We start from the raw sequence: 114,114 nt of genomic DNA, 5'->3' as shown, positions 1-114,114 counted from the left end.
TCGATTTCCTCCCCTCGCCGCTCGACATGCCGCCTGTGCAGGGGCACGACGTCGACCATCCGGACAAGGTGATCACGCGCAAGCCGAGCCCGGACGAGCCGACCGCGGCGCTGGCGTTCAAGGTCGTCACCGACCCCTACGTCGGGCGGCTCACCTACCTGCGCGTGTACTCCGGGAAGGTGCGGGCCGGCTCCTACCTGCTGAATCCCTCGGCCGGGATCAAGGAGCGGATCGCGCGCATTCTGCGGATGCACGCAAACAAGCGGGAAGATATCACGGAGGCCGAAGCGGGGGATATTGCGGCGGTGATCGGGATGCGCAAGACGACTACCGGCGACACGCTGTGCGACCAGAAGCACCCGATAATCCTGGAGCGCATGTCGTTCCCGGAGCCGGTGGTGTCGGTGTCGATCGAGCCTAAGACGCAGGCCGACCAGGACAAGCTCACCAACGCCCTGATCAAGCTGGCGGAAGAAGATCCGACGTTCAAGGTCAAGCAGGACGAGGACACCGCCCAGACGATCATCTCGGGGATGGGGGAGCTGCATCTGGAGATTCTGGTGGATCGCCTGATGCGCGAGTTCGGCGTGGGAGCCTCGGTGGGACGCCCCTCGGTGGCCTTCAAGGAGACCATTACGCGCGAGGTGGAGGCCGAGGGCCGGTTCATCCGGCAGACGGGCGGGAAGGGGCAGTACGGACACGTCTGGATCCGCATGCGTCCGAGCGACGGCGGGGAGCCGTTCCGCTTTCAGAATAAACTGGTAGGCGGCGTGATTCCCCGCGAGTATATTCCCTCGGTCGAGCGCGGCGTGCGCGAGGCGATGGAAAACGGCGTGCTGGCCGGATACCCGATGACGGGCATCCATGTCGAGCTGTACGACGGGAGCTACCACGAGGTGGACTCCAACGAGATGGCTTTCCGGGTGGCCGGATCGATGGCTTTCCAGAACGCCGCCCGCCGGGCGGAGGCGGTGCTGCTGGAACCGATCATGGATGTCGAAGTGGTGGCGCCGGAGGTCTACACGGGCGCCGTCGTCGGCGACCTCAACTCCCGGCGCGGCAAGATCAACGGCATGGTCCCGCGCGAGGACGCGACGGTGATCGCCGCGAGCGTCCCGCTCTCGGAGATGTTCGGGTACGTCAACACCCTGCGCAACATTTCGCAGGGACGGGCGGTGTTCACCATGCAGTTTGCCCGGTACCAGCCGGTGCCCGCCGACGTATCGAAAAAGATGTTGGAAAAAGTGAAGTATTAGCGGAGGCGAGCCGGAGTTATGGCGAAGCAGAAGTTTGAGCGGACGAAGCCGCACGTGAACGTGGGGACGATTGGTCACGTGGACCATGGGAAGACGACGTTGACGGCGGCGATGACGATGGTGTTGTCGCGGGTGACGGGGACGCAGGTGCGTTCGTTTGACAGCATTGACAATGCGCCGGAGGAGCGGGAGCGGGGGATCACGATAGCGACGGCGCACGTGGAGTACGAGAGCGCGAGGCGTCACTACGCGCACGTGGACTGTCCGGGTCACGCGGACTACGTGAAGAACATGATCACGGGTGCGGCGCAGATGGACGGGGCGATATTGGTGGTGAGTGCGGCGGACGGGCCGATGCCGCAGACGCGGGAGCACATTTTGCTGGCGCGCCAGGTGGGGGTTCCGTACATCGTGGTGTACCTGAACAAGGTGGACCAGGTGGACGATCCGGAGTTGCTGGACCTGGTGGAGTTGGAGGTTCGGGATCTTCTGAGCCAGTATGAATTTCCCGGGGATGACGTGCCGGTGATCCGGGGGAGTGCGTTGCAGGCGATGACGGTGGGATCGGATTTGAGCAAGCCGCTGGACAGTGCGGAGTTCAAGTCGATAATGGAGTTGATGGAGGCGCTGGACACGTACATTCCGGAGCCGAAGCGGGACAAGGAGATGCCGTTCCTGATGCCGATCGAGGACATTTTTTCGATTACGGGTCGGGGGACGGTGGCGACGGGGAGGATCGAGCGGGGGGTGGTGAAGCAGGGGGAGGAGGTGGAGATTGTGGGGATTCGGGAGACGCGCAAGACGGTGGTGACGGGGGTGGAGATGTTTCGGAAGTTGTTGGATTCGGGTCAGGCGGGGGACAACGTGGGGTTGTTGTTGCGGGGGGTGGACAAGGAGGAGGTGGAGCGGGGGATGGTGTTGGCGAAACCGGGATCGATCACGCCGCACAAGAAGTTCAAAGCGGAGGTGTACGTGTTGACGAAGGAGGAGGGGGGTCGTCACACGCCGTTTTTCAGCGGGTATCGGCCGCAGTTTTATTTTCGGACGACGGACGTGACGGGGGTGGCGACGTTGCCGGAGAATGTGGAGATGGTGATGCCGGGGGACAACGTGCAGATGACGGTGGAGTTGATCACGCCGATTGCGATGGAGAAGGAGCTTCGGTTCGCGATTCGGGAGGGTGGTCGGACGGTGGGCGCCGGCGTCGTCGCCGAAATTGTCGAGTAACAGGTTGAAGCGAATATGAACGTGCAGAAAATACGGATACGGCTGAAAGCGTACGACCACTACGCCCTGGACCGGTCGACGAAAGAGATCGCGCAGACGGTGCTCCGCACCGGGGCGCGGATTGTCGGCCCGGTGCCGCTGCCGACGAAGCGGACTGTCTACACGGTCCTGCGGTCCCCGCATGTCGACAAGAAATCGCGCGAGCAGTTCGAAACGCGTGTCCACAAGCGGCTCATCGACATCTATGAGTCCACGCCGCAGACGGTGGACGCGCTGATGAAGCTTGACCTGCCGGCGGGTGTCGACGTGGAGATCAAAACCTGACGGGAAGGCTGACGGCAATGAGAGAGATACTGGGCAAGAAGATCGGAATGACCCGCGTGTTCGAGCCGTCGGGCGAGTCGGTGCCGGTGACGGTGATCCAGGCCGGGCCGTGCCCGGTCGTGGCCGTGCGGACGGCCGCCACCCACGGCTACGAGGCGCTCCAAGTCGGTTTTGACGAGGTGAAGAAGGAACGGGTGAACAAGCCGGAGACCGGGCATTTTGCGAAAGCCGGAATTGCCCCGACGCGCTACCTTCAGGAAGTGCAGTGCGCGGAGGCCGGGCTGAGCGTGGGCGCGGTGTTGAAGGCCGACCTGTTCAAGCCGGGGGACCGGGTGGACGTGACGGGCGTGTCGCGCGGACTCGGATTCCAGGGCGCCATGCGCCTGCACAACTTCAACGGCGCCAACGTGACCCACGGGCAGTCGGACCGCTGGCGGGCCCCGGGCTCGGTGGGCGCCTCCTCCTACCCCTCGCGCGTGTTCAAGGGACAGCGCATGGCGGGGCGCATGGGCCGGAACAAAGTCACGGCGCTCAACCTGCGCGTCGTACGCGTCTATCCCGAAGAAAATCTGCTGTTAGTGCGGGGCTCCGTGCCGGGTCATCGCGGCACGCTGCTTCGGATTCGAACGACCAATCGCGGTAAGTGACGGATACGGACATGAACGTGAAAGTCTACAATCAGGAAGGCCGGGAAGTCGGCACCGTCGAACTCAACCCCGAGGTCTTCGGGATCAAGCCGAACGAGGCGGTGGTGCACCAGTACGTGGTGAACTACCTGGCGCGGCAGCGGCAGGGGACGGTTCTGACGAAGACGCGCAAGGAAGTCTCCGGCGGCGGCAAGAAGCCGTGGCGGCAGAAGGGGACCGGCCGGGCGCGTGCGGGCACGATCCGCTCGCCTCTGTGGCGGGGGGGCGGCACGGTCTTCGGGCCGCAGCCCCGGACCTACGGCTCGCGGTTCCCGAAGCAGATGAAGAAGCTCGCGATGCAGTCGGTGTTTTCGGACAAGGCGGCGCTCGAGCGCATCCGTGTCCTCGACCAGGTGCAGTTGGAGAAACCCAAGACCAAGGCGGTGGCCGACCTGATGGCCAAACTGAACCTTGCGGGAAAGAAGTGCCTGGTGCTCCACGAGGGCCGGCACGACAACTTCATGCTCTCCTGCCGCAACCTGCCGGCGGTGAAATACTGCCGGGCGGCGCTCGCCAACGGGTACGACGTGCTCGACGCGGACTACCTGGTGTTCACGAAGGCCGGGCTGGAGAAAGTGGCGGAGGTGTTCGCATGAGCCGGGATCCGCGGCAGGTGATCAAGCTGCACATCCAGACGGAGCGGACCACGGGTCTGCGCCAGGCCAACAACGAGTACGTGTTCGAGGTCGACAAGAAAGCGAACAAGCACGTGATCAAGGCGGCGGTGGAGAAGGCGTTCAAGGTGAAGGTGGACGACGTCCGCACGCTCATCGTGCCGGGAAAGACCCGCCGCATGGGCCGGTACGAGGGGAAAACCCCGACGTGGAAGAAAGCGATCGTGCGCCTGAAGAAGGGCGAGTCGATTTCGATGTTCGAGAATATTTAGCGACAAGACAAGGTTGGTAGCACGTTATGCCGGTAAAGAAATTTCGTCCGATCACGCCGTCGCAGCGCTTCCGCACGGTGCCGACGTTCGAGGAAGTGACGTCGACGATGCCGGAGAAGTCGCTGCTGGAGCCGCTGCGGAAGTCCGGCGGGCGCAATAACAAGGGGCGGGTGACCGCCTACTGCCGGGGCGGCGGACATAAGCGGCATTACCGGGTCATTGACTTCAAGCGGAACAAGCACGATATTCCCGCGCGCGTGGCCTCGATCGAGTATGATCCGAACCGTTCGGCCCGGATCGCGCTGCTGCACTATGCCGACGGCGAGAAGCGGTACATTCTCGCGCCCCAGGGGCTCGAGGTGAACATGCGGGTGGAATCGGGTCCGGCGGCCGACATCCGGGTGGGGAATGCTCTCCCCCTGGAGCGGATGCCGCTCGGCACCAACGTCCACAACGTCGAGATGCGGCCCGGCAAGGGCGGCCAGATGGTGCGGTCGGCCGGTTCGTTTGCCCAGCTGGTGGCGCGCGACGGCAACAAGGCGATTTTGAAGATGCCCTCGGGCGAGGTGCGGTCGGTGCCGGTGACGTGTTGTGCGACGATCGGCCAGGTGTCGAATGTCGACCACAAAAACGTCGTGTGGGGCAAGGCGGGGGCGTCGCGCTGGCGCGGCCGGCGGCCCTCCGTGCGCGGCGTGGCCATGAACCCGGTGGACCACCCGATGGGCGGGGGCGAGGGACGGAGTTCCGGCGGGCGGCACCCCTGCACGCCCTGGGGCAAGCCGACCAAGGGGTACAAAACCCGCAGCAAGCGCAAATCGAAGGATCACCTGATCCAGGATCGGCGCTCGAAAGTGTAAGCCAAGGTAGGGAGAACGATAGATGCCTCGCTCACTGAAAAAAGGACCGTTTGTCGACGAGCACCTGCAGAAAAAGGTGGAGGCGCTCAACCGGAGCGGCGAGAAGCGGGTGATCAAGACCTGGTCGCGCCGTTCCACCATCCTTCCCGATTTCGTCGGCCACACGCTCGCCGTGCACAACGGCAACAAGTTCATCCCCATCTACGTGACCGAGAACATGGTCGGGCACAAGCTGGGCGAGTTCGCGCCGACGCGGACGTTCCGGGGCCACGGCGGGAAGCTGGCCGAGCGGTCGTCGAAGGTGAAAGGATAAGGTGGAGCCATGCTCGTTCAGGCGACGGCCCGGTTGAAATACGTCAGCATCCCGGCTCGCAAGATGCGCCAGGTGGCCGACCTCGTCAAAGGGCAGCCCGTGGAGAAGGCGCTGGGGATCCTGAATTTCACGCCCAAGATCGCGGCCTTCCACATGGCCAAGACGCTCAAGTCGGCGGTGGCCAACGCCCTGTCGACCGAGGGGACCGACCACCTGCACCCCGAGGATCTCGTGGTCAAGGAGGTGCAGGTCGACGAGGCGCCCACGCACAAGCGCATCCGGTTCCAGTCCATGGGCCGGGTGTTCCGCGTGCGCAAGCGGCACTGCCACCTGACGATCCGGGTGGAGGCGAACGTCGATCTCGAGGCGCGGCGGCAGGCGGCCAAAGGCCGGACCAAGAAGGCGGCCGCAGGGGAAACGGCCGAGACGGCGGCGGCCGGGACGGCCGCGCCGGCCAAGAAGAAGACCGCGGCTGCCAAGAAGAAGGCGGCGGCCAAGACGGCCGCGAAGAAGACGGCTGCGAAGAAGCCGGCGGCCAAGAAGAAAACGGCCAAGAAACCGGCGGCCAAGGCCGGCGGGAAGTCGGAAGAAAAGTAGACTGTCGAGATAGGGAGTAGACGTGGGACAGAAGACACATCCGATCGGGCTGCGCCTCGGCATCACGCGGACGTGGAACAGCCGGTGGTTCGCCTCGGATCGGAACTTCGCGGACCTGGTCCATGAGGACTTGCAGATCAAGCGGTATATCCACAAGCGCCTCGAGAATGCGGGGATCGCGGGGGTGACGATTTCGCGGGCGCCCAAGAAAGTGGCTGTGGATATCCACACCTCGCGCCCGGGCATCGTGATCGGCCGCAAGGGGGCCGAGGTGGACAAGCTCCGCGCCGAGCTGCAGCTGCTGACCAAGAAGGACATCATGCTGAACATCGTCGAGGTCCGCAAAGCCGAGCTCAACGCGCAGCTGGTGGCCGATTCGATCGCCCGGCAGCTTGAGGGGCGGGTGGCGTTCCGGCGGGCGATGAAGAAATCGCTCGCGGCGACGATGAAGATGGGCGCGAACGGCATCCGCATACAGTGCAGCGGCCGGCTCGGCGGCGCTGAGATCGCGCGCACCGAGAAGTACCGGGACGGCCGGGTGCCGCTCCACACCCTGCGGGCGGACATCGACTACGCCACCTCGACGGCGAACACGACCTATGGGACGATCGGGGTGAAGGTGTGGATCTGCAAGGGGGAGGTGCTCGACCGGGGCAAGTACGTACAGCACGAGGAAGAGGCGCGGGCCGACGAGCAGGCGCCGAGCGACACCCGTCCCCGCCGTCCGCGGGGCGACAAGGCCGGCCGCAAGCGGACCCGTCCGCGCGGCAAAGTGCGGCGCGCTGGCGCCCCCGGTCCCGAGGGCCCGCCGCCCAAGGGCCGTCGGCCGGAAGGTCCGGCCCGCCCGCGCGGCGAAGGGCGCCCGCCGGCCCCCGACGGCCGGGAGGGCGGCGCCGGTGAATCAGGAGCCCCCGAGTGAGTCGGAGCGAGAAGGTGGAGTAGAGTCCCATGTTAATGCCGAACAAAGTCAAGTTTCGCAAGCAGCAGCGCGGCCGCATGCGGGGGAAAGCCAAGGGCGGGGCGGAAGTCAGTTTCGGCGAGTACGGCCTGAAGGCCATGGAGCCGTGCTGGCTGACCAACCGCCAGATCGAGGCCGCCCGTATCGCCATGACCCGCTCGATCAAGCGCGGCGGAAAGATCTGGATCCGGATATTCCCGGACAAGCCGGTGACCAAGAAGCCGGCCGAGACGCGCATGGGGAAAGGGAAGGGGGCGCCGGAGTACTGGGTGGCCGTGATTAAGCCCGGACGCATCCTCTTCGAGATCCAGGGGGTAACCGAGGCCTCGGCGCGGGAGGCCCTGCGCCTGGGCGCCAACAAGCTGCCCTTGAAGACGAAGTTCGTGTCGCGTTCCGAGACGGAAGGAGTGTAAGCAGTGTTGAAGGTACATTCGCTCCGGGAGATGACGCGCGACGAGCTGGTGCAGAAGAAGAACGAGCTTCTGGACGAGCAGTTCAACCTGCGGATGCGGCGGTCGCTCAAGGCGCTCGACAACCCGCTCCGGCTGCGGCAGATCCGGCGGGAGATCGCGAAAATTCAAACGGTGCTGCACGAGGATGCGACGGGCCGGCGGAAACTGGCCGACATGAAGACCTCGATTTTGCCGCCCTCGGGCAAGAAAGAATAAGCGGGATCGCTGAGAGGAATGGCAGATGGCAGAAACGGTTGAGAGAAACCACCGCAAGATCCGTCAGGGGACGGTCGTGTCGGACAAGATGAACAAGACGATCGTGGTGCGGCTGGACCGGACGCGTCCCCACGCGCTCTACAATAAGACGTCAAAGTCGACGACCAAGCTGTACGCGCACGATGAGAACAACGACGCCCGGCCGGGCGACCTGGTGCGGGTAATGGAGACGCGGCGGCTGTCGCACAAGAAGCGCTGGCGCCTGATCGAGATCGTAGAACGGGCCAAGTAGCGCGGCCGGATGGCCCTTGGCACAGGCCGGGCGCCGCAGAGGTGAGTAGAGATGGTGCAGGAATATACGATATTGAACGTGGCCGACAACTCCGGCGCGAAAAAGGTGATGTGCTTCCGCATCCTCGGGGGACGCAAGAAGTATGCCTCGATCGGCGACGTCATTGTGGTCGCGGTGAAGGAGGCGATCCCCGGGGGGACGGTGAAGAAGTCGGAGGTCTGCCGGGCGGTGGTCGTGCGCACGAAAGCGTCCCTGCGGCGCAAGGACGGCTCGCTCATCCGGTTCTCGGACAACGCGGCCGTGATCATCAACGACCAGCTCGAGCCCCGGGGCACCCGCATCTTCGGGCCCGTGGCCCGCGAACTGCGCGAGAAGAAATTCATGAAGATCGTCTCCCTCGCCCCCGAGGTGTTGTAGGCGGAGGAAGAGCAGCGTATGCGAATCAAGAAAGGCGATACGGTCTACGTCCTCTGCGGAGAGGACAAAGGGAAAACCGGCCGGGTGCTCCACGTGTACCCGAAGAAGGGGACGGCGGTGGTGGAAGGCGTGCGCATGCACAAGCGGCACCAGCGGCCGACCCAGCGGAACCCGAAGGGCGGGGTGGTGACGATGGAAGGTCCGATTCACCTGAGCAACCTCGCCGTGTACAATGCCTCGTCGGGCGGCCCGGCGCGGCTGGGGGTCCGGACCACGGAAGAAGACGGCCGCAAGCGGCGCGTCCGGATCGATGTGAAGACGGGCGAGGAGATCTAAGGAAAACGGCGATGGCGAGGTACAGAGAGCTCTACCAGAAGGAAGTGGTGCCGAAGCTGATGAAGCAGAACGGCTACCGGTCGATCATGCAGGTGCCGCGCATCACGCACGTGACGGTGAATATCGGCGTGGGAGAGGCGACGGACAACTCGAAGGCGCTCGACGCGGCCGTGGAGGACCTGGCGAAAATCACGGGGCGCAAGCCGCTCGTGACGCGGGCCCGCAAGAGCATCTCGAATTTCAAGCTGCGCAAGGGAATGCCGATCGGGTGCACGGTGACTTTGCGGCGGGACGCGATGTACGATTTTCTCGACCGCCTCGTCAACGTCGCCATCCCCCGCATCCGCGACTTCCGCGGCGTGAACCCGAAGTCGTTCGACGGGCGGGGGAACTACAATCTCGGATTGAAAGAGCAGTTGATCTTTCCGGAGATCGATCTGGACAAGGTGGATAAAGTGCGCGGGATGAACATTTCGATCGCGACGACGGCGCGGACGGACCAGGAGGCCCGTCAGCTGCTCGAGGAGCTGGGAATGCCGTTCCGCAAGTAGAGGTGACATGGCGAAGAAATCCCTCATAGAGAAGTCGAACCGTAAGCCGAAATTCCAGGTGCGGGCGTACCACCGGTGCCGCCGGTGCGGCCGTCCGCGGGCCTACCTGCGCCGCTTCGGGCTGTGCCGGATCTGTTTCCGGCAGCTCGCCCTGGCCGGCGAATTGCCCGGCGTGGTGAAAGCCAGCTGGTGAGGAAACTGGGAGCGAAAGCACAATGAGCATGACAGATCCGATAGCCGATCTTCTCACGCGCATCCGGAACGGGTCGAAAGCGAAGAAGAATGCGGTCGATGTGCCCGCGTCGAACCTCAAGCGCGAGGTGGTGCGGATTCTCCGCGAGCACCGCTTCATCAAGGACGTCGTCGACCTGCCGGACAACAAGCAGGGAATCCTCCGGGTCTACCTGCGCTACGTGGCCGGCGACACGCCGGTGCTCAAAGGAATCCAGCGCCTGTCGCGGCCGGGCCTGCGGCGGTACTTCGACGCGGAGACGGTGCGGCAGTCGACGTTCAACACGCGCGGCATGCTGGTGCTCTCGACGTCGAGCGGCGTGATGACGAACTTTGAGGCGGCCCGGAAAGGCGTGGGCGGCGAAGTGCTGCTGCGCTGCTGGTAGGAAAGGACGAGAGATGTCGCGAATTGGCAAGCAGCCGATCGCTGTGCCGGACAAGGCGACGGTGAGCATCACCGGGCGCCAGGTGACGATCAAGGGGCCGAAGGGCAGCCTCACTCTGGAGGTGCACCCGGACATGACGGCCAGCCTGGACCACAACCAGATTGTCGTCGCCCGCCCGAGCGATCTGAAGAAACACCGGGCCCTCCACGGCCTCACGCGGGCGCTCCTGCACAACATGGTCGTGGGAGTGACCCAGGGGTTCACCCGCGAACTCGAAATTGTCGGCGTCGGCTACCGCGCCGAAAACCGCGGCCGGCACCTCGTGATGTACCTCGGGTACTCGCACCCGGTGGTCCTCACCCCGCCGGAGGGCGTGACTGTCGAAGCCGTGCCCAAAGAGGGCAAAGTCAGGGTCTCGGGGATAGACAAGCAACTCGTCGGCCAGGTGGCGGCGAAGATTCGGTCGTTCCGGAAACCGGAGCCGTACAAGGGCAAGGGTGTCCGGTACGCCGGCGAACACGTGCGGACGAAGGCCGGGAAGACCGCCGGATAAGAGAGTAGACGGAAATGGCTGGAAAGAGTGTCAAGAAGTTCAAGCGGGCGGAACGCCGCCGCCAGCGGGTGCGGGGCAAGCTGTCGGGAACCTCGGCGTGCCCGCGCCTGACGGTCGCGAAGTCGCTGAAGAACGTGTTCGTGCAGATTGTCGACGACGTCCACGCGGTGACGCTCGCGGCGGCCGCCTCCAATTCCAAAAACGTCCTCTCCGAGCTCAAGCCGGAGATGACCAAGTCCGAAGTGGCGCGGAAAGTGGGCGAAGTGATCGCGCGCGAGGCGAAGGCGAAGGGGATCGAGGCGGTGGTCTTCGACCGCAACCGATTCCGCTACCACGGCCGGGTCAAAGCGGTCGCGGAGGGGGCGCGCTCGGGTGGCCTGAAGTTCTGATAACGAATAAGTGTGCATAGGACAAGCTGAGGTGCAGATTGGCGCGTTTTGAGATGGAAAACCTCGAACTCGAGGAAAAGGTAATCTCGGTCAAGCGGGTGGCGAAAGTGGTCAAGGGCGGCCGGCGGTTTTCGTTTACCGCGCTGGTGGCGGTTGGCGACAAGAACGGCCGGGTCGGCGTGGGCCACGGCAAGGCCCCCGAGGTATCCGATGCGATCCGCAAGGGGACGGAGGCGGCGCGCAAGAACATGACCTCCGTGAACCTGCTCAAGGGGACGATCCCGCACCGGATCGACGGCGAGTTCGGCGCCACCCGGGTGGTCATGCGGCCGGCCTCGCCCGGCACCGGCGTGATCGCCGGCGGCGCCGTGCGGGCCGTGCTCGAGTCGGTGGGTATTCAGGACATCCTGGCCAAGACGCTGGGGAGCCGCAACCCGCACAACATGGTCAAGGCGACGCTGAACGGGTTGGCCGCCCTGCAGACGCGCGAACAGGAAGTCAAGGCGCGCCAGGCCGAGTAGGCGTGCCGGCAGAGAGGACGACCGCAATGGGCAAGCTTAGAGTGACGCAGATCAGAAGCACGATCGACCGCAAGGAGCCGCACAAACGCACCATCGAGGCGCTGGGGCTCGGCAAAATCCGGCGGTCCGTCATCCACAACGACACGCCGCAGATCCGCGGTATGATCCGCGCCGTCCGCTATCTCGTGACGGTGGAAGAGATCGACGAAAAATAGAGGCGAGTGATGGAACTGCATACGTTGAAACCGCCGAAAGGGGCAAGAAAGACGCGCAGGCGGGTGGGACGCGGCTCGGGCAGCGGCCTGGGGAAAACCTCGGGACGCGGCCACAAGGGGGCCGGGGCGCGGAGCGGCTTCAAGCGCGAAGCCTGGCGCGAAGGCGGCCAGATGCCGCTCGCACGGCGCCTGCCCAAATTCGGTTTCACCAATATCTTCAAGAAGACCTGGCAGGTGATCAACCTGTCCGACCTCGCGCGCCTCGAGGCGGGCGAGGTGACGCCCGATACGATGCTCGCGGCGGGCCTGATCAAGACAACGGCCGTACCGGTGAAAGTGCTGGGGGACGGGACGGTGGAGAAGGCGTACACGGTCAAAGCGGCGGCGTTCAGTAAGTCGGCGGCCAGCAAGATCGAAGCCGCCGGCGGAAAAGCCGAGGTGCTGTCTTGATAGATAAGTTCAGATCGGTGTTCAAAGTCGAGGAGTTGCGAAGACGGATCTTCTACACCCTCGCGCTGCTCGTCGTCTACCGCATCGGCGGACACATCCCCACGCCCGGGATCGACGGCAGCATCCTGGCCTCGGTGCTGGCCAACAACACCATCTTCGGGCTGTTCGACCTGTTCGTGGGCGGGGCCTTCGCCAAGGCGACTATTTTCGCCATGGGCATCATGCCCTACATCTCGGCCTCGATTATGCTCCAGCTCCTCGGCGCGGTGGTGCCGTACCTCCAGCGGCTGCAGCGCGAGGGCGAGGAGGGGCGGCGCAAGATCACGCAGTACACGCGGTACCTGACCGTGCTCATTGCCGCGCTCCAGGCGTGGGGGACGGCGGGGTACTTAACGACCATCAAGAGCGCGGCGGGCGTCTCGGCCGTGCACATGAACACGGCGGCGTTCATCCCCCTCACCATCCTCACGTTCACGAGCGGCACGATTTTCATCATGTGGCTCGGCGAGCAGATCACGGAGCGGGGGATCGGGAACGGTATTTCGCTGATCATTTTCATCGGGATCATCGCGCGCTTCCCTGAGGCCGTGGTGCAGGAAGTGCTGCTGGTGTGGCACGGGTCACGCAACCTGTTCGTGGGCGCGATCATGCTGGCGGCCATGGTGGCCGTGATCGCGGCGGTCATTCTGGTGACGCGGGCGCAGCGCCGGGTGCCGGTGCAGTATCCGCGCAAGGTGGTGGGCCGCCGGGTGTTCGGCGGGGCGACGACGCACCTGCCGTTGTCGGTGAACTCGGCCGGCGTCATCCCGATCATCTTCGCCCAGTCGATCATGTTTCTCCCCTCGACCGTCGCGCAGCTGTTCCCCAACACCGACTGGGTGCAGAACCTGGTGGCGGTGTGGCTGGCGCCGGGCGGCCTCTGGTACTCCCTCATCTATGGGGTGATCATCATCTTCTTCGCCTACTTCTACACGGCGATCGTGTTCAACCCCATGGAGATCGCCGACAACATGCGCAAGAACGGCGGGTACATTCCAGGCATTCGGCCGGGCAAGAACACCGCCGACTATATTGAGAAAATCCTCACCCGGATTACTCTGCCGGGCGCCATCTTCTTCGCCGCCATCGCCATCCTCCCCTGGGTGCTCATCGGCCAGTTCAACGTGAACTTCTTCTTCGGCGGCACCGGGCTCCTCATCGTGGTCGGCGTGGCCCTCGACACCCTCCAGCAGATCGAGTCGCACCTGATCATGCGGCACTACGACGGGTTCATGAAGAAAGGGCGAATCCGGGGAAGGTCCATGTGATGAGGCATCTCGTGTTTCTCGGCCCGCCCGGATCGGGCAAAGGGACGCAGGCGGCGAAGCTGGCGGCGGAGATGAAGATCCGCTACCTGTCGACCGGGGACCTGCTGCGCGCCGCGGTGAGCACCGGGACCGAGCTGGGCCGAAAAGCGCGAGGGTATATGGAGCGCGGGGAACTCGTCCCGGATGCGCTCCTCGTGGGATTGATCGAGGCGACCATCCGGGCCGGGGAACTCGACCACGGATTCATTCTGGACGGGTTTCCGCGGACGGTGCCGCAGGCGGAGGCGCTGCGGGATATGCTGAACGGCAATGGCAAGGAACTCGATGCGGCCGTCCTCCTGGCCGTGTCGGACGAGGAAGTGGTGCGGCGGCTGTCGGGGCGGTGGTTCTGCCCGTCCTGCCAGGCGACCTACAACTACCCGCACCACATGCCCCGGCGGGAGGGCCGGTGCGACGCGGAGGGCGCGGCCCTGGAGCGGCGCCCGGACGACCAGCCCGAGGTCGTGCGCCGGCGACTGGATGTGTACAAGAAACAGACGCGGCCGATCGAAGATTTCTACCGGGCGGCGGCCATTCTGGTCGAGGTGCAGGGGGAACAGCCGCCCGAGGCGGTGTTTGCCGACCTGCTCGACATCGTCGGGGCGCGAAAATAGGACGGAAGCGACGTTTGTGATAGTGCTGAAGACGGCGGAACAGATCGAGGTGATGGCCCGGGCGGGCCGGGTGGTCGGGCGGACGCTCGACATGGTCGGCACCGTCATCCGGCCGGGAATGACGACCGGGCAGCTCGACCGCCTCATCGAGGACTTCATCCGGGCCGAGGGAGCGATCCCGGCCTTCAAGGGGTACCAGGGATTCCCGGCCTCGGCGTGCATTTCGATCGACGACGAGGTCGTGCACGGAATTCCGGGGAAACGGGTGATCGAGGAGGGGGTGATCGTGTCGGTCGATATCGGCGCGATCGTGGATGACTACTACGGGGACTCGGCGCGGACCTTCGGCATCGGCGAGGTGTCGGAGGAGAAGCGGCGGCTCATGGAGTGGACGCTGAAAGCGCTCCACGCCGGTATTGACAAGGCGCGAAAAGGGAATAGATTAGGCGCGGTATCGGCGGCCATCCAGCAGGTGGCGGAGTCGCAGGGATACGGTGTGGTGCGCCAACTGGTCGGCCACGGCATCGGCCGCGCCATGCATGAGGAGCCGCAGGTGCCCAATTTCGGCTCGCCCGCTGACGGCCCGGTGCTCGAGGCGGGAATGGTCATCGCGATCGAACCGATGATCAACATGGGGACGTACGAGGTCAGGACGCTGCCGGACGGGTGGACGGTGGTGACGGCGGACGGACGTCCGTCGGCCCATTTCGAACACACCGTCGCGGTGGGCCCGGACGGCCCGCGGATCCTCACGGCGGCCTAAAGGAGCGTATGGCGAAAGAAGAGACGATAACGGTGGAAGGCCGGGTGATCGAGCCGCTGCCGAACGCCACTTTCAAAGTGGAGTTGGACAACGGACACGTGGTGCTGGCGCACATTTCGGGGAAGATGCGGATGCATTTCATCAAGATCCTCCCCGGCGACAAGGTGACGCTGGAACTGTCGCCCTACGATCTCACGCGCGGCCGGATCACGTATCGCTATAAATGAGTAACCCCAGACGGGATCGGTGGTCGGTATGAAAGTCAAGTCGTCGGTCAAGAAGCGCTGCGAGTACTGCAAGATCATTCGGCGCCATGGCGTGATCCGGGTCATCTGCAAGCGCGACCCCAGCCACAAGCAGCGCCAGGGTTGAGAATTGTGTGTGTGCGATAGAGAAGTGAGGAAAAACCATTGGCACGTATAGCCGGAGTTGATCTTCCCAAGGACAAGCGGATCGAGGTCGGGCTGACCTACATCTACGGGATCGGCCCGCACCGGGCGAGGCTGATTCTCGCCAAGACGGGAGTGAATCCCGACACCCGGGTCAACCAGCTGACCGACGAGGACGTGACGAAGCTGCGGCAGGTCATCGAGAACGAGTACAGCGTCGAGGGGTCGCTGCGCGGCGAGATCCAGATGAACATCAAGCGGCTGATCGATATCGGCAGCTACCGCGGCCTGCGCCACCGGCGCGGCCTCCCCGTGCGGGGACAGCGGACCAAGACGAACGCCCGGACGCGCAAGGGTCCGCGGCGCTCGATCGGCGGGCTCAAGAAAAAACCTGTTGGCAAGAAGTAAGCGACCCGGAGGAGAACAGTCGTGGCGGAACCGAAAAAGAAGGGACGACCGAGAAAGAAGTCCCGCAAGGTTGATACGAACGGCGTGGCCCACATCAAGGCCACTTTCAACAATACGATTATCACGCTGACCGATGCGCAGGGTCGGGCGATCTCGTGGGGGACGGCCGGCAAGGTGGGGTTCAAGGGGTCGAAGAAGTCGACGCCGTTTGCGGCCCAGCAGGCCGCGGCCAGCGCTGTGCGCGAGGCCATGGACCAGGGGCTGCGGCGGGTCGAGGTCTGGGTGAAGGGGCCGGGATCGGGCCGCGAAGCCGCTATCCGCTCGCTCTCGGCGGCCGGTCTCGAGATCACCCTCATCCGCGATGTGACCCCGATTCCCCATAACGGCTGCCGCCCGCCCAAGCGGCGCCGCGTGTGAGCAAATGAAACGTGGTCGGAAATAGGAGAGCCAATGGCACGGTATCGTGACTCGAAATGCAAACTGTGTCGCCGGGAAGGTGAGAAGCTGTTCCTCAAGGGGGCGCGCTGTCTGACGGACAAGTGCGCCATCGAGCGGCGGCCTTTTCCGCCGGGGCAGCACGGCCAGAGCCGCCGCCGGAAGATTTCGCCGTACGGCCTCCAGCTGCGCGAAAAACAGAAGATTCGGCGGCTGTACGGACTGCTCGAAACCCAGTTCCACAACTACTTCGAGAAGGCGGCCCAGAAGAAGGGCGTCACCGGCGAACTGCTTCTGCAGTCGCTCGAGACGCGCCTGGACAACCTCGTCTACCGGCTCGGCTTCGCACCGTCGCGCAACGCCGCCCGCCAGCTCGTCCGCCATCGGCACGTCCTGGTCGACGGCGGCATTGTCGACATTCCCGCCTACAGCGTCCGTCCCGGCCAGGTCATCCGGATTAAGGAAAAGTCGCGGAATCTCGACTTGATTCATACCTCCCTGAAGGAAGTGGGCCGGGCCGGCGACCTGCCCTGGCTGCGGCTGAACAAGGCCAGTCTCGAAGGCGAACTGCTCGAAGTGCCGAAGCGGTCGGACATTCCGCTGACGGTGAACGAGTCATTGGTCGTAGAGCTGTACTCCAAGTAATGTTGGGAGGGCCGAGCAAGCTATGAAGTGGAAGCCATTGACCATGCCGAAAGAGGTCGTTAACGACCAGTCCTCGGCCAACGAGAACTACGCACGGTTTATCGTCGAGCCGCTGGAGCGCGGGTACGGCACGACGCTGGGGAACAGTCTCCGGCGGGTGCTGCTCTCCTCGATTCAGGGCGCGGCGGTCGTGTCGATGCGGATACGGAACGTCCTGCACGAGTTCTCCAGCGTTGAGGGCGTCTATGAGGATGTGAGCGACATCGTCCTCAACGTCAAGCAGATCCGGGTGCGGATGCATGCCGATGAGATGCGCACGCTCACGCTTCGCCGCCACGGGAAGGGGAAACTCACGGCCGGGATGTTCGAGCAGAACCCGGAAGTCGAGATCCTCAACCCCGACCAGCACATTTGCGAAATCACCGGCGATATCGACTTCGAAATGGAGATCGACATCGACTCCGGCCGCAGCTACAACGTCGCCGAGCAGAATAAGCGGGCCGACGCCCCGGTTGGGACGATCTTCGTCGATTCCCTCTTCTCGCCGGTGATCAAGGTGGCCTACCAGGTCGAGAACACCCGGGTCGGGCAGAAGACCGATTTCGACCGCCTGATCATGGAGATCACGACCGACGGTTCGATCACGCCCGAGGATGCGCTGTCGTATGGGGCCAAGCTGCTGAAGGACCACCTCCAGCTGTTCATCCACCTCGACGAAGAGGTGATGGTGGAGGAGGAGCCGCAGGAGGACGAGGAGACGGTGCGGGTGCGCAATCTGCTGCGGACGCGGGTGGACGAGCTGGAGCTGTCGGTCCGGTCGTCGAACTGCCTGCGGGCGGCCAACATCCAGACGATCCGGGACCTGGTCACCAAGACCGAGCCGGAGATGCTGAAGTACCGGAATTTTGGGCGGAAGTCGCTGAACGAAATCTCCACGCTCCTGGAGGAGATGGGGTTGTCGTTCGGGATGGACGTGTCGAAGTACGACGAGACGCAGAAACAGAACGTGAATGCCTAAGCTGAAGTGAAGATTTGCGATGGGACATCAGGATAAAATAGCAAAACTGGGGCGAACCAAATCGCACCGCGAGGCCATGCTCCGCAATATGGCGATGTCGCTCTTTGAGCACCGGGTGATCAAGACCACCGATGCCAAGGCGAAGGCGCTGCGGCCGCTGGTCGACCGGCTGATCACCAATGCCAAGAAGGGGACGCTGGCGTCGAAGCGTGAGGTGGCTCGCACGGTCCATCAGAAGCGAATCTTCAAGAAGCTCTTCGCTGAGATCGTGCCGCAGTTCGAAGACCGCGCGTCAGGGTTCACCCGGGTGGTCAAACTGGGTGTGCGGCGCGGCGACGGGGCGGCCCTGTCGGTGGTCGAGCTGCTCACCGAACGGCCCAAAGAAGAGCCGGTGAAGAAGGCGAAGAAGGGCAAGGAGAAAAAGGGGGCGGCTCGGTAGACCGGCAACTCAGCCCCCGCGGCCATCCGCTGTGATACTGAAAGCCCGCCCCTCCGGCGGGCTTTGTGTTGGTCGGCCGGGGCGCCGGCCGAAGTGCGCAACGTTTGCATTAAAGACTTGCCAGAACCCGCTGCCGGTGCTACCCTTATCCCAGGTAACCCAAAGTCATCCGTAAACTCAAACGAGGGGTTATGAATCAGGAATCGCCGCAGCAGAAGAAAGGGATGTCGACCGGCTGTCTCGTCGCGCTCATCATCGTCGGCGTGCTGGTCATCCTGGTGGTGGTCGCCGGGATCGTCTGCTATATGAAGCGAGCCGATCTGGTGCAGTACGGAGCGGTCACGATGACCGAAGAGATCAAGCAAATGGTAGCCGACAAACCGCAGCCGGGCGTCGATACGGTCCAGGTGAACGCCGCAGCGGACGCGTTTCTCGCCGAGGCGCGGGCGCAGCGGGAGCCGGATGCCGAAGGACTGGCGTTGTTCATTCAGTCGATCCAGCATATCCGCAACGACGGGGCGCTCGATTCGCTGGAGGCCTACCAGTTCATCGAGGCGATTTCACGCGCCTACCCCAACGTGAATCTGGGGCAGGCCCCGGCCGCGGAGAGCGCGCCGGCCGATACCATGGGCGGCGAGGCGGCGCCGGCGGATACCGCCGGGGCGGCCGAGTAGGCACCGGGAGTGAAGCGGCGGCCGGATGAGCCCTTTCGGTCGCCCAGCGGCCGGGCGGCCGCGGCGCCGGGGGCAGCGGGCAGAAGAGGCGGAAGGACGACCGCATCATGATGTGGATCGGACCGATAGCTGTGGCCTACCTGTTGGGAGCCATCCCGTTCGGGCTGCTCGTCCCGCGCCTGTTCGGAGTTGCTGATATCCGCCGGCACGGGTCGGGAAATATCGGCGCCACCAACGTCACGCGCGTGCTCGGCTTTCGCCGGGCTGTCTGGGTGTACGGACTGGACATCGCCAAAGGGGCGGCCGCGGTGCTGTTGGGACGATGGTATGCCGCGGCGGCGACGATCCCATTCGCGGGAGCCGACACCTACGTCGTCCTCTGCGGTCTGGCTGCGGTGCTCGGACACCTCTTCCCGGTCTACCTCCGGTTCCGGGGGGGGAAGGGGGTCAACACGGCGCTCGGGGTGATGCTGGCTCTCCTGCCGGTTCCGGCGCTCCTGGCGTTCGGCGTATTCGCGGCCGTGTTCGCGATCGGGCGCTACGTTTCGCTCGCCTCGCTGGTGGCGGCAGTGGCGTTTCCGGTGTTCATTCTCATCGAAAAGTACGCTTTCCACCGGCCGGTGGCCTCGGTCTATCTCTGGGTATCGGCGGCCGTCGTGCTGCTCATCGTGTACGCCCACCGGGGCAACATCGGGCGGCTGCGGGCCGGGACGGAACACCGGTTCGGCGGCCGCCGGCAGCCGGCCGATTCGCAGGGGGCGGGCCGCCATGTCTGAGCGGGTCGCCATCCTCGGGGCGGGGTCCTGGGGGCTGGCCGTGGCTCGTCTGCTGCACGCCAACGGGCACCGCGTCCGGCTGTGGGAGTTCGACCCCGCCGAGCATGCCCTCCTGCTCCGCCACCGGACTCATCCGAAAAAGCTGCCCGGGTGCCGGCTCGATGAGCAGATTGGCATCACCAACGATCTCGGCGAGGCGGTCGCCGGAGCGGACCTGATCGTGCTGGCGATCCCATCCCAGCGGATGCGGTCGGCGCTCGACCCGCTGGCCGGCCGGGTTGGCCCCGACGTCGGCATCGTCAACCTGGCCAAAGGGATCGAGATCCGCACGCTCAAGCGCATGTCGGAGGTGGTGGCCGAGGTCCTCGATCGACCGCTCGGGCGCATCGCCACCCTCTCCGGGCCGTCGCACGCCGAAGAAGTGGCCAGGGACATGCCGACGACCGTGGTGGTCGGCGGTGTGAACGAAGAGTTCTGCGCGGAGGTCCAGGAGACCTTCTCAGGACAGACCTTCCGCGTGTACTGCTGCGACGACCTGACCGGCGTGGAGTTGGGGGGCGCGCTGAAGAACATCATCGCAATCGCCGCCGGGATTGCGGGGGGACTCGGGCTGGGGGACAACACCCTGGGGGCGCTCATCACGCGCGGCCTGGCCGAGATCACCCGCCTCGGCGTGGCGATGGGGGCCAACCCGCTGACGTTCTCGGGGCTGTCGGGGGTGGGAGACCTGGTGACCACCTGCGTGTCGCGGCACAGCCGCAACCGCTATGTGGGCGAACACATCGGCAGGGGCGAAACGCTGGCGCGGGTGCTGGCGGGGATGACGATGGTGGCCGAGGGAGTGGAGACGACCCGTTCGGGGCATGCCCTGGCGAACCGGCACGGCGTGGAGATGCCGATCACGGCGCAGGTACACGCCGTCTTGTTCGATAACAAGCCGCCGGCCGAGGCGGTGGCGGAGCTCATGGGCAGAGAACTGAAACCGGAAATCTGGTAAGGAACCGCATCGCGAGGAGCGGTCCATGAAGAAGACCAACGCCAACGAGAAGCTGTACTACTCGATCAGCGAGGTGGCCCGCATCACGGGGCTCGAACCTTACGTGCTGCGATACTGGGAGAAGGAGTTTCCGACGCTCTGTCCGCGCAAGACGCGCGGGGGGAACCGGATCTACACGCAGAAGGACATCGAGGTGGTCAACCGCATCAAACACCTGCGCACCGAGGAGAAACTGACGATCGCCGGGGCGCGGACCAAGCTGACGATGCGGCGGCCGAGCGAGAGCAAAGAGACCATGGTGGCCTCGGCGCGAACGAAGACGCTGATAGGCCAGATTCGTAAGGATATCGAGGACATCCTCAAAGATTTCTCTTGAACTCGGCGGCGGTTTTGATAGATTGGGACGGGCGTAACCGGCGCGGGACAGTCTAGATCCGATGGATCGGAGCGTAGCGCAGTTTGGTTAGCGCACTCGCTTGGGGTGCGAGAGGTCGGCCGTTCGAATCGGCTCGCTCCGACCATTTTGCCGGCCGGGCGACCGGCGGAAGCTCCCACGACAACGAAAAGGCCGGACGACGCGGGCGCATCGCCCGGCCCTGATGTCGGCCGGGCGCTTACCGCCCCGGCGCGATGTTGTGGTTCATCCGGAACAGATTGTCGGGGTCATAGGCGCGCTTGACTCGCCGGAGACGGTCGTAGTTGGCGCCGAAGATTCCCTTAATGCGGTCGGACTCGTCGGCGGTCACGAAATTCACATAGGCGCCTCCGGTGGCGAAAGGCTCGGTCGCCCGGAACAACTCGCGCGCCCAGGCGATGCAGCGCTCGTCATCCTCGGCCGCCCGCCAGCGGGCGTGGACGTTGAGGACGAAGTCGGCGTCGCGGTGCGGGTAGGCGATGGTCTCGCGCGGGATGCGGGCCGCCGCCCCGCCGAGCTGGCCGAGGAAGACCTCGCACTCGGGACTCGGCACGCGGTCGGCCAAGCGCACAAGCACGTCGAGCAGGGCGTCGGGCAGGGCAGTGAAATTATGCGTCTTCCAGTAATTCCGGGCGCCCGCCGTCATGAGCGGGTCGAAGGCCGACTGCCAGCCCGTGTACGGCTGGACGCCGAGCGCTTCGCCCACCGGCCGCCCGAGATGGCGCAGCGGCTCGGCGGCCCGCCGGCCCGCCTCGGGATCGCCGGCGTGGAAAAAGATCACGACGAGCACATTTTGCCCGTGCTTTTCCGCCGGGACGAACGGAACCGGCGGGGCGGGGCGCAAGACCAGCCAGCACGCGGATTCGTCGGTGAGTTCCGCGACATAGTCGCGATACTGCCGGAGCACCGCCTTCGCCTCGGCGTGCGGGTAGACCACCAGGCCGCTGTACACGTTGGGGCCGACCGGGTGCAGGTCGAATTCAAACCGGGTGACGACGCCGAAATTGCCCCCGCCGCCCCGGATCGCCCAGAACAGATCGGGATGCTCGGTGTCGCTGGCCCGCACCAGCGAGCCGTCGGCGAGCACGACCTCGGCGCCGCGGAGGTTGTCTGCGGCTGTCCCGTACTTTCGCGTGAGCCATCCGAAGCCCCCGCCGAGCGTGAGGCCGGCGATGCCGGTCGTGGAGTTGATGCCGAGGGGAGTGGCCAGTCCGAAATCCTGGGCCGCCCGGTCGAAGTCGCCGAGCGTGGCGCCGGCCCCGACCCAGGCGCGACGGGCGGCCGGCTCCACCTGCACCGCTTTCAGCCCGGACAGGTCCAGGGTGAGACCGTCGTCGCAGACCGCGTTCCCGGCGATGTTGTGCCCGGCGCCGCGAATGGACAGAGGCAAGCGGTGCTCCCGGGCGAAGCGGACCGTGTGCCGGACATCGGCGGAATCGGCGGCCTGCACGATGGCGGCCGGTGTCCGGTCGATCATGCTGTTCCAGACCGAGCGGGCCGCGTCGTAGCGGCTGTCTCCGGGGCGGATCAGCGTGCCCCGCAGCGAACCGGCGAGCGACTCGAGGGGGGCCGAAGGGGCGGCGGCTCGGCCGCCGCGCGCCTCGGTGGGACGGGCTTTTTTCATCCCGCGTCTCCTTCCTGTGCGGCAGACCGCCCGGTCGCCCGCCGCCGACATGATTTCCTGAGCTTGGCCGCAGCCGATCGGCCGCGGCCGCATGTTGGCCGTTGTCTGTCCGGTGATACGCGGATCCCCGGCCGTCTGATTGTGGTCCAAATGAGTCTTTAAACCAACGTCCGGCCGGCTCGCAGCCCGGGGCTTTCGCCCGACCTGCTCTCCGATCGTGAACTTTTTGTGTCGCGGGCGCCCGGCCCTTCCGTATAATGACCTGCGATGGACGAGAATCGGGGCGAGGCGACGCTGGTGCTCATCCCGGCGTGCAACGCCGGGCGGTATCTCGATGACTTGATCCCCCGGTGCCGCCGGTTCGTGGCCGACGAACACCTGCTCGTGGTCAACGACGGATCGACCGACGATACGCTCGAGAGGCTCAAACGGCACCGGGTCAACTACATCTCGTATCCCGACAACCGGGGAAAAGGGGCGGCCCTGCGGGCGGGTTACCGGTATGCGCTCGCGCGCGGGTACCGCTCGGTCGTGACGCTCGATGCCGACCTGCAGCACCTGCCGGAGGAGTTGCCCCGTTTCTTCGCCCAGGACAACGGGCGGAGGATCGTCCTCGGGACGCGGCACATGGATCCCAAAGTGATGCCCTGGGACCGGCGCCTCACCAACAATCTGACTTCGCTGATCATCTCCGTGTTCTCCGCGCAGCGCGTCCGTGACAGCCAGTCGGGCTACCGCTTGATCCCGACCGCGGTGCTGCGGGCGATCCCGCTGGTCGCGGCGGGGTACGATTTCGAGTCGGAGTTGCTGTTCAAGGCGGGAGCGCTCGGCTGCGAGATTGTCGAAACCCCGATTTCCACCGTCTACGAGGGGTCGCCGTCGTTCATCAACCCGGTCGCGGACACCGGGCGGTTCATTCGCCAGATCTGGCGGCGGATCTGGGTCTGACCGGCGCCAATTCGGGCTTGCGAAGGGCGGCGATCGGCGCTACCATACAGGGCATGAAGCTAGCTGAGATTTTCTCCAACTATTTCACGGTGCGCGGCGAATTGCGGAAGGCGGTGGAGGGTCTGACGCAGGCGCAGTTCGATTGGGCGCCCCCGCGCCACACGGCATCGATCGGACGACTCCTGGCCCACATCGCCGACTGCGAATTCTTCTGGATCGCCCACGTGGCCGCCGGCGCGCCCGGACGGCCGGATTTCACGCGCTTTCGCGGAGCGCGCGACCGGGCCGAGATCCTCGGCCTCCTCGACGAGTACGAGTGCGTTGTCACCGGGTTCCTCGAACGGGAAGACCTGGCCGACTGGGACCAGGTGTTCTACACCGTGACCGACAGCAGCGGGGCGACCGAGCGCCTCTCGAAGCGGTGGCTCGTGTGGCACGTGGTGGAACACCAGGCGCGCCACCGCGGCCAGATCTTCATGCTCATGCGCATGCAGGGGCTTGAGGTGCCGAATGTCTGAACGGCTCCGGATTTTGTTGACCAACGACGACGGCTACCAGGCGGATGGAATCGCGACCCTCTACCGGGTGCTCGCGCGGGCGCACGAGGTCTACCTGGTGGCCCCGAACGCGGAACAGTCGGCCGCCTCGCATTCGCTCACCCTCAACCGGCCGCTGCGGGTGCAGAAGATCGACGAGCGGCGCTACACGACCGACGGGACCCCGACCGACTGCGTCATGCTCGGCGTGCACCTGGTGTTCAAGGACGGCAAGCCGGACATGATCATCTCGGGGATCAACCACGGCGCCAACATGGGGGATGACGTGACCTATTCGGGGACGGTGGCGGCGGCGATCGAGGGCTCGATCATGCGGGTGCCGTCGGTGGCCGTGTCGATGGCCCACTACGAGCCGGGGACGCCCATGGTGCGGGCGGCCAACTTCGTCGCCCGGCTCGTGCGCATCGTCGGGCAGATGAACCTCCCGCCCGACGTCTTCCTCAACGTCAACCTGCCGCTCGACACGGGGCGGCCCTACGGCGCCTACGAATTCACCCGGCAGGGGTTCCGCCAGTACAAGGATGTGATCATCCGGAAAACCGACCCGCGCGGCAAACCCTACTACTGGATCGGGGGGCGGCCGAAGTGGCGGACCGAGGCGGGGACCGATTTCGAGGCGGTGAGCCGGAACGTGGTGTCGATCACGCCGCTGCGGCTCAATTTCACGGACGACAGGGTGCTGGCCGAGCTGCGCACGCGGCAATTCTCGATGTAGGGGGAAACGAACACTGCCGCACGGGGGTGTGGCCGTGCGATATAGATCGTCGGTTTCGAGAGCTGGAAGACGGTGCCGTGCGCCGTGCCACATGCCCAGAAGGGGTCTTACCATGGGGCAGAGCGTGCGTCCCGTTCCGGCGCGCCGGGCTGTCGTATCAGGTTGCCTCTGAACAGCACGACGTATCTCCGATATGATGTGGCTGACATCTGCGCGAGTGACGTGTCACACGTCCTTCGCAAGTTTGATCCGGAGGTGATTGTATGACCGCACGTGGACGGTTGGGTTGCCTGTTCCTGGTGGCGAGCGGAGTGTGGGGGAGTGTGTCGGCTCAGGAGTTCACGCCCGTCCGGCTCACTGCTCACGCGGGGACGTCGGCCAATCCGCGCATCGAGATGGATGCCACCTGCCTCTATGTTGTCTGGGAAGACGACCGTTCCGGGTCCAGTCAAATCTGGTGGGGGAAATTCGACCTCGCCGGCGCGCCCGTCGCCGGCCCCGTACAAGTGACCTCGAGCGGGACTCCCTCCCAGCCGGCGGTGGGTGTCGACGCACTGGGAAACAGCTACGTCGTCTGGACCACCGACGCCGCCTATTTCGGCAGCATCTATGGTGCGAAGCTCGATCCGGAAGGAAATGTAATCGTCCCGGCCCAGCAGGTATCGGAGGGTCAGGTCACCAATCCGGATGTGGCGGTCACACCGGACGGCGTCTGTATAGTGGTTGGCGACAAGAGGGGGACCACGGATCACAACGTTCACATTTATCGGCGGACGAGCGACCTCGGTCCGGTTTGCGTGGCGAAGAAACCGGGAACTGCCGGGATCGGCGACGGTCGGGTGCCGGCCGTTGAAGCAGACGCGTCGGGAATTGCCCACGTGCTGTTCCGGGATGTCGACATTTTCAACTACTACATAAAGGGCCACAACACCGATGCCGGTTGCGGTCCCTCCGGCTCGACCACCGTTTTGACCGGTGATTACGCCCGGCCGGCGATTGCATGGTCCGGGGTGCAGGAATGGCGCACCGTGGAGTCCGGTAACAACATCTACACAATCGCGGGCGGCCTGCATCGCATCAACGACCAGGCCGGTACCGCTTCCTACGCCCGTCTCGCCAACACGTCGCCGAACGGCCTGGCCGTGTTCCAGGATTCGCGATCGGGCGACTTCGATATCTACTGCACGGCCTTCAATGGGGCGACCGGATTCCCCGATCTCCGCGTCACTGCCGATCCGGCTGCACAGCAGTATCCCGATGTCGCGGTCTTGCCCTCCCTGCCGGGCGAGTTCTGGGTCGTCTGGCAGGATTACCGGGACGGCAACTGGGAGATCTATCTGACGCGTTCGCTGGGGGATGAGCCTCACCTTGCATTGGAGCCGCTGCATTTCGGTTTTGCGGCAGTTCCGGGCGGACCGCTTCCCGCCGGCCAGGAGCTCACCATCACCATCAGCGGGGGCGGGACACCGGCGTGGGAGGCCGATTCCGACCAACCGTGGCTTAACGTGACCCCCGCCTCCGGTACCGGCAGCGGGTCGACTGTGAACCTGAGCGTCAACACGACGGCTCTGCCGGCCGGCACCTATGAGGCGAATGTCGCGGTGGCTTGCGCCGAGGCGGACAACAGCCCTCAAACGGCGACTGTCACCTACGTTGTCTGGGGAGGCAGCGAGCTGGACGACAAGCAGGCGCTCATCGACTTCTTCCTCGCAGAGCCGTTCTACGAGGACGCCGAGCAGGCCGCGCAGGTGTTTCTGGACGAGGTCGAAGCGGAGGTGGCGGCGGGCACAGCGACGAGCAAGGATCTGGAGGCCGTCCTGCGCCTTCTGCTGCTCGAAGAGGGGGCGAAGGCGGCGTATGGGTCGCCGGAGGAGCCGGGAGCGGATTCGCTCGCCGTGCTGACTGCAAAGTGCACGCTCAAGACAGCCACATCGCTGTTGCTCAAACTCGCGGTGGACAAACTGGAGCGGGTGTTGCGGCCGCTGAAACATGTCTGGGGGTTCAACTGGTGCTACGACAAAGTCGACCAGGCCACGAGATGGCTGAGTGCCGTACTCCACAGGTTCAATAGCCATCTCGTCACCTCTTACTTCAACCAGATGACACCCCTGCTCATGGGGCAGTACGGGCTGGCGCAGGCTGAGGCCCAGTCGCTGGCACTGCAGACCGGCTGGCAGATGGTTCATGCGATTGAAGCGAAGACCGGAAAAGTCGTCTTGGAGCAAGTATCCGAGCCGCTGTTGCAGGGTCTGTTGGCGGACCTCAACCGATGGCTGTACGAAACGGGGATACCTCTCTATGTTCCCCCAAGTTCGCCTCCGGATGCCCTCTACATCGGGGGGACCAAACACTCGCTGGAAGCAGGTGTGACTCATGCTTCGGGCGGAGACTTTCAGGAAGGGGGAGCGGAGGAGATCATCGCGTCGGTGCGGGGCGTCGAGATTCCGGAGATTGAGGGCGGGAATTCGGTGGCGGTCCAGACGGTAAACGGAGCGATCACAGCGGCGGTCTGGGCTGAAATAGCCGAACTTATTCTTCTGGCTGCCACCGTGATAGGTCTGGCAGTTGCCCTGGCGGTTGGTATCGCTCTCTGCGGAAGCACAGGGGGGATCGGATGCGTCATCAGCGCCCTCTCCGGAGTCGGCCTATGGGGGGCGTTGCTGAAGATCGCAAACCTGCTGTCGTGGGGAAAGATCGCTCTGTATGGCCTGGGAATGGGTGTGGGAGCTTACCAGCTTCATGTCCACCTCCCCGCACAGCTCCGCGAGGTGAAACAGACAGCGTTTGATGTCGTGCCGAAGGTGCTTGCGGACAGCGGCTTGTCCGCGGGGCCGCAGCGTTTCCGGATTCCGGGGCAATGGAGCGATTCACTTGAAACGGCCGCGTCCGGCGCGGCCGACCGCCTTGAAGAAATCCGCCGGCTCATTGCGGCAGGCGACTGGGATTCGGCCAGAGCAAGTATGGCGGCCCTCGATTCCGCAATGGACGTGCTGGCGACAGCCTCCGCTATCACCAACGCCACCCTGGGTTGCGCAGTGATCGGGAACCAGAGCGATACTCTGCCGCTGCTGGACTCACTGTATGGTTACGCGATGGCCCATGGCGCGGCGAATGACCTGACTGCGGCGCTGTGCCAGTTGGCGCTCGGGTTTGCCTCTGTGGCCGAACCGGCAGGTGCAGACTGCGACAGTCTCCTCATGCTCGTCGACGAGACAACTGCGCGGTTGCGCCAACTCGGTCCGGCCTTCGACTCCGCCTTCACGGTGCTCGCCGATATGGGTCTCACGGCGCCGCCGGTGGTCGTCGTTACAGAGTATGAGTTAGCCGAGGATGGACTCGGCAAGCATCTGACCGCGACCGTGCGCAATGTGTCCGAGACGGCCGTGCACGAGGTGCGGGCCGGGCTTGCGGCGGAGGACAGCTCGTCGGTGCAGGCGACGGCAGAAACGGACACCGTGATTGCCGCGCTGGCCGCCGGCGACACCGGGGTTTTTCGCTGGCGCATCGAGGTCCCCGCCGCCGAAACGCTCTTCCAAATGGATCTGCTGATTCAACCGGGGACGCTTCCCGGTGATTTTCTCGGCGATCATCGGATCGTGAGCGTTCATTTCCCGGCCGCGACGTATGAGTATCGGTGTGGAGACGTCACTGCCGACGGGCAGATAACTGTCGCTGACGTCACGTACCTCGTAGCGTACCTCTTCAGGGGAGATCCTGCCCCGGTCTTGCCCGGGGCGGCCAATGTGAACGGCGAGTCGGGGATCAATGTGGCCGACGTCACCTTCCTGATTGCCTATCTCTTCCGCGGCGGACCCGCGCCGGAGGCATGTCCGTGACGGCGAATTTCTTGGGTCGCACGGTCGGCTGCGGGCGCCGGCTGAGCGTCTCTTCCGCCTTCGGGGGTGCAAAATCCTGTTGACACGGGGGTAAAATAGGCTTACTTGAGGGGGTCTCGGAAACAATCGGGGCGTAGCGCAGTTTGGTAGCGCACTTGGTTCGGGACTAAGGAGTCGCTGGTTCAAATCCAGTCGCCCCGATTTTTCTCCCCCCACCAGCAATGGTGGGCCACCGGTCAGCGGCGGGTGCACGATTCCACCATGCGGGGTGGGCCGCCGAAAGAGAATTCTGCCGGGCAGGGCGGACCCCTCTCAGGGTCGTCGGCCCCGGTCGGCGGGCGCCGCGGCGAGTGAGGCTTCACTGTCAGGTTAGCAGGTAAAGGACTATCACAAGGGCTCGCAAAGGGCTCGGTTTCGGCTCTGCCGGCCGGCATCGCCGACGGATGCGTCCGGCGCCGGGAAAGCTCATCAACAACAGTCATTCATCGAGGGTGTGTCGCTGCGAGACGAGGGATCGGGCGTGCCCGGTCGGCAAGGCCCCGGCCCGGCGCACCGCGTGAACGCGATATCGGGAAGTAGAAGGGGAGTCACCTCAGGAGAGCGAAAGGGAAGCCACGATGCCAGAGGGACAACGACCGGTGGTGATCGCCATTGTCGGCGCCGGGAAGTGCTCGAAGAAACTGCGCGACATGGCGGCGGCGGCCGGCAGGTATGTCGCCGCGCACGGGGGAGTGGTGGTCTGCGGAGGACTTGGCGGGGTGATGGAGGGGGCGGCCCGGGGCGCCAAGGAAGCCGGCGGCGCCACCATCGGAATCCTCCCAGGGATGGACAAAAACGACGCCAACGACCATATCGACTATGTGATCCCGACCGGGTTCGGCGAAGCCCGCAACATCCTCGTGGTGCGGGCGGCCGATGCCGTCATCGCTTTTCCCGGCAAATACGGCACCCTGTCGGAGATGGCGTTCACCATGCAGATGGGCAAGCCCCTGATCTCGGTGGGGGCGTGGAAACTGGGCGAAGGGATCCCGCTGGTCGAGGATCCGGAAGAAGCGGCGAAAATGGCCATGGAGCTGGCGACCGGCGCGCCCCAGGGAGCGGAGACCGAGTAGGATGGGTCGGGCGGAGGCGCGGCAGTGAAGCTCGCCGGGGCAATCGTGACCGTGAAAGGGGAGGTTCAGGGGGTAGGGTTCCGCTGGTGGGCGCTCAAACGGGCGCACCTCCGCGGGGTGACGGGCTGGGTGCGGAATAACCGGGACGGTTCGGTTACCGCCCTGGCCGAGGGGGAGCGGGGCGCGCTGGACGCATTTATCGACGATCTTCGGGAAGGCCCTTCCCTGGCGGTCGTCCGGGCAGTTGACATCGACTGGCAGGAGTATACAGGTACGTATGCGGGATTCGACATCACACACTAGTCTGGGCGCGGGCGGCGAAGAACTGAAACGGTACATCCGCAGCGTCCCGGATTTCCCCAGACCGGGGATCAATTTCTACGACATCACCACCCTCCTGCAGAACCCGGCCGGGTTTCGGCGGGCGGTGGACCAGTTGGAGGGGTACGTGCGGGGCGTACAGGCGGAGAGAATCCTGGCGATCGAGTCGCGGGGTTTCTTCTTCGGGGCCGCTCTGGCCGACCGCCTGGGGCTGTCGATTATCCCGGCTCGCAAGCCGGGGAAATTGCCCTATACGACGGTGAGCGAGGAGTACGAACTGGAGTACGGGACCGACCGGCTCGAGGTGCATGCGGATGCGGTCCTGCCGGGTGACCGAGTGGTGGTGGTCGATGATTTGATCGCCACCGGGGGAACGCTCCTGGCCGCCTGCCGGCTGGTCGAACGGCTGGGCGGCGTCGTGGCCGGGGTGGCGGCGGTGATCGATCTGCGCTTCCTCCCGTGGCGGGAGAAACTCTCCGGGTACGATGTCCGCTACCTGGTCTCCTATGACTCGGAGTGAGGGGGAAAAGGTCGTTGACAAAGCCGGGCGGCGAGGGTTTCTTGCGGGGCGGATTGCGCGAGACGGCGCCCCCGTAGCTCAGTCGGATAGAGCAGCGGTTTCCTAAACCGCGTGCCGCAGGTTCGATTCCTGCCGGGGGTACCAAAAAAGACGGCAGGAAAGGGGCAAGGATTGCGCCGGAGGAGGTCAACCCATTCGCGAACATGCATCTAGACCGGGGACCCGGCGGGGAAATCGTTTGACAGGCGATTGGGGCAGGCCTATATTTGTTGGTTAATTTTCGGTCCCGGTGCGTCTGTAGCAGTGGAAGTTAGTTGTGCGATACGATAAGGAGTCGAAGGTAATGAAGTCGTTGACGGTGAAGGGCACGGTGGTGCTGCTGCTGATCGGAACAACGGTGTTCGCCCAGGGGGGCGTGGGCCTGGAGTACGGAAATCGTCTGGAGTTCGACGTCTGGGATTTCAGCCGGCCCGCTCTCGAGGGCTACCAGATCGATTTCAGCGGCGGCGGCGCGCGCGCGCTGGGGATGGGGAGAGCGTTCCTCGGGCTGTCGGATGACGTGACCGCGATCAGCTGGAACCCGGCGGGATTGTACACTCTCAGCCAGCCCGTCATCTCGGCCACCTACGGGAGCACCCTGCCGCGCGGGTACACCGACACCGACCCGCAGTTCGTGCTCGATCCGTCGCAGACGCGCTTCGACCACAACGGGTGGATCAGCGGGATCACGGCCCTGGATTTCGCGGCCCCCCTCCGCATCAAGGGACACCCCTTCGTCGGGTCGTTCACCTACTCGACGGGATTCGACGAGTACCAGGGGTACCAGTTCTCGTTCGACACCACGTTCCGCGACACCTTCACCACCCCGGACACGATATTCGTGGACACCGTGGTGCACTATACGGTGAACCGGGAGTCGGAGATGGACGGGGCGCTGAAGGCGGTGAGTTTCGGTTTCGGGACGCGGATTTACCGCGAGTGGTCGGTCGGCGCGGCCCTCAACGTGTACAGCGGAACGGCGGTGCGGCACGCGGCGAGTTACGAATCCTCCCAGGATCGCATCGACTACTCGTTCCAGGAATACTCGCAGGTGTATGCGACGACCGTGATCGACTCCAACCGGTTTTCGGGCTACAACTTCACTCTCGGTGTGCGCTACAACGCCAGCCCGCTCGCGGCCGGGCTTATCATCCGGACCCCCTTCGACCTCGAAGTGGAGACTGACCGGTCGATCTACGAGATCGCCAAGAAGAACGAGCGCGTGGCGGCCCAGGAAACCGATACCTTCTATTTCGACGACATGGTGACCAAGTACGAGATGCCCTGGATGATAGGGGCGGGCGTGGCGTACAAGGCAAACGAGCGGACGGTGCTGACGGCGGATGTGGAGTACCGGCGGTTCAGCACCCAGGGCGTGCTCCTGCGCGACAGCGTCAAAATCGATCCGGGCGGCGAGAACGAGGAGTTCTTCACGACGGTCGCGGCCGACACGCTGTGGAAAGACGTGCTGCAGGTGGCGGTGGGGGCGGAGTACCTCTGGGACCAGACTTGGGGGACGATTCCGCTGCGGTTCGGGTTGGCCTACGTGCCGACGATTGTCCCGAGCTACGAGCGGGATGAGTCGGACACGGCGAACGCGGTCCTGGGGCTGGACAGCGCCTCGGTGACGGGCCGGCTGGTGGCCAAGCAGGAGCGGACCAACGGGGTGCGCCTCTCGGCTGGCGCCGGGATCTGGTGGAAGCAGGTGCACCTTGATTTCGCCTATTCGTACCTGACCCGCGACTGGGACACCGGGGTGCCCGGGACGGTGCGAACCGGGGCGTTTCACCAGCGAATCAGAAACCACCATGTGAGCGCGACGTTTACGGGGTACTTCTAGAGCGGAGAACCTCGAGAGGCGGCGCGGTCGGGCTCGGTCGCGCCCGGAATAAGTTGATCCTAACGCGGATGGCCCGGCAGCCGATAACGAGTGTAAAACGGCGCCGGTAACCGGCCGGAGAGAAACGGATGCAGAGCAAAGTCAAGCTGTCCAAGCGGCAGATCAAAGAAGACAAATTCACGGCGTTCGTCCTGACGTCGAAACAGCGGGTGGCCGAAAACTGGCAGTTTCTTGTGATCGGCGGGGTGGTCCTCGTGCTCGCGGTGGTGGCCGTCGTCTACTTCGCGAGCAGCCGGACCAGCCGGGAGGCCGAGGGAAGCCGATTGTTCGCCCAGGGGATGGCTGAATACCGCAACGGCAACCGCCAGGTGGCGCTGACGACGTTGCAGGAAGTTGTGGACGAGCACGGCGGGCACGAGACGGCCGATAACGCCACCTACTTGCTGGGGCAGATCCAGTTTGAACTGCGGAATTTCGCCGAAGCCATCCGGTGGTGGGAGCAGTACCTGGCCAAGTACCGTGACAACCGGACCGACCGGGCGGCGGCCCTGGCCGGGATCGCGGCCGCCAACGAGGAGCAGGGCAACAACGCGGCTGCGGCCCAGAAGTACCGGGAAGCGGCGGCCGAGTATCCGGAGGGCCCGCTGGCCTGGGATTACCATACGGGGGCGATGCGCAACTACCTGGCGGCGGGCCAGGTTGACAAGGCGCGCGAGGAGCTCGACTCGCTGCGCGACAAGTATGCCGGCACGGAGATTTACAACCGGGCGGCGCGGCTGTTCGCCGCACAAGCAGTGCCGGCGAAAACGGCGCCCTAAGGGGCGTCCGGGGCCGGGCGGCCGTGGGTATGCCGATCAAAGTTGCGCTTCTCTGGCACATGCACCAGCCCAATTACCAGGAGCCGCAGTCGCGGCGCCTGGTCCTCCCGTGGGTGCGCCTCCACGCCGTCAAAGACTACCTCGACATGCCGCTCCTGGCGGCCGAACAGCCAAACATCCGCGTAACCTTCAACCTCGTCCCCTCCCTCCTCGATCAATTTCAGCTCTACGTTGACGGCGGGGTCGACCGCCATTTGGAGCTCTCGCGGGTCCCCTCCGACCAACTGGACGCCGACCTGCGGCGGGAGATTCTCACCACCTTTTTCGCCGGGCACCCGGCGACGATGATCGAGCCCTACGCCCGCTACGCCGAACTCTACCGCAAGTACCGGAGCAACCTCGGAGAGTCGGTGCTGCCGGCGCTGTTCACTTCGGAGGAATTCCGGGATCTCCAGGTGTGGTCGAATCTTGCCTGGGTGGACCCGCTCTTTCGCGATGAGGAGCCGATCCGATCGCTTTTGGCGCGGGGGCGCTACTTCACCGAGGGCCACAAGCACGCCCTCCTCGACTGGCAGGTGCAGTTCATCGCCCGGATCGTGCCCACCTACCAGCGCCTGTTCCGCGAAGGGCGGATCGAGGTATCATTTACGCCCTATTACCACCCGATTCTCCCCCTGCTGTGCGACACCGACGTCGCGCGCGAGGCGATTCCGGGAACGAATCTGCCCCGCCGCTTCCGGCATCCCGAGGATGCCGAGAAGCAGATCGTCATGGCGCAGGAGAAGTACCGGGAGCTGTTCGGGCGGGAGATGGCCGGGATGTGGCCCTCGGAGGGATCGGTGTCGGAGGAGGTGGCGGCGCTGTGCGCCAAGAACGGCGTGAGCTGGATCGCCACCGACGAGGAAATCCTGACCGCCTCGCTGAAGAAATCCGGTCTCGACCGGGCCGACAATCCGCCCCACGCGGTCTATCAGCACAGCACGGGCGTGCGCATGCTCTTCCGCGACCACGCGCTCTCTGACCGGGTGGGGTTCGTCTACTCCGGCTGGGAGGCGGAGCGCGCCGTGCAGGACTTCGTCGCGCAGATCAAGGAGATCGGGCGGCGGACGCTGGCGGCCGGGGTCGAGCCCGTGGTGCCGGTGATTCTCGACGGCGAGAACGCTTGGGAGTATTATCCCGCCGATGGCCGGGATTTCCTCCGGCTGCTCTACCATCAGCTGGCGACCGATCCGGATATACGGACGGTGACGATCAGCGAGGCGACCGAGGGGGTGGCGGCGCGGCCGCTGCCGAAACTGTTCGCCGGCTCGTGGATCAATCACGCTTTCCGGATCTGGATCGGGCACGAGGAAGACAACGTCGCGTGGGACCTGCTCAGCGACGCGCGCGACGCGCTGGTGAAATACCAGGAGGAGCGCCCGGCGGCCGACCCGGCCGCGCTGGCAGCGGCCTGGCGGCAAATCTATATCGCCGAGGGATCGGACTGGTGCTGGTGGTTTGGCGATGAGCACCGGGGATTCGACAACAAAACTTTCGACCACATCTTCCGGCGGCACCTCGTGGCCGTCTACCGCCTCCTCGGGTTGGATGTGCCCGACCGCCTGTGGGAACCGATCTACCAGGGGGAGACCAAGTCGCGGACTGTCCTCCCCGACGCTCTGCTCACGCCGGCGATCGACGGGCGGGTGACGCACTTCTACGAATGGGCGGGGGCCGGCATGTACGACTGCGCCGAGGCGGGGGGGAGCATGCACCGGGTCGACCGGCTGGTCTCCGCGATCTATTTCGCCTACGACCACGAGCGTCTCTACATTCGGGTTGACTTCGTCAATAGAAAGGCGCTACTATCGATAGTCGAGCCGGCGGTCGAGGTGGTGTTTCAGGCGCCGCAACCGGTGCGGCTCAACGCGCCGGTGGCCCACGGCGGGCGCCGGGTGGACGCCGAGAAAGGGTACGAGGTGGCGCTCGAGGACGTGCTCGAATTGGCCATCCCCCGCGATCTGGTGCTGGAGCGCGGCTTCGGTCCGGTCGGGTTCAGCGTGACGATTCTCGACGGCCGGCAGAAACTCGAAACCTGGCCCGAGGGAAAGCCGATCGCGCTAGAGGTGTTCGAGCGCCACCGGGAGCCATTCTGGTCGTGACCCCGAACGGCGCGCGGGGAACGGAGGAGCTATGACCGAGTCGTTTTTTCGCGATGACAACGCGGCGGCCGACGCCGCCGCCCCCGAGCGCCTCCAACAGTCGGCCGAGGAACGGGCCGCTCGAAGGCGGGGAATCGACGAGGGAGAATTCGAGACCGAAGAGGGGCGCCTGGCGGCCGTCATGGCCTACATCCCGATTCTCTGCCTCGTCCCCCTCCTGAATATACGGGACAACAAGGAAGCGCGCTTCCATGCACGGCAGGGCATGCTCCTGTTCCTCGTCGAGGTCGTGGCCGTGCTCTTTCTTGTCGACGGGGTGTCGTCGTTCGTGTTTAGGGTCATTCTGATTCTCGCGGTCGGGCTGGCGGTGGCCGGGGTGGCGCTCGCGCTTCAGGGGCGGGGAATTCGGCTGCCGCTGCTGGGGGATTTGGCCGAGAAGGTCAAGCTCTAGCATTTTTCCCCTGCATTCTTCTGCTGCCGGTCAATCGGCCGTCGTGGACGGCGGACGCGGGGCGCAAATGTGAGAACGGAGAAATTTTAAGTTGATTTCCGAAGGGGAGAGTCGTACATAGGCGCGACAGATTGTGCAAGCGGGCAGTGCACCTGCGCGATAACTGCGAGCGCGGGTGGAAATCTGACACCACGGTGCTCTGGTTCTGAACAGGTCACACATCAGGTTGTGTGATAGGTTGTTGGCCGAGAGTTGCGGCGACGGCAGCGGGGTTCTGTTCAGAGGCCGGTCAGAACGGTGCGAGGCGCTCAACGGCGCCCGCCGGTCGGGCAGCGAAGAAGCTGGGCGCCGCAGCGAAATGGGTGGGAGAAACTTGTTGAGCCGCAGAGCGTTTACTTCAGGTGGCGGCCGCGTCGTGACGTTGCACAGGGAACTTCTCACGGCCGCCGGTTCGGCATTTCCCTTGCCTCACTTCCTATGGAACATCAGAAACACTCAAGAGGCTGGGAAATGGACAAGCGGACACTAAATCGAATCATCGTCGGGTGGATTCTCCTGCTGATCCTGGCGGCGCTGATCGGCAAGGTGACGGTGGCGGCGCCCAACGGCGGACAGACCGCTGCGGATTTCCTCAGGATCGGCTTCGGAGCCCGGTCGGCCGGGATGGGCGGGGCGTTCACGGCGGTGTCCTCAGGGGCGCAGGCGGCGTACTGGAACCCGGCGAATCTGTGGACGGTGACGTCGGGGGAAGCCGTCCTCTCCCATTTCGCCTGGTATCAGGATGTCACCGTCGAACAGGGGGCGGTCGCCCATACAATCAACGAGAAGTCCTCTCTGGCGGCCTCCATCGGATTCCTCAACTACGGGACGATCGACGGCCGCGACATCAACGGATTGGCCACGGGGGACGTGACCGCCTATGATTGGTTCGGAGCGGTCTCGTACTCCTACGACCTGTCGCCCGCCGTGTCGCTGGGGCTGACGGGGAAGTTCGTCAACCAGAAGCTTGATGACTTGAGCGCCTCGAGCTTCGCCGCGGACATCGGCGGGGCCTACCGCTTCGACAAGGTGACGCTGGCGGCGGTGCTGGCGAATGTCGGTCCGGACATGTCGTTTGAAAATGTCAGCGAACACTTGCCGTCGTCGGCGCGCGTCGGGGCGGCCGTGGCGCTCTTTGACCGCCAGGTGCTGGCGGCGGCCGAGATGGAGAAACCCTTCTACGGAGACTGGGTCTTCCGTCAGGGGCTGGAGTACGGCTACCGGGACCAGTATTTTGTGCGCGCCGGGTACAACTACTACCCAGGGGCCGAGGATCGGTCGTTCGGCTCGGGGATGAGTCTTGGAGCGGGCGTGCAATTCAGTCGCTTGGGGATCGATTACGCCTACACCGTTCAGGAGCATTACACTTCGGAGGATTTGCATCGGTTTTCCCTGGAGTTCCGGTTCGGCGACTAGCGGCTGAAGTCATTTGGAGTGATCGAGTTGGAGCTGGCCAGAGGGCCGGCTCTTTTTTTGTCCTCGGCGGAGCTGCTGCAGGGGGAGTGCAACCAATTGCAAATAATATGTGGATACTGTCAGCACATGACGCGATGCGGCAGGGGCACGGTCGGTTCGGGGGTAATGAAATCGCAGAATTCTTTACGGCGAAACGGCCGTTACTCATTGGGTAATAATGGATTGCAAATAGTCGGCGGTGAATCGGCGCGACGCGGGGCGATGTATAGGAAGTTGGCAATAGTTTTGCTGAGAGCAGATCTAACCATGTTGCGGTAAACAGCAGGGCGTACGAAAACGCCGGGCTCTAACGAAGAATATGAGTAGTTCCATACCTAATCACCATCATATAACAAATGAGAGCGCCGGAGCAGTAGCGCGCCGGGAATTCGCGTACGGATCGGTGTCGAGCGTCGACGTTTCTCTGGACCACGCGGTAGCGACGCCGTATCTTGGTCTGGTTGAGCAGGTTAAATATTTCGCGTGCGAGTACCTCCACGGCCTGTTGTTCGTGGCCTGCTCGATGCTTTTCGTCATGGCGTTTCCGGCGGCGTTGACGAAGCCGGCTAAGGTGAAGGCGATGGTCAATCGAGGCGTGAAGCGCACGCTGGACATAGTGGGTGCCATAATCGGCCTGACGCTCTCCCTGCCGATCTTCCTGATTGTGCCGATCCTCATCAAGTTGGACTCACCTGGTCCGATTTTCTACACTCAGACGCGGATCGGGGTCAACCGCCGCCGCCGCGACCGGCGCTATCACCAGCGCTCGGAAATTGACACCGAGCAGCGGCAGCGCAACCGCCGGCGCCAGGATCTGAAAGGCAAGCCGTTCCAGGTAGTCAAGTTCCGGACGATGGTCGCCAACGCCGAGCAGCTCAGCGGCCCGGTGTGGGCGAGCAAGGGAGATCCCCGGATCACGCGCCTGGGGCAGTTCATGCGCAAGACGCGGTTGGATGAAATCCCGCAGCTCCTCAACGTCCTCATGGGGGATATGTCGCTGGTCGGGCCGCGCCCGGAGCGTCCCACGTTTGTGGCCGAACTCTCCTCGAAAATCGACAACTACTGCGACCGGCTGCAGGTAAAGCCGGGGTTGACCGGACTGGCGCAGGTCGAATGCGGGTACGACACCGACCTCGCCTCGGTGGTGAAGAAGGTCAGCTACGACCTGGCCTATATCGAGAACTGGTCGATCTGGCTGGAAATCAAGATTCTGCTACGTACGGTGGTGGTGGTGGTGACGGGCCGGGGTGCTAATTAGGCGCCCCCTGTGACCACCGAGCCTGAGAGACCTGTCAAACGGCCGTGTTCCACGGCCGTTTGTGTTATATCTTGTGCCGGCTCAAACGACGCACTATTTTCCCGATAATCAGAGTAACCCGTTCACCAGGGAAGAAGGAGCGGAAGGCTGAAAGGGATTCTGGCATTGATACTGGCGGCGGCGCTCGCGCCCGTCCCGGTCGCGGCGCAGGCGGACAGCGATCCGGGAGTCATCGTCAGGACAGACCCGCCGGGCTGTCTGGTGACGCTCCGGGGAGAGATCCAGGCAAGCGGTGTCGCACCCGTCCACTTCCGCCAACTGCTTATCGGGGACTACCGGTTGAAAGTCGAGCGGCCGGGTTGGGAGACCTATTCGAGCCGGCTGGTGCTCGACCCGACGAAGCAGGTGGCGGTCGATGTCAATCTGTCGCGGAAGACGCGATTCAAGGGCGCGGTGCGCTCGCTCGTCATTCCCGGGTGGGGGCAGCGGTATGCCGACAAAGATCTCAAAGCGGGAGTGTCTTTCGGGATGGCTTTGGCCTCCGGCGCAGCCTTTCTGTTGGCCGACGACGAATTCGACTACCGGCACGGGGTCTACAACGAGGAGAAGCGGAAGTACCTGGCGCTGCCGAAAGACGCGCCCGCCGAGGTCCAGCAGGCGATGTTCAACTCCGTGAAGACCGCCCATGAGAAAGCCGTCGATGCGGAGAATGTGCGGCGGGCGACGATTGGCGCGGCGATCGGCGTGTGGGCGCTCAGCCTGCTCGACGCGGTGCTCTTTTTCCCCTCGGAACAGGGGACGTTTTCGATCAAAGGGGTGGCGGTGGCGCCGGGGCGGGTAAGCGACGGCTACGGCGTCACGCTGTCCGGCCGGTTCTAGCGAGGCGGAGCGAGGCATGGCGCCCGACCCGGCTCAACATCAACAGCGAGGGGTACACCTGAACGTGGCAAGATTTATCGGGCTTCTGATTGTGCTGGCCGTGCTCGGCGCGGCCGGCTGTGAACGGTATCTCGACTCGACCGATCCCGGCGTGGCCGATCCGGGAGGGATGGCGACGCCCCGGATCACCTCGGCGGCCATGCTCGACGGGGCGGTGATTCTCACCTGGCGGGTGGACAACCCGCGGGGGATTGTCCGCTACCGCATTTACGCCACGGACGCGACCGATACCGCCGGCGGCAGCTACCTGCTGCGGGATTCGACGACGGCGACCACGGACACCATCACCAATCTCCCGGCGAGCCAGTGGTACCTGTTCCGGGTGGCCGCGGTGCGCTCGACCGGGTACGAGGGGCCGCGCTCGGAGCCGTTCGCGGCGAGCGTGCAGCACCTGTCGATTGCGATCAACGACGGGAGCGAGTACACCTCGAACCGGACCGTGCAGGTGCGGGTCAACGCGCCCGCCGGTTTCGCCACCCACATCATGATGTCGGAGGCGCCCGGTCTGACGGACGCGGCCTTTACCCCGCTTTTCGGGACGGCGGCGGCGTTCACGCTGTCAACCGGCGACGGGGTGAAGCGCGTGTACGCCAAGCTGCAGTTTGAGGACGGGCTGGTGACCGCGGCCGCCCTGGTCGACTCGATCACGCTGGACACCCAGGCCGAGATCGACTCGGTCTATTTCGGAGATCCCGGGGCTGACGGATATTTCGGGCTGGGGGACGTGGTCACGTTCGGCCTGGCGGCAGCCGGGGAGCGCGGGGGTGCGGCGGCCGTCTCGTTCGCCGGGGCGGGAACCGTCACGTTGGCCGATGACGGCACGGGCGGGGACGACGCCGCGGGCGACGGCCGGTACCATGGGCGGTGGACGGTGCCGGCGGGGTTCACGCTGGCGGCCGGCCTGGTGACCGGGACGTTTACGGATGCCGCGGGGAACCGCCGCCAGGCGGCGGCGCCGCGCTTTCTCACGGTGTATACGCCGCCGGCGCCGGTGACGGCGACCGCGCTGGCGACCGGGCCGACCACGGTGGCGCTCAGTTGGACGTCCTCGTTGAGCTCGATTTTCGCGGCCTACCGGGTCTACCGGTCGACCTCCTCCGGAGTTGGGAACGAGGCGACGCTGCTCACCACGATCACGGCTCAGGCGACCACGACTTACGACGACACCGGGCTGACCCCGGGAACGACGTACTACTACCGGGTGGACACGGTCGATCGGTCCGGCCTGGCGGCGCGTTCGCTCGTCGTTTCGGCCCGACCGCAATAGCGGCCGGCAGGGTGGCACAGGCGATGGGAATTGTCGACGGCATCAACCGGCTCATCGGGCTGATCCTGGACGTGTTCCGGCAGATCGGGCGCGGCCGGATCTGGCTGTTCCTGCTGGTGTATTTCGCCGTGGCCTGGTTTTTCCTCCTGGCGCTCCACCGCTTCACCTCGCCTCTGTTCTATTCGGCGGTGACGGCGTGGACCACGCTGATCGACCCGCAGCGGGCGACCGGGTTCACGCACTACCGGGGGCACTACCTGCTGCTGCCGTTTTTCTTTGACTGGGCCAAGCTGATCATCAGCATTCTGTTCGAGGGCGTCATTTTCGGGAGCGCGGCCGTGCTGTTCTACGAGCGTTTCGTTCAGGTGGACGAAGAGGACCGCTTCAGGTTCCGCACGGTGGCCCGGTTGTGGATCCACCTGGTGCTCGCCCTGGTCATTATGAACGGCGTCATCCTGGCGGTCAATGTCGGCCTGGCCAAGGTGCTCCACCCGCTTTTGGAGTATTCGCCACGGCGGCAGTCGGCGTTCCGCTGGGTGGGGCTGCCGGCGGCCTACGTGTGCGTTGCCGGGCTGTTCTTCTACCTCGTGCCGGCGATCGCGGTGTACGGCGAGAATATCATCGACGGCCTGCGGCGGACGGTGCGGGTGTTCCTGCGCAACCCGGTGACATCGGTGGTCATGGCCGGGCTGGTGCTGGCGGGGCCGATCCTCCTGTCGAACATCGTCAGTTCACCCGACACCCTGGTGGACCGCTTCCGGCCGGAACTGGTCTACTACCTGCTGGTCGCCGGGCTTTTCGCGGAGGCGGTGGCCGGATTCTTCTGGATGGGGCTGTCGGTCCGAATGCTCGTGGATCAGGAAGAGTAGTTTCTCCCGGTCCCGCTTTTCTTCCCCCGTTCTCCCCTCGGAAACAGGCGCTGTTGCATTTCGAAACTGCTGCTGGCCGGGCCGCGCCCGGGTCCGCTGCGCCCGCTCCGGGGGCCGGTTTTTGCCTGTGCCGCGCCGCTTTTCCACCTTCAAGAATCAGCCGGACGGCCGATAATACGAGTGTCTCGTAGAACGGTGATAGCGCCAATGAAAAACATACTTCTGGTCGACGACGATAAAGAACTCTCCCAGTCGCTGGCCAACCTGTTCGACAGCGACAAATTCCGTTTTCGGTTTCTCGAGGACGGGACGGAGGTGCCCCAATTCGTGACCCGCCACGACGACATCGACGTGGTGATGCTCGACGTCAACCTCCCGTCCATGTCGGGTCTCGAGGTGCTCAAGCAGATCAAGCAGGTGCGGGACCAGCTCCCCGTGATCGTGATCTCCGGGTTCGTATCGACGGAGAATGCGATTGAAGCGATGCGGGAGGGGGCGTTCGAGTATCTGACCAAGCCGTTCCAGATCGAAAAGCTGATCGACACGGTGACCAAAGCGTGCGGCTACTCGGCGCCGGGGAAACGCCCGCCGGCGGCGGCGCCGGAGAGCGCGGTCGACGCCATGCAGGGGGAAATCGTCGGACAGTCGCCGGAGATTGTCGAGATCGCCAAGCTGATCGGGCAGGTGGCGAAAACCGACGCGGCGGTGCTGATATTCGGGGAGTCGGGCACGGGCAAGGAACTCGTGGCGCAGGCTATTCACCGGAACTCCAACCGCCGCCACAACGATTTCCTCTCGGTCAACTGCGCCGCGCTGCACGAGACCCTCCTGGAGTCCGAGCTGTTCGGGCACGAGAAGGGGGCCTTCACCGGGGCCTACTTCAAGCGCATCGGGAAATTCGAACAGTGCGCCAAGGGGACGCTCTTCCTCGACGAGATCGGGGACATGTCGATGCTCACCCAGTCGAAACTCCTGCGCGTCCTGCAGGAGAAGCGGTTCGAGCGGGTGGGCGGCAACGAGACGATCGAAGCCGACGTGCGCATCATTGCGGCGACAAACAAGTCGCTCGTCCAGGCGATGAAAGAGGGGTCGTTCCGGGTCGATCTCTTCTACCGGTTGAAAGTATTCTCGATCTATCTGCCGCCGCTGCGCGACCGGCGCTCGGACGTGCCGGTGCTGCTCGACCACTTCATCAGAAAGTTCTCCAAGCAGCTGCACCGGCCCCCCAAACCGGTGTCGAAACGGGCGATGCAGATGCTCGTGAAGCACCACTGGCCGGGGAACGTGCGGGAACTGGAGAACAACATCCAGACGGCGCTGGTGATCGCCAAGGGGGACGAGCTCGAGTGCGAAGATTTCCCGATCTTCAGCGAGAGCACCGGGCGCGTGGAAGTCAACCTCAACGACCTTCAGGAAGACTACACCGAAACCTTCCGGCGGATCATCGAACCGGTGATGCCTAAGCTGATCAACAATAATCCCGGCCAGGTCTTCCATTTCCTCGAATCGGCGTTCGAGCGGGCGGTGATCGCCTCGTGCCTCAAGGAATTCGAGGGGAACCAGGTGAAAACCTCCGAGGCCCTGGGGATCTCGCGTAACACGCTGCGGGACCGGATCTCGAGGTACGGAATTTACTAAACCCCGCACGCGGCCAAAGCGATTGCATCCGGCTGCTCGGCCCCCGGTCCAGGCAGCCGGTTTTCTTTGGACGGGAGCCCGGGCGCTTCCGCCGAGCGGCCGTCGGCGCCGCCAGAGGGCGCAGTTGCCCGTCAGCCGCTCCTGGCGTATATTCCCGGCATGAGGATATGCCATCTGGGAGACAGCCACCTCGGGGCGGGAGCCAACCACCCGCGCCGGGGGGCCAGCGGGTTGACGCTCCGCCAGGAGGACATCATCGCCGCCTTCGCCGAGGCGGTGGACAAGGTGATCGCGCTGCGCCCGGATGTGTGTATTCACGCCGGCGACTTGTTCGACGCGGTGCGACCGCTGAACAGGGTCATGGCGGCGGCGGGGGAGCTCCTGCACCGGCTGGCGGAAGAGGCGGGGATTCCCACGGTCCTGATCAGCGGGAACCACGATGCGCCCAAACAGCCGCACGTCGGAGCGCCGATCGACGTATACCGGCAGATCGACAACCTGTACATCGCGTCGGCGGGGCGGAGGGAGGTGTTCCGGATCGGGGAGGCCGCGGTGCACGCGCTCCCGCACTGCCTGACCGGGCCGATCCTTCAGGAGGAACTCGCGCAGTGCCGGCCGGAGGCGTCCGCGCGGTACAACGTGTTTGTCGGCCACGGAGTCGTGGCGGGGATGCCGGAGTTCGCGATGGCGGATCTCGGCGAGCAGGAGATTGAGGTCGGGAAACTCGAAGGGTTCGACTATATCGCGCTCGGCCACTACCACAACAACTGCGAGGTGGGCAAACGGGCGTGGTACTGCGGATCGACGGAGCGGTTGTCGCAGGCGGAACGGGAGGCGGAGAAGGGGTTTCTGGAAGTCGTGCTCGATCCGTTCGAGGTGCGGTTCCACCGCGTGCACGCCCGGCCGATGGTGGATATCCCGCCGATCGACGCCACGGGAAAACGGGGGGATCAACTGGCCGAGATGATCCGGGCGCAGGTCACCGCGGCCGGGGCCGAGGACAAGATCATCCGGGTGCGCGTCGAAGGGGTGACGGAGGAGACGCTCAAGACGATGCCGAGCGACGTGCTGATGGAGCTGAAGCAGCAATCATGGGCGCTGGATCTGACGTTCCAAAAGGCGAAAGCAGAGGGCGCCGGGGAGGCGTTCGGGCGGGCGGCGATCGGACGGCTCGACCAGGAGTTTCTGCGGTTTCTGGAGAGCACCGAGATTCGCGGTTTTGATCGGGATCGGCTCAGGGAGATGGGGTTGGCGTACCTGGCGGAGGAGGAGTAGGAGGCCGGCGCGACTCCGGGAGGAGGCGGGAGAAAATCCGGGCCGCGCCGCAGAAATGCCCGTATAAGAATGGCGGGGATTTTGGTTGACTCTCGCGCCGGGCGGCGATACCCTCCGGCGAGGCCGCTGCGGTTCGAGCGGCGGTGAATCTGACAAGACGAACATGACCACACGTCGGAGCTACTAAGGAAGGATAGTGCGATGAAGAAAGTACTGGCAGCGGCCCTTCTGGCGGCCCTCCTTGCGGCCGGAGAGGCGATGGCGATTTCAGCGCAAGGGAGCGGGTTCGGGACTCTGGCCACGGCCCGGGGGATCGGGGCGGGACGAGCCTCATTTGCCGGCGGGGTCGGGCTGGCCGACGCCACCACCGCCTTCGGAATGGTCCGCTACGGGTTCGCCGACTACCTCGAAGGGCGGTTCAAGCTGGGATTGCGCGACGATGCCGGAATGGACGCGGTGCTCCAGATCGGGGCGGATGTGACCTACCAGTTCTGGTCGGTGGGGCCGCAGTCGCCGAATCCCATGGACCTGGCGTTCGGGGGCATGATTGAGTATTTCCCGCCGGATTATCTTGACGACGTCGACGAGAGCCTGTGGATGTTCGGCGGTTACGCGATCGGGTCCTATCCCTTCGCGCTGAACAACGGGATGAAGCTGTCGCCCTACGGCCGCCTCAATCTGCGGGTGGAGAGTTTCGGCACCGATGTTCGCGGGGGAGACAATTCCGAGCTGGAGTTCGGCCTGAACGGCGGCGCCATGCTTGAAATCACGCCGACTCTCAACGCCTACGGCGAGTTCCAAATCGACGGGAACGACGGCGTGTTCCTCGGACTGGAGTTCCTCATCATGTAGAGCGCGGGGCGAGGCCCCGGGAACTCCACGCCGGAACTCACGTGACCTATCTCGATGCACTCATTCTCGGTCTGATCCAGGGTCTGACCGAGTTTCTCCCGGTGTCATCCTCTGGGCACCTCGTGCTGGCGGAGGAAATTCTGGGCGTCAAGCAGCCCGGGGTGGCGTTCGAGGTGCTGGTCCACCTGGGGACACTGGTGGCGGTGACTATCTACTACCGGCGGCGCCTGTGGGCCTTGGGGCGGGCGGTGTTCGACCGGACCATGGGCTCGGAACGAAAGATGATCCTGTACCTGATTATCGGCACAATTCCGGCAGGTCTGGCCGGCGTGCTGCTGGAGGATTTTTTCGAGCGCACATTCGGCAACCCGATCGAGACCTCGATCGAGCTGATCATCACCGGGGTCATCCTGCTGATCACCCGGTACTTCCTTCGCGGCAAGAAGCCGGTGGCGGCGGGAAACGCGCTGATCATGGGGGTCGGGCAGGCGGTGGCGATTTTCCCGGGCATTTCGCGCTCGGGCACAACGATTGCGGCGGGGATCTTTCGCGGCGTCAGTCCCGCGGCGGCCGCCGAGTTCTCCTTTCTCCTCTCGATCCCGGCTATTGCCGGCGCAATCGTCCTGAAGGTGGGAGAGCTGTCCGATGTGAGCGCCGCCCTGCTCGGGCCGTACGCGGCGGCGACCGTCACCTCGTTCGTTTTCGGGTGGGCGGCGGTGTCGTTCCTGCTGGCTGTAATCCGCCGCGGAAAACTCGACTACTTCGCCTACTACTGCTTTGCGGCCGGGGCGCTCGGCCTCTATATTTTCCTCTGACATGGAGAAGATCCTGGTCATCCGGTTCGGGTCGCTGGGTGACGTCATCCTCACGTCGGCGGCCGTGCTGAACCTCAAAATCAGTTTTCCGGGCAGCCGCCTGACATTTTTCACGAAAGAACGGTTCGGGGGCCTGGCGGCTGCTTTCGACGGCGTGGATGAGGTCGTGTGTCTGCCGGAGGGAGGGGACGGGCGGGAGCTGGTGCGGCTGGCGCTCGAATTGGACCGCCGGGGGTTTGACGCCGTCGCGGACCTGCACGGCAATTTCCGATCATGGCTGACGCGCAAGATGGTGACGGCGCCGCACGCGACCGTGTATCCGAAGCGGCGGCTCGCGCGACGGCGGTTGCTGCGGGGGCGGAACCGTCTGGCGCCCGGTCCGCACACGATCGACCTGTACAACCAGGCGGTTCGGGCAATCGGGGGGAAAACCCCGGCGCGGCGCCCGCTCCTTCCCCCGCCGGTGCCGGACGCGGACCTGCCGCCTTCGGTGCGCGAGTTCCTCGGGCGGCACCAGGTGTGCGTGGCGGCAGCGCCGGGCGCCGCCCACCGCCCGAAGCAGTGGCCGGTGGAGCGATTTGCGGCGGCGGCGGCCGAGCTCCACCGCACGTACGGGGCCGGAATTGTCTGGATCGCCACCTCCGCGGAACAGGGGAAAGGACCGAAACCGCCCGCGGTCGCGCCCGAGCACTGCGTGGAGCTAGTGGACCGGCCGATCGGCGAGATCGCCGCGGTCCTGCGCCGGTGCACGGCGACGCTGGCCAATGATTCGGGGATCGCCCATCTCTCATCGGCGGTCGGGACGCCGGCAGCCGTCGTCTTCGGACCGACCCACCCAGCCCTCGGCTTCGCGCCGCGCGGACTCTGTGACCGGGTGCTCGAAGTCGAGGAATACTGCCGCCCGTGCTCCCTTCACGGCGAAAAAGCGTGCTTTCGCGAGGAGCCCTACTGCCTCACGCGGATTTCGCCCGAGGCGGCGGCCGAAGCGGTCGCGGATCTGATCGCGCGGCGGCAGGCGGAGCGCCCGGCCATCCTGGCCGATCGCGACGGAACGGTGATGGCCGACAAGGAGTACCTCGGCGATCCCGCCGGGGTGGAACTGGTCCCGGGGGCCGCGGAGAGTTTGCGGGCGGCGCAGGCACGGGGGTACCGGATCGTGATCCTCTCCAATCAGTCCGGGGTGGCGCGCGGGCTGTTTGCGATCGAGGCGGTGGAGCGGGTCAACGCGCGCCTCCGCGACCTGCTCGCCCGGGCCGGCGTACGGGCGGACGGGATGTACTACTGCCCTCACTACGAAGACGGCGCCGTGCGGGAGTATGCGGCCGCGTGCGGGTGCCGCAAACCCGCGGCGGGGATGGCGGAACAGGCGGCCCGGGAACTGGGGATCGATCTGCGGCGGTCGTCGGTGATCGGGGACAAAGCGGACGATGTGAACCTGGCGCGGGTGATGGGCGGGCGCGGGGTGCTGGTGCGGACCGGGCACGGGGCGGCGGAAGAGGCGAAAATCCGAGCGGCGGCCGGCGCCGCGGGGATCGCAGTTGCGGAAGATCTCGCGGCCGCCGTAAAGCTTGTGATGGACGGTGATTGCGCGTGATCAGGGCGGCCGCATACAGCGAGGCGCTTCCCGGCGGCGGGATCGTGTGCACGCTCTGCCCGGTGCGCTGCCGGTTCCGCGAGGGTCGGCGGGGCGTGTGCGGAAGCCGCTTCATGCGCGACGGCGAGCTGCTGGTGGACAACTACGGCGAGGCGGTCACGCTCGCGCTCGATCCCATCGAGAAAAAACCACTCTACCATTTTCATCCGGGGACCGACATCCTCTCGACCGGGCCGAACAGCTGCAACCTGGGGTGCCGGCATTGCCAGAACTGGGCGATTTCACAGGAGCGGGCGGAGACGAAATTCGTGTCGCCGGAGAGTCTCGCCGCGGCGGCCCGCCGCTACGGCGCATTCGGGGTGGCGTTCACCTACACGGAACCGCTCATGTGGTTCGAGTACATTCGGGACGTGGCGCCCATCCTCCGACAGGCTGGCCTCGCAGTCGTGCTGGTGACCAACGGCTACATCGAGGCGGCGCCGCTGGAGGAACTCATTCCGCTGGTGGACGCAATGAATGTCGATCTGAAGGGGATGGCGCCGTCGTTCTATCGAACGGTCTGCAAGGGGCGGGTCGAACCGGTGCTCCACACGATCCGGCGCTCGGCCGAGGCGGGGGTGCATGTCGAGGTCACCAACCTGGTGATTCCGACGCTGAACGACTGCGAGGAGGATATCCGAAAGCTGACCGCGTTTGTGGCCTCGGTGTCGGAGCGGATACCCCTGCATTTTTCCGCCTATCGGCCCGAGTACAAAATGCGGCTGCCGGCGACGCCGGCGGGGACGCTGGTGCGGGCGCGGGAAATTGCACAGGAGCGGCTGTGGTACGTCTATCTCGGAAATGTGAGTGTCCCGGGGGGAGGGGACACGCTCTGCCGGGGCTGCGGGAAAAGTCTGGTGGAGCGCCGGGGATATCGGACGGAGATCATCGGTATGGACGGGAGCCGGTGTTCATCGTGCGGTTTTGAGGCGGGGATTGTCCGATAATGACGGTTGTCCGAAGTGCCGATACAGATTATAGTTACCAGGCAACCGAAGCTTCCTCGCGGCCTTAGGGCGGTCTCTTTCCGCAAGGCGGGGCGAGTCGGCGATGGGTGAACGGCGGATGAGAAATTCCCGGAAAATGAAGTGGGTGTGGACGGCCGTGCTGGCGGCCGCGGCTGTCGGTCTGTGGCTGCCGGCGCAGGCCCAGTTCTATTTCGGGAAAAACAAAGTCCAGTACACCCGTTTCGACTGGCAGGTCATGACGACCGAGCATTTCCGCATCTACTTCTATTCCGAGGAGGAGGAGATCGCCCGGATCGCGGCCCAGTTGGCGGAGGACAGCTACCGGGCGCTGGCGGCGAAATTCAACCACGAGATCAACGAGAAGACGCCGCTGATCATCTACTCCTCGCCCAGTTATTTCAGCCAGACCAACGTGATCCCGAGCCTTCTGCCGGAGTCGGTGGGGGGATTCACCGAGTTCATGAAGGGGCGGGTGGTGCTGCCGTTCCACGGGTCGTACTACGATTTCGCGCACGTCCTCCGCCACGAACTGGTTCACGTGTTCCAGCTCTCCAAGATGGAGGCGGTGCTCGCGCGCATGGGGCGGGTGAATTTCGGGCGGCCGCCGCTGTGGTTTACGGAGGGACTGGCGGAGTACTGGTCGAAGGCGTGGGACGCCGAGGCCGAGATGGTGGTCAAGGACATGGCCGTCAACGAACTCCAGCTCGGAATCGAGGACCTCTACCGGGTGGCGGGCTCTTACTACATGTACAAGCTCGGCGAGTCCATCTGCACTTTCATCGATTCGACTTACGGACCGGAGAAGCTCACTCTGCTGTTTGAGAATCTCGCCAAGGGGAAGACGTTCGACGAGGTGGTGAAGCTGACGCTCGGTGACGACCTTCGCGAGGTCTCCCGGAAGTGGCGGTATTCGCTCAAGAAGTGCTACTACCCGCAGTTGGAGGAGGCGGGGCTGCCGGATATGGAGTCGGTGCAGATCACGCGCGACGGCTATTCGGTGCGGGGCGTGCCGATCATGTGGGACGCCGGCGACGGGCGGCGGGAGTGGATCGTGTTCAAGGCCAATCGGATGGGCTACTCGGGGATCTACATGACCCCCTCCGGTGAGGGGCGCGGCCGGCGGGTAAAGACGCTCCTGAAAGGGGAGCGCTCGTCCGATTTCGAATCCCTCTACCTTCTGCGGTCGGGGATTGACGCGACCGACTCGGGGATGGTCGTGTTCTCATCGAAGTCGAAAGGGAACGACGTTATCTACGTCTACAATCTGCGCGAGGAGCGGGTCACGCACCGCTACGAGTTCGCCGATCTCGCGGGAGCGCATTCCCCCCGGCTTTCGCCCGACGGCACGCAGTTGGTGTTCGCGGGGGTGACGCTCGGCGGGATGGCCGACGTCTACGCGCTCAATCTGGCGGACGGCGCCTACCGCCCGATTCTGGAGGACATCTACTACGACACCGATCCGGTGTTTTCGCCCGACGGGAACCAGATCGTGTTTGCCTCCGACCGCGGGCCGGAGGGGAAAGAGGGGGCGCTCAACCTGTTCTCCTACGCCCTCGGATCGGGGACCGTGCGGCAGTTGACGTTCGGGCGTTACCGCGACCAGACGCCGGACGGCGCGGCCGGCGGGATCTATTTCACCTCGGACCGGAACGGGACATTCAACATTTACCGGCTCGACAGCCTCGGCGGCCTGACGCGGCAGTCGACCTACGTGACGGGGGCGTTTGAACCGCGGGTGACGCCGGATGGAAAGGGGTTGGTGTACAGCGGGTACCAGAAGATGGGGTACCAGGTGTTCCGCATGGAGCTCCCGGCCGAGCCGGCGCCGGTAGCGCAGGAGACGCCGCCGCCGACACCGTCCTGGCGGCCCGATCGGATCGACTCGAAATACGTGAAGAGCTCGGTGAAGTACGAGACCGACTACTCGCTCGATATTGCCCAGTCGGCGGTCGGCTACGACCCGGTCTACGGGTCGCTCGGAGGTTTCCAGTTCGCCATGTCGGACATGCTGGGAAACCACTCGTACCATTTCCTCCTGACCAACACGGCCAATACCAAGGACGAGTTTCTGCAGTCGTTCAATATCGGAGTGACCTACCTCAACCGGGAGCGGCGGCTCAACTGGGGGATCGGGGCGTTCCACCTGTACGACGAGTATTTCAACGACTACGACGGTTTCTACTGGGAGCGGCAGGCGGGGATGATCGGGGTGTTCAGCTACCCGTTCTCCAAGTTCCACCGGCTGGACGTGACGACGGTGGGGCGGCATTCGAACCGGGAGGAGGGGACACGGACGCGGGACCGCCGGGCGGTGTTGATGACGAACTATCTCAGTTGGGTGTACGACAACTCGCTGTGGGACATTTCGGGGCCGATCGACGGGCGGCGGTACAATCTCACTGTCGGGCTGACCACGCGGCTGGACGGGGTGCGGTCGTTCAATCGGCTGGCGGCGGCCGACGTCCGGCATTATTTCCGGCTCGGGCGGGTCTCGGCGTTCGCCAACCGGCTGTTCGCCTACTGGTCGGAGGGGACCGAGCCGCAGCGGATCTATTTCGGGGGGAGCTGGTCATTCCGCGGGTTCGACCGGCGGGAATGGTACACGCGGCACGTGCTCTTTGCCTCCAACGAACTGCGGTTCCCCCTGATCAACGTGCTGAGTATCGGCTCGCCGATCGGCGGTATCGGCTTTCGGGCGATTCGCGGGGCGATTTTCGCCGATGTCGGGTCGGCCTGGGAGGAAGAGTTCGACCAGTTCTACGGATCGTTCGGGGCAGGATTCCGGGTGGCCTTGGCGAACCTGATCCTCCTGCGGTTTGATTTCAGCCGGACGACGGATTTCGAGACGATCAGCCGCAACACCGAGTTCGACTTCTTTTTTGGATGGAATTTCTGATGGCGCCCCGTCTCCTGACCATATTGGCGGCGGCCGCGGCCATGCTCGCGGCGGCGTGCTCGTCGAGCCTGCAGCTCTCCCCGGAGAACCTTCAGGAGGGATCCCCCTGGCCGTACTACCACGGCGGCGCGAGCGCCACCGGGTGCGCACCGGCGGGCGAGTTTGCGGGCCGCCTGGACGTGATCTGGGAAACCTCGATGGCGGGGAAGCCGGCCGGTCCGCTCACGCTCCACGGAGGATCGCTGGCGGTCCCCTCGACGCGCAACCGCGTGGAGATGTACGAGACCGGGACAGGCCGGCGATCCGGCAAGATCAAGACGAAGGGACCGGTGCAGTCGGGGCTGGTGGCGGAAGGGGGATACGGGTACTGCGCGGTCAGTATCGGGAATCGGCTGAGCTGTTTCGACTTGCGGTCGGGTGACGAGCAATGGAAGCGGTTTGTCAAGGAAACCGCGCGGGGGGCCATTGTCGCCGCTAACCGGCTTGTGATAGGCTCGGCGACGGGGCGGCTCACGGCGTACGATCCGGCCGACGGGCGCGAAGTGTGGACGTTTGAGGAAACACAGGACCGGTTTATGGCCCCGCCGGCGGCGGGACACGGGTTGGTGTTCCAGCCGGGGGTCAGCGGGTTTCTTTACGCCCTGGACCCGAACGACGGGACGGAGCGCTATCGCGTGAAAGTGGACGGGCCGATGGTCGGCGGCGTGGCGGTCGCCGAACTGGTCGTGGGGGCGGACATGCCGGGGCGGGTCTACGGGATCGACGCTCAGGACGGTACTGTCCGGTGGCGCACCGACATAGGAGCGCCGGTCTGGACCAAGCCGGCGGTGGCCGAGGGACGCGTTTTTGTCGGGCATTCCGGCGGCGAACTGGTGGCCCTGAATCTGGTCGACGGCCGCGTGCTGTGGCGTTTCCAGGCGTTCGAGGTGATCGCGGCATCGGCGGCGGTGATCGGGCGGTTCGTGGCGGTCGGGACGCTGGGCGGCAACGTGTACGTTCTCGACGCGGCCAGCGGGTCGGTGCTGAGCCGGCGCAAGCTGGAGGGACGTATTGACCAGGCGCCGGCGACCGACGGCGACCGACTCTATCTCGCTACCGACCGGGGGCGGGTGATCTGTTTGGGCACCCTCCCGGGGGTCGCCGCGGAGCAAGCGGAAGCGCAGGCCGACGATGGAACAGAGTCTCCGGAGGCCGGGGCGAGCGGGGCGCATAGGGATAACCCCGGACTTACGCCGCCCGCCGGGTGGACAGCCGCCGGCGGCAAGGCTGGCCGGGCAGGAGGGGGGCCGCCGGGCAGTAAAGCTGTCAAGAGGTGAACCCAAAAAGAGAAAGGGACAGCTTGGCAGCTGTCCCTTGGATCCATCAATCCTCGGCCGGAGCGCGTCAGCCCTCTTGCACCTGCTCCTCGGCCGCTTTCTTCAGTTTGTCATTGGCGTAGATGGCGATCTCTACGCGCCGGTTGGCCTGCATGGCGGCCGCGGTGTTCTCCGTGGCGATCGGCTGCTGTTCGCCGTAACCCTGGATGATGAAGCGGTTGCTCACTACCTGCTGGGCAGCGAGGAAACTCGAGACCGACTCCGCGCGGGAGCGGGAGAGCGTGAGGTTGTAGGAATCCGATCCGGTCGTGTCGGTGTGCCCCTCGATGAGGACATTGGTCTCGGCGTACTTGTTGAGAATGGCGGCGAGGTTCACGAGGTTCTGCTGGGCCTCGGGCCGCAGGTCGGCCTTGTTCACGTCGAAAAGGATTCCGGAAGCGAACGTAATCTTGATGCCTTCGCCGACACGCTCGATCCGCGCCCCTTCAAGGTCCTTCTGCATTTCCTCAGCTTGCTGATCCATGTAGTGGCCGATATAGGCGCCGGCCGCGCCGCCAACGGCGGCGCCGATGATCGCGCCGACCGCCGTGTTGCCGGCGGCGTTGCCGACTAGTCCGCCGACCACGGCCCCCGACCCGGCGCCGATCAGAGCCCCTTTCTGCGTTTTGCTCATACCGCAGCCGACAAGGGCGGCGATCAGCACCACGCAAATCCCGGTCAAAGCAATGTGCCTAAGCATGAGTCGCTACTCCTTGAACAATTGGGTTATGCCATATGCCAAGCTACCCGTACTACACATCGGGAGATTCGCATGCGAATCCAACTAAAGGATGGCGAATTCCGGGGTGGCGTCCAAGTTTTTTTTCGGACTCCGGACTAACCAGCTTGACTGCCGGGAGGCTGACTGCCGGATTGGCGGTTGAGCTGGCCAGTTGACAGACTATCACCGCCTATTTGGCAGCCATGCTGACATTCTTGGCAGGTTGGTCATCGGAACGAGCAGATTCGTTATAGTGATATTGTTGTCAATCATGTGCTTATGTGGAATGGCACGGAAGTTGATAATCACTTATGACAGAAGTCACAGAAGGAATCGAGAAACAGAGAGACGAAATAAGGAGGTTCCAGAAATGCGTAGCGTGATGATTCCGAATCGGTTGGCGCGGGAAATCGACAGCATGTTCAACACCTTCATCAGTTTTCCGCAGATCAGTGCCGAGTGTGCGTGCGATTTTATGCCCCGCGTGAATATCCGCGAGACCAAGGATGATGTGCGCCTGGTGTTCGAGCTCCCAGGGATCGACAAGCAGGACATCAAGGTCACGGTGAAAGAAAACGTGCTCACGGTGTCCGGAGAGCGCAAGACGGTGGACGACGAGAACGCGGAGGTCGTTCGCCGGGAGATCCTCACCGGGGCGTTCAGCCGATCGTTCACGGTTCCCGACACGATCGACACCGACAAGATCGCGGCCGACTACCGGAACGGAATGCTCGAGGTGAAGCTGGCCAAGAAGGAAGCGGTGAAGCCCAAGGAGATCGAAGTCAGCGTGGGCTGATTCACCAGTCCAGACCGGAAAGCCACGCCATTGCCGACCGACGCGATGGAGATTTCCGAAGGAATCGAGAGGCCGGTCCATGACCGGCCTTTTGTTAAGAAGACAGGAGTGCGGACCGGGCCGGGGGGCTACGAAGACAGGAGGATTTGACGGATGAGCAAGATAATCGGAATAGACCTGGGGACGACCAACTCGGTGGTTGCGGTGGTCGAGGGGGGCGAGCCGACGGTAATCGCCAACAGCGAGGGAGGGCGCACCACGCCCTCGGTGGTGGCGATCGATCGGAACGGCGAGCGGCTGGTGGGGACGGTGGCCAAGCGCCAGGCGGTCACCAACCCGCTGAACACTGTGTTTTCGGTCAAACGCCTGATCGGGCGCCGGTTTGACGAAGTGCAGGCGGAAATCGCGAATTTTCCCTACAAAGTCAACCGCGGACCGGACGAATCGCCGGTGATTGAGATGGCCGGCCAGACGTACAAGCCGGCCCAGATCTCGGCCATGGTGCTCGGGAAGATGAAGAAGACGGCGGAGGACTACCTCGGCCAGGCGGTGACTAAGGCTGTGATTACGGTCCCCGCCTATTTCAACGACTCGCAGCGCCAGGCGACCAAAGACGCGGGCCGGATCGCCGGGCTGGAGGTCCTGCGGATTATCAACGAGCCGACGGCGGCGGCGCTCGCCTACGGCCTGGACAAGAAGAAAGTCGGCAAAGTGGCGGTGTTCGATCTCGGCGGCGGCACGTTCGACATCTCGATCCTCGAACTGAGCGACGGGGTGTTCGAAGTGCTTTCGACCAACGGCGACACCCACCTCGGCGGCGACGATTTCGACAAACGCATCATGGACTGGCTGATCGAAGAGTTCCGCATGTCGGACGGGATCGACCTGGGGAAGGACCCGATGGCGCTCCAGCGGCTGCGCGAGGCGGCCGAGAAGGCCAAAGTCGAACTGTCGTCGACGCTCCAGACAGCCATCAACCTGCCGTTCATCACGGCCGACCAGAACGGGCCGCGGCACCTGAACGTGACCCTCACGCGGGCCAGGCTGGAGTCGCTGGTGGACGACCTGCTCGAACGGACGAAGCGGCCGGTGCAGAACGCGCTGGCCGACGCCAAGCTCACGGTCGACCGGATCGACGACGTGATCCTGGTCGGCGGGATGACGCGGATGCCGAAGGTGCAGCAGATCGTGAAAGAGTTCTTCCGCAAGGAACCCAACCGGTCGGTCAATCCGGACGAAGTGGTGGCGATCGGCGCGGCGATCCAGGGGGGCGTGCTCGCGGGAGACGTCAAGGACGTGCTGCTTCTGGACGTGACGCCGCTCTCGCTGGGGATCGAGACGCTCGGCGGGGTGATGACCCGGCTGATCGAGCGCAACACGACGATCCCGACGCGCAAGTCGCAGGTTTTCTCGACGGCCGCGGACAACCAGCCGCAGGTGGATATCCACGTGCTCCAGGGGGAGCGCGAGATGGCGATCGACAACAAGACGATCGGGCGGTTCATTCTCGACGGGATCCCGCCGGCCCCGCGCGGTGTCCCGCAGATCGAGGTGACGTTCGACATCGACGCCAACGGGATCATCAACGTGTCGGCCAAGGACACGGCGACCGGCCGGGCGCAGAATGTCCGGATCGAAGCCTCCTCGGGCCTGAGCGAACAGGAGATCGCGCGGATGGTGGCGGACGCCCAGCAGCACGAGGCGGAAGACCGGGAGAAGAAGCGCCGGGTCGAGGCGCGCAACCGGGCCGACGCGGCCGTCTGGCAGTCGGACACGCAGATGAAGGAGCTCGGCGACAAACTCAGCCAGGAACAGACGGCGGCTCTCGGGGCGGCGACCGAGCGGGTGCGTGCGGCCCTCAAGGGAGACAACGCCGACGAGATGAGCCGGGCCGCCGAGGATCTTCAGACCGCCTGGCAGCAGGTCTCGGCCGACCTCTACCGGCAGGCGGCCGGGCCGACAGCGGGCGCTCAACCCGGCGGCAACGGATCCGGCCCGCAGACCGGCGCCGCCGGTCGTCCGGACGCGGACGCAGTCGACGCCGATTTCGAAGAGGTGAAGTGAGGAAGCGGCGGATCGCGAGGCAAGGCGGCGGTCGGTCGGCGATTTCCGGCCGGCCGCCGGCGCATGGTGAACGCCAGCGGGTCGCCGTGATAATCGAGAAATGAGGAGCGCGTGGACAGTTTATCGTTAGGTGTGATCGGCGGTCTGCTGGCGGGGATCTGTCTCTTCGCCGGCTGGGTGATCAAACGGCACTTTGTGGACCAACGCTGGGCGGCGATGGGCCGGAGCGTTTATGCTGCGTGGCAGAACGGCGACGAGCGGCACCGGATCGAATACGTCAATTATCTCGAGGAGGATGCGAGGGAGGAGGACAAGGAGGGAGAGTTTCGGCCCGGGCGGCAAGTGTGAGAGCCGGCACCTCCCGGGCGCGGGCGAGAAGTATGCTTGCCGAAGCAGTATTAGTTACGATAGATTAGACAAAATCGGGGGGCGAAAGTCGGCATGGCGAAGGATTACTACGACATACTCGGCGTGAAGGAGGACGCCTCGCCGGAGGAGATCAAGAAAGCGTTCCGCAAGCTGGCGATGAAGTACCACCCGGACCGCAATCCGGGAAACGCCCAGGCGGAGGCGAGATTCAAGGAGATCTCCGAGGCCAACGAGACGCTGTCCGACCCGAAGAAGCGGGCGGAGTACGACACGCTCCGCAAGTACGGGGCCTTCGCCGGGGCGGGGCAGGGATTCGACCCGGGCGCGCACGGCAACGGCGGATTCGATTTCTCCGATCTCTTCCGCCAGGGAGCGGGCGGCCGGGGCGGATTTCAGACGTTCCGATTCGGCGGCGGGGTGGAGGGGCTGGACGAGATTCTATCGCAGTTTTTCGGCGGGCGGGGCGGGTTCGGAACGGAGTTCGGCAAAGAACGGGTGCGCCCGCGCCGGGCCCGGCAGGCGCGGGGGACGGATCTGAAGGCGACGGTGACGGTCACGCTGCGAGAGGCGGTCGCGGGAACCCGCAAGCGCCTCCGTATCCGTCAGACCGGCAGGACGATCCAGGTGACGATCCCGCCTGGAATAGAAAATGGCGGCGTGATCCGGCTGGCGGGGCAGGGGATGCCCGCGCCCGCGAGGCCCGAAATGCCGCCGGGTGTGCCCGGAGACTTACTCATCACGGTGAAGGTTATGGCCGACCATCAGTTCGAAAGAAAGGGGAATGACATCTACACGAAGGTCACAATTCCCCTGAAGGATGCGATTCTCGGCGGCAAGGCCCGGGTCAGGACGCCGCTAAAGGAGATTCAGGTGACGATCCCGCCGGGAACGCAGCCCGGGACAAAACTCCGGCTGAAGGGGATGGGGCTCTCGGTGGGCGGCGTGCAGGGAGACCAGTATGTCGAAGTGGATGTGCGGATCCCAAGAGCGGCCGATCTGACGGAGGAGCAGAGGAAGATGTTGGAGGAGTGGTGAGGGGGCGCAAATCTCGAGAGAATGTTACGACCCATAGCATAGGAGCAACCGTAGCATGTATGTCGTACTAGATACCAATATCCTAATGGCGGACTACCTCCTTCGGGGCCGGTGGTTCACTGACCTGCGCCATTTTCTCAGGTTGAATAACGGCAAGCTAGTAATTCCGAGAATCGTCCTGGAAGAGACTGTGGCCAATTATGGTCGCGACTATAAGGCCATCATCTCAGAGGCGAAAAGGCTAGATAAAAGGCTGAAGAGTCTCTCAAAGCGAAACTCATTGGATTATGAGCGCTTAGAGCAAGAAAGCAACCGGGAAATGAATAATTACCGGGAGTTCTTGTTGAGGGAGTTGGAACACTGGAATCTGGACGCGGCTTCCGAGAAGCCACCAGGGGTGGATGACATCATAACAGCGGTCGTCAGTAGAAGAAAGCCCTTTAAGGAGAATGGCGAAGGGATAGGGGACTACCTGCTGTGGCGTGCAGTGACTCAGGTGGCGACAAATTCAGAACCGACTGTGCTAATAACAAACGACACTAGCGACTTTGGGAATCAGATGGATCCGGTGGGTCTGCACGATGCCCTGATTCAGGAACTGGGGGAAAATGCGCCCAAGGTCAGTCTCTACCGGAGCATTCAGTCATTTATTGAGATTCACTATCCAAAGCCACCGTGGGCAACGGAGGAGTACTTGAGGTGTCTGCCTGGATTTCAGCGAGTAGTGAGCTTGGTGAACGCCTTTGTAAAACGTATGCCCGGTGAATTCGTGTTTCCCGCTGGCTTGCGCCTGATACCGTCCGAACCAGCGGTGAAATCTTTCTACGTCTACCAGAGCGGCGACGACGCATGGACGACCGTACTTCGATTCGAAGTCGAAGCCAGTGTTGAGGGTTTGGCTCCGAGCAGAGTAGCAAAGCCGGTTGAAGGATTAGTCCCATTAGCGGCCTTTTCCGGGAATGTCACTGTATTGGCCTCGGTCCACTGCGAGGTTAGGAATGGAGATATACGCCTTGTGAGCACGTTAGAGCGGGAAGTCACAAGAGAGGATTTGCGAGAGGGTACACTACGGTATATCCGCCGGAGCACAGCAATGTATAGTGAGGCAGCGTCCGGCGGGGTTCTTCTCTCCGGGATATACACGGCTCCAGACTTCCGGCAGTATCCCCTGCCGTACGGCGCCGTTCACGCTGACCCTGTGCGTCCAATGCCACCGATCAAACCCCCTAGCGCCCCGGCAGTGTTGTGGAAGCGCTCCCAACCCTCGGACGGCGATGCCAAGAAAGGTGACTGACAAGGTCGAGGTTTGATATGACGGAGGAAGGTGACACATAGATGAACCCGAATCGAATGACCCAGCGGTCGATCGACGCGATCAGCTACGCCCAGCAGCAGGCGGCGGCGGAACAACACCCGCAAATCACCCCCGAACACCTGCTCCACGCGCTGCTGGTCCAGGAGGAAGGACTCGTTCCGCAGCTTCTGAAAAAGACGGGCGCCGAGACAGGGGCCATCGCTGGCGAGGTCGACGAGGCGCTCAAGATGCTCCCGCACGCCGCGGGCGGCCAGATCTATCCCTCGCGCGAGTTGAGCCAGGTGTTCACCCGGGCCGAGGCGGAGCTCGCCCGTTTCAAGGATGAGTACGTGTCGGTCGAACACCTGCTCCTGGCGCTCCTCGAGGTCAGGTCCAAAGCGCAGGAAATCCTCAAGGGCCACGGGGTCAGGCGGGACGAACTGCTCAAAGCGCTCTCGTCGATCCGCGGAAGCTACCGGGTGACGGACGAGACCCCGGAGGCGAAGTACGGGGTGCTCGAGAAGTATGCGCGGGATCTCACACAGGCGGCGCGGGAGGGGAAGCTCGATCCGGTGATCGGGCGGGAGGAGGAGATCCGGCGCGTCATCAAGATCCTATCGCGCCGGACCAAGAACAACCCGGTGCTGATCGGCGAGCCGGGCACGGGGAAGACGGCGGTAGTGGAGGGGTTGGCGCAGAAGATCGCCCTCGGCGAGGTGCCGGAGACGCTCAAGGAGCGCCGGCTGGTGGCGCTCGATATCGGCGCCCTGATCGCCGGTTCGAAATTCCGCGGCGAGTTCGAGGAGCGGCTCAAGGCGATCCTCAAAGAGGTCGAGGAGGCGGAGGGGGAGGTCGTGCTGTTTATCGACGAGATGCACACGCTGGTCGGCGCGGGGGCGGCCGGACCGGGCGCGCTCGACGCCTCCAACATGCTCAAACCGGCGCTCGCCCGCGGGGAGATCCGGTTTGTCGGGGCGACGACGCTCAAGGAGTACCGCCAACACGTGGAGAAGGACGCCGCCCTCGAGCGGCGCTTCGCGCCGGTGCTGATCGAGCCGCCGACGGTCGAGGAGACGGTGTCGATCCTCCGGGGGCTGCGCGAGCGCTACGAGGCCTTCCACGGGATCAAGATTTCGGATGGGGCGATCGTGGCCGCGGCCAAGCTGTCGGACCGCTACATCGCCGACCGGTTCCTCCCGGACAAGGCGATCGATTTGATCGATGAGGCGGCGGCCGAACTGCGGATCGCGATCGACTCGCTGCCCGAGGAGCTCGATGCGGTCGAGAAGAAGATCCGGCAGCTCGAGATCGAAAAGGAGGGGGTGAAGAACGAGCCGGACGCCCGCGAGCGGCTGAAACCGATCGAGGAGGTACTGAAAGACCTGTACGCGCAGCGGAACGATCTCCGGACGCAATGGACGCGGGAGAAGGACACGGTCGAGGGGATCCGCGCGGTCAAAGTCGAAATCGAACAGCTCAAGCACCGGGCGGCGGAGGCCGAGCGCAAGGCGGACTACGAGACGGCGGCGAAAATCAAGTACGGCCAGATTGTCGAGGCCGAGAAGAAACTCCAGTCGCTGACGGGCGCCCTGGCCGCTATCCAGGAGAAACGCCAGCTGCTCAAGGAGGCGGTGGATGAGGACGAGATCGCCGAGATCGTCGCGCGCTGGACGCATATCCCGGTGGCCCGCCTGACCGAGTCGGAGTCGGAAAAACTGCTGCGCCTGGAGGAGGAACTGCACCGCCGGGTGGTGGGGCAGGACGAGGCGGTCGCGGCGGTGGCCGACGCCGTGCGCCAGTCGCGGGCGGGACTGTCGGACCCGCACAAGCCGATCGGCTCGTTCATCTTCCTCGGCCCCACCGGGGTCGGCAAGACCGAACTGGCCCGGGCGCTCGCGGAGTTCCTCTACGGCACCGAGGAGGCGATCGTGCGGCTCGACATGTCCGAGTACATGGAGAAACACTCGATGTCGCGGCTCGTGGGGGCGCCGCCGGGGTATGTCGGGTACGAGGAAGGGGGCCAGTTGACGGAGGCGCTTCGGCGGCGGCCCTACGCGGTCGTGCTGCTTGATGAAATCGAGAAGGCGCACCCGGAGGTGTTCAATATTCTCCTGCAGGTGCTCGACGACGGCCGTCTGACCGACAACCAGGGGCGGACGGTGTCGTTCAAGAACGCGATCCTGGTGATGACCTCGAATGTCGCGGCCGAGTACATTCAGACGGAGACGGCCGGGATGGGGGAATTCAACCGGGATATGATCTGGGAGAATATCAAGAAGAACGTGCTCGACGCGGTGCGGCGGACGCTGCGGCCGGAATTCGTCAACCGGATCGACGAAATGATCGTCTTCCATGCGCTCACCCCGGCGGAGATCAGAGCGATTGTCCGCCTGCAGTTGCGGCGGCTCGAGCGGCTCCTGGCGGAAAAGGATATCGGGCTGAGCGTGACCGAGGCCGCGGTGGGTCAAATCGCCGAAGCCGGTTATGACCCGGCTTTCGGGGCGCGGCCGCTCAAGCGCTACATTGCGAAAGAACTCGCGCAGGATATCGCCAAACAGATGCTGGCGGGGACGGTCCGGCCCGGACAGACGCTTCGGATCGATTTCGCCGGCGGGGAGATGCGGTTCACGGCTGGGCCGACGGCAGAAGGGTCAGGGCCGCAAGGGTCCTGACGGGGCTACTCACACCGTTGGTAAGAATGTCAGGACCACAAGGGTCCTGACCCGCGTCGGCGATTTCGCGTGATGAGGCGGCCCGGCGAAAGCGCCGCTATGGTTGGACCGGTTTGCCCCGCCGGGCCGTGAATCCGAAACTCAGGGCGTTGTATTCACAGGCTTTGATGCATTCGCCGCACGAGGTGCAGTCGGCGAGGACCTTGACTTTGCCCTCGACGATCTGTTTGATCGTGGGGCATGGGGAGGCCGCCACGCAATCCATGCACTCGGTGCAGGCCTCGCGGTCGATGCGGACGCGGGCCGGCGCGATCTTCTCACACAGCCAGGTCAGAGCGCCGATCGGGCAAATGCCGTAGCAGAACGGACGGTAGAGCACGAGGCCGGCCAGGAGCAAGACAGCCATCATGACGATGAACGTCGCATCGACACTCCAGTGGAGCAGCTCGAAGAAGTTGATCGGATCGTAGACGCTGTAGGCCGAGAAGGCGGTCCAGGGGCCGACGCTCGTGTCCGCCTCGAGCCGCTCGGCGAGCAGCCCGACATGGTTCTTGACGGCGAACACGGTCAGGATGAAGAGGACAAAGAGGCTCAGGCGGACGGCGTTGAAGGCGGTGAAGTTGAACTGCTTGAATTTCCACTTGAAGGGAATTTTGTTGGCGAGCTCCTGCAACGCGCCGAGCGGGCACACCCAGCCGCAAAAGAGTTTGCGGCCGACCAGACTGGGAACGAACATGGCCAGGGCGAGGGCTACAAAGATGGGAAAGAACATGCCGGTCGTGATCCTGAACATGATCAGATTCACCACCCCGCACATCGGACTTGGATGGAGGGGGAACAGGTAGTCAAGGCCAAACAGGACGAACACCGCCGCCATAGCGCCGATTCGCACCCACTTGTTGACCAGGCGGTTCATCACGAGGATCATGCCGATGACGGCGATCACCACGAAGAGCATGTAGTGCCAGGTGAAGAGGAAATCCCAGACGGTCGGTTCGACCTCCTCCACGTGTTCTTCCACCGCCCGCAGGGGAGCGGCGCAGAGGACGGAGAAGAGCGCGGTGAGCGGCAACAGACGACGGTGCATGTGCGGCCTTTCGGAGAGCGACGGTTTGTTTGCGGTAGTATAGGGCGAGGGGGACGAGATGTCAATTGCCGGGCTTATCGAAGGCGGAGGGGGGAGGCATGGTCCACGGACCGTCGCCCGCCGCTGTTTTCCGATGTCGCTCCGGGGCGGCCGCGCCCCGGCGCGCCGTTCCCTACCCCTGTCCGAATTCGATTTTCGAGGGGTCGCCGCGGCGAAGGGATTTGAACCGTTCGAGAATCAGCTCAAACACGGCCTCGGCCTTGAAACGCGGCTGGCGTGGGCTGATGACCAGTTCGAGAATGATGATCTCGGCCCCGCCGTTGTAGTAGGAGACCATCACGGTCGGGACGAAGGCGGCGGGATCGTTGACGTAGACGGTGGGGATGATTTCGCCCTGGGCGTTGCACATGGAGTCGACCGGCCACATCTCGATCCGCCCGCCGTAGTGGCTGCGGATGGCGGCCGTATCCTCGGCGATGATGCCGGCGAAGGAGGTGGCGGCGGAGTCGACCTTGTAGATGGTGATGCCGACGAGAAGGTCGGCCGTGTCAAAATCCTGGTCGCCCGGGATGTAGGCCATCGACAGCCCGGCCGCGGCCGCTTCCTCAAGAACGAGGCGGTAGCCGGCGGGGGGGCTGAAGACATACGTTCGGGCGGCGCCTTCGTAGAAGGCGGTGTTGCTGTCGAGGCCCGGCTCGATCAGGTCGGCGAACGGATTGGCGGTCGCCGCTGAGAGCAGGGCGGAAAAGACCAAAATCGGGAGCATAGGGCTAGTATCGGCGGGGGCGGCGGTCGGGGTGAGCCAAAGATTCGCGGCGGATGCGGCGCCGAGAGCGGGGCGGGATGGCCGGGGGGACCGCGGGAACGCGAAAATGTCGGAAATTGCGCTGCCCCCGGGTCGGCGGGCTTGTGTTGCCGCCGCCAAATGCGTATGTTCGGCCCAATGGACAGGACAGCAAAAGACGTTGTTTCGCAACGGCTAACCAATACAGAACGAGGTTGAGGTATGGCAGGTATCGTTGGCTACGGCTGCCATCTGCCCCGGCACCGGATCAAAGTCGAAGAGATCGCCAAGGTGTGGGGGGCGGACGCGCCCAGCTATAAGAAGGGCCTGATGCTGCGGGAAAAATCGGTTCCGCCGCCCGACATGGACACCATTACGCTGTCGGTGGAGGCGGCCCGGCGCGCCCTCATTCGGGCGCAGACGGTGGACCCGAAAGATATCGGGGCGATCTACATCGGCTCGGAATCGCACCCCTACGCGGTGAAGCCCTCGGGAACGACGGTGGGGGAGGCGATCGGGGCGACGCCGGATCTGCACTGCGCCGATTTTGAGTTCGCCTGCAAAGCGGGGTCGGAGGCGATGTTTGTCGCGCTCAGCCACGTGGAGTCGGGGTTCATGAAGTACGCGCTGGCGATCGCGGCCGACACCTCACAGGGCGCTCCCTCGGACGCGCTCGAATTCTCGGCCGCGGCCGGGGCCGGGGCGTTCATCATGGGCAAGGACAACCTCATCGCCGAATGTCTCTACACCCATTCCTACATGACCGACATGCCCGATTTCTGGCGCCGCGAGCACGAGTTCTACCCGCAGCACGGCGGCCGGTTTACCGGCGAAGAGGCCTATTTCGCGCACACGAAAGGCGCTACCACCGCCATCCTGAAGAAATCGGGGATGAAGCCGCAGGATTTCCAGTGGGCGGTGTTCCACCAGCCGAACGGGAAGTTCCCGCAGCGGGTGGCGCTGGAACTGGGGTTCACCCAGGCGCAGATCGATCCGGGCTGGCTGTCCCCCCGCTTGGGGAACACCTACTCGGGAGCCTCGCCGATCGGCCTGACGGCGACGCTCGACACGGCCAAACCGGGGGACCTGATCATGATGTGTTCATACGGTTCGGGCGCGGGCTCGGATGCGTTCATCTGGAAGGTCACGGACCGGATCGACAAGGTGCGGGACCTGACAATCAGGACGCACAAGCTGCTCGATGAAAACCTCACCTATGTCGACTACGGCACCTATGCCAAGTTCCGGCGCAAAATCCGCAAGAACGCGTAGGAGGAGAAAGAATGAGAACGGTGTGTATCGCCGGGGTCGGCATGAGCCAGTGGGGCGAAGTGTGGCGCACCTCGCTGCGCCAGCTCTTTGCCGACGCGGCCGGTGAAGCGATAAAGAACGCGGGCGTCGACCATCTCGACTCCCTCTACGTGGGGTGCATGTCGGGCGGGTTGTTTGTCCAGCAGGAGCATCTCGGGTCGCTCATGGCGGACTACATGGGAATGCCGGGGCTGCCGGCGATGCGGGTCGAGAGCGCCTGCGCCTCGGGGGGCATGGCGCTCCGGGCGGCCTATTTCGAGGTGGCCGCGGGGGCGGCCGAGATTGTGATGGCCGGCGGAGCCGAGAAAATGACCGACTGCACCGGCGACCAGGCGACCGCGGCGCTGGCCACCGCGGCCGACCAGGAGTACGAAGTGTTCAACGGGGCCACCTTCCCCGGGCTCTACGCCATGATGGCGCACGCGCACATGGCCAGGTACGGGACCACGCGGGCGATGCTGACGGCCGTGGCGGTAAAGAACCACCGCAACGGGTCGATGAATCCATTCGCCCAGTACCCGTTTCCGGTGAAACCGGAGACGGTCGAGAGCTCGGTCATGGTGGCCGACCCGCTGCGCATTCTCGACTGCTCGCCGATCACCGACGGGGCGGCAGCGGCGATTCTGTGCAGCGAGGAAGTCGCCAAAAAGCTCGGACGCCCGTACGTGCGGATCATCGGGTCCGGCGCGGCGACCGACACGATCCAGTTGGCCCAGCGGGCCGACCTCACGACGATCAAAGCGGCCGCCCTGGCGACGGCGCGGGCGCTCCAGCAGGCCGGGCGGAAGATCACCGACGTCCAGTTCGCCGAGGTCCACGACTGTTTCACGATCGCGGAACTCGTGGTGCTCGAGTCGATGGGCGTGTACAAGCCGGGCGGTGCCGGTCCGGCCACCCTGGCCGGGGAGACGGCGCTGGACGGCAAGTTCCCGGTCAACCCCTCGGGCGGCCTGAAGTCGAAGGGGCACCCGGTCGGAGCCACAGGGATCGCCCAGGCGGTCGAGGTGTTCAAACAGCTCACGCGCCAGGCCGAAGGCGGCCGCCAGATCAAGGGGAACCTCCGCATTGGGATGGCGCAGAACATGGGCGGGTCCGGCGGTTCCTCGGTCGTTCACATCATGGAGGTGGCGTGATGGCTATGTTCAGTTCGCGCAATTGGCGCGAGTACCCGCAGCGGTACCGCCTCGAGGCCGTGAGATTCAAAAAGAGCGGCAAGACCTATTTCCCGCCGCGCTCAATCGACCCCGAAAACCGCGACACCGAGCGCGAGACGGTGCGGCTCCCCGACACCGGGAAGATCGTCACCTACACGGTGGTGCGGGTGGCTCCCTCGCAGTGGGGGGACATGGCCCCCTATGCCCTGGCGATCGTGCAACTGACCGACGGCACCCGGCTGTTCGGGCAGATGACCGACTGCAACGTGGACGAGGTGAAAATCGGAATGGAAGTGCGGATCGAGTTCCGCCGGATCCAGACCGAGGAACACCACGGGGTGCTGAGCTACGGGTACAAGTTCGTGCCGAAGTGGTGGTGAGGCCGTTCGGGAATTGACACCAGGCGCCGCCGGGCGGAAACGCCCGGCGGTTTCTTTTGCGGCTCACGAGGACAGAAGGCGCCCGGCCGTCAACTTCGATTGCGCCGCCGCCCGCGCCGCGGTATATTCCCCGTCGGCTTCAGGACAGCGCCCGACCACGAAACGCCTCTAGCGAGAGCAGGAAAGCGAGGAATCAGATGTACATGCTGGGAGCAGTCGCCGGGGACATCGCCCGGGAGATCGCGCAGATCAAGCAGGAGGCCGCCGGCCGGGGGATCCGGGTGATGCGCGGCCGCCTGATCGGACCCGGCGGGGCGGAGGCGCCCCGCGTCGTCTGGGTGGCGGACGGAGACGGCGACTGGCGGGAGTTTCTCGATTTCGCGCAGAGTGTGGGCGTGAAAGCGGTCGTGATCGATTTCGACCGGATCGACATGGAGCTCTTGCGGGCGGATGTCGAGGACGCGGCGGTCGACGAGGAGTACGAAGAGGGGCGCACGAAGATGCTCCAGATGCTGGAGAAACTCGACAAGCACGACGGGGAGATCGGGCATGTCGGGATCATATTCCCGCACGGACCGCTGGTCTATCAGGCCTCGGTGCGGACGCCGTGGTACGATGACTACGTGACAGTGCGGGAGATCGCCGGCGCCGCGGATGAGTTCGCGGAGGAAGAGGAAGACCCTTTCGATATCCAGTGACGTGCGGGCGGGGGCTCCGGCCGCTCTGCTTCGCGCCGCGGCCCGAAGGGCGTTGACAGAACGAGGAGGGGATAGTATACTATTGAATGCGCCCCGGCAGCTCGCGATTGGTGAATCTCGGGATTGCAGTGAAGCGGCGATTAGTCCCGGCCCCTTGGGCGCAGGGTACACAGGGATTGACAGCGGACAGACATATATCATTATATCCTATCTTATCCGCGGGTCGGGAGCGTTTGGCCGAGGGCGGCTCGTTCGTTCCCGGCGCGCGCCGCAGGCTGATTAACCGATACCGGAGAGCGGCGACGCAGCGGGTGAAACGCGCAGGAGGTCTTCATGGTCCGAAGTGTGGCGAGGTTTGTGGCGCCGGCAGCGGTGCTTGTGAGTGCGCTGGCGGCATGGGGCGGATCGGTCCAGGCGGACGAGGGAATCGCGTACCACGATCTCCGCGACCGTGCGATCAGCGCCTGGCAGGAAGTGGACACGTTCACGTTTGCCGGTCAGGTCGGCGATGTCGTGCTCATTCGCGTGAACCGAACGGCAGGGGAACTCAACCCGCTCGTCCGGCTGTACCGTCCGGACGGCAGCCTTCTGGCGGAGGCCGGACCGCTGTGGTCGGCCTACGACCGGACGGAGATACTCGATCAGGCCCTGCCGCAAGGGGGGAGCTACCGCCTCTGTGTGGCCGATGATGACGGTCTGCAGTGGGGAGACTACGCGGTGACGCTGGAGTGTGTGAATCGGCCGACCGGGGCGGAGACTGCGGCGTATGACGATGTGCGGTCCGACACGCTCACAGCCGTTCCCGAGATAAAACTCTACCGCTTCTCCGGGCTGGCCGGGGACCGCGTAATCCTGCGCGCGAATCGGACCGCGGGAGAACTGAACCCGCACCTGCGGCTGTACCGTCCGGACGGAAGCCTTCAGGCGACGGCCGACCCGATGTGGAGTGCGTACGAGCGCACGGAGCTGTTCGATCAGGGGTTGACGCAGAACGGGACATACACGGTGTGCGTGATCGACGACGACGGGTTCCAGCTCGGCGAACTGGCCTTCACGTTGCAGTGCGTGAACCGGCCCGTCGGGGCGGAGGATATGGTCTACCACGGCCTGGTCAGTGCGACGATTTCGGCGGTGCCCGAAATGGAGCTGTATCGATTCTCCGGCCAGATCGGCGACCGGGTGGTCCTGCGGGTGAATCGGTCTTCGGGGGAACTCAACCCGCACCTGCGTTTGTACCGCCCGGACGGCGGTCTGGTGGCCGAGGCCGGCCCCGTGTGGCCGGGCAACGACCGGACCGAGCTGTTCGACCAAAGCCTCCTGCAAACGGGGCAGTACACCGTGTACGTGAGCGACGATGACGGCTCCCAGCTCGGGGAGTTCGCGCTCACTGTCGAGTGTGTGAATCGTCCCTTGGGGGCGAAGGCAGTCGTGTACGACGACCTCCTTGAAGACACGCTGGAGACGGCGCCGCGCTTCCGGCTCTACCGTTTCGAGGGGCAGATCGGGGATCGGGCGATCTTCCGGGTCAATCGGACGAGCGGGGAGGTAAACCCCTGCGTCCGGGTGTACCGACCCGACGGGAGTCTGCTGGCGGAAGCGGGGCCGCTGTGGCCGAATTACGAGCGGGCCGAGTTGTTCGATCTGAATCTCTCCCAGACCGGGACTCACACGCTGCTTGTGGCCGATGAGGACGGGTACCAGCTGGGCCAGTACCATGTCACGCTGCAATGTGTCAACCGGCCGGTTGGCGCAGTGACGGCCGGGTACGGTGAACTTGTCAGCGGTCAGGTGGCCGATGTGCCGGAGATGTACCTGTTCCGTTTTGACGGCGCGGTCGGGGAACAGGTGTGCATACGGTTGAACCGGACGTCCGGCGACTTGAACCCGTGGGTGCGGCTGTATCGGCCCGACGGCAGCCTGCTGGCGGAAGCAGGTCCGTTGTGGCCGGGCTATGAGCGCACCGAGCTCTACGACCAGCTCCTCTCGCAGACGGGCACGTACACGCTGTATGTGAGCGACGAAGACGGGTACCAGACGGGTTCCTACGCGATGATGCTTGAGTGCATCAACGATCCGGGCGAAGTTTACCCGGCCGCCTACAATGATCTGATCGCGGATACCGTCGATGCGGTGCCGCGGTGGCACGTGTACCGGTTCGCCGGACAGAGCGGGGATAGGCTTATTGTCCGCGCCAACCGGATCTCGGGCGAAGTGAATCCGTGGATTCGGATCTATCGTCCGGATGGCAGTCTGCTGGCCGACGCGGGACCGATGTGGCCCAGCTACGACCGCGCCGAGCTGTACGACGTTACCCTGAATTTCTCGGGGACTTACACGCTGTACGTCAGCGATGAAGACGGCTACCAAATGGGGGAATACGGCGTCACGCTCCAATGTGTCAACCGTCCGATAGGGGCGGGGACCATGGCGTTCGGCGACGTGGCGGCGGAGGTCATCGACTCGTTTCCCCGCATCCGGCTGCACCGGTTTTTGGCGACGGTCGGGGATCGGGTAGTAATCCAAGCGTCGCGCGTGTCGGGGGATGTTGTGTCGTGGGTGCGCCTGTACGATCCGAGCGGCAATGTTGTCACTGAGGGCCAATCGGACGGTGCGGTCACGATTTGCGCCGCGCTCATCCCGGCCACCGGGCAGCAGACGATCTACCTGAGCGACGACGACGGGTTCGGTTTGGGGACCGACACCCTGAGACTTCTCGAATTCAAGTGCGGCGATGTCAATACGATGAGCGGACCGGCGGCCATCAACGTTTCCGACATCACGTATTTGATTGCCTGGACGTTCCGAGGGGGGCCGCCGCCGATGTGCCTGCAGGCTGCCGACGTCACCAACGACGGGGGGTTCACGGTTGCCGATCTCACCTACCTGATTTCGTACCTGTTTCGGGGCGGTCCGGCGCCGGCATGCTAGGCGACGCGGTCGCGGGAATTGCAGCGCCTGCGGTCGGGGCGGCCGGCTGCAGGCGAGTTCTAAAGGGGCCGCGCCAATGGGCAGGAGGGTGAGGGGACGTGCGGGCGGGGGCTTTACAAGCGCCGGGGTTTGCCGTATATTCGAAGCTCTTAGCTCACCGGCCGGCGGGACCGGCCGGTGCCAGGAAGGGTATGGCCGTGTGAAGAAAAAAATCCGCATCGGGAATGCCGGCGGCTACTGGGGGGACGATCTCGGGGCGCTGCGCCGTCAGTTGACCGGCGGACCGCTCGACTATATCACGATGGATTTCCTGGCGGAGATCACGATGTCGATTCTCCAGCGCCAGCGAAAAGCCAATCCCGACCTCGGCTACGCGGTGGATTTTCTCGAGCAGCTCCAGGATTGCCTTCCCCTGATCTGCCGTAAGAACGTGCGGGTCATCGCCAGCGCCGGGGGCATCAACCCGATCGGGCTGGGGCGGAAAATCGTCGAAATGGCGCGGGGCATGGGCCTGGAACTCAAGGTGGGGATTGTCTACGGGGACGACATCGTCAACCAGTTGTACGAACTGACCGCGGCGGGGGAGAAGTTCGCCAATCTCGAAACGGGCGAGGATTTCTTCGCCTACCGTTCGCGCATCACCTCGGCCAACATCTACCTCGGCGCGGAGCCGGTGGTGAAAGCGCTCGAGGCCGGCAGCCAGATCATCGTGACCGGCCGGGTGACCGACACCGGGATTACGCTGGCGCCGATGATTCACGAGTTCGGCTGGGCCATGGACGACTGGGACAAGATGGCGGCGGGGATTGTCGCCGGGCACATTATCGAATGCGGCGCGCAGGCCTCGGGGGGAAATATCACCGACTGGCGCGAAATCAAGAGCTTCCACAATATCGGCTACCCGATTATCGAAATGGAAGCGGGCGGCGAATTTGCCGTCACCAAACACCCCAAAACCGGCGGCCTGATCTCGGAGAAGACGATCAAGGAGCAGTTGGTCTACGAGATGGGCGATCCCGCCAACTACATTTCGCCGGACGGCGTGGCGCGCTTCGACACTATTGCGCTCCGGCAGGTCGGCCCCGACCGGGTGCGGGTGTCGGAGGTCAAGGGGAAACCGGCGCCGGACCATCTGAAAGTTTCGATGTCGTATGACGACGGGTGGAAGGCGAGCGGGTCGGTCCTCGTGTCGGGCCCGCAGGCGCGCGAGAAGGCCGGGGTGATCGCCGACACCCTGTGGGCGAAACTGGACCACGCCTATGAGGCGACGCGGACGGAGGTGATCGGGACGGGCTCGATCTGGCCGCGGGCGTTCGCGACCGACGAGACCAACGAGGTGCTCCTGCGGTTTTCGGTCCGCGACCGGGACTACGAGAAAGTGCGGGATTTTGGAAAGGCGCTGCCGACGCTGATCCTCTCCGGGCCGCCGGGGATGGCCGTGACCACCGGCGGTCGCCCGAAACCCTCGAGCGTGGTCGCCTACTGGCCGGCGCTGATTCACCGGAGCCGAGTGAAGGCGAAAGTGCTGGTGGTCGGGACGAATCGGCAGGAGTCGTTCCACGAGATTACTTTTCCGGTGCGAGTGCCGTCGCCGGCCGCGGACACGCCCGCCGGGCCGCCCCGACGCGCGCCCGGCCGCAAACCGGCCGGCCGGGCGGTCGAAGTCCGGCTCGAAGAAATCTGCTACGCCCGGTCGGGGGACAAGGGGGATACCTGCAATGTCGGGGTGCTCGCGCGGTCGCCCGAGATCTACGACTGGATCGCCGAGCACCTGACGGCCGCCCGGGTCCAGGAATTCTTCGCAGGAATCACCCGCGGCCGGGTGAAGCGGTACGAGCTGGACAACCTGGGCGGGCTCAATTTCCTGCTCGAGGAGACGCTCGGCGGCGGCGGAACGCGGTCGCTCATGATCGATCCTCAGGGGAAGACGCTCGCGCAGGCGCTGCTTCAGATGAGGCTGCGCGTGCCGCAGTCGCTGTTGAAAACACTCTAGCCTTGGGGAAAGACAGACGCCAATGTTTCGAATCGAGTCCAAGATCGACACGCGCACGGAGACGTTCGCCAAGAACGACGAGCTCAACCGGGCGGCGCACCGCCTCTTCAAGGAACGACTGGAGCAGGTGAAGCGGGGCGGGCCGGAGAAGGCGCGGGCGCGGCACACCGAGCGCGGGAAGCTGCTTCCCCGCGACCGGGTGGCCCGGCTGCTCGACCGCAACACCCCGTTTCTCGAACTGAGCCCGCTGGCGGCCTACGACATGTACGACGACGACGCGCCTGCGGCCGGCATCATCACGGGGATCGGGACCGTGCACGGACGCGAGGTGATGGTGATCGCGAACGACGCGACGGTCAAGGGGGGAACGTACTACCCGATCACGATTCTCAAGCATGCCCGGGCGCAGCGGATTGCCGAGGAAAACCACCTGCCCTGCGTCTACCTCGTCGATTCCGGCGGGATATTCCTCCCCCTGCAGTCGGGGACGTTTCCCGACAAGGACCACTTTGGGCGAATCTTCTACAACCAGGCGCGCATGTCGGCCAAGGGGATCACGCAGATTTCGGTGGTGATGGGGTCGTGCACGGCGGGCGGGGCATACCTGCCGGCGATGTCCGACGAGACTATCATGGTGCGCAAGCAGGGGACGATCTTCATCGGGGGGCCGCCGCTGGTGAAAGCCGCGACCGGGGAGGTGGTCACGGCCGAGGAGCTCGGCGGGGCGGACGTCCACTGCCGGACCTCGGGGGTGTCGGACCACTACGCGATGAACGACGAGCACGCCATTCAGATCGCCCGCAACATCGTGCAGAACCTGAACCGCCTGGAGAAGTTTCCGATCGACTGGGCGGAGCCGGAGGATCCCTACTACGATCCGGAAGAGCTCTACGGAGTGGTGTCGCACGACATCCGCAAGCCGTTTGACGTCAAGGAGGTCATCGCGCGGATCGTCGACGGATCGCGCTTCCACGAATTCAAGGAATTGTACGGGACGACGCTCGTGACCGGGTTTGCACGGATCATGGGGTACCCGGTGGGGATCCTCGGCAACAACGGCGTGCTCTTCTCCGAGTCCTCGCTCAAGGGGGCGCACTTTATCGAACTGTGCACGGAGCGAAAGATCCCGCTCGTGTTCCTCCAGAACATCTCGGGGTTCATTGTCGGGCGGCAGTACGAGGCCGGGGGGATCGCCCGCGACGGCGCGAAGCTGGTGCACGCGGTGGCCAATGCCGATGTGCCCAAGTTCACGGTCGTGATCGGGGGCTCCTACGGGGCGGGGAACTACGCCATGTGCGGGCGGGGGTATTTCCCCCGGCTCATGTGGATGTGGCCGAATGCGAAGATTTGCGTGATGGGGGGCGAACAAGCGGCCGACGTGCTGGCGACGGTCAAGATCAAGCAGTTGGAGAGCGAGGGACGCAAGCTGAGCGCGGAGGAAATCGAAGCCATCCGCCGGCCGATCATCGAAAACTACGAGAGCCAGTCGACGCCGTACTACTCGGGGGCGCGGCTGTGGGATGACGGGATGATCGGTTTCGGCGAGACCCGGCAGGCGCTCGCGCTCGGGATATCGATGGCGCTCAACACGGCAATTCCCGACCAGAAGTACGGCGTGTTCAGGATGTGAGGAGGCGGCATGAAGCTGGAGACCGTGACATTCGAAACTCACGAGCGCCTGGCGCGGGTGACGTTCAACCGCCCCGAGATCCACAACGCGTTCAACGCTACGGTGATTTATGAGATGACGGAGGTGTTCCGGAGGATTGCCGCCGACGATGCCGTGCGGGCGGTGGTGCTCAGCGGCCGGGGCAAATCGTTCTGCGCCGGGGCCGATCTCAACTGGATGCGCGGCGTGATCCGGCAGACGTTCGAGCAAAATCTGGCCGAGGCGACCGCGCTCGCGGAGTTGTTCTGGCTCATCTACACCTGCAAGCGGCCGGTGATCGGACGGATCAACGGGGCGGCGATCGGGGGCGGCACCGGGTTTGTCGCGGTGTGCGACATCGCCCTCGCCGCCCGGTCGGCGGTGTTCTCCTTCTCCGAGGTCAAGATCGGCGTCGTGCCCGCGTGCATCGGGCCGTACGTGATCAAAAAGATGGGGGAGGGGAAGACGCGGGAGCTGTTCATCACGGGCGAGCGCATGAGCGCCGAACGGGCCCGCGCGGTGGGGCTGGTCAACGGGGTGGCGGACGACGACAAGCTTGACGAAGAGACGGACCGGCTCGTCCACGCGATCCTGACTTCGGGGCCGGAGGCGGTGGCGATGGCCAAACGGCTGATCAGCGAAGCGCCGGGCATGACCCCGGAGCAGTTCAAGCCGTACACGGCCGAGATGATCGCGCGGCTCCGGGTCTCGGCGGAGGGGCAGGAAGGGATGGACGCGTTTTTGAACAAGCGTAAGCCCAGGTGGGCGGAGTGATGGGTCGGGCCGGCAAGCTCGCACTAAACAGACGACGGGATATGCAGTCATGAAGCAGCCATTCAAGAAGATTCTAGTCGCCAACCGGTCGGAGATTGCGGTGCGCGTCATGAACGCCTGCCGCCTCCTCGACATTCCGTGCGTGGCGGTCTACTCCGACGCCGACGCCAACGCGAAGCACCGCTGGTACGCGGATGAGGCGGTGCACATCGGCGCGCCGCCGCCGCGGGAGTCCTACCTGGCGATGGAGAAGATCATCGTCGCCGCGCTTCACACCGGGTGTGATGCGATCCATCCGGGGTACGGGTTTTTGGCCGAGAACCCGGTGTTTGCGCAGAAGTGCGGCGAGGCGGGCCTCGTCTTTATCGGTCCCTCGCCCGAGGCGATCCGGCTTCTGGGAAACAAAGTCGAGTCGCGCATCCGGATGGCGTCGGCGGGCGTGGCACTGATTCCCGGGATGAAGAAATCGGACGCCTCCACGGACGAGTTCGTGGAGGCTGCGGCCGCGGCCGGCTACCCGGTGATCATCAAGGCGGCTGCCGGCGGGGGCGGCAAGGGGATGCGGGTCGTGCACCGCCCGGAGGATCTCAAGGATGCGATCGAGGCGGCCCGCCGTGAGGCGGGCAACGCTTTCGGCGACGATACCGTCTACCTCGAGAAGTACATCGTCAACCCCCGCCACATCGAGTTCCAGGTGCTCGGCGACCGCCACGGGACCACTGTGCACGTGTTCGAGCGGGAGTGTTCGATCCAGCGGCGGCACCAGAAGATCATCGAGGAGACGCCCTCGACCGCGCTCGACGATGAGCTACGCGGGCGGATGGGAGCGGCGGCCGTCAAAGTGGCCCAGGCGGCCGCCTACACCAACGCCGGGACGGTGGAGTTCCTGCTCGACCGGGATCGGAATTTCTACTTCCTGGAGATGAACACCCGCATCCAGGTGGAACACCCGGTGACCGAGATGGTGACCGGCGTCGACCTGGTCGTGGAGCAGATCCGGATCGCGGCGGGGGAACCGTTGGCCGAACCCTTCCGCCGGCTCACCCAGCGCGGGCACGCGCTCGAGTGCCGCATCTACGCGGAGGACGGCGAGGCGAACTTCATGCCCTCGACCGGGACGATCGTCCACTACTCAGAGCCGGCCGGGCCGGGGATCAGGGTCGATTCGGGGGTGGTCGAGGGGACGGAGATCACGATCGACTACGACCCGATCATGGCGAAACTGATTGTCCACGCGCCGACCCGGGAACTGGCGGTCCGAAAAATGGTGCGCGCGCTGAACGAGTACAAATTGCTGGGGGTGAAGACCTCGAAGCGGTTCATGATCGACGTACTGCAGCACCCGGAATTCGAGGCCGGCCGAACCTACACGAATTTCATCGAGGCGCACATGCAGGAACGGTCCATCGACACCGCCTTGTATCGCGATCCAGCGATCGCGGCGGCGGCTGCCGCCGCGGCCGGAGCGGCGGGCGAATCGCGCACAGCGGCCCGGGGGAAAAGAGAAATGCCGTCCGCGGCCGAGTTGATCGGGGCCTGGGAGATCGGAGGTTCCATCCGATGAACAGCTTCGAGTTTCTCTTCGACGGCGCTGTCACCGAGGCCCGGCTGGAAAGAGAGGGGGGAGATTTCCACGTGACGGTCGGCGACACGAACCTCCGCCTCCACCCGGCCGGCCGGAACCTCTACGATGTCCTCGTCAACGGACGGCGGATGCTGGTGGCCGCGGTGCGGCACAAGGACAAGTTCTATATCGATATCGACTCGGTCCTCCTGGAGGTGCGGGAGGCGACCGAGGAAAATGTCGCCGGGGCGGCGGGCGACCACGCCGTCGATCCGGACAAAATCTTCGCGCCCATGCCGGGGAAGATCGTCAAGATCCTGGTCGAGGTGGGGCAGACGGTCGCCGAGAAGCAGCAGATGGTGATCGTCGAGGCGATGAAAATGGAAAACCCGGTGCTCGCGCGGGCGAGCGGGACAGTCAAGGCGATCAACTACCGCGACGGGGAGCAGGTGGGGACTGAGGCCCCGATTATCGAGCTGGAATTGGCGAAGAAGGGCGAGTGAGGGAATCAACGCCGCGGGCGCAGCGGCCCGACCGACATCTGTCGGGCTGAGCGGCGCCCGCGCCGGCCGACTCTCTGCGGGCGGGCCGGGTCCGGCCCTAGAACTCGAGCCCGAGCGAAATAGGATAGAGAGTGCTCGCGTCGCCGCCCCCAGGCGAGGAAATGGTCATCCAGCGCGCCTGGGCGATAATCCAAAAACGATCGAGCACGCGCACCTGGAGGCCGGCGCCGACGTGAAACACGCCGTGGAGATCGTCGCCGTCCCACTCCGTATAGGTGTCCCCTTCTTTGGCCAGCGATAGGTCGGCGGTGCCGAAACCAAGGCCGAGGAACGGCCGCCAGGGGTCCAGATCCTGCCCGAACATGTACCGGAACATCGTGGTGAGCATGGCGGCGCGCAGCGAGCCGCGGTCGGCCAGCGGGGGAAGGCCGGCGTTGCGGAGGCTGTGGTATTCGATCTGGACGATCATGTTGACCTCTTCACCGAGCACGAACACGGCGCCGCCGCCGAGACCGAATCCGCGGTCAAAGCGGTCGTTCAGACGGTTGCCCTGGGCGGGTATCGACAGACCGGCCTGGAGCGAGCCGTAGACGATTCGCGCGGAGACGCCGGCCGGGGCGGCGCTCAGGGCCAGAGCCAGCAGCAGGACCGGCAGGCGAGCCGTCAGCGGCCGGGCCGCAGGGCGGGAGAAGTTCATCCGGTCTCCTTTCGAGAAGCGATTGCCGGAACAAAATAGCCCGGACGGGGACACGGGACAAACGAAATGTCCGGACGGGCAGAGACGGGCGGCCGGGCGGGGGAGGGAGGCGGTTCGAGTGAGCCGGCGGGGGAAATTTGTGAATATGTTCACTTGATTTCGCCGGGGGGGTTCGTTATATAGGCGTCAGACTGCGAGATCATTCCTGCAATGGAGGTAACAGCATATGCCGGAACGGCAAGACGCGTACATCATTTCCGCCTGCCGCAGCGCGATCGGGGTGCTGCACGGCGGAATCGGCGCTTTCACCGCGACCCAGTTGGGCGCGCTGGCGGTTAAAGAAGCAGTCCGGCGCGCGGGCATCAACCCCGCGGACATCGAGGAAGTCATCATGGGCCAGGTCGTGCAGGGAGGGGCGAACCAGGCACCCGCCCGGCAGGCAGCCATTCACGGCGGGGTGCCGCCGGAAGCCGCTGCGCTCACGATCAACAAGGTGTGCGGGTCTGGACTGAAAGCCGTGATGCTGGCGGCCCAGTCGATCCGGGCGGGCGACCAGGATGTGATTGTCGCGGGCGGCATGGAGTCGATGTCCAACACGCCGCTGGCGCTGTTCGGCGCCAAGCAGGGGGTGAAATTCGGACACCAGAGACTGCTCGACCTCATGATTATCGACGGGCTGTGGGACAGCTTCAACAATTTCCATATGGGCAGCGCGGCCGAGCTGACGCGCAAGAAGGCCAACATCACCCGCGAGATGCAGGACGAGTTCGCCTACAATTCGCACAAGAAGGCGCTCGCGGCGTGGAACGCAGGGAAGTTCGAGGCCGAGATCTTCCCCATCGAGATTCCCCAGAGAAAGGGCGACCCGGTCGTTTTCAAGAAGGACGAGGGGCCGCGGCCCGACATCTCCGTGGAGAAACTGGCCTCGCTGAAACCGGCGTTTGAAAAGGACGGGACAGTGACAGCGGGGAATGCGCCGGGGCTCAACGACGGCAGTGCGTGCACGGTGATCGTCTCGGAGCGCTACCTCAAGCGCCACAACCTCACGCCGCTGGCGCGGGTGGTCGACTACGCGGTGGCGGGAACGCCGCCGGCGGATTTGTTCTTCTCCCCGATCTACGCGGTGCAGAAGCTCATGAAGAAGATGAACGTCGCCATCTCCCACTGGGACCTGATCGAGGCGAACGAGGCGTTCGCCGCCCAGGCGCTGGCCGACGGCCAGGGGTTGGGCTGGGACTGGGACCGGGTGAACGTGCACGGCGGCGCAGTGGCTCTCGGCCACCCGATCGGGGCCTCCGGCACCCGCATCCTGACCACGCTCATCTATGCGCTCAAGGACCGCGGCAAAAAGCACGGCCTGGCGACGCTGTGTCTCGGCGGCGGCAACGCCGTCGCCTGTGCCATTGAACTGGTGTAACCCAACGAGGATGAGGCATCATGAAAGCGGAAGATATCAAGACGGTGACGGTGATCGGGAGCGGCACGATGGGCAACGGCATCGCCCAGGTGTTCGCCCAGACCGGGTACGCGGTGCACCTGATCGACATCGAGCAGTCCTTCCTGGACCGGGCGGTCAAGACCATCAGCGGGAGTTTCGACCGGCTGATCAAGAAGGAAAAGATCAGCGAGGCCGACAAATCGGCCGCTCTCGGCCGGATCAAAACCTCGACCGATCTCGGCGCCGCCAAGGTGGCCCAGTTGGTGATCGAGGCGGCGACCGAAGACCTGAAAGTGAAGCTTGACATTTTCGGCCGGCTCGAAGGGATCTGCCCGCCGGAGACGATTTTCGCCTCGAACACGTCCTCGCTGCCGATCACGCAGCTGGCCGCGGCGACCAAGCGGCCGCCGCAGTTCATCGGCATGCACTTCATGAACCCGGTGCCGATGATGCAGTTGGTCGAGGTGATCCGGGGGATCGCGACCAGCGACGACACCTATCGGACGATCGAGGGGCTGGCGCGGAAGCTGGGGAAGACGCCGGTCGAAGTGAACGATTACCCCGGGTTTATCGCCAACCGCATCCTCCTGCCGATGATCAACGAGGCGGTGTACGCGCTCATGGAGGGGGTGGGGACGAAGGAGGCCATCGACGATGTGATGAAGCTCGGGATGGCGCATCCGATGGGTCCGCTGACGCTGGCGGATTTTATCGGGCTCGACGTCTGCCTGGCGATTCTCGAGGTGCTGCACGCCGGGTTGGGCGACCCCAAGTACCGTCCCTGCCCGCTGCTGCGCAAGATGGTGCAGGCCGGCTACCTCGGCCGCAAGACCGGCCGCGGGTTCTACGACTACAGTAAGTGAGGAGCCTTGCGATGGATTTCAAGTTGTCCGAAGAGGACCTGGAACTCAAACAGATGGCGCACGAACTGGCCGTCAAGCGCATCTACCCGATCGCCGAGGAGATGGATGAGAAGGGGGAGACGCCGGCGGAGTTGATCCGGGAGTGCGCCGAACTGGGGTATTTCGGGTTCACGGTGCCGGAAGCGTACGGCGGGCTGGGGCTGAGCGCGACCTCGTTCATGGGCGTGCTCGAGGAAATCTGCGGGGCGAGCGCCGGCTTCGGCATCATGCTCTCGGTCCACAATTCCCTCTGCTGCGAGATCATCAAGCTGTTCGGATCGGAGACGCTCAAGCAGAAATACCTCCCCGCCATGGCGGCGGGGGAGTGCATCGGCGCCTACTGTATCACCGAGCCGGACGCCGGGACGGACGTGGCCTCGCTGAAGACGACGGCGGCGGACGGCGGCGACGGCTGGGTGCTCAACGGCACGAAGAGCTATGTGACTAACGGATCCTTCGCCGGGCTCTTCGTCGTGTTCGCCAAGACCGATCCGGATGCCGGGCACAAGGGGATTTCGTGTTTCCTCGTGCCGGCGGGCACCCCGGGCCTGATGATCGGGAAGGCGGAGCGGAAGTGCGGGATCAAAGCTTCGGACACGCGCGAGGTCAGTTTTTCCGACGTGCGGATACCGAAAGACCACATCCTCGGCGCGCCGGGGCAGGGGTTCCGGATGGCGGTGACGATTCTGAATTCGGGGCGGGTCGGGGTGGCTTTCCAGTCGATCGGGATCGCCCAGGCGGCTCTCAATGAGGCGCTGAAGTACGCCAAGGAGCGCAAGCAGTTCAACCAACCGATCGCCAATTTCCAGGCGATCCAGTTCAAACTGGCCGACATGGCGCTGAAGATCGATGCCGGGCGGCTCCTCGCCTACCGGGCCGCGCAGCTCAAGGATGCCGGAGAGCCCTGCCACCGGGAGGCCTCGATGGCGAAGCTGTTCTGCTCCGAAATGGCCAATGAGGTCGCCAACGAAGCCGTACAGATACACGGGGGCTACGGTTACATCAAGGAGTACGCTGTCGAGCGTTATTTCCGCGACGCGCGGGTGACGATGCTCTACGAGGGCACGTCGGAGGCGCAGCGGATGGTCATCTCACGCGACTTGCTGAGGGAGTAGCGCCGTGCTGGAAAAGAGGCACCTCGAATACCGCGAGCAGATCCGCGCCTTCATGGAGGACAAGATCAAACCGCTGGCGCACACGCTGGATGTGGAACAGCGCGTCGCTCACGAGCACATGAAGCCGCTCACCGACATGGGGCTCATGTCGATGCTGATCCCGGAGAAGTACGGCGGGCGTCCGACCGACACGGTGACGTACACGATCGCGGTGGAGGAAGCTTCGCGGGTGTGCGGGTCGACCGGAATTCTGCTGGCCGCGCACAACTCCCTCGGCTGCTACCCGATTCTCGCGTTCGGCACCGAGGCCCAGCGGCAGCGCTATCTGCCGCGGGCGGCCCAGGGCGAGATTCTCGCCTTCGGACTCTCGGAGCCGGACGCAGGCTCGGATGCGGGCGGGACGCGGACGATGGCGGTGAAGAAGGCCGACCACTGGCTCATCAACGGGTCGAAGTGCTGGATCACCTCGGCGACGCGCGCGTTCGCCACCATCGCCTCGGCCCGGACCTCGGATGATCCCGAGAACAAGGAGATCACCTGCTTCATTCTCGAGAAGGACTGGCCGGGGTACGCGGTCGGCAAGAAGGAGAACAAGCTGGGGCTCCGGGGCTCGGACACGGCCTTTCTCCATTTCGACGACTTGAAAGCGCCGCTCGACGCGCAACTGGGGATAGTGGGGGACGGGTTCAAGCAGATGCTCAAGACGCTCGACGGGGGGCGGATCTCGATCGCGGCGATGGCGCTCGGGCTGGCCCAGGGCGCTTTCGACGAGGCGCTCCGGTACAGCGCGAGCCGCGTCCAGTTCGGCAAGCCGATTTCGTACAACCAGGCGATCCAGCACAAACTCGCCGACATGGCGACCCAGCTTGAGGCGGCGCGCCTGCTCGTCTACGAGTCGGCCCGCATGAAAGACGCCGGGGCGCCGTTCGGCCACTACTCGGCCATGGCGAAGCTCTACGCCTCGGAGATCGGGGTGCGGGTGTGCGCGGACGCGATGGGCATTCTCGGTGCCATCGGCTACTACACCGGGCCCTACCCGGTGGAGCGGATGTGGCGCGACGTGAAACTGTGCACGATCGGCGAAGGGACATCGGAGATTCAGAAGCTCGTCATTGCCCGCTACCTGCTGAAGCAGGTGCAGGAGAAGAGTTAGCAGAAGCGGCCCGCCGGGCGCAGTGTCCGGCGGGCCGGGCCGTCTGCAGCCGCGCCCGGCGGTGGCTTTGCAGAAAGGCCACGGCCGCGGGGGAGGCGCGGGAGCGGACGGTGAGTGATGGTTCTCACAACTGGTGAAGGAGGCCCGGCGCCTATGACCCCGACAGATTTCATCTGGATGAACGGCAAGCTGATCCCCTGGAAGGATGCGACCATTCATATTTGCTCCCACGTGATTCACTACGGTTCGTCGGTGTTTGAAGGAATGCGGGTGTACAAGACGCCGAAAGGGCCGGCGGCTTTCCGTCTCCGGGAGCACACCCAGCGGCTCCTGAACTCGGCGAAGATCTACCGGATGACGGTGCCCTATACGGTCGAGGAGCTGGACCGGGCGATACTGGAGACCGTGGCGGCCAACCGCCTCGAGGCCTGCTACGTCCGGCCGATCGTCTACCGGGGGTACGGCACGCTCGGCGTGGACCCGACCAAGTGCCCGATCGATGTGGCGATCGCGGTGTGGCCCTGGGGGCAGTACCTCGGCGAGGAGGCGCTCGCCAAGGGGGTGTCCGTGTGCGTATCCTCGTGGCACCGCTTGGCGCCGAACACGATGCCGGCAATGGCCAAAGCCGGAGCCAACTACATGAACAGCCAGCTCATCAAGCTCGAGGCGCTCTCCCACGGGTACGTTGAGGGGATCGCCCTCGACACCTCGGGGAATGTGTCGGAGGGCTCAGGGGAGAACGTGTTCCTCGTGCGCAACGGCGTGCTCGTGACCCCGACCTTCGCGGCCTCGATCCTTCCAGGAATCACACGGCGCTCGGTGATCCGGATCGCCGAGGATATGGGGATCAAGGTGATCGAAGAGAACGTGCCGCGCGAGGCGCTCTATATCGCCGACGAAGTCTTCCTCACCGGTTCAGCCGCGGAAATCACGCCTATCTCCCGGATCGACAACATCGTCATCGGAGAGGGAAACGCGGGACCGATCACGCGGAAAATCCAGAAGGCGTTTTTCGACATTCTCGAGGGCCGAGCCGAGGACCGCTACGGGTGGCTCACGCTCGTGCCCAAGCCGAAGAACGCGGCGGTGTAGGACTATGAAGTTCGCGATCGGGAGCGACCACGCCGGGTTCGAGATGAAAGAGCGGGTCAAGGAGATCCTGCGCGAACTCGGCCAGGAGGTTGAGGATGTCGGGACGCATTCGAAAGAATCGTGCGACTACCCCGACTTCGGAGTCCGGGTGGCGCGCATGGTGCGCGAGCACCGGGCGGAGCGGGGAGTGCTGGTGTGCTGGACCGGCAACGGCATGACCATCGCCGCCAACAAAGTGCCCGGGGTGCGGGCGGGGCTGGCGCTCAACGCCGACATGGCTTATCTCACCCGCCGCCACAACGACGCCAACGTGCTCACCCTCGCCCAGAAGTACACTCCCGACAGCGAGCTTCGGGAAATCCTCCGCCGGTTCATCGAGACCGAATTCGAGGGGGGACGACACGAGCGGCGGCTGAACAAGATCCGGGCGGTCGAGCCGGGAAACGGGACGCCCTCCCCGCCACAGAACGCATGATTTCTTTGTCCTTCCGATAATTAGCTGATCCATAGCAAGTTATGGTGGTCAGTTGAAACATCGCATTATGTTTGTCCGGGCCGCCGTGCTGGCGGTGTTGGTGACGGTCGGGCCGGCCGGGGACAGCGGCGCACAAGAACGGTTCTCCCGTTTTCGCCTGGTGACGCAGGACGGGGGCGTGGTGGAGGGTTTTCGGGGACGGCTCGAGGGTCAGGTCTTTCGCGGGACGACCCGGGCCGGCGACCAGTTTGAAATCGCCTGCGACCGCCTCATCCAACTGGAGCAGTATCGGGGCCGCCGGACGGGCGCCGGGTTGGCGCTGGGGATTCTCTCAGGGCTGTCAGTCGGGGTTGTCTACATGCTTCTGAATGACGATACGAGCGACGAAGCGGGGACGATCCCGCGGACAGTGGCGGTGTTCGGAGGTCTGGCGGCCGCCGGCGGGGTGGTCGGGGCGGCTATCGGCGGCGCGACCACGCTCTGGGACCCGGTGCCGCTGGGGCGGGGGGAGATCGGAGGGGCACGGGAACTCGAGGGGACGGCCGCCGTGGTCTTTCGCTTCTAAGGCCGGTTCACTCAGGCGCGGGCTCGCGGCTCCACAGGAAATTGGGACGAACATAGGCGACCTCGAAGTCGAACCGCTGGACGTTGCGGAACGACGGGGCTCCCCTCTCTGCCGTCTGCTCGGCCGTTTCCAGCACGAGGGTGCGCAGGCGCAGGGCGGCGGCCTCGGCAATCCGCCGGTGGAGTAGCGCCGACTGAGCGCCCGAGGCGCGGTAGTCCTTGTCGGTGGCGGCGAAATCAAGCCATCCGAAATCGCCGTGCACAAACAGAGCGGCCCCGGCGATCATCCGCCAGCCGTCGAAAGCCCCGTAAATCCGCCAGCGGGGCCGTCCCACCAGCGTGGCAATCCACTCGACAATCGCGTCGCCCCACTCGAAGGCGGTGCAGACCAGCTCGCCGAAACGGAGCGCCTGGTCGCGGCCGATCTCGCGCACCGTGACGCTGAGTTCGGATGCCGGCGGCGGCGAGGTGTCGCGGTAGAGTTTCACCCAGTTGTTGTGCCAGCGGAGACCGCGAGCCCCAAGGACCTGGCGGGCGTTTTCGGGTGCGCCGACCGGGCAGGTCTGGATGAAGAAGCGCTTGACACCGGCAGCCCGGTAGTGATCGAGGCAGCGGTCAACGTCAACGGGATCAATCGCGGGTTGCAGGCCGAAGCCGATCACGCGGTTGAATACGAGCACATCGAGGCCGGGGACAAGCACGCCGGTCATGGGGCTGCATTCAATCACGCGGGCGCCGAGCCGGCGGGCAATCTTGTCGGGGGCGGCTGCGAAAACATCGACCATGGCCGCGATTTCGATCAGTTCCAGCGACCGGGCCAGCTCACGCGACACGGGGTGGATCATGTCCTTCTCCTGCAGGCAATTCTACCAAGGGGGTGACGCGCACCTTACCGCTTATACGCCTCAATGGCCAAGGTCGTTGACCCGGAGGTGTGTGTCAAGCGCTTAAGTCGTTGACCTCGCGGGTGATTTTGCATACATTGGGCGGGATGGTGAAAGCGTTTGCAAAACAGGGAGATAGGCGATGTCATATTTGAAACAGACCGACCCCGAGATCTATGAAGCGATGCAGCGCGAAACCGACCGGCAGGCGCACAAGCTGGAACTGATCGCGTCCGAGAACTTCGTCTCTCTGGCGGTGATGGAGGCCGCGGGCGGAGTCATGACCAACAAGTACGCCGAGGGATATCCGGGCAAGCGGTACTACGGCGGGTGCGAGTGGGTGGACGTGGCCGAAGACCTGGCCCGTCGGCGCCTCACCGAGTTGTTCGGATGCGAGCACGCCAACGTCCAGCCGCACTCTGGTTCCCAGGCGAACATGGCGGTGTACATGACGGTGCTGACGCCGGGGGACAAGGTCATGGGGCTGGACCTGTCGCACGGGGGTCACCTGACCCACGGCCACCCGATCAATTTCTCCGGCAAGCTCTACGAGTTCCACGGCTACCAGGTGGACCGGGAGAGCGAGACGATCGACTACGATGCGCTGCTCGCCCAGGCGCAGCAGGTGAAGCCGAAGATGATCGTTGCCGGAGCCTCGGCCTACCCGCGGACGCTCGATTTCAAGCGGATTCGGGAAGCCTGCGACGCTTGCGGGGCCTACATGATGGTCGACATCGCGCACATCGCCGGGTTGGTCGCGGCCGGGATCCATCCCTCGCCGATCCCCTATGCGGATTTCGTGACCTCGACGACGCACAAGACGCTCCGGGGGCCGCGCGGCGGGGTGGTCATGTGCAAGGAAAAGTATGCCGCCGATCTCGACCGGACGGTGATGCCGGGGATCCAGGGGGGACCGCTCATGCACATTATCGCGGCCAAAGCGGTGGCCTTCAAAGAGGCGCTCCAGCCGGAGTTCAAGGCCTACCAGCAGCGCATCGTCAGGAACGCCGCCGTCCTGGCCGAGGAACTCAAGCGCCTCGGCTACCGGCTGGTCGCCGGCGGCACCGACACCCACCTGATGCTCGTGTCGTTCATCGGCACCAAGCTGACGGGGAAGAAGGTCGAGAACACGCTTGATGCGGCGGGGATCACGGTGAACAAGAACACCGTGCCCTTTGACCCCGAGAAGCCGTTCGTCACTTCGGGTATCCGGATCGGGACGCCGGCGGTGACAACCCGCGGGATGGGGCCGGACGAGATGAAAGCGATCGCCGGGCTGATCCACCGGGCGATCGAAGGCCGCAAAGACGAGGAGGCGCTCAAGGGCATCGCGGCCGAGGTGGCGCGATTGTGCGACCGCTTCCCGCTCTACCGGGAGCTGGCCGAGCAGGCGTAAAGGGGGGCGGGGAAGTCGTTGTGCGGTGGCGGCCGGTGGCGTATATTCGGAGCGCCCGGAACCAACCGGCCGGACGGAGCGGAAGCAAAAGGAGTAGGGTGCGATGCTGTTCCAGGTGAGCATGTTTCCCACGAGCACGGGGAAATCGTCGGTGTCGGCGGAGGTCGCCCGGGTGATCGACCTGATCGACCGGTCCGGCCTGCCGTACAAACTCGGGGCAATGGCGACGGTGATCGAGGGGGAGTGGGAACCAGTGATGGCTCTGCTGAACCGGGCCCGCCGGATGCTGCGCCGCCGGGGGCATGAACGCGTGTACATGGTGATCACGATAGACGACCGCAAGGGCGCCAAAAACCGCTTGGCCGGCAAAGTGCTGTCGGTCGAGGAGAAACTGGGACGTGAGGTGATGAAATGAACTCGGAAGTGTGTGTGGTGTTTGTTTCCCTGCCGCGTGACGAGGCCCGCAACATGGCCAAGGCGCTGGTGGAGAACCGCCTTGCGGCCTGCGTCAACATCCTCCCCCGGATCGAATCGTATTTCACCTGGGAGGGACGGGCGGAGTTCGACGAGGAGGCGCTCCTGGTGATCAAGACGACGCCGGCGCGGTTCGAGGCGCTCAAGGGATATGTCGAGGAAAACCACCCGTACGAACTGCCGGAAATCATCGCCGTGCCGGTCACGCAGGGGCTGTCGGAATACGTGGCCTGGGTGAAAAAGGAGTCGGTGAGCGAGGCCTAACGCCCCGGCGGCGGGCGGGCCGACCGGCCGGGCCGCAACATCATGAAGTGCCCCAACTGCGGTCACGAGGAAGACAAGGTGGTGGACAGCCGGAAGTCGCACGACGGGCGGGCGGTGCGGCGACGCCGGGAATGCCTCAACTGCAAGGCGCGGTTCACCACCTACGAATATGTCGAGCACCAGCAGATCACGGTGCTGAAGTCGGACGGGCGGCGGGAACCATTCGACCGGAACAAAATCGAGTACGGCATCAAACTCGCCTGCAACAAGCTCCCCGTCAGCCGCGAGCAGATCAAAGCCATGGTCGACGAAATCGAGGCCGAGGTCAACGCCCGCGTCGGCAACGAGATCCGCTCGGCCGATATCGGCGAACTCGTCATGGAACGGCTACGGGCCGTCAACGACATCGCCTACGTCCGCTTCGCCTCCGTCTACCGCCAGTTTCGCGACACGGCGGAGTTCCTCGAAGAAATCAAGAAGCTGCTGAAGTAGCACTCAGGATCGGACCGTTCGCGGAGAGGCGCCGGAGGACGGCGCCGGGGAGCCCGCGACCGGGTTTTCGTAGGTCAGGACCTTTACGGTCGTGACGGGGCCGCTAGCATCGATAGCAGGAATGTCAGGATCACAAGGGTCCTGACCGACGGACGCCCGACGATAGTATACGCGTCGCGCCGGCCACATGCGCAGATACCCTGGCCGGCCGGGAGGCGGCAATATTCGCGTTGACAAGGTGGGAGGTATCCGCGACATTTTGCCCATTATGGCAGACCAGCATGGCACCGCAGTCCCGCCCGGCGGCGAAGCAGGCGGCGAGCAGTGCACACCCGGCAAGAGCATGCCTTTCCTGGAGCACCTGGAGGAACTTCGCCGGCGTCTGCTGAAAGCGCTCCTGGCGGTGGTGGTGACGACCTGTGCGGCGCTGTATTTTTCGGACCATATCGTGGCGTTCATGCAGTACCCTCTGAAGGGCGTCAAGCTGTACAACATCGAAGTGGCCGGGACTTTTTACGCCTATCTCAAGATCGCGCTGGTGACCGGTTTGTTCGCGGCGATGCCGGTGGTCTTCTACCAGATGTGGATGTTTATCGCGCCCGGTCTGTACAAGCGGGAGCGGGCGGCCATTCTGCCGCTCGTGACCTCGTCCACACTTTTGTTCCTGCTGGGAGCGGCATTCTGTTTCTGGGCGGTGCTTCCGGTGGCGACCACATACCTGATCGGGTTCGCCGGGGACCTGGTGGTCAATACGATCACGATCACGAGTTACGTGAACTATGTCGGGCTGATGATGATCGCGTTCGGGCTGGGCTTTCAGCTGCCGATCCTCGCCTTCTTCCTGGCCAAGATGGGGGTGGTGACGGCGGCGCTCCTGTCCCGGATCCGGCGCTACGCGATTGTTGCGATCGCAATCGTGGCGGCCATCCTGACTCCGCCCGACGTCGTTTCACAGGCGCTCCTGGGGATTCCGCTGTATCTTCTGTACGAGGTGTCGATCGTGGTCGTGTTCTTCGTCCAGCGGGGGAAGCGGCGGAAACAGGCCGCGGAGGCGGCGGCGATGGCCGACCGGGCGCCCTCCGGCCGGGCCGGGGACTGACCCCGGGCCGCAAGCCGCGGCTGACTTAAGTCAATGACAGCGAACTTCGCCCGCGCGATATTGTTCTAGAAAAGATGACTGCGGGTCGCCGGACCCGGCCGCGTCGGCCTCCGACGCAACCGGGAGCGCGACGGCCGAAAGGGAAAGCAGGAAGAGCCAATGAAGCACCAAGCACAAGCAGCGGCCGCGCGGCCCGGTATCGAGGGTGTGCGCACCATCGTGGCGATCGCCAGCGGCAAGGGGGGAGTCGGGAAATCAACGGTGGCGGTGAATCTCGCCTACGCGCTCGCGCACGACGGCGCGGCGGTCGGTCTCATGGATGCCGACATCTACGGGCCGAGCCAGCCGGGGATGCTCGGGTCGGAGGGCGCCCAGCCGACAATCGGCGACAATTACCTCGAACCGCTGACAAAACACGGCATCAAGTTCATCTCCATGGGGCTCTTGGTCCCGGACAACGGACCGGTCGTGTGGCGGGCTCCGATCGCCACCAAGATGATCCAGCAGTTCATCGGCGGGGTGACGTGGGGGAACCTCGACTATCTGCTGATCGACCTTCCCCCCGGAACGGGGGATGTGCAGTTGACGCTGGCGCAGCAGGCGTCGCTGGCGGGCGCGGTGATCGTGACGACGCCGCAGGAGGTGGCGCTCGGGGTGGCACGCAAGGGCGTGCGCATGTTCCAGCAGGTCAACGTGCCGATTATCGGCGTGATCGAAAACATGAGCGGATTCGCCTGCGGGCACTGCGGGCAGGTGACGGCGGTGTTCAAGCAGGGGGGCGGCCGGGCGATGGCCGAGGAGTTCGGCGTGCCGTATCTCGGGGCCCTGCCGCTCGATCCGGAGATCATGATGAGCGGGGAGATGGGCCGGCCGGTGGTGCACAACGGAGCGGAGTCGGCGGCCGCCAAAGCCATTCTCCAGGTCGCCGGAGAGGTCCGGCGCCGCGTCGAAGAACTGGCCGGATCGGCCGGCCCGGACGAAGCCCGGCAGTATGAGGTGGCGGCCGACGGCAACCTGCACATTGTGTGGGGTGACGGCCGCACTTCCCGGCACTCGCCCTACAACCTCCGCGTGGGCTGCAACTGCGCAAGTTGCCGCGACGAGGACACGGGGGAGCGGACGCTCGATCGGCGCAAGGTGCCGCTCGATATCGCGATTCGGGATGTGAAGCCTGTCGGACGGTACGGGCTGTCGCTCCGGTTCAGCGACGGCCACGACACGGGGATCTATACATTCTCGCGCCTGCACACCCTGGATGAGTCCGGGGCCGAGCAGGCCGGATTTGACGTCTAACACCAGCGGAGCAGCCACTATGACGGACAACAAGATTGCCATTACCGGCGAGCCGACCCGGGACCCGGGGGTCTGCCGCTTCATTGTCGACCGGCCCGTTTTCGCCGACGGGACGGTCAACTGCCGCTCGAAAGAGGCGGCCGCAGGCTCCCCGCTTCTCGAGGCCCTCTTTGCCATCGACGGGATCGCCGAGGTGATGGTGTCGGGGAATACGCTGACGATCGCCAAGACGACCCTTGATCCCTGGCCGGTGCTCGGCCGCCGGATCGGGGCGGCAATCCGCGAGCAGATCAACTCCGGCCGGAGGCTGATCGACCCGGCGATGGCGAAGAAGACGCCCTCGGAGGAGGAGATCCGCCGCAAGGTGGCCCGGCTCTTCGAGGAGCAGATCAACCCCGCGATTTCATCGCACGGCGGGTTTGTCGAACTCCACGACGTCGAGGGGACGACTGTCTATGTCCGCCTGGGCGGCGGCTGCCAGGGGTGCGCCTCGGCCAATGCCACCCTTCGCCACGGGATCGAGCGGGCTATCCGCGAGGAAGTGCCGGAGGTGTCCGAAGTCCGGGATGTGACCGACCATACGGCGGGAATGAATCCCTACTACTGAGGCCGTCGCGCCCTCCGGCCAACAGGCGCGTGCGCGAGGACCGAACACCCCCCCGGCGGCGGCAAGGCCGCCGGGGTGTTATTTGTGGAGGCGCCGGCATGACCCGACGATTGACCGTTGACCCCCTCCCCGGATTCAGCCGGCGCGTGGGGGAGTACGCCGCGATGCTCGAAGATGTGCGGCGGCGAACCAAGACCTACGTGGAGGGATTGAGCGCCCCCCAGCTTGCGTGGCACCCGCAGGAGAACGTGGAGTCGATCGGCACCGTGCTCCTCCACATCGCCGCGGTGGAGGTGTCGTATATCCAGGAAGATATCCTTCGCCAACCCATGGCGGAGGCCGAGTGGGGAATTGCTTTTCCGATCCGGCTGGGGATCCCGCAGGTCTCCGGTGAGCCGCTCGAGTTCTATACGGAGCGGATGGACCGGGTGCGGGCCGAGACCCTGCGGATCCTCGCGGAATTGACCGACCGGGACCTCGCGCGGGAGGTGGCGCCGCTCGACCCGGGACCGTCGACGCACGGCCCGGTGACTTACACGATCGAGTGGATCCTGTACCATCTGATCGAGCACGAAGCGCACCACAAGGGGCAGATTGCGGTGATGAAGCGGCTGGTCGCATCGTAGGGCGGCGGGACGGGACGCGCAGGGCAAGCAGTCCCCTTGACAAAACGGACAAAAATGCCGATATATTGGCATGGTTCCTCCGGTTGTTCGCCCGGTCCGAGGGTGGCAACCGCCTGACAGGTATCGCGGGGTCTCAGAAATCGACACCGTATGGTTGCGAACAACCCATTCTCTTGTTGAGTCCTTCTCATCCAGGAGTCCATCATGAAAGCACTGCTTACGCTCCTCGCGGTTGCGGTTGTGCTCGTGGGGTCGGCCCTGTCCGGGTCGGCGGCCGTGCCGCAGCTGGTCAGCTACCAGGGCCGTCTGACCGACTCGTTCGGCGCGCCCGTCGACACCACCGTGGCGATGACATTTCACATCTACAACGACTCGGGCGGGACGATCGAGCTGTGGGTGGAATTCCAGCCGTCGGTAGTCGTCCAGGACGGGCTGTTCACGGTGCTGCTCGGCGCCGAGGAGACTCTGGGCGACAGCGTGTTTACGGGCCTCGTGCGATACCTGGGAATGCAGGTCGGCAACGGGCCGGTCGGCCGGCCGCTGATTCCGATCGGGAGCGTCGCGTACGCCTATCGCGCTCTGACGGCGGATACGGCGAAGTACGTGCAGAATGCGGGCGGGGACGTGCATTGGACGCTGACTGACGGCGTGTTGTCGACCCAGGGGCGATGGGGGCTCACGCGCGGAACGGCGGGTAACCTGCTCTACGGCGACAGCGCACACACGATGGTGAATCTCGGCACGGCAGGGACGACCGGCATCCCCGGGCAAAGCTACGGGTTCCAGACGATCGCCGGCGGGATGTGGAACAAGGCGGGGGCGTGGTACGCGACAGTCGGGGGAGGCGATGAGAACGACGCCGGCGCCAACTTCAGCACGATCGCCGGCGGGCAGCGCAACAAGCTGTGGAGTATGTACGGCGCCGTCAGCGGCGGGTTTGCCGATACGGCCCAGGGGTTTTACAGTGCGGCCCTGTCGGGACGGCGCAACGTGGCCGGAACCAGCAGCCTCGACACCGCGGCGTTCGTGGGCGGGGGGAGCGACAACCGGGCCCAGGGGATGTTCGCGACGATCGGCGGGGGACGGGACAATAAGACCATGAGCTCATGGGCTGCGGTCGGCGGAGGGTGGCAAAATGAGGCCAGCGGCGGTTTTTCAAGCATTGCCGGCGGCGCACGCAATGCGGCGCGCGAAGGCGGAGCCACCGTCGGAGGCGGCAGCGACAACATCGCGGCTTTCGGATGGGCGACCATCCCGGGAGGCCAGATGAACCAGGCCCACGGCGTCTACGCCACCATCGGAGGCGGCCTCGGGAATCTCATCGATGGGTATGCGTCCACTATCCCGGGCGGGTGTTGGGATACGGTGATGGCGACGCACTCCTACCTGTTCGGCATCCGGAGCAGACTGACGCACGATTCGACTTTCATGGTGGACCTGCCGCACATCCGGTTCGGCGACGAAACGGACGGGTACGAGTTCCCGACAGCCGACGGGGACGCGGGGCAGGTGATGACGACCGACGGGAACGGCCGGATGAGCTGGGGCCCGACGCCGCCCGGCGGCTGGGTGAATGACGGGACCAGGGTGCGGCTGGGGACGGCGACCGACAGCGTGGGGATCGGGGTAACCGCGCCGGCAGCGCCGCTCCATGTTTTCGGCAACACCTACGGCAGGTGTCTGATCGAAGGGAGCAGTGCGTTTGCCAGCCTGGATCTCAAGATCTCCGGCGGCACGACGGCGGAACTCCGGAAGTACTTTGACGGAGGAGTCGAACTGGCCACCAACAGCCCGTCGTATCTGGACCTCCACACGGAGGAGGGGGGGAGAGTCATGTTGCGGGTCGGCGATATGCATCGAATAACGATGGACAGCTCAGGGAGGGTGAGTATCGGCGCCCTGGGCCCCAAGAATCAGCTCGATGTAGGCGGCGCCACGGTGATCGGCCGGCACATGGCCGGCCTGGACCCCGGACCGGTCAACGGCCTCGCTGTTGAGGGATATGTCGGCCTGGGTGTGATCAACCCGAACCGGAGGCTGTATGTCGCCGACAGCGTCCCCGGCCTTGCCTATGCACTGAAGCTCGACAACCCGCGTTCCACCGTCGGGACCGATGCCGTCGGGATGTTGTTCTCGGTCGGCGGCGACGGGGGCAACGGCTACGAAGTCAACCGCGGGAAGGGAGCGCTGGTGTACTCTCTCGAGGGGACCTACAACCGCGGGAGCTTCCACTTCCTCCAGGATCCCGACGACGACCTCGCCATCTGCTCGCTCGCCGATGCGGTGATGACGATCAAGAACAACGGGAATGTCGGCGTGGGGACGACCAATCCGAATGACAAACTGGAGGTCGAGGGATTCATCCGGATGGACGGCGGTGCGGGCGGAGGTTCGGCGCTGCGATTTGTCGACGGCGGGACGCTCCGATGGGCGCTCCTCTATCGGCCCTGGGCCTCGCACAAACTCGGTTTCTTCGATGAGCAGGCGGGCCGGTGGACGCTGGCGATGGAGCAGGGGTCAGGCGAGGTCGGAATCGGCACCGACAGTCCGAACTACACCCTCGACGTACGGGGGACAATCGGGAACAACGCGACGCTGTACCACAGCGACCGGCGGTGGAAAAAGAACGTGGTCGCCCTCGACCACGCCCTCGACAAGGTGCTCCGCCTGCGCGGCGTGAACTATGAGTGGCGCACCGACGAATTTGCGGAGATGCGGTTCCCGACAGGCAGGCAGGTCGGGTTGATCGCCCAGGAAGTGGAAGGGGAGATTCCGGAGATCGTGAGCACCGACGCTGACGGGTACAAGTCGGTTGATTATGCAAAGCTGACGGCGGTGCTGGTGGAGGCGGTCAAGGAGCTTCAGAAACAAAACGAGACCCTTCAGAAGCGAATCGAGGCGCTGGAGGGGAGAGGTCGCACGGCTGCTGTGACGGGAGAGTCGGCTGCCAGGTAGAGCGGCCGGGAAACCCGCCGGATGACGCCGCGAAACCGCTCTCGCAGGTCAAAACCGTAAAGGTCCTGACGGGGCGGCTTGCGTCGATGGAAAGAATGTCAGGACCACAAGGGTTCTGACCTGCAAGAAATCCGGAGGGCTATCTCTGCAGATGGCGAAGAATGTCAGGACCACAAGGGTCCTGACACGCCGAACTGACTGGCCCAGCGGGGAAACGACCGGCCCGGGGCGCGGCCCGGGTCAACCCTCAATCATCTCGACATTCGCCCGGGGAACGGTCGCGCGCTCGCCGTTGCCGAACTCGACCTCGAGCACGCGCGCTTTCGACTCCGATTCGAGCTTCATTAAAGGCGAGGGGAGAGCGGTGACTCTGCCGATTTTCCCGAAGTGCGGGTGGCGGATGACGCGAATCGGGGAGCCGATGGCGAGTCCGCCGACGGCCGAGACCGCTGCCGCGGCGTCCCTCCGGCCTTCTTTGGCCGCGGGGATGACGACCTCGGGGCGGATGACGCCGGCGCGGATCTGGGTGGCGCCGTTGATGCAGGCCATTTCGCCCTCGTGGTGCTTGAGCAGCTTGAACGTCGCTTCCGCCATGGCGATCGGCCCGAAGCCCTCGGTCACGACCAGCGTGCAGCCGATCTCCTCGGACCCGGTGATGGCCACGCCGATATCATAGCCGAGGAAGTCGCGGAGGTCCTTGTCGTCAAAACCGCCAACGACGATCCCCTTGACGCCCGCCCGGATCGCCTTCTTGAGCGCCTCAGCCGTAACCATCGAACCGCCGATGACGACTTTTCCCCGAAGATCGTCGGTGATGAGCCGGTCATCAAGGACGGTGTCGTTGGACGGAACGACGACCTTGATGTCGCCGTGCGTCTCGCCGCCGATGCCGAAAATGCCCTGGACAAAGGCGGCGTCGGTGGCGACGACGCACCCCTCGTTGGGGATGACTTCGATCACCTCGCCGCTTATGTAGGCGCGGACCTCGACCGGGATCGGCATACCGCGCTGGAGCACCTGGCCGGTAATGGTCGAGATGGACTCGAGAGTGCCGTCGATGGTGGCGGCCGCGCTGCTGGAAAACCACTTGAGGAACGACTTCTTGACGGCGATCGGCTCGCCTTTCACGATCGGGTCGCCCTCTTTCTTGACCATCACGAGATCGAGATCCTCGGGCGGTACGCTGAGCTTGTTGGCGACGTTGAGGGGTTCCACGTTGCCCGGCAGCTCCGTGCGGGCGACCACGTCGTCCGGCTGGACCCGGTCGCCGACCTTGACCACGACCTTCCCCTTCAGCGGGAGTATCCGCCGCTTCTTGACGAGGAGACGTTCGGTGACTTTCAGTCCGGGCGTATAGGCATGAGCCATAGACTTAACCTTCCTTTATCTCAAAACACATGCGTGCCGGTTACGGGCGGCGACTCTTCCGCACAAGGAGTCGGATGACGATCAGGGCCGCGGCGAGGATGAGGGCCAGCCAGGCGATCCACCGGAGAGAGCCGCTCGCTTGGTCGGAGCGGCCGGCGTCTTCGGTCTTGATGTCGGCGACCCGCAGCGTCTCCCGAGGCAGCTTTTCCGCGGCGCCGCCGGAGTGGAACGAAGCGAGCACGCCGTTGAAGATGCGCTCGGCGTCGCTGAACACGGAGTCGGGGGCGTAGAAGTAAAACGTGGCCACGCCCCGGTCAAAAAACTTCTCCACGAGCAAGTGGCGCTTGAGAATCTCGCCGCGCTCGACGATGTCGCTGGCGACCGTGATGGTCCGGGTCGCCGCATCATAGGAGGGGGAGTTCGATTTCAGGTCGGCGAGAAAATCGGCGACCGGAAAATACCGGACCTCCTTGCCGTAGCGGCGCCCCATATCGGCGACGATCGAATCGACCTGCGCCGGCGAATAGCCGCCGGAAACGGTGTCGACCGTGAGGATGAAGTAGGGGCCGGTGAAAAAGGGAACCTGGTAGGTGGGGGAGAAGGCCGCTTCATAGGCGAGGATCGGCTCCCCGGCTTTCCCCTGCATGAGGTAAGCATCAACCAGCTTGTGGTCAAGCTGGAGCCAACCCTCGGGATAGTCGAAGTAGAAATCGCCGAGGAGGCTGACATAGGTTCCCGCCTGCGCGCCGGCGGCCGCGGACACGACCGCCGCCAGAAGGAGAATACAGGTAAACGTCTTTCCCATAACTTACAGCTTGTCGGCCGGATAGATATCCAGCTCGATCATCCACTTCTTGAGGTTGCTGACGCGCTCGTCCTCGATCAGTTCGGACAGGTCGAACGGGCGGCCCCGGCCGTCGAGGATGATGCCGACAACGCCGCCGGAGAGGTCGGTCTCGAGCTTGTTGCCTTTGCCGGCGCCGACGTCGAATCCGCGCTCGGGCTCGAGCACGGCCCGGGCTTTGAGCGGCAGCCCGTCGGGACCCACGCCGAGCTCGAATTTCTTCATCTCGAGAGTGCTCAGCACGCCCGACACCTCGCCGGTCGGCAGCGAAATGCGGTACTTCATGACCGGTCCCGGCTTCTTGAACGTGCCGGCGGGCGCCACGCACGTGCCCAGGTGAATGAGACAGTCCTTCTCGAACACCTCGGTGGCCGCCTTCGGCTGGACCTCGGTGAGCACGCCGAGCTGCGGCATCATGAAGATCGAATCCACCGCCAGGCGGGTCACGCCCTCGGGCAGGAACGCATCGATGAGCATGAGGGCGGCCTGCTGCCGGCGCGGGGCGTGTGAGAGAACGCCCCCGGAGCCGATCAGCATGTTCAGCGTCATCATGTTGACGATCGTCTTGCCCGAGCCGGTCTGTTCAAAGGCATCGGCGATCGTCCGCTGCTGCTGCACGCCTTTCAGCACGGTGGCGAAGTTCTTGTGCTGGATGAAGGCCAGGCGCAGGGCTTCCTTGGCGATCGCCTGCTCGAATATGAGTTCCTCCATCGACTGGGGGATGGTGGTCGGACGGATCATCTTGTTCTTGACCCGGTTGCGCAGGTCGCGCTCGTCCATCCGGAACGGCACCCAGCGCATCACCATGGGGAGGGTCGCCTCGGCGAAGACATTGGAAATGGAGTAGGACATGCCGAGGTTAGCCGAAACCGTGCGGTTGAACACCCCGTCGCCCCCCTCGGGACGGAACACCGAGAAAACGTCGGTGGTGGCGCCGCCGATGTCGACGCCGACCGCCTCGATGCCGTACTGGTCGGCGATCGTCTTGATGATGAGGCCGACTGCGCCCGGCGTCGGCATGATCGGAGCGTCGCACCAGGACATGAGCTTTTTGTACCCCGGCGCCTGGGCCATGACGTGCTCCATGAACAACTCATGGATTTCCTCGCGGGCGGGACCGAGGTTCTCGCGCTCGAGGACGGGGCGGAGGTTGTCGACCGTCTTGAGGTCGACCTCCGCCGCGAGCGTGTCGGCGATGGCGTCGCGGGCGTCTTTGTTGCCGGCGTAGATTACGGGTAGCTTGTAGGAGGAGCCGAGCCGGGGCCGGGGATCGGCGGCGGAGATGAGCTCGGCCAGTTCCACGACGTGGGTCGTCGTGCCCCCGTCGATGCCGCCCGAGAGCAGGATCATGTCGGGGCGGAGGTGGCGGATGCGCTCGATCTGCTGGTGGGGAAGGCGTTTGTCGTTGGACGCGATTACGTCCATGACGATTGCGCCCGCGCCCAGAGCCGCGCGCTCGGCCGACTCGGCGGTCATGGACCGCACCACGCCCGCCACCATCATCTGCAGCCCGCCGCCGGCCGAGGAGGTGGAGATGTAGATGTCGGTGCCGACGTCCCCCTGGGCCGGTGTGATGAAGCGGCCGTTATCGTCCAGCAGCTTGCGCCCCGAGAGCTCCTCCACTTCGGCCACGGCGTTGAGAACCCCCATGGTGACGTCCTCGAAGGGGGCTTCGACCGTAGTCGGGGCCTCACCGCGGGTGGTGAGACGATACTCCCCGTCGATGTACTGAATGAGGATTGCTTTCGTAGTGGTGGATCCGCAGTCGGTGGCAACGATGATTCTAATGTCCTCGGGATTGTCAAATTTCGCCATCGAGAGTACCTATCTTTCTCGCCAATATGTCCCTTCGGTTCTTGCGGACACGCCGCCGGACGGGTGCGAAAGAGCACACCGAGGCCCGGCCCGTGTCAAGATCGTCAGTATAACACGGCGGCGACGGGGATGTAAAGAGCGATTTTTGAAGGCGTCGGTGGGGTGTGCGGAGAGCGCCCGGGATTGCGCGAGGGTACTTTTCGCTTGACTCCGCCTGCCGGCCGGGCTAGATTCAACGCTAATTGTGTGCCCCAGCGCCGGCGCGCTGCCCGGATGCCGGCGGCAGCCGGTTCAACCGTTCGACCGGGTCGTGTGCCCGCGGGGCCTCGTCCGCGGGTCGATTTGCACCGTCAGCCCGAAGGGAGCCAAGATTGCCCGTTCGCCCCACACGCCCTCTCTGGATCTTTCCTCCGGTTTTCCCTCTCGCTCTGGTGTTTGCTCTGGTCCTGACGGCCTCCGCCCCGGCGCCGGCCATCGCCCAAGCGCTTTCCGACTCCTCGGCGACGGATTCCGTCACGGTCGGGGCCGATGGGGCGGTGACCGCGCTGCGGCCGGCCCCGCCGGGCAGTATCGAGGCGAAAGACACGCCGAATGACGCGGGCGGGTCGATCACGGTCCGCTGGGTGCTGTCGCCCGACGATGCGGCGGGCGGGGTGACGGCCTACCGTGTGCTGCGGGCCGAGGCCCAGGACGGGAGACCGGGGGAGTTTACCGAAATCGGCGGCGCGACGGCCGGGCAGGATCTGTACCAGGACGGCAATGTGAGCGATGACCGGCAGTATTTCTACAAGGTCGTCGCGGCTAACACGGTCCGGCTCAACGGGGCGACGCTGGCGGTGGCGGAGGCCGAGTCGGCGCCGGTCGGGCCGGTGCGGTCGTCGGCCCAGTGGTTCAATCTCGGCCGCATCAACGTCTTTGTCGGCGTGCTGCTCCTGTCGGGCTTCATCGTCTACTACATCCGGCGCGCGCAGGCCGGCAAGCGGCTCTTCATTCGGAAAATCGCCGGGCTGGAGGCGGTCGACGAGGCCGTCGGCCGGGCCACCGAGATGGGCAAAAAGATATTCTACGTCCCGGGCATCTCCGACATGGACAATGTCCAGACGATCGCCGCGGTGACCATCCTCAGCCGGGTGGCCGAGATGTCGGCCCAGTACGAAGCGCGGCTGGACGTGCCGGTGGCCCGCTCGCTGGTGATGGTGACGAGCAAGGAGGTGGTCAAGGAGGCCTATCTGAAAGCGGGCCGCCCGGACTCCTTCCACGAGGATCAGGTGCACTACCTGACCGACGACCAATTCGGCTACGCCGCGGGGATCGACGGCATGGTGACGCGCGAGCGGCCGGCGACCATTTTCTACATGGGGCAGTTCTTCGCCGAATCGCTGGTCCTCGCCGAGACCGGCAATTCGATCGGCGCGATCCAGATTGCGGGCACGGCCGAACCGGCCCAGTTACCCTTCTTCGTCGCCTCCTGCGACTATACCCTGATCGGGGAAGAGTTGTTCGCCGCCTCGGCCTACCTCTCGCGCGAGCCCCGGCTGCTGGGATCGCTCAAGGGGCAGGATATCGGCAAGGCCATCATCCTCATCGCCCTCATCATCGGCCTCCTCCTCGAGACCTTCGGCAACCCGCTCTTCGGGTGGGACTGGCATTTCTCCAACCTGTTCAGCACCGGGGAGTGATCATGCGCCGGGAAGTACCGCTCGTCATCACCTTCGTTGTCGGCCTCGTCTTCGTCGTCCAGTACTTCATCCCCCACTTTCCCTTCAACCGGCTGGAGGGGTGGTTCTCGGAGTGGTTTTCCATTGTCGGGGCTTTTGCGATCTGGCTGGGGGCGCTCAACCTGATGAAGCTGTCGATCCAGTCGGTGGCGCGGCGACGGGGCGACTGGTGGTACTCGGTTGTGGTCATTGCCTCGTTCCTGCTCGTCGCCGTCATCGGCTTCTCCGCCGGCTCCGACTACCGCGACCCGGGGACGTCGTTCGACTGGCTCTACGTAAACATCTACAACCCGCTCTCGTCGACGATGTACGCTATCCTGGCGTTCTTCGTCGCCTCGGCCTCGTACCGGGCGTTTCGCGCCCGCAATCTCGAAGCGACCCTCCTGCTGGTCGCGGCTTTCCTGGTCATGCTCGGGCGGGTGCCGGTGGGGGATGTGCTCACCGGTTTTCTGCCGGAGGGCTGGCGGGCGTCGGCCTGGGCCGACGCCATTATGACGTACCCGCAGACGGCGGGTCAGCGGGCCATCATGATCGGCATCGCCCTCGGAATCGTCTCCACCGCGCTCCGGATCATCCTCGGGATCGAGCGGGCGCACCTGGGGGGAGACTGATCTATGAGCACGCGTTTCAAGGAGATTCTCGTGCTGACGGTGCTGGCGGCTGCGGCGGTCATCGTGTACCTCGGCCGGGGCGCCGGGCGGCTGGGGGCGGTGTCGTTTTCGCCTCTCGTGTCGACCATCATTATGGTTCTGATCGGGCTGGCCCTCCTCTACATCCTCGTCCGGACAATCCGCGGCCGACTGGTCGACCGGCGCATTGTTTTCTTGTTTGTCGGCCTGGCCGTGCTGCTGCCGCTGTTCATGTCGCTCGAGCAGCGGATGACGATCTCGCCGGAGGTGCGGCAGGTGTACGATGCGGTAGGGGAGCTGCCGGCGGGATCGCGGGTGCTGGTGTCGTTCGACTACGATCCGGCCAGCGCGCCGGAGCTGCAGCCGATGGCCGAGGCCTTTCTCTACCTCGCCTTCCAGCGGGATCTCAAGGTCGTGATCATGGGCCTCTGGCCGCAGGGGCCTCAGCAGGCGAACCAGGCGCTCGCGAAGGTGCTCGCGAGGCCGGAGATCGCGGCCAAACACCTCGAGTACGGCGTCGACTATCTGAATTTTGGCTACCAGGTGGGCAATGAATTCGTCATCCAGCGCATGGGTTCGAGCTTCCAGTCCATGTTCCCGCGCGATATGTCGGGGCGGGCCTACGGCGACCTTCCGCTCGTGCGCAACGTGAAGAACTTCTCGAATGTCGACTACGCCTTCAATCTCTCGGCCGGCTACCCCGGCACCCAGGAGTGGGTGCTCGTGGCGGTGGGGAAATTCGGCTTGCGGATGGGTGCGGGCAACACCGCCGTGCAGGCGCCGCAAATGTACCCGTACTGGAATACCGGGCAGTTGATCGGGCTCATGGGCGGCATGAGCGGCGCCGCGCAGTTTGAGCTGCTCGCCGGCTACGAGGGCAAAGGCACCCGCTACATGCTCTCCCAGTCGTTCGCCCACGTCGTCGTGATCGGCTTCATTCTCATCGGCAACGCCGCCTTCTTCCTCGGCGGGCGGAAACCGCAACGGAAAGGTTGAGCGGGCAGCATGGATCACTTCGCTCTCTGGCTCGGCGCGTTTCTCACTCTCGGGATCGTCTCCTTCCTCTACCGGGACAACCCGTGGTACAAGCTCTGCGAGGCGATCTTCATCGGTATTTCCGCCGGTTACTGGTTCGTGGTCTCCTTCTGGGAGAGCCTCTACCGGGTGCTGATTGTGGGGCTGTTCCCGCTTCAGGAAGTCAACCAGGCGGGCGAATCGATCACCCGCGAGCCGAACTACTGGTTGCTCGTGGGGGGCGTCCTGGGCCTGCTCATGCTCATGCGGCTGGTCCCGAAGGTGGGCTGGATTTCCCGCTGGCCGCTGGCCTTCATCGTCGGCGCCACCTCCGGCCTCTATATGATGATCTTCTTCTCCTCGAACATCATGGAGCAGGTGCGTGGCACTATCCGGCCCCTCTTCGGGCCCGACTTCGCCGCGTCGGCCGGCGACATCATCGGCAGCACCGTGGTTGCGGTCGGGACGATCGCCGGGCTCGTGTACTTCTTTTTCAGCAAGGAACACCGGGGCGCGTTCGGAGTCGCCGCGCGCCTGGGAATTCTGTTTCTCATGGTCACGTTCGGCGCCTCCTTCGGCTATACGGTGATGAGCCGTATGTCGCTGCTGATCGGACGGATCGACTTCCTCTTCGGAGACTGGTTGGTGTTGATACGCTAGTGCCACTCGGGAACACGACATCAGCACCGCACGGTCGCTCCTGCCTGTTCTTGCTCGCCCTGGGCCTCATAGCGGCCGGGTCCGTGTACGGACAAGTACCCGATCGTGCGGCCGGGCCGGGCACAGGCGCACCCGTCGCGCCCCCCACGTCGGTGCTGGCGAGCGATCACGAGTACGACGATGGCGAGCGGCTGGATCTCACCTGGGTGCCGTCGATCGACGACCGGCTGGGGGACGGCGAGGTGCAGGGGTACATCATTTACCGCCAGGCGGCCCAGGGTTCGTTCGACTCCGTCGCGTCTGTCCCGTCGCAGACGAACGCCTACGCCGATGAGGGGCTGGCACGCGGGACCGCGTACCGATATATCGTCGCGGCCCTGTCGCGCGGCGACACGGCGGCCTCGGCGCCGACCGAGGCCGTGGCGCCCGACCGGGAGTGGATCAACTTCGGGCGCAAGTGGCTGTTCCTGCTGGCCCTCGTGATCGGCGGCGCGGTCGTGTATTTCATTCAGGCGGCCAAAGCCGGCCGCCGGCTGTTCATCCGGCCGATCGCGGGGTTGGAAGCGGTCGACGAGGCGATCGGCCGGGCGACCGAAATGGGGCGGCCCATCCTCTACATTCCCGGTATCCAGGACATGGACGACGTGCAGACGCTGGCGGCAATCACCATTCTCGGCCGGGTGGCCCGCCAGGTGGCCGACTACGACACCAAGATCCGGATGCCGGTCTCGCGGTCGCTGGTGATGACGGCCGGGCGCGAGACCATCAAAGCCGGCTACCAGGCAGCCGGCCGTCCGGACGGCTACAGCGACGAGATGGTGCAGTATATCACCGACGAGCAGTTCGGGTACGTTGCGGCGGTGGACGGCATCATGGTGCGGGAGAAACCGGCGACCGTGTTTCTCCTCGGGGCGTTCTTTGCCGAGTCGCTCATCCTGGCGGAGGCGGGCAACTCGGTCGGGGCGATCCAGATCGCCGGGACGGCCCGCCCTGCGCAACTGCCCTTCTTTGTCGCCGCCTGCGATTTCACCCTCATCGGCGAGGAGCTGTTCGCCGCCTCCGCCTACCTGTCCGGGGAGCCGAAAGCGTTGGGATCGCTCAAGGGGCAGGACGTGGGGAAAGGGATTGCGCTGGCCGCGATTTTGGTCGGCGTGGCCGCGGCCACGCTCGCCGGTCTGGGAAGTGAAACCGCCGACGCCGTCTGGCGCTGGCTCACGAAGGTGTTTTCGACGATATGAGACGCGAAGTACCGCTGTTCATCACGTTCTTTATCGGGATGCTGCTCATTTTCGCCGTGTTCATCCCGCCGATTGAGAACCTCGGCGAGGACTTCACGGTCTTCTTCGATATCATCGCCGTGTTCGCGTTCTTTCTGGGCGGCGGGAACCTGCTGCGCGTGCACGTGACGAAGCTGTCGCGCCGCCAGACCGACTGGGGCTATTCGATCGTCACCCTGGGCGGATTCCTCGGGATGCTGGTGATCGGGCTGTTCAAGCTCGGGAACCCGGGAGGAATCGCCGCCGCGCCGACCGAATCCGGGTCGCTGTTTCAGCTCATTTTCGACTATGTCCTCGTGCCGCTGGGGGCGACGATGTACTCGCTTTTGGCTTTCTTTGTCGCCTCGGCCTCGTACCGGGCGTTCCGGGCGAAGAACCGCGAGGCGACGATACTGCTGGTCGCGGCGACGATCATCCTGATCGGGCGGACGCCCTTCGGGATGTACCTGACGTCGTGGATGCCCGAGTCGCTGTCGGTGCTCGAGATCCCCAACCTGGCCATGTGGATCATGAACGCGCCGAATCTCGCGGGACAGCGGGCGATCATGATCGGGATCGGGCTGGGCGTGGTGGCCATGTCGCTGCGCATCATCCTCGGGATTGAACGCTCGTACCTCGGGGAGGAGCGATGACGGTGTTTCCGTGGCTGACGGCGCCCCTGGTGGCGGCGGCCGATATCGGCCGGGCCGTGTCGCTGCTGGTGATCGGCGGCGGGCTCCTCTGGCTCTTTGTCCGCAGCTTTCAGGGGAAAGAGGTCGGGCGGCGCGTGATTTTCATCTTTATCTTCCTCGCCGTCGCCGCCCCGCTTCTGTTTCCGATTACGTTCACGGAGAAAGCGACGCCGGTGGTGAAGCGGCTGTACGACAAGTTGGAGAGCATCCCCGCGGGCGCGCATATCCTGATCTCGTTCGATTTTGACCCGGCCATGGCGCCCGAAGTGCAGCCGATGGCGAACGCGATCACGCGCCACGCGATGCTGCGCGGACACAAAGTGATCTTCATGTCGCTCTGGGCCACCGGGCAGGCGCTCATGACGCAGACTCTCGAGAACGTCATCGCGCGCGAGTTCCCCGACAAGCGGCCCGGGGAGGACTACGTCGTGCTCGGTTACAAAGCGGGCAACGAGGGCGTGCTCAACGTGATCGTCACCGACCTGAAGAAGATGTTCCCGACCGACATCGACAACCGGCCGTACAGCGACATCCCCGTCCTCGAGGGGGTCAAATCGGTGCGGGACGTCGAACTGGTCATTTCCATCGGCGGCGGCAAGCCCGGGGTGAAGGAGTGGATCCTGTTTGTCGGCGACCCGGGCGGGGTGCCGATCGCGGGCGGGGTCGCGGCCGTGGTGGCGCCGGAGATTTACCCGTACTATCCCAAGCAGATTGTCGGCATTCTCGGCGGCGTCAAAGGGGCGGCCGAGTATGAGTCGGAACTGGCGCACAACTACCGCGACCGGCTGGCGGGGATGGACACGCCGGGGCTGCGCATGATGGGGCCGCAGACGCTCTCGCACATGGTCATCATCGCCTTCATTCTGATCGGCAACTTCTCATTCTTCATGGCGCGGCGGAAGAGCCGGGGGCAGGGCGCATGAGGCGGCCGGCGGTTCTCGTGCTCGCGGCGGTCGTGCTGCTCTGCGCCGTCAGTTGGGCGGTCAAGGCGACCGGACTGCGCGGCGCCGAGGAGCACTACATCCGGCAGGGACTGCTCGTCACCGTGGCTGCTTTCCTCACGCTGGCGATCCTGTCGTTCCTGTACAAGGACAACCCGTTCTACAAGTTCGCCGAGCACCTCTTCGTCGGGGTCTCGGCGGCCTTCTGGATGTCGATGGGCTTCTGGTCGACGATCGTGGGGAATCTCGTGCCCCGCGTGTCGGAGACGCTGTCGCGGTTCTTCGAAGTGCCCTATGACCCGGAGGCCCGCAACCTCTTCTACCTGCTGCCGGTGGTGCTGGGCATTCTCCTGCTGCTCCGGCTGTCGCGCAAAGCCGGCTGGATCTCGCGCTGGCCGCTGGCGTTCATTGTCGGCACGACCGCGGGGTTCAATTTTGTCCGGTACCTCCGCTCCGATTTCATCGAGCAGGTGTCCTCGACGTTCGTGCCGCTGGTGGTCGACTGGCAGGGGGCGGGCCACTTCCTCAGCAATCTCTCGCTCTCCGCGACCAGCCAGCTGGTGTTGATGGCGGCCAACTGGGTGGTCTTCCTGGGGGTCGTCTGCGGCCTGATCTACTTTTTCTTCAGCAAGGAGCACCGGGGGGCGTTCGGGGCCGCGTCGCGGGTGGGAATCTGGATTCTCATGATTACGTTCGGGGCGTCGTTTGGTTATACTGTGATGGGCCGAATATCGCTGCTGGTCGGCCGGGTGACGTTTCTGTTCGACCAGTGGCTCGGATTGATTGGATGACACAAGAGGCACTCTCAACGAGGAGAGAGGTATGAAGCTTAGATGGCTATTGGCGCTGGGACTGGCGGTTGTCCTTGCGGGCCCGGCGTTCGGGCAGGAGGCCGCGCCGGCCGATACGGCGCTTGCCAGCCCGCCCGCCGCCGCGATTGCGGCGCCGGCGCCGCCGGTCAACGTGCGGGCCGTCGACAAGCCGAACGATCACGGCCACGCGGTCGTGCTCACGTGGGACTTGTCGGCTGACGACGGCGGTGGGGCCGGCTCAGTGCTGGGCTACGAAATGTATCGATGGGTGCCCTATCTCGTCGACACACTGGCGACCATCCGCACGGCCGCGGAGGCGGTGCGCACGCAGATCGCCGAGGGCGGCGGGGGCCTGGGCCACCGGCGCGATTCGCTCCGCGAGGCGTATCTCGAAACCGTGGACCGGCTCCGGGCGGCCTACGCGGGCTATCCCGCCGGCGGCGAATTCCGGACCTGGGACGGGGCGGTGGCGCCCGCGGGGACCAGGACCTTCACCCACACCGGAAACAAGGACGAGTGGGACGACGCCTTCGTCCCCGATCACACAGATTTCTACTACCGGGTGGATGCGGTGACGGCCGACCCGCTGGTGCGGGCCTCGTCCGCCGTGGTCGGACCGGTGCAGAGCGCCGGGCAGTGGTTCAACACGGGGAAGGTGGCGGTGCTGATCGCGGTGCTGCTCTTCGGCGCGCTCATCGTGATCCTTGTGGACCGGGCGCGGCGCGGCGCGGACCTCTACGTGCGGCCGCTGGCGGGGATCGAGGCGGTCGATGACGCCATCGGGCGGGCCACCGAGATGGGACGTCCGATCCTCTACGTGCTCGGGCTCGGGACGGCGGCGGACGTGGCGACCATCGCGTCCTTCACTGTCCTCGGCCGGGTGGCCAAGCGGGTGGCCGAATACCAGACCTCGCTCAACGTGCCGACCTACGACCCGATCGTCATGTCGGTGGCCCAGGAGGTGGTCAAGTCGGCCTATCTCGATGCCGGCCGGCCCGACGACTACAAGGAAGACATCGTTCACTTCGTCACCCAGTCGCAGTTCGCCTACGTGGCGGCGGTGAACGGGATCATGATGCGCGAGCGGCCCGCCACCAACGTCTACATGGGGAAGTTCTACGCCGAGTCGCTGATTCTCGCGGAGACCGGGGCGCTGGCGGGCTCGATCCAGATTTCGGGGACCGACGAGATCGCGCAGATACCCTTCTTCATCGTCGCCTGCGACTACACTCTCATCGGCGAAGAGCTCTACGCCGCCTCGGCCTACCTCGGGCGCGAACCGGTGCTGCTCGGCTCGCTCAAGGCCCAGGATTACATGAAAGCGGCCGTGATTGTCCTGGCGATCATCGGCCTGTTCGCCACCAACCTCGGCTGGGCCGCGTTCCGCACGTGGTTCAACGTCGGCAACTGACGGGAGGACTGCGAGTATGAAACGACAAATTCCCTTCCTGCTGGTCTTCCTGTTCGCGCTCTTCCAGGTGGTCCAGTATTTCGTGCCCCACGAGTCTTTCGAGTGGCTGTACGAGTTCTTCCTCGACTGGATTTACATCATCGGCATTTTCGCGCTGGCTTTGGGAATCTGGTCGCTCTTCCGCGTGTCGGTGGACCGGATCCGCAGCAAGCGCCCCTTCTGGGGGTACAACTACCTGACGCTCATCGGCCTGTTCCTGATGATCTCGTTCGGGTTCGTCGGGAAAGAGGCGGGTGCCCAGTCGTGGGGAACCTACTGGCTGTGGCTCATTCTGTTTACGGTGCTCCTGTTGGCCCTGATCCAGATCGGGGCGACGGGCGACGCCGGCCGGAAGAAGCTCTACGCCCTGGTGGCCCTCGTCCTGGTCGTGGTCGAGTTCCTGCTGCCGGCGCTGGACAAGAACTGGGGGTTCTTCTTCTACACTCAGGAAGGACTGACCAACCCGATGTTCCGGCACTTCTTCGACTACGTGATGATGCCGATTTTGGCGACGATGTTCGCGCTGCTCGCGTTCTTCATCGCCTCGGCGGCCTACCGGGCGTTCCGGGCGCGCAACCTGATGGCGACGCTGCTGCTGCTGGCCGCGCTCATCGTCATGGTGCGTTTCAACCCCTACCTGCCGTTCGCCGCGGAGACCGGGTTCTACTCCAAGCTGTCGAACTGGCTCATGAATGTGCCGAACCAGGCCGCGCAGCGGGCGATCCTGATCGGGATCGGCCTGGGCATCGTCTCGACGTCGATCAAAGTCATGCTCGGCATCGAACGCGGCTACATGGGGAGAGGGTGAGGAGGACGCCATGAGTATATTTGAGAAGCTGATGAAGCTGGACCGGCGCTGGGTCTTCCTCTTCCTCGTCGTCGTGTGCGTGGTCGCCTACGCGATGCCGTTCACGGTGCCGATTCTGGTCGAGCCGGAAGTGAGGAGCATTTTCGATTTTGTCGAGCAGCTGAAGCCCGGCGCGATCATTTTCATCGCGATCGACTACGATCCGAACAGCCTGGCCGAACTGCACCCCATGGCCTACGCCATGATCGAGCAGGCCTGGCGCCAGAAGAAGAGGATCATCTTCACCGCGCTCTCGCAGAACGGCCCGGGGATGGCCGACCAGTTGATCCGCGACGTGAGCGACTCGCTCAAAGTGGAGAAGGAGTACAACGGCGTGGTCTATCCGCCCCGCGAAATCGTCAACGGGATCGACTACGCCTTCCTCGGCTACAAGCCCTACTACGGACTGGTGATCCTCGGCATGGGGCAGGACTTCCGCATTCCTTTCCCCTCCGACTACTACGGGACGCCGCTGGACTCGCTGCCCATGATGCAGGGGGTGATCAACTACGGACAGGTCGACCTGGTCGTGGACCTGTCCAGCGGAAACATCACCGACGCCTGGATCAACTACGGGCAGGGACGGTTCGGGTTCCCGCTCGCCCTGGGGCTGACGGGCGTGTCGACCGCCCAATACTACCCGTACCTCGGTTCCGGCCAGGTGCTCGGGATCATGGGCGGGCTGCTCGGGGCGGCCCAGTACGAGTATCTGGCGGACAACCCGGGCCGGGCGATGGACGGCATGAAAGTACAGCTCTGGGCCCACATCGTCATCATCCTCTTCATCGTCATGGGCAACGTCGGGTTCTTCGCCAGCCGCCGTCGCCAGAAGCGGGAAGGAGGCCAGTAAGATGGATTTCGGGACTTTCCTCTGGTTCACCGGCGGCGTGTTTCTGACGCTGGCGACCTTCAGCTTCCTGTACAAGGACAACCCGTTCTACAAGGTGGCTGAACACATCGTCGTGGGCGTCTCGGCCGGGTACTTCGTGATCATTCTCTGGCACAACGGGCTGGTGCCGAAACTGTTCCAGCCGCTGTCGGACGGCAGCGTGTACCTCGCTTTTCTCGACTCCACCCAATGGTACCGCATCATCCCGGCCCTCCTCGGCGTGATGATGTGGACGCGTTTCTCGAAGAACTATCAGTGGGTGTCGCGCTGGCCGATGTCGATGTACATCGGTATTGCGGTCGGCGTCTCCATTCCGCTCGATCTCGGAAACCGGGTGATCCGCCAGCTTCAGGCGACCATGTACGACTTCAAGTGGGACACCTGGGGCGACTTCATCGGCAGCTCCAACCTGTTCTACGTGCTGGATCCGTTCAGCGGGCTGTCGCAGGTGATCATCGCAGTCGGATCGATTGCGGGGCTGACCTACTTCTTCTTTTCGAAAGCCCACACCGGGGTGTTCGGGCGGGTCGCGACCTTCGGCATCTGGATTCTGATGATCGGGTTCGGCGCCTCGTTCGGATTCACCGTGATGGCGCGTATTTCGCTGTTCATTAACCGCGTGCAGGATGTCGACAGTTGGCGCAAAGTCGGCTGGAACGCGGGGGAAACACCCATCGAGGGGTACTCGGCCTGGTACCAGCTGGTGGGTTGGCTGCTGGTGGCGGTCGTGGTGGCCTATATCGTAAATGAGATACGGCTGTATTTGAAGAGCCGGAATCAGGTCGCCGGGCCGCAGGTTTGAGCGGACCGACCGGGTGACGATTAATCCCGCCGGGTCTATAACCGGCGGGATTTCTTTTTTCTTTGAGGGTTGCAATTTTTCGATAGTTTTTTGTTGATTTGAGTTTATGGAATTATACTGTTGGGGCTGAAGCTATTGGTCTGCATGGAACTTTTCGGGGTTGTTTAACGCATCGCATGACCGACAGACGGAGTTTGAGGCAGGCGACAATGACCAGGCAGTGTATGTTGAAAATTCCGGACGCTGCAGTTAGCGTACTGTCGCACAGGGGCTTCCGCCGGGTCGCGACAATACGCGTAACAGGCGCCGGGAAAGGAGGTTGTAGAAGAAGAGAAAACGGGATTTGTCAAGTCATTATGTAAATGAAGATTACCGAAAAATATTTCGCGTCTTCGGAAAAAAATGCTTGACATACAGTAAGGATTTCCTATCATCCCTGTGGAGGAGCCAAGCGCGACCGGAGTGGAGCCCGGAAGCGCATCGTCCGTTACGAAAAGGGTAGCCACTACAACACAGGGAAAGTGAGGTAGGAACGTGGCTCGGCCTCGCATAACGACTGTAGCCAATCCCGTCGCGCATTCGACTACCGCTCCCGAGAACGGGGAGACCAGAACAAAGCTTTCCACGGCCGAGGCGCGCCGAGAGTATCAGCGACGGTACTACCAGATGCACAAGGAGAAGGCGAAGGAGTATCAGCGCCAGTACAATCTGAAGCACAAGAAGAAAGCGCGCGGCGGTCGCGGGAAAGCCAATTCTCTCTGCCCGCGCGAGGTGGTGCGCACGACTTTCAACAGCTCGGACATCATGCATGCGCCCGCCGAGAAAGCGGCGCGCATTCTCGACAAGATCATCAAGGGCGAACGTCTCTTCACGATGTAGCGCCGCGATGGCGCTCTCGACAGGTTTCAGGCGGCCGGAACTCACGTTAAGTTTCGGCCGCCTTTTGTGTTGCGCCGATGGAGATTTTTGTATAGATTCGCACAAATTTTCACAACGCGATTCGTTGGCGAAAGGGACATTCTATGCCAGCTAAGAAGGCGGCCAAGAAGACGGTGAAGCAGACGGCCAAACAAGCCTCCAAGAAGGATGCGGGTCGGAAGACGGCGCGGCCGACTCCGAGCGAGAAAACGCCGAAAAAGATCGCCCCGCCGAAAGATGCGGGCGGTCTGAAAAAAACGGCGCACAAACCGGCGCCGGCGGCCAAAAGACCGGCCGGAAAGAACGTCGCCGTGTCGGCCAAAATCGCCGAGGCCGTGGCGAAGGGGAAATTCTACTACTACTTCGGGGACGGCAAGGCGGACGGCAGCGCCGACATGAAGGCTTTGCTGGGGGGCAAAGGCGCAAACCTGGCCGAGATGAGCCGGGCCGGAGTGCCCGTGCCGCCCGGGTTCACGATCACCACCGAGGTGTGCAACCTCTACTACGATAACAACCTGCAGGTGCCCGGCCCGATCGACGCCGACCTCGAGAAACACGTCGGCATGATCGAAAAATCGGTCGGCAAGGAATTCGGCAACCCGGCCGATCCGCTCCTGGTCTCGGTGCGCTCGGGGGCGAAGTTCTCCATGCCGGGGATGATGGATACCGTCCTCAACCTCGGACTCAACGCCGAGACAGTCGAAGGTCTGGCGAAAAAAACGGGCAGCCAGCGGTTCGCGCTCGACGTTTACCGGCGGTTCATCGCGATGTTCGGCAACGTCGTCCTGGGCATCGACAAGAGCGAGTTCGAGCAGGTGATCGACAAGAAGAAGAAAGAGCGCCGGATCAAGCAGGATTCATCGCTGCAGGAAGGGGACCTGCGGGACATTATCAAGAAGTTCAAACACATCTGCCGGCGGAAATCCGGCGAGGAGTTCCCCGAGGATCCGTGGCAGCAACTGCGCATGGCGCGCGACGCCGTGTTCCGCAGCTGGAACAACCCGCGCGCGATCTCTTACCGGCGGATGCACGATATCCCGTCGGATCTCGGCACGGCCGTGAACATTCAGGCCATGGTGTTCGGGAACATGGGGAACAACTCTGCGACCGGGGTGGGGTTCACGCGCAATCCCGCCACCGGGACGAAGGAGTTCTACGGCGAGTATCTCGTGAACGCGCAGGGAGAGGACGTGGTGGCCGGCATCCGCACGCCCCAGCCGATCGTCCAGCTCAAGGAGGAGATGCCGCAGGCCTACAAGCATCTCGTGGAAATCACCACCCGGCTGGAGAAGCACTACCGCGACGTGCAGGATTTCGAGTTCACGATCGAGGAGGGGAAGCTGTATATGCTCCAGACGCGCAACGGCAAGCGGACGGTGCAGGCGGCGATCAAGATCGCGGTGGACATGGTCAAAGAGAAGCTGATCACCAAGGAGGAGGCGCTCGAGCGGGTCGAGCCGAGCAGCCTCGACCAGCTCCTCCACCCGCGGCTTGACCCGAGAGCCTCGTACGAGGTGCTGGCGAAGGGTCTGCCGGCCTCGCCGGGCGCGGCCTCGGGGAAGGTGTATTTCACGGCCGAGGACGTGGTCAGGCACGGCGAGAAGACGCCTGCGATCCTCGTGCGCGAGGAGACGAACCCGGACGATATCGAGGGCATGAATGTCGCGGCCGGTATCCTCACGGCGCGCGGCGGCATGACCTCGCACGCGGCCGTGGTCGCCCGCGGCATGGGAAAGTGCTGCGTCTCCGGGGCCGAGGCGATCCGCGTCAACCCGGCCAAGAAGCAGTTCCAGGTGGGCAAACTCGCGATCAAAGAGGGGGAGATCATCACCCTCAACGGGACCACGGGCGAGGTGATCCTCGGCGAGGTGCCGACGATCGAGCCGGAGCTGTCGGGCGAATTCAGCGAGTTCATGCTCTGGGCCGATGAGATCCGCCGGCTGAAAGTGCGGACCAACGCCGACACGCCGCGCGACGCCGCGCAGGCGATCAAGTTCGGCGCCGAGGGTATCGGCCTGTGCCGCACCGAACACATGTTCTTCGCCGAGGACCGCATTCCCATCGTGCAGGAGATGATCCTCGCCGAAACCCCCGAGGAACGCCAGGCGGCCCTGGACAAACTGGTGCGCTTCCAGAAGAAGGACTTCAAGGAAATCTTCGACGCCATGCAGGGGAAACCGGTGACCGTGCGGACGCTCGATCCGCCGCTGCACGAGTTCCTGCCCAACCGCGACGAGGTCAAGGCGAAGATCGCCAAACTCGAGCCGAAGGACGAGGAGTACGACGAGAAGCTGGCCCGGCTCGAGCGCGTGATCGCGCGCATCAACGAGCTCGCCGAGACCAACCCCATGCTCGGGTTCCGCGGCTGCCGGCTCGGCATCCTGTTCCCCGAAATCACCGAGATGCAGGTGCGGGCGATCATGGAGGCGGCGTGCGAGTTGGCGCGCCAGAAGAAAGCGGTGCTGCCCGAGATCATGATCCCGCTGGTGGGACACGTCAACGAGCTGCGCAACCAGAAGGAGGTCGTGCTCCGGGTGGCCAACGAGGTGGTCAACAAGTACAAGGTCAAGGACCTGACCTACCTCGTGGGCACGATGATCGAGGTGCCGCGGGCGGCCCTGACGGCCGACCAGATCGCCGCCGAGGCCGACTTCTTCAGCTTCGGCACCAACGACCTCACCCAGATGACGATGGGGTTCTCGCGCGACGACGCCGGACGGTTCCTGCGCCACTATGTCGACAGCGGAATCCTGCCGAAGGATCCGTTCGTGTCGCTCGACCAGCAGGGCGTCGGGCAGCTCGTGCGCCTGGGGGTCGAGCGCGGCCGCCGGACCAAGCCCGATCTGAAAATCGGGATCTGCGGCGAGCACGGCGGCGATCCGGCCTCCATCCACTTCTGCAACGAGGTCGGTATGAACTATGTCTCCTGCTCCCCCTTCCGGGTG

The 114,114-nt window shown here is 64.5% G+C and carries 116 protein-coding genes and 3 tRNA genes (2 of these 119 running past the window's edge); 110 read left to right on the top strand and 9 right to left on the bottom strand.

What is annotated here, in order from left to right; all coding sequences use genetic code 11:
- The 38 genes from fusA to KA261_01055 form a co-directional block, all read left to right on the top strand.
- Positions 1-1,256: the 3' portion of an elongation factor G gene (gene fusA, locus KA261_01240; GenBank protein MBP7696408.1), read on the top strand. 814 nt of this gene lie to the left of the window's left edge; only the last 1,256 of its 2,070 coding nucleotides appear in the window; its start codon lies off the left edge, out of view; it ends in the stop codon at positions 1,254-1,256.
- An 18-nt stretch (positions 1,257-1,274) separates the two neighbouring features.
- Positions 1,275-2,483: an elongation factor Tu gene (gene tuf, locus KA261_01235; GenBank protein ID MBP7696407.1), complete on the top strand. Its 1,209-nt coding sequence runs from the start codon at positions 1,275-1,277 to the stop codon at positions 2,481-2,483.
- A 15-nt stretch (positions 2,484-2,498) separates the two neighbouring features.
- Positions 2,499-2,807, top strand: coding sequence for a 30S ribosomal protein S10 (rpsJ, locus tag KA261_01230; GenBank protein ID MBP7696406.1), 309 nt, complete (start codon positions 2,499-2,501; stop codon positions 2,805-2,807).
- A gap of 17 nt (positions 2,808-2,824) precedes the next feature.
- The gene (gene rplC, locus KA261_01225; GenBank protein MBP7696405.1) at positions 2,825-3,454 is read left to right on the top strand and encodes a 50S ribosomal protein L3; all 630 of its coding nucleotides are present in this window, start codon (positions 2,825-2,827) and stop codon (positions 3,452-3,454) included.
- Positions 3,455-3,465: 11 nt separating this feature from the next.
- Complete coding sequence (rplD, locus tag KA261_01220; GenBank protein ID MBP7696404.1) at positions 3,466-4,089, top strand: 50S ribosomal protein L4; 624 nt, start codon at positions 3,466-3,468, stop codon at positions 4,087-4,089.
- Positions 4,086-4,379: a 50S ribosomal protein L23 gene (locus tag KA261_01215; protein ID MBP7696403.1), complete on the top strand. Its 294-nt coding sequence runs from the start codon at positions 4,086-4,088 to the stop codon at positions 4,377-4,379. The genes rplD and KA261_01215 overlap by 4 nt, the downstream gene beginning before the upstream one ends.
- A 26-nt stretch (positions 4,380-4,405) precedes the next feature.
- Entirely contained in the window at positions 4,406-5,236 is an 831-nt protein-coding gene (rplB, locus tag KA261_01210) for a 50S ribosomal protein L2 (protein ID MBP7696402.1), read from the top strand.
- A 22-nt stretch (positions 5,237-5,258) separates the two neighbouring features.
- Positions 5,259-5,549: a 30S ribosomal protein S19 gene (gene rpsS / locus KA261_01205; GenBank protein MBP7696401.1), complete on the top strand. Its 291-nt coding sequence runs from the start codon at positions 5,259-5,261 to the stop codon at positions 5,547-5,549.
- A 9-nt stretch (positions 5,550-5,558) separates the two neighbouring features.
- Positions 5,559-6,146 carry a 50S ribosomal protein L22 gene (gene rplV, locus KA261_01200; GenBank protein ID MBP7696400.1) on the top strand — a complete coding sequence of 196 codons (588 nt, stop codon included), beginning with the start codon at positions 5,559-5,561 and terminating at the stop codon, positions 6,144-6,146.
- A 22-nt stretch (positions 6,147-6,168) separates the two neighbouring features.
- Positions 6,169-7,065: a 30S ribosomal protein S3 gene (gene rpsC, locus KA261_01195; GenBank protein ID MBP7696399.1), complete on the top strand. Its 897-nt coding sequence runs from the start codon at positions 6,169-6,171 to the stop codon at positions 7,063-7,065.
- Between the two features lie 29 nt (positions 7,066-7,094).
- The gene (gene rplP, locus KA261_01190; GenBank protein ID MBP7696398.1) at positions 7,095-7,517 is read left to right on the top strand and encodes a 50S ribosomal protein L16; all 423 of its coding nucleotides are present in this window, start codon (positions 7,095-7,097) and stop codon (positions 7,515-7,517) included.
- 6 nt (positions 7,518-7,523) lie between these two features.
- Complete coding sequence (locus KA261_01185; GenBank protein MBP7696397.1) at positions 7,524-7,772, top strand: 50S ribosomal protein L29; 249 nt, start codon at positions 7,524-7,526, stop codon at positions 7,770-7,772.
- A 25-nt stretch (positions 7,773-7,797) separates the two neighbouring features.
- On the top strand, positions 7,798-8,064 hold the full coding sequence (gene rpsQ, locus KA261_01180; protein MBP7696396.1) for a 30S ribosomal protein S17: 267 nt from the start codon (positions 7,798-7,800) through the stop codon (positions 8,062-8,064).
- A 51-nt stretch (positions 8,065-8,115) separates the two neighbouring features.
- Entirely contained in the window at positions 8,116-8,481 is a 366-nt protein-coding gene (rplN, locus tag KA261_01175) for a 50S ribosomal protein L14 (GenBank protein MBP7696395.1), read from the top strand.
- Positions 8,482-8,499: 18 nt separating this feature from the next.
- Positions 8,500-8,817: a 50S ribosomal protein L24 gene (gene rplX, locus KA261_01170; GenBank protein MBP7696394.1), complete on the top strand. Its 318-nt coding sequence runs from the start codon at positions 8,500-8,502 to the stop codon at positions 8,815-8,817.
- Between the two features lie 11 nt (positions 8,818-8,828).
- Positions 8,829-9,368: a 50S ribosomal protein L5 gene (gene rplE, locus KA261_01165; GenBank protein ID MBP7696393.1), complete on the top strand. Its 540-nt coding sequence runs from the start codon at positions 8,829-8,831 to the stop codon at positions 9,366-9,368.
- 7 nt (positions 9,369-9,375) lie between these two features.
- Complete coding sequence (locus tag KA261_01160) at positions 9,376-9,561, top strand: type Z 30S ribosomal protein S14 (GenBank protein ID MBP7696392.1); 186 nt, start codon at positions 9,376-9,378, stop codon at positions 9,559-9,561.
- A 22-nt stretch (positions 9,562-9,583) separates the two neighbouring features.
- Entirely contained in the window at positions 9,584-9,985 is a 402-nt protein-coding gene (rpsH, locus tag KA261_01155) for a 30S ribosomal protein S8 (GenBank protein ID MBP7696391.1), read from the top strand.
- 13 nt (positions 9,986-9,998) lie between these two features.
- A complete protein-coding gene (gene rplF, locus KA261_01150) occupies positions 9,999-10,538 on the top strand; it encodes a 50S ribosomal protein L6 (GenBank protein ID MBP7696390.1) in 540 nt (179 codons plus the stop codon).
- A gap of 14 nt (positions 10,539-10,552) precedes the next feature.
- Positions 10,553-10,927: a 50S ribosomal protein L18 gene (locus KA261_01145; protein ID MBP7696389.1), complete on the top strand. Its 375-nt coding sequence runs from the start codon at positions 10,553-10,555 to the stop codon at positions 10,925-10,927.
- A 38-nt stretch (positions 10,928-10,965) separates the two neighbouring features.
- Positions 10,966-11,448 (top strand): 30S ribosomal protein S5, encoded by a 483-nt coding sequence (rpsE, locus tag KA261_01140; GenBank protein ID MBP7696388.1) that lies wholly within the window; start codon positions 10,966-10,968, stop codon positions 11,446-11,448.
- Positions 11,449-11,474: 26 nt separating this feature from the next.
- A complete protein-coding gene (gene rpmD, locus KA261_01135) occupies positions 11,475-11,663 on the top strand; it encodes a 50S ribosomal protein L30 (GenBank protein MBP7696387.1) in 189 nt (62 codons plus the stop codon).
- A gap of 9 nt (positions 11,664-11,672) precedes the next feature.
- Positions 11,673-12,113, top strand: a complete 441-nt coding sequence (gene rplO / locus KA261_01130) for a 50S ribosomal protein L15 (protein MBP7696386.1) — start codon at positions 11,673-11,675, stop codon at positions 12,111-12,113.
- Complete coding sequence (gene secY, locus KA261_01125) at positions 12,110-13,420, top strand: preprotein translocase subunit SecY (GenBank protein ID MBP7696385.1); 1,311 nt, start codon at positions 12,110-12,112, stop codon at positions 13,418-13,420. Before rplO ends, secY begins: the two co-directional genes overlap by 4 nt.
- Positions 13,417-14,073 (top strand): adenylate kinase, encoded by a 657-nt coding sequence (locus KA261_01120; protein ID MBP7696384.1) that lies wholly within the window; start codon positions 13,417-13,419, stop codon positions 14,071-14,073. The genes secY and KA261_01120 overlap by 4 nt, the downstream gene beginning before the upstream one ends.
- Before the next feature lie 16 nt (positions 14,074-14,089).
- A complete protein-coding gene (gene map, locus KA261_01115; GenBank protein ID MBP7696383.1) occupies positions 14,090-14,836 on the top strand; it encodes a type I methionyl aminopeptidase in 747 nt (248 codons plus the stop codon).
- A gap of 8 nt (positions 14,837-14,844) precedes the next feature.
- Positions 14,845-15,063 carry a translation initiation factor IF-1 gene (infA, locus tag KA261_01110; GenBank protein MBP7696382.1) on the top strand — a complete coding sequence of 73 codons (219 nt, stop codon included), beginning with the start codon at positions 14,845-14,847 and terminating at the stop codon, positions 15,061-15,063.
- A gap of 28 nt (positions 15,064-15,091) precedes the next feature.
- Positions 15,092-15,208 (top strand): 50S ribosomal protein L36, encoded by a 117-nt coding sequence (gene rpmJ / locus KA261_01105; protein MBP7696381.1) that lies wholly within the window; start codon positions 15,092-15,094, stop codon positions 15,206-15,208.
- Between the two features lie 38 nt (positions 15,209-15,246).
- Positions 15,247-15,633, top strand: a complete 387-nt coding sequence (rpsM, locus tag KA261_01100) for a 30S ribosomal protein S13 (protein MBP7696380.1) — start codon at positions 15,247-15,249, stop codon at positions 15,631-15,633.
- A 21-nt stretch (positions 15,634-15,654) separates the two neighbouring features.
- On the top strand, positions 15,655-16,050 hold the full coding sequence (rpsK, locus tag KA261_01095) for a 30S ribosomal protein S11 (protein ID MBP7696379.1): 396 nt from the start codon (positions 15,655-15,657) through the stop codon (positions 16,048-16,050).
- A 33-nt stretch (positions 16,051-16,083) separates the two neighbouring features.
- The gene (gene rpsD / locus KA261_01090; protein ID MBP7696378.1) at positions 16,084-16,713 is read left to right on the top strand and encodes a 30S ribosomal protein S4; all 630 of its coding nucleotides are present in this window, start codon (positions 16,084-16,086) and stop codon (positions 16,711-16,713) included.
- Positions 16,714-16,735: 22 nt separating this feature from the next.
- On the top strand, positions 16,736-17,731 hold the full coding sequence (locus KA261_01085) for a DNA-directed RNA polymerase subunit alpha (protein ID MBP7696377.1): 996 nt from the start codon (positions 16,736-16,738) through the stop codon (positions 17,729-17,731).
- Between the two features lie 19 nt (positions 17,732-17,750).
- Positions 17,751-18,170 (top strand): 50S ribosomal protein L17, encoded by a 420-nt coding sequence (gene rplQ, locus KA261_01080; protein MBP7696376.1) that lies wholly within the window; start codon positions 17,751-17,753, stop codon positions 18,168-18,170.
- Positions 18,171-18,361: 191 nt separating this feature from the next.
- Positions 18,362-18,844: a hypothetical protein gene (locus KA261_01075; GenBank protein MBP7696375.1), complete on the top strand. Its 483-nt coding sequence runs from the start codon at positions 18,362-18,364 to the stop codon at positions 18,842-18,844.
- A gap of 107 nt (positions 18,845-18,951) precedes the next feature.
- Positions 18,952-19,620, top strand: coding sequence for a glycerol-3-phosphate 1-O-acyltransferase PlsY (gene plsY, locus KA261_01070; protein MBP7696374.1), 669 nt, complete (start codon positions 18,952-18,954; stop codon positions 19,618-19,620).
- On the top strand, positions 19,613-20,617 hold the full coding sequence (locus KA261_01065) for an NAD(P)-dependent glycerol-3-phosphate dehydrogenase (protein MBP7696373.1): 1,005 nt from the start codon (positions 19,613-19,615) through the stop codon (positions 20,615-20,617). Before plsY ends, KA261_01065 begins: the two co-directional genes overlap by 8 nt.
- A gap of 25 nt (positions 20,618-20,642) precedes the next feature.
- Positions 20,643-20,993: a MerR family transcriptional regulator gene (locus KA261_01060; protein ID MBP7696372.1), complete on the top strand. Its 351-nt coding sequence runs from the start codon at positions 20,643-20,645 to the stop codon at positions 20,991-20,993.
- A gap of 67 nt (positions 20,994-21,060) precedes the next feature.
- A tRNA-Pro gene (locus KA261_01055) sits at positions 21,061-21,138 on the top strand.
- A 93-nt stretch (positions 21,139-21,231) separates the two neighbouring features.
- On the opposite strand, the gene KA261_01050 is transcribed toward KA261_01055, so the two are convergent.
- A complete protein-coding gene (locus KA261_01050) occupies positions 21,232-22,656 on the bottom strand; it encodes an FAD-binding oxidoreductase (GenBank protein MBP7696371.1) in 1,425 nt (474 codons plus the stop codon).
- 267 nt (positions 22,657-22,923) lie between these two features.
- On the opposite strand from KA261_01050, the gene KA261_01045 reads away from it, so the two are divergent.
- The 26 genes from KA261_01045 (at position 22,924) to KA261_00920 (ending at position 53,174) form a co-directional block, all read left to right on the top strand.
- Positions 22,924-23,604, top strand: a complete 681-nt coding sequence (locus KA261_01045; GenBank protein MBP7696370.1) for a glycosyltransferase family 2 protein — start codon at positions 22,924-22,926, stop codon at positions 23,602-23,604.
- Positions 23,605-23,657: 53 nt separating this feature from the next.
- Positions 23,658-24,122, top strand: a complete 465-nt coding sequence (locus tag KA261_01040; GenBank protein ID MBP7696369.1) for a DinB family protein — start codon at positions 23,658-23,660, stop codon at positions 24,120-24,122.
- Positions 24,115-24,876: a 5'/3'-nucleotidase SurE gene (gene surE / locus KA261_01035; GenBank protein ID MBP7696368.1), complete on the top strand. Its 762-nt coding sequence runs from the start codon at positions 24,115-24,117 to the stop codon at positions 24,874-24,876. Before KA261_01040 ends, surE begins: the two co-directional genes overlap by 8 nt.
- 263 nt (positions 24,877-25,139) lie before the next feature.
- Positions 25,140-28,712, top strand: a complete 3,573-nt coding sequence (locus KA261_01030) for a hypothetical protein (GenBank protein MBP7696367.1) — start codon at positions 25,140-25,142, stop codon at positions 28,710-28,712.
- A 127-nt stretch (positions 28,713-28,839) separates the two neighbouring features.
- Positions 28,840-28,913 (top strand) — tRNA-Pro (locus KA261_01025).
- A gap of 416 nt (positions 28,914-29,329) precedes the next feature.
- A complete protein-coding gene (locus tag KA261_01020) occupies positions 29,330-29,824 on the top strand; it encodes a TIGR00725 family protein (GenBank protein ID MBP7696366.1) in 495 nt (164 codons plus the stop codon).
- Between the two features lie 24 nt (positions 29,825-29,848).
- A complete protein-coding gene (locus tag KA261_01015) occupies positions 29,849-30,127 on the top strand; it encodes an acylphosphatase (protein ID MBP7696365.1) in 279 nt (92 codons plus the stop codon).
- A complete protein-coding gene (locus tag KA261_01010) occupies positions 30,102-30,665 on the top strand; it encodes an adenine phosphoribosyltransferase (protein MBP7696364.1) in 564 nt (187 codons plus the stop codon). Before KA261_01015 ends, KA261_01010 begins: the two co-directional genes overlap by 26 nt.
- Positions 30,666-30,732: 67 nt before the next feature.
- Positions 30,733-30,809 (top strand) — tRNA-Arg (locus KA261_01005).
- A 199-nt stretch (positions 30,810-31,008) separates the two neighbouring features.
- On the top strand, positions 31,009-32,544 hold the full coding sequence (locus KA261_01000; protein MBP7696363.1) for an outer membrane protein transport protein: 1,536 nt from the start codon (positions 31,009-31,011) through the stop codon (positions 32,542-32,544).
- Positions 32,545-32,672: 128 nt separating this feature from the next.
- A complete protein-coding gene (locus KA261_00995; GenBank protein MBP7696362.1) occupies positions 32,673-33,362 on the top strand; it encodes a tetratricopeptide repeat protein in 690 nt (229 codons plus the stop codon).
- A gap of 29 nt (positions 33,363-33,391) precedes the next feature.
- Positions 33,392-35,503, top strand: coding sequence for a hypothetical protein (locus KA261_00990; GenBank protein ID MBP7696361.1), 2,112 nt, complete (start codon positions 33,392-33,394; stop codon positions 35,501-35,503).
- A gap of 31 nt (positions 35,504-35,534) precedes the next feature.
- Positions 35,535-35,954 carry a hypothetical protein gene (locus KA261_00985; protein MBP7696360.1) on the top strand — a complete coding sequence of 140 codons (420 nt, stop codon included), beginning with the start codon at positions 35,535-35,537 and terminating at the stop codon, positions 35,952-35,954.
- A 510-nt stretch (positions 35,955-36,464) separates the two neighbouring features.
- On the top strand, positions 36,465-37,409 hold the full coding sequence (locus tag KA261_00980; GenBank protein ID MBP7696359.1) for a PorV/PorQ family protein: 945 nt from the start codon (positions 36,465-36,467) through the stop codon (positions 37,407-37,409).
- Between the two features lie 442 nt (positions 37,410-37,851).
- Positions 37,852-38,706 carry a sugar transferase gene (locus tag KA261_00975; protein MBP7696358.1) on the top strand — a complete coding sequence of 285 codons (855 nt, stop codon included), beginning with the start codon at positions 37,852-37,854 and terminating at the stop codon, positions 38,704-38,706.
- 165 nt (positions 38,707-38,871) lie between these two features.
- Positions 38,872-39,585, top strand: a complete 714-nt coding sequence (locus tag KA261_00970; protein MBP7696357.1) for a PEGA domain-containing protein — start codon at positions 38,872-38,874, stop codon at positions 39,583-39,585.
- A 64-nt stretch (positions 39,586-39,649) separates the two neighbouring features.
- On the top strand, positions 39,650-40,912 hold the full coding sequence (locus KA261_00965) for a fibronectin type III domain-containing protein (GenBank protein MBP7696356.1): 1,263 nt from the start codon (positions 39,650-39,652) through the stop codon (positions 40,910-40,912).
- 23 nt (positions 40,913-40,935) lie between these two features.
- On the top strand, positions 40,936-41,781 hold the full coding sequence (locus KA261_00960; GenBank protein ID MBP7696355.1) for a hypothetical protein: 846 nt from the start codon (positions 40,936-40,938) through the stop codon (positions 41,779-41,781).
- Between the two features lie 207 nt (positions 41,782-41,988).
- A complete protein-coding gene (locus KA261_00955; protein ID MBP7696354.1) occupies positions 41,989-43,419 on the top strand; it encodes a sigma-54-dependent Fis family transcriptional regulator in 1,431 nt (476 codons plus the stop codon).
- A gap of 159 nt (positions 43,420-43,578) precedes the next feature.
- Entirely contained in the window at positions 43,579-44,694 is a 1,116-nt protein-coding gene (locus KA261_00950; GenBank protein ID MBP7696353.1) for an exonuclease SbcCD subunit D, read from the top strand.
- A gap of 201 nt (positions 44,695-44,895) precedes the next feature.
- Complete coding sequence (locus KA261_00945; GenBank protein ID MBP7696352.1) at positions 44,896-45,546, top strand: hypothetical protein; 651 nt, start codon at positions 44,896-44,898, stop codon at positions 45,544-45,546.
- A gap of 41 nt (positions 45,547-45,587) precedes the next feature.
- Positions 45,588-46,361 (top strand): undecaprenyl-diphosphate phosphatase, encoded by a 774-nt coding sequence (locus KA261_00940; GenBank protein MBP7696351.1) that lies wholly within the window; start codon positions 45,588-45,590, stop codon positions 46,359-46,361.
- 1 nt (position 46,362) lies between these two features.
- On the top strand, positions 46,363-47,955 hold the full coding sequence (locus KA261_00935) for an HAD-IIIA family hydrolase (GenBank protein MBP7696350.1): 1,593 nt from the start codon (positions 46,363-46,365) through the stop codon (positions 47,953-47,955).
- On the top strand, positions 47,955-48,941 hold the full coding sequence (gene amrS, locus KA261_00930; GenBank protein ID MBP7696349.1) for an AmmeMemoRadiSam system radical SAM enzyme: 987 nt from the start codon (positions 47,955-47,957) through the stop codon (positions 48,939-48,941). The genes KA261_00935 and amrS overlap by 1 nt, the downstream gene beginning before the upstream one ends.
- Before the next feature lie 118 nt (positions 48,942-49,059).
- Positions 49,060-51,858: a PD40 domain-containing protein gene (locus tag KA261_00925; GenBank protein ID MBP7696348.1), complete on the top strand. Its 2,799-nt coding sequence runs from the start codon at positions 49,060-49,062 to the stop codon at positions 51,856-51,858.
- On the top strand, positions 51,858-53,174 hold the full coding sequence (locus KA261_00920) for a PQQ-like beta-propeller repeat protein (protein MBP7696347.1): 1,317 nt from the start codon (positions 51,858-51,860) through the stop codon (positions 53,172-53,174). The genes KA261_00925 and KA261_00920 overlap by 1 nt, the downstream gene beginning before the upstream one ends.
- Before the next feature lie 67 nt (positions 53,175-53,241).
- On the opposite strand, the gene KA261_00915 is transcribed toward KA261_00920, so the two are convergent.
- On the bottom strand, positions 53,242-53,913 hold the full coding sequence (locus KA261_00915) for an OmpA family protein (protein MBP7696346.1): 672 nt from the start codon (positions 53,911-53,913) through the stop codon (positions 53,242-53,244).
- A gap of 391 nt (positions 53,914-54,304) precedes the next feature.
- On the opposite strand from KA261_00915, the gene KA261_00910 reads away from it, so the two are divergent.
- The 6 genes from KA261_00910 to clpB all read left to right on the top strand — a co-directional run bounded on the left by KA261_00910 (position 54,305) and on the right by clpB (position 62,164).
- Positions 54,305-54,730, top strand: coding sequence for an Hsp20/alpha crystallin family protein (locus KA261_00910; protein MBP7696345.1), 426 nt, complete (start codon positions 54,305-54,307; stop codon positions 54,728-54,730).
- 153 nt (positions 54,731-54,883) lie between these two features.
- On the top strand, positions 54,884-56,794 hold the full coding sequence (dnaK, locus tag KA261_00905; GenBank protein ID MBP7696344.1) for a molecular chaperone DnaK: 1,911 nt from the start codon (positions 54,884-54,886) through the stop codon (positions 56,792-56,794).
- Positions 56,795-56,905: 111 nt separating this feature from the next.
- A complete protein-coding gene (locus tag KA261_00900) occupies positions 56,906-57,142 on the top strand; it encodes a hypothetical protein (protein ID MBP7696343.1) in 237 nt (78 codons plus the stop codon).
- Between the two features lie 93 nt (positions 57,143-57,235).
- On the top strand, positions 57,236-58,198 hold the full coding sequence (locus KA261_00895; protein ID MBP7696342.1) for a J domain-containing protein: 963 nt from the start codon (positions 57,236-57,238) through the stop codon (positions 58,196-58,198).
- Between the two features lie 55 nt (positions 58,199-58,253).
- A complete protein-coding gene (locus KA261_00890) occupies positions 58,254-59,492 on the top strand; it encodes a DUF4935 domain-containing protein (GenBank protein ID MBP7696341.1) in 1,239 nt (412 codons plus the stop codon).
- 41 nt (positions 59,493-59,533) lie between these two features.
- Complete coding sequence (gene clpB, locus KA261_00885) at positions 59,534-62,164, top strand: ATP-dependent chaperone ClpB (GenBank protein MBP7696340.1); 2,631 nt, start codon at positions 59,534-59,536, stop codon at positions 62,162-62,164.
- A 97-nt stretch (positions 62,165-62,261) separates the two neighbouring features.
- Here clpB and KA261_00880 read toward each other — a convergent pair whose 3' ends face one another.
- On the bottom strand, positions 62,262-63,251 hold the full coding sequence (locus tag KA261_00880; protein MBP7696339.1) for a 4Fe-4S binding protein: 990 nt from the start codon (positions 63,249-63,251) through the stop codon (positions 62,262-62,264).
- A 172-nt stretch (positions 63,252-63,423) separates the two neighbouring features.
- Positions 63,424-64,017, bottom strand: coding sequence for a hypothetical protein (locus tag KA261_00875; protein ID MBP7696338.1), 594 nt, complete (start codon positions 64,015-64,017; stop codon positions 63,424-63,426).
- Positions 64,018-64,257: 240 nt separating this feature from the next.
- Between KA261_00875 and KA261_00870 the strand changes: the two genes are divergently transcribed.
- The 10 genes from KA261_00870 to KA261_00825 all read left to right on the top strand — a co-directional run bounded on the left by KA261_00870 (position 64,258) and on the right by KA261_00825 (position 76,988).
- Entirely contained in the window at positions 64,258-65,307 is a 1,050-nt protein-coding gene (locus KA261_00870; protein MBP7696337.1) for a hydroxymethylglutaryl-CoA synthase, read from the top strand.
- Between the two features lie 11 nt (positions 65,308-65,318).
- Complete coding sequence (locus tag KA261_00865; GenBank protein ID MBP7696336.1) at positions 65,319-66,479, top strand: thiolase domain-containing protein; 1,161 nt, start codon at positions 65,319-65,321, stop codon at positions 66,477-66,479.
- A gap of 5 nt (positions 66,480-66,484) precedes the next feature.
- A complete protein-coding gene (locus KA261_00860; GenBank protein ID MBP7696335.1) occupies positions 66,485-66,880 on the top strand; it encodes a Zn-ribbon domain-containing OB-fold protein in 396 nt (131 codons plus the stop codon).
- Positions 66,881-67,083: 203 nt separating this feature from the next.
- Entirely contained in the window at positions 67,084-67,578 is a 495-nt protein-coding gene (locus tag KA261_00855) for a hypothetical protein (GenBank protein ID MBP7696334.1), read from the top strand.
- Between the two features lie 333 nt (positions 67,579-67,911).
- Positions 67,912-70,506, top strand: a complete 2,595-nt coding sequence (locus tag KA261_00850; protein MBP7696333.1) for a hypothetical protein — start codon at positions 67,912-67,914, stop codon at positions 70,504-70,506.
- Between the two features lie 199 nt (positions 70,507-70,705).
- Positions 70,706-72,499, top strand: coding sequence for a DUF1446 domain-containing protein (locus tag KA261_00845; GenBank protein ID MBP7696332.1), 1,794 nt, complete (start codon positions 70,706-70,708; stop codon positions 72,497-72,499).
- Between the two features lie 22 nt (positions 72,500-72,521).
- A complete protein-coding gene (locus KA261_00840; GenBank protein MBP7696331.1) occupies positions 72,522-74,129 on the top strand; it encodes a methylcrotonoyl-CoA carboxylase in 1,608 nt (535 codons plus the stop codon).
- Positions 74,130-74,138: 9 nt separating this feature from the next.
- Positions 74,139-74,921: an enoyl-CoA hydratase/isomerase family protein gene (locus KA261_00835; GenBank protein MBP7696330.1), complete on the top strand. Its 783-nt coding sequence runs from the start codon at positions 74,139-74,141 to the stop codon at positions 74,919-74,921.
- Between the two features lie 49 nt (positions 74,922-74,970).
- Entirely contained in the window at positions 74,971-76,485 is a 1,515-nt protein-coding gene (locus KA261_00830; protein MBP7696329.1) for an acetyl-CoA carboxylase biotin carboxylase subunit, read from the top strand.
- Positions 76,482-76,988, top strand: coding sequence for a hypothetical protein (locus KA261_00825; GenBank protein MBP7696328.1), 507 nt, complete (start codon positions 76,482-76,484; stop codon positions 76,986-76,988). Before KA261_00830 ends, KA261_00825 begins: the two co-directional genes overlap by 4 nt.
- A 97-nt stretch (positions 76,989-77,085) precedes the next feature.
- On the opposite strand, the gene KA261_00820 is transcribed toward KA261_00825, so the two are convergent.
- Entirely contained in the window at positions 77,086-77,685 is a 600-nt protein-coding gene (locus KA261_00820) for an outer membrane beta-barrel protein (protein MBP7696327.1), read from the bottom strand.
- A gap of 226 nt (positions 77,686-77,911) precedes the next feature.
- Here KA261_00820 and KA261_00815 point away from each other — a divergent pair, with 226 nt between their 5' ends.
- The 7 genes from KA261_00815 to KA261_00785 all read left to right on the top strand — a co-directional run bounded on the left by KA261_00815 (position 77,912) and on the right by KA261_00785 (position 84,425).
- A complete protein-coding gene (locus KA261_00815) occupies positions 77,912-79,102 on the top strand; it encodes an acetyl-CoA C-acetyltransferase (GenBank protein MBP7696326.1) in 1,191 nt (396 codons plus the stop codon).
- Between the two features lie 20 nt (positions 79,103-79,122).
- Positions 79,123-79,986 carry a 3-hydroxybutyryl-CoA dehydrogenase gene (locus tag KA261_00810; GenBank protein ID MBP7696325.1) on the top strand — a complete coding sequence of 288 codons (864 nt, stop codon included), beginning with the start codon at positions 79,123-79,125 and terminating at the stop codon, positions 79,984-79,986.
- An 11-nt stretch (positions 79,987-79,997) separates the two neighbouring features.
- A complete protein-coding gene (locus tag KA261_00805; protein MBP7696324.1) occupies positions 79,998-81,140 on the top strand; it encodes an acyl-CoA dehydrogenase family protein in 1,143 nt (380 codons plus the stop codon).
- Between the two features lie 4 nt (positions 81,141-81,144).
- Positions 81,145-82,293 (top strand): acyl-CoA dehydrogenase family protein, encoded by a 1,149-nt coding sequence (locus KA261_00800; protein MBP7696323.1) that lies wholly within the window; start codon positions 81,145-81,147, stop codon positions 82,291-82,293.
- 153 nt (positions 82,294-82,446) lie between these two features.
- Complete coding sequence (locus KA261_00795) at positions 82,447-83,385, top strand: branched-chain amino acid transaminase (protein MBP7696322.1); 939 nt, start codon at positions 82,447-82,449, stop codon at positions 83,383-83,385.
- 4 nt (positions 83,386-83,389) lie between these two features.
- On the top strand, positions 83,390-83,860 hold the full coding sequence (gene rpiB / locus KA261_00790) for a ribose 5-phosphate isomerase B (protein MBP7696321.1): 471 nt from the start codon (positions 83,390-83,392) through the stop codon (positions 83,858-83,860).
- Between the two features lie 52 nt (positions 83,861-83,912).
- Positions 83,913-84,425 (top strand): hypothetical protein, encoded by a 513-nt coding sequence (locus KA261_00785; GenBank protein MBP7696320.1) that lies wholly within the window; start codon positions 83,913-83,915, stop codon positions 84,423-84,425.
- Positions 84,426-84,432: 7 nt separating this feature from the next.
- On the opposite strand, the gene KA261_00780 is transcribed toward KA261_00785, so the two are convergent.
- Positions 84,433-85,269 carry a hypothetical protein gene (locus tag KA261_00780; protein MBP7696319.1) on the bottom strand — a complete coding sequence of 279 codons (837 nt, stop codon included), beginning with the start codon at positions 85,267-85,269 and terminating at the stop codon, positions 84,433-84,435.
- Between the two features lie 181 nt (positions 85,270-85,450).
- On the opposite strand from KA261_00780, the gene KA261_00775 reads away from it, so the two are divergent.
- The 9 genes from KA261_00775 (at position 85,451) to KA261_00735 (ending at position 94,514) form a co-directional block, all read left to right on the top strand.
- Positions 85,451-86,704 carry a serine hydroxymethyltransferase gene (locus tag KA261_00775; GenBank protein ID MBP7696318.1) on the top strand — a complete coding sequence of 418 codons (1,254 nt, stop codon included), beginning with the start codon at positions 85,451-85,453 and terminating at the stop codon, positions 86,702-86,704.
- A 103-nt stretch (positions 86,705-86,807) separates the two neighbouring features.
- Positions 86,808-87,119 carry an MTH1187 family thiamine-binding protein gene (locus KA261_00770; protein ID MBP7696317.1) on the top strand — a complete coding sequence of 104 codons (312 nt, stop codon included), beginning with the start codon at positions 86,808-86,810 and terminating at the stop codon, positions 87,117-87,119.
- Complete coding sequence (locus KA261_00765) at positions 87,116-87,442, top strand: divalent-cation tolerance protein CutA (GenBank protein MBP7696316.1); 327 nt, start codon at positions 87,116-87,118, stop codon at positions 87,440-87,442. Before KA261_00770 ends, KA261_00765 begins: the two co-directional genes overlap by 4 nt.
- Before the next feature lie 42 nt (positions 87,443-87,484).
- Positions 87,485-87,934, top strand: a complete 450-nt coding sequence (nrdR, locus tag KA261_00760; protein ID MBP7696315.1) for a transcriptional repressor NrdR — start codon at positions 87,485-87,487, stop codon at positions 87,932-87,934.
- 268 nt (positions 87,935-88,202) lie between these two features.
- Positions 88,203-89,033 carry a twin-arginine translocase subunit TatC gene (gene tatC, locus KA261_00755; GenBank protein MBP7696314.1) on the top strand — a complete coding sequence of 277 codons (831 nt, stop codon included), beginning with the start codon at positions 88,203-88,205 and terminating at the stop codon, positions 89,031-89,033.
- Positions 89,034-89,192: 159 nt separating this feature from the next.
- Positions 89,193-90,326: a P-loop NTPase gene (locus KA261_00750; GenBank protein ID MBP7696313.1), complete on the top strand. Its 1,134-nt coding sequence runs from the start codon at positions 89,193-89,195 to the stop codon at positions 90,324-90,326.
- A gap of 19 nt (positions 90,327-90,345) precedes the next feature.
- Positions 90,346-90,933 carry a NifU family protein gene (locus KA261_00745; GenBank protein ID MBP7696312.1) on the top strand — a complete coding sequence of 196 codons (588 nt, stop codon included), beginning with the start codon at positions 90,346-90,348 and terminating at the stop codon, positions 90,931-90,933.
- A gap of 98 nt (positions 90,934-91,031) precedes the next feature.
- The gene (locus KA261_00740) at positions 91,032-91,559 is read left to right on the top strand and encodes a DinB family protein (GenBank protein MBP7696311.1); all 528 of its coding nucleotides are present in this window, start codon (positions 91,032-91,034) and stop codon (positions 91,557-91,559) included.
- A 204-nt stretch (positions 91,560-91,763) separates the two neighbouring features.
- Complete coding sequence (locus KA261_00735) at positions 91,764-94,514, top strand: tail fiber domain-containing protein (protein MBP7696310.1); 2,751 nt, start codon at positions 91,764-91,766, stop codon at positions 94,512-94,514.
- Positions 94,515-94,754: 240 nt separating this feature from the next.
- Here the strand turns inward: KA261_00735 and KA261_00730 are convergent, their stop codons facing one another.
- The 3 genes from KA261_00730 to KA261_00720 are packed head-to-tail and all read right to left on the bottom strand — an operon-like array spanning position 94,755 to position 98,541.
- Positions 94,755-95,882, bottom strand: coding sequence for a hypothetical protein (locus tag KA261_00730; protein MBP7696309.1), 1,128 nt, complete (start codon positions 95,880-95,882; stop codon positions 94,755-94,757).
- Between the two features lie 40 nt (positions 95,883-95,922).
- Positions 95,923-96,687 (bottom strand): hypothetical protein, encoded by a 765-nt coding sequence (locus tag KA261_00725; GenBank protein MBP7696308.1) that lies wholly within the window; start codon positions 96,685-96,687, stop codon positions 95,923-95,925.
- 3 nt (positions 96,688-96,690) lie between these two features.
- On the bottom strand, positions 96,691-98,541 hold the full coding sequence (locus KA261_00720; GenBank protein MBP7696307.1) for a glutamate mutase L: 1,851 nt from the start codon (positions 98,539-98,541) through the stop codon (positions 96,691-96,693).
- Positions 98,542-98,972: 431 nt separating this feature from the next.
- On the opposite strand from KA261_00720, the gene KA261_00715 reads away from it, so the two are divergent.
- The 14 genes from KA261_00715 to KA261_00650 form a co-directional block, all read left to right on the top strand.
- Entirely contained in the window at positions 98,973-100,220 is a 1,248-nt protein-coding gene (locus KA261_00715; GenBank protein MBP7696306.1) for a fibronectin type III domain-containing protein, read from the top strand.
- Positions 100,221-100,222: 2 nt separating this feature from the next.
- Positions 100,223-100,870, top strand: coding sequence for a hypothetical protein (locus tag KA261_00710; protein ID MBP7696305.1), 648 nt, complete (start codon positions 100,223-100,225; stop codon positions 100,868-100,870).
- 3 nt (positions 100,871-100,873) lie between these two features.
- Entirely contained in the window at positions 100,874-101,884 is a 1,011-nt protein-coding gene (locus tag KA261_00705; GenBank protein ID MBP7696304.1) for a hypothetical protein, read from the top strand.
- 9 nt (positions 101,885-101,893) lie between these two features.
- Positions 101,894-102,562 (top strand): hypothetical protein, encoded by a 669-nt coding sequence (locus KA261_00700; protein ID MBP7696303.1) that lies wholly within the window; start codon positions 101,894-101,896, stop codon positions 102,560-102,562.
- 83 nt (positions 102,563-102,645) lie between these two features.
- Positions 102,646-103,800: a fibronectin type III domain-containing protein gene (locus KA261_00695; GenBank protein MBP7696302.1), complete on the top strand. Its 1,155-nt coding sequence runs from the start codon at positions 102,646-102,648 to the stop codon at positions 103,798-103,800.
- Positions 103,797-104,471: a hypothetical protein gene (locus tag KA261_00690; protein ID MBP7696301.1), complete on the top strand. Its 675-nt coding sequence runs from the start codon at positions 103,797-103,799 to the stop codon at positions 104,469-104,471. Before KA261_00695 ends, KA261_00690 begins: the two co-directional genes overlap by 4 nt.
- Entirely contained in the window at positions 104,468-105,433 is a 966-nt protein-coding gene (locus KA261_00685) for a hypothetical protein (protein MBP7696300.1), read from the top strand. The genes KA261_00690 and KA261_00685 overlap by 4 nt, the downstream gene beginning before the upstream one ends.
- A gap of 98 nt (positions 105,434-105,531) precedes the next feature.
- Positions 105,532-106,242, top strand: a complete 711-nt coding sequence (locus tag KA261_00680) for a hypothetical protein (GenBank protein ID MBP7696299.1) — start codon at positions 105,532-105,534, stop codon at positions 106,240-106,242.
- A gap of 31 nt (positions 106,243-106,273) precedes the next feature.
- A complete protein-coding gene (locus tag KA261_00675; protein MBP7696298.1) occupies positions 106,274-107,674 on the top strand; it encodes a hypothetical protein in 1,401 nt (466 codons plus the stop codon).
- 16 nt (positions 107,675-107,690) lie between these two features.
- Complete coding sequence (locus tag KA261_00670) at positions 107,691-108,521, top strand: hypothetical protein (GenBank protein MBP7696297.1); 831 nt, start codon at positions 107,691-107,693, stop codon at positions 108,519-108,521.
- 10 nt (positions 108,522-108,531) lie between these two features.
- Positions 108,532-109,410 (top strand): hypothetical protein, encoded by an 879-nt coding sequence (locus tag KA261_00665; GenBank protein ID MBP7696296.1) that lies wholly within the window; start codon positions 108,532-108,534, stop codon positions 109,408-109,410.
- A gap of 1 nt (position 109,411) precedes the next feature.
- Entirely contained in the window at positions 109,412-110,251 is an 840-nt protein-coding gene (locus KA261_00660; GenBank protein MBP7696295.1) for a hypothetical protein, read from the top strand.
- A 666-nt stretch (positions 110,252-110,917) separates the two neighbouring features.
- A complete protein-coding gene (locus KA261_00655) occupies positions 110,918-111,130 on the top strand; it encodes a hypothetical protein (protein MBP7696294.1) in 213 nt (70 codons plus the stop codon).
- 143 nt (positions 111,131-111,273) lie between these two features.
- Positions 111,274-114,114: the 5' portion of a pyruvate, phosphate dikinase gene (locus tag KA261_00650; protein ID MBP7696293.1), read on the top strand. 81 nt of this gene lie beyond the right edge of the window; the window shows 2,841 of its 2,922 coding nt (coding positions 1-2,841); the start codon lies at positions 111,274-111,276; the stop codon falls past the right edge of the window.

The organism is Candidatus Zixiibacteriota bacterium, from assembly GCA_017999435.1.
Taxonomy (GTDB): Bacteria; Zixibacteria; MSB-5A5; order GN15; family FEB-12; genus JAGNLV01.
The sequence above is the reverse complement of the archived record's forward strand: the minus strand, read 5'-3'. Positions and strand labels throughout refer to the sequence as shown.

Excerpts from the sequence above, each read along its gene's own strand:
- tuf (MBP7696407.1), top strand. The coding sequence starts at position 1,275 with ATGGCGAAGCAGAAGTTTGAGCGGACGAAGCCGCACGTGAACGTGGGG.
- rpsJ (MBP7696406.1), top strand. The coding sequence starts at position 2,499 with ATGAACGTGCAGAAAATACGGATACGGCTGAAAGCGTACGACCACTAC.
- rplC (MBP7696405.1), top strand. The coding sequence starts at position 2,825 with ATGAGAGAGATACTGGGCAAGAAGATCGGAATGACCCGCGTGTTCGAG.
- rplD (MBP7696404.1), top strand. The coding sequence starts at position 3,466 with ATGAACGTGAAAGTCTACAATCAGGAAGGCCGGGAAGTCGGCACCGTC.
- KA261_01215 (MBP7696403.1), top strand. The coding sequence starts at position 4,086 with ATGAGCCGGGATCCGCGGCAGGTGATCAAGCTGCACATCCAGACGGAG.
- rplB (MBP7696402.1), top strand. The coding sequence starts at position 4,406 with ATGCCGGTAAAGAAATTTCGTCCGATCACGCCGTCGCAGCGCTTCCGC.
- rpsS (MBP7696401.1), top strand. The coding sequence starts at position 5,259 with ATGCCTCGCTCACTGAAAAAAGGACCGTTTGTCGACGAGCACCTGCAG.
- rplV (MBP7696400.1), top strand. The coding sequence starts at position 5,559 with ATGCTCGTTCAGGCGACGGCCCGGTTGAAATACGTCAGCATCCCGGCT.
- rplP (MBP7696398.1), top strand. The coding sequence starts at position 7,095 with ATGTTAATGCCGAACAAAGTCAAGTTTCGCAAGCAGCAGCGCGGCCGC.
- rpsQ (MBP7696396.1), top strand. The coding sequence starts at position 7,798 with ATGGCAGAAACGGTTGAGAGAAACCACCGCAAGATCCGTCAGGGGACG.
- rplN (MBP7696395.1), top strand. The coding sequence starts at position 8,116 with ATGGTGCAGGAATATACGATATTGAACGTGGCCGACAACTCCGGCGCG.
- rplX (MBP7696394.1), top strand. The coding sequence starts at position 8,500 with ATGCGAATCAAGAAAGGCGATACGGTCTACGTCCTCTGCGGAGAGGAC.
- rplE (MBP7696393.1), top strand. The coding sequence starts at position 8,829 with ATGGCGAGGTACAGAGAGCTCTACCAGAAGGAAGTGGTGCCGAAGCTG.
- KA261_01160 (MBP7696392.1), top strand. The coding sequence starts at position 9,376 with ATGGCGAAGAAATCCCTCATAGAGAAGTCGAACCGTAAGCCGAAATTC.
- rpsH (MBP7696391.1), top strand. The coding sequence starts at position 9,584 with ATGAGCATGACAGATCCGATAGCCGATCTTCTCACGCGCATCCGGAAC.
- rplF (MBP7696390.1), top strand. The coding sequence starts at position 9,999 with ATGTCGCGAATTGGCAAGCAGCCGATCGCTGTGCCGGACAAGGCGACG.
- KA261_01145 (MBP7696389.1), top strand. The coding sequence starts at position 10,553 with ATGGCTGGAAAGAGTGTCAAGAAGTTCAAGCGGGCGGAACGCCGCCGC.
- rpmD (MBP7696387.1), top strand. The coding sequence starts at position 11,475 with ATGGGCAAGCTTAGAGTGACGCAGATCAGAAGCACGATCGACCGCAAG.
- rplO (MBP7696386.1), top strand. The coding sequence starts at position 11,673 with ATGGAACTGCATACGTTGAAACCGCCGAAAGGGGCAAGAAAGACGCGC.
- infA (MBP7696382.1), top strand. The coding sequence starts at position 14,845 with ATGGCGAAAGAAGAGACGATAACGGTGGAAGGCCGGGTGATCGAGCCG.
- rpmJ (MBP7696381.1), top strand. The coding sequence starts at position 15,092 with ATGAAAGTCAAGTCGTCGGTCAAGAAGCGCTGCGAGTACTGCAAGATC.
- rpsD (MBP7696378.1), top strand. The coding sequence starts at position 16,084 with ATGGCACGGTATCGTGACTCGAAATGCAAACTGTGTCGCCGGGAAGGT.
- KA261_01085 (MBP7696377.1), top strand. The coding sequence starts at position 16,736 with ATGAAGTGGAAGCCATTGACCATGCCGAAAGAGGTCGTTAACGACCAG.
- rplQ (MBP7696376.1), top strand. The coding sequence starts at position 17,751 with ATGGGACATCAGGATAAAATAGCAAAACTGGGGCGAACCAAATCGCAC.
- KA261_01075 (MBP7696375.1), top strand. The coding sequence starts at position 18,362 with ATGAATCAGGAATCGCCGCAGCAGAAGAAAGGGATGTCGACCGGCTGT.
- plsY (MBP7696374.1), top strand. The coding sequence starts at position 18,952 with ATGATGTGGATCGGACCGATAGCTGTGGCCTACCTGTTGGGAGCCATC.
- KA261_01065 (MBP7696373.1), top strand. The coding sequence starts at position 19,613 with ATGTCTGAGCGGGTCGCCATCCTCGGGGCGGGGTCCTGGGGGCTGGCC.
- KA261_01060 (MBP7696372.1), top strand. The coding sequence starts at position 20,643 with ATGAAGAAGACCAACGCCAACGAGAAGCTGTACTACTCGATCAGCGAG.
- KA261_01050 (MBP7696371.1), bottom strand. The coding sequence starts at position 22,656 with ATGAAAAAAGCCCGTCCCACCGAGGCGCGCGGCGGCCGAGCCGCCGCC.
- KA261_01045 (MBP7696370.1), top strand. The coding sequence starts at position 22,924 with ATGGACGAGAATCGGGGCGAGGCGACGCTGGTGCTCATCCCGGCGTGC.
- KA261_01040 (MBP7696369.1), top strand. The coding sequence starts at position 23,658 with ATGAAGCTAGCTGAGATTTTCTCCAACTATTTCACGGTGCGCGGCGAA.
- surE (MBP7696368.1), top strand. The coding sequence starts at position 24,115 with ATGTCTGAACGGCTCCGGATTTTGTTGACCAACGACGACGGCTACCAG.
- KA261_01030 (MBP7696367.1), top strand. The coding sequence starts at position 25,140 with ATGACCGCACGTGGACGGTTGGGTTGCCTGTTCCTGGTGGCGAGCGGA.
- KA261_01020 (MBP7696366.1), top strand. The coding sequence starts at position 29,330 with ATGCCAGAGGGACAACGACCGGTGGTGATCGCCATTGTCGGCGCCGGG.
- KA261_01010 (MBP7696364.1), top strand. The coding sequence starts at position 30,102 with ATGCGGGATTCGACATCACACACTAGTCTGGGCGCGGGCGGCGAAGAA.
- KA261_01000 (MBP7696363.1), top strand. The coding sequence starts at position 31,009 with ATGAAGTCGTTGACGGTGAAGGGCACGGTGGTGCTGCTGCTGATCGGA.
- KA261_00995 (MBP7696362.1), top strand. The coding sequence starts at position 32,673 with ATGCAGAGCAAAGTCAAGCTGTCCAAGCGGCAGATCAAAGAAGACAAA.
- KA261_00990 (MBP7696361.1), top strand. The coding sequence starts at position 33,392 with ATGCCGATCAAAGTTGCGCTTCTCTGGCACATGCACCAGCCCAATTAC.
- KA261_00985 (MBP7696360.1), top strand. The coding sequence starts at position 35,535 with ATGACCGAGTCGTTTTTTCGCGATGACAACGCGGCGGCCGACGCCGCC.
- KA261_00980 (MBP7696359.1), top strand. The coding sequence starts at position 36,465 with ATGGACAAGCGGACACTAAATCGAATCATCGTCGGGTGGATTCTCCTG.
- KA261_00960 (MBP7696355.1), top strand. The coding sequence starts at position 40,936 with ATGGGAATTGTCGACGGCATCAACCGGCTCATCGGGCTGATCCTGGAC.
- KA261_00955 (MBP7696354.1), top strand. The coding sequence starts at position 41,989 with ATGAAAAACATACTTCTGGTCGACGACGATAAAGAACTCTCCCAGTCG.
- KA261_00950 (MBP7696353.1), top strand. The coding sequence starts at position 43,579 with ATGAGGATATGCCATCTGGGAGACAGCCACCTCGGGGCGGGAGCCAAC.
- KA261_00945 (MBP7696352.1), top strand. The coding sequence starts at position 44,896 with ATGAAGAAAGTACTGGCAGCGGCCCTTCTGGCGGCCCTCCTTGCGGCC.
- KA261_00935 (MBP7696350.1), top strand. The coding sequence starts at position 46,363 with ATGGAGAAGATCCTGGTCATCCGGTTCGGGTCGCTGGGTGACGTCATC.
- KA261_00925 (MBP7696348.1), top strand. The coding sequence starts at position 49,060 with ATGAGAAATTCCCGGAAAATGAAGTGGGTGTGGACGGCCGTGCTGGCG.
- KA261_00920 (MBP7696347.1), top strand. The coding sequence starts at position 51,858 with ATGGCGCCCCGTCTCCTGACCATATTGGCGGCGGCCGCGGCCATGCTC.
- KA261_00915 (MBP7696346.1), bottom strand. The coding sequence starts at position 53,913 with ATGCTTAGGCACATTGCTTTGACCGGGATTTGCGTGGTGCTGATCGCC.
- KA261_00910 (MBP7696345.1), top strand. The coding sequence starts at position 54,305 with ATGCGTAGCGTGATGATTCCGAATCGGTTGGCGCGGGAAATCGACAGC.
- dnaK (MBP7696344.1), top strand. The coding sequence starts at position 54,884 with ATGAGCAAGATAATCGGAATAGACCTGGGGACGACCAACTCGGTGGTT.
- KA261_00895 (MBP7696342.1), top strand. The coding sequence starts at position 57,236 with ATGGCGAAGGATTACTACGACATACTCGGCGTGAAGGAGGACGCCTCG.
- KA261_00890 (MBP7696341.1), top strand. The coding sequence starts at position 58,254 with ATGTATGTCGTACTAGATACCAATATCCTAATGGCGGACTACCTCCTT.
- clpB (MBP7696340.1), top strand. The coding sequence starts at position 59,534 with ATGAACCCGAATCGAATGACCCAGCGGTCGATCGACGCGATCAGCTAC.
- KA261_00880 (MBP7696339.1), bottom strand. The coding sequence starts at position 63,251 with ATGCACCGTCGTCTGTTGCCGCTCACCGCGCTCTTCTCCGTCCTCTGC.
- KA261_00875 (MBP7696338.1), bottom strand. The coding sequence starts at position 64,017 with ATGCTCCCGATTTTGGTCTTTTCCGCCCTGCTCTCAGCGGCGACCGCC.
- KA261_00870 (MBP7696337.1), top strand. The coding sequence starts at position 64,258 with ATGGCAGGTATCGTTGGCTACGGCTGCCATCTGCCCCGGCACCGGATC.
- KA261_00865 (MBP7696336.1), top strand. The coding sequence starts at position 65,319 with ATGAGAACGGTGTGTATCGCCGGGGTCGGCATGAGCCAGTGGGGCGAA.
- KA261_00860 (MBP7696335.1), top strand. The coding sequence starts at position 66,485 with ATGTTCAGTTCGCGCAATTGGCGCGAGTACCCGCAGCGGTACCGCCTC.
- KA261_00855 (MBP7696334.1), top strand. The coding sequence starts at position 67,084 with ATGCTGGGAGCAGTCGCCGGGGACATCGCCCGGGAGATCGCGCAGATC.
- KA261_00850 (MBP7696333.1), top strand. The coding sequence starts at position 67,912 with ATGGTCCGAAGTGTGGCGAGGTTTGTGGCGCCGGCAGCGGTGCTTGTG.
- KA261_00840 (MBP7696331.1), top strand. The coding sequence starts at position 72,522 with ATGTTTCGAATCGAGTCCAAGATCGACACGCGCACGGAGACGTTCGCC.
- KA261_00835 (MBP7696330.1), top strand. The coding sequence starts at position 74,139 with ATGAAGCTGGAGACCGTGACATTCGAAACTCACGAGCGCCTGGCGCGG.
- KA261_00830 (MBP7696329.1), top strand. The coding sequence starts at position 74,971 with ATGAAGCAGCCATTCAAGAAGATTCTAGTCGCCAACCGGTCGGAGATT.
- KA261_00825 (MBP7696328.1), top strand. The coding sequence starts at position 76,482 with ATGAACAGCTTCGAGTTTCTCTTCGACGGCGCTGTCACCGAGGCCCGG.
- KA261_00820 (MBP7696327.1), bottom strand. The coding sequence starts at position 77,685 with ATGAACTTCTCCCGCCCTGCGGCCCGGCCGCTGACGGCTCGCCTGCCG.
- KA261_00815 (MBP7696326.1), top strand. The coding sequence starts at position 77,912 with ATGCCGGAACGGCAAGACGCGTACATCATTTCCGCCTGCCGCAGCGCG.
- KA261_00810 (MBP7696325.1), top strand. The coding sequence starts at position 79,123 with ATGAAAGCGGAAGATATCAAGACGGTGACGGTGATCGGGAGCGGCACG.
- KA261_00805 (MBP7696324.1), top strand. The coding sequence starts at position 79,998 with ATGGATTTCAAGTTGTCCGAAGAGGACCTGGAACTCAAACAGATGGCG.
- KA261_00795 (MBP7696322.1), top strand. The coding sequence starts at position 82,447 with ATGACCCCGACAGATTTCATCTGGATGAACGGCAAGCTGATCCCCTGG.
- rpiB (MBP7696321.1), top strand. The coding sequence starts at position 83,390 with ATGAAGTTCGCGATCGGGAGCGACCACGCCGGGTTCGAGATGAAAGAG.
- KA261_00780 (MBP7696319.1), bottom strand. The coding sequence starts at position 85,269 with ATGATCCACCCCGTGTCGCGTGAGCTGGCCCGGTCGCTGGAACTGATC.
- KA261_00775 (MBP7696318.1), top strand. The coding sequence starts at position 85,451 with ATGTCATATTTGAAACAGACCGACCCCGAGATCTATGAAGCGATGCAG.
- KA261_00770 (MBP7696317.1), top strand. The coding sequence starts at position 86,808 with ATGCTGTTCCAGGTGAGCATGTTTCCCACGAGCACGGGGAAATCGTCG.
- KA261_00765 (MBP7696316.1), top strand. The coding sequence starts at position 87,116 with ATGAACTCGGAAGTGTGTGTGGTGTTTGTTTCCCTGCCGCGTGACGAG.
- nrdR (MBP7696315.1), top strand. The coding sequence starts at position 87,485 with ATGAAGTGCCCCAACTGCGGTCACGAGGAAGACAAGGTGGTGGACAGC.
- tatC (MBP7696314.1), top strand. The coding sequence starts at position 88,203 with ATGGCAGACCAGCATGGCACCGCAGTCCCGCCCGGCGGCGAAGCAGGC.
- KA261_00750 (MBP7696313.1), top strand. The coding sequence starts at position 89,193 with ATGAAGCACCAAGCACAAGCAGCGGCCGCGCGGCCCGGTATCGAGGGT.
- KA261_00745 (MBP7696312.1), top strand. The coding sequence starts at position 90,346 with ATGACGGACAACAAGATTGCCATTACCGGCGAGCCGACCCGGGACCCG.
- KA261_00740 (MBP7696311.1), top strand. The coding sequence starts at position 91,032 with ATGACCCGACGATTGACCGTTGACCCCCTCCCCGGATTCAGCCGGCGC.
- KA261_00735 (MBP7696310.1), top strand. The coding sequence starts at position 91,764 with ATGAAAGCACTGCTTACGCTCCTCGCGGTTGCGGTTGTGCTCGTGGGG.
- KA261_00730 (MBP7696309.1), bottom strand. The coding sequence starts at position 95,882 with ATGGCTCATGCCTATACGCCCGGACTGAAAGTCACCGAACGTCTCCTC.
- KA261_00725 (MBP7696308.1), bottom strand. The coding sequence starts at position 96,687 with ATGGGAAAGACGTTTACCTGTATTCTCCTTCTGGCGGCGGTCGTGTCC.
- KA261_00720 (MBP7696307.1), bottom strand. The coding sequence starts at position 98,541 with ATGGCGAAATTTGACAATCCCGAGGACATTAGAATCATCGTTGCCACC.
- KA261_00710 (MBP7696305.1), top strand. The coding sequence starts at position 100,223 with ATGCGCCGGGAAGTACCGCTCGTCATCACCTTCGTTGTCGGCCTCGTC.
- KA261_00705 (MBP7696304.1), top strand. The coding sequence starts at position 100,874 with ATGAGCACGCGTTTCAAGGAGATTCTCGTGCTGACGGTGCTGGCGGCT.
- KA261_00700 (MBP7696303.1), top strand. The coding sequence starts at position 101,894 with ATGGATCACTTCGCTCTCTGGCTCGGCGCGTTTCTCACTCTCGGGATC.
- KA261_00690 (MBP7696301.1), top strand. The coding sequence starts at position 103,797 with ATGAGACGCGAAGTACCGCTGTTCATCACGTTCTTTATCGGGATGCTG.
- KA261_00685 (MBP7696300.1), top strand. The coding sequence starts at position 104,468 with ATGACGGTGTTTCCGTGGCTGACGGCGCCCCTGGTGGCGGCGGCCGAT.
- KA261_00675 (MBP7696298.1), top strand. The coding sequence starts at position 106,274 with ATGAAGCTTAGATGGCTATTGGCGCTGGGACTGGCGGTTGTCCTTGCG.
- KA261_00670 (MBP7696297.1), top strand. The coding sequence starts at position 107,691 with ATGAAACGACAAATTCCCTTCCTGCTGGTCTTCCTGTTCGCGCTCTTC.
- KA261_00665 (MBP7696296.1), top strand. The coding sequence starts at position 108,532 with ATGAGTATATTTGAGAAGCTGATGAAGCTGGACCGGCGCTGGGTCTTC.
- KA261_00660 (MBP7696295.1), top strand. The coding sequence starts at position 109,412 with ATGGATTTCGGGACTTTCCTCTGGTTCACCGGCGGCGTGTTTCTGACG.
- KA261_00655 (MBP7696294.1), top strand. The coding sequence starts at position 110,918 with ATGCACAAGGAGAAGGCGAAGGAGTATCAGCGCCAGTACAATCTGAAG.